The sequence below is a fragment of the Brevundimonas sp. genome, assembly GCF_041648055.1.
In the GTDB taxonomy this organism is placed as follows: Bacteria; Pseudomonadota; Alphaproteobacteria; order Caulobacterales; family Caulobacteraceae; genus Brevundimonas.
In genome coordinates this window covers 111763-227105 of record NZ_JBAZPS010000001.1, presented here as the reverse complement: position 1 = coordinate 227105, position 115343 = coordinate 111763, and the positions used below count along the sequence as shown (strand labels likewise).

The window sequence follows — 115343 nt, the reverse complement described above, 5'->3', positions numbered from 1 at the left end:
TGAGCGGCGGTTGGGTCGCAGGCTGGGCCGCGCTGGTCGCGCCGGTCGTGATGTATGTAATCCTTCGCTACATGACCGGCGTGCCACCGCTGGAAAAGGTCATGCTTAAGTCGCGCGGCGACGCCTACCGCGACTATCAATCCCGCGTCGGGGCCCTGCTGCCCCGTCTGAATGTGTTTTCCAAGGACCGCGCCTGACATGAGTCTGCTTGATCGCCTGAACAGCTTGCAGGACTCGCCTGCGCCCGACTTCGTGACTCGCCCGGCCATTGCGGCCTTCGTCGCCAATGCCCGCAAGCAGATGGCGGTGGTCCGGCCCGGTGCCGAGAAGGCCTTCGCCGAAGAAATGGCGGCGCGCCCGGTGGCGGAATACACTGAGGCCGCTAATGCCCAGCATTACGAACTGCCAGCCCGCTTCTTCGAACTGGCCCTGGGGCCCAACCGCAAATATTCCAGCGCCTTCTACGACCATCCATCCTCGACCTTGGCCGAGGCCGAGGTCAGCGCCCTGCGACAGACCTGCGAGCATGCGGACTTGCAGGATGGCCAGAACGTACTGGAACTGGGCTGCGGCTGGGGGTCGCTGTCGCTGTGGATGGCGCGGCACTATCCGGCCTCGACGATCAAGGCGGTGTCGAACTCGCGCAGTCAGAAGGCGGCCATCGATGCAGAGGCCGCGCGGCTAGGCCTGACCAATCTGACGGTCGTCACCGCAGACATGAATGTGTTCCAGACGGAGCAGCGCTTTGACCGCATCGTCTCGGTGGAGATGTTCGAGCATATGGCCAACTGGCGCGAACTTCTGGGCCGTGTTCGGGCCTGGCTAAAGCCTGACGGTCGGGTCTTCATCCATGTGTTCAGCCATGTCACGACACCCTACCGCTTCGAGGTGTCCGACAAGGCCGACTTCATCGCCCAGCATTTCTTCACCGGCGGCATCATGCCCAGCCACGGCCTGATGCGTCAGTACCCTGACTTGTTCGAGGTCGAGCAGGACTGGCGCTGGAGCGGCACCCACTACCAGCGCACAGCGAATCACTGGCTCGAGAATTTTGATCGGCACGAGACGGAGATTCGCGGCTTGATGAAGGAGGTCTATGGTGCGGACTACGCGCTGTGGATGCGGCGCTGGCGGCGATTCTTCATGGCCACGGCCGGTCTGTTCGGCGACAGTGACGGCCAGGTCTGGGGCGTGAGCCATTATCGACTGAAGGGGGTCTGAGCATGTTGAAGTATCTCGCAGCCTATGGCGGCTCGGCTGTCGCCTTTCTGGTGCTGGACATCATCTGGCTGACCCTGATGGGGAACCGGCTGTACAAGCCCGTGCTGGGGCCGATCATGGCTCCCAAGGTCAATATGGTCGCGGCGGTGGCCTTCTATCTGATCTACATCTTCGGCATCACGGCCCTGGCGACGGCCCCGGCGCTGAAGGAGGCGTCGATCCAGAAGGCGCTGATCAACGGCGCACTGCTCGGCTTCGTGGCCTATGCGACCTATGACCTGACCAATCAGGCGACGCTGAAGACCTGGAGTACGACGATCACCCTGGCCGATCTGGCCTGGGGCACCTTCGTGACCACGGCGGCGGCATTGGCCGGCTATTATGCCTCGCGGGCCGTCTCAAGCTGACTTGCCCGTCGCGCCGGGCCGTGTAAGCCATAGGGTCAAGCCACGGACGAACGCCACGCATGGACGCTGACCAGAACCGACAGGCGCTCGTCGCCAATCTTCAGCGCGTGGCGTCCGGGGATCGCGCCGCCCTGAAGGATGTCTATGACGCCACCTCGGCGAAACTATTCGGGGTGTGCCTGCGTATCTTGGGCAACCGAAGCGAGGCCGAGGACGTGCTGCAGGAAGTCTATATCACCGTCTGGAGCAAGGCAGACCGGTTCGACGCGGACCGCGCCAGCCCGATCACATGGCTGGCCGCCCTGGCTCGAAATCGCGCCATCGATCGCCAGCGCCAGATCGGTCGACGCAGCTTCAAGCCGATCGACGATGCGCATGATGTGGCGGACGGTGCCGAATCCAGCCTGGCCTCCTTGGTTCGGAGCGAGGACGTGCGCCAGCTTCAGGGCTGCATGTCGGAACTTGACGCCACCCATCAGGCCGCCCTGCGCAGCGCCTTCTTCGAGGGGCTGACCTATCAGGACGTGGCTGAGCGCCACAATGTCCCGACCGGAACGATGAAGAGCTGGATCCGTCGCTCCCTGCTCAAGCTGAAGGCTTGCCTCGCCCGATGATCGATCACGAACTGAGCCCCGACGAGCAACTGGCGGCAGAATATGTCGTCGGTGTCCTGACGTCGGAAGAGCGGGCGCAGGCCGAGCGCCGTATCGCCGCCGAGCCCGGTTTCGCAGCCGAGGTCGCCGACTGGCAGGAACGGCTGATGCCGCTGCTGGCCGAGATCGAGCCGGAGACACCGCCGCGTGTCGTGTGGATGCGCGTTGCCGCTCAACTGGGCGTGTCGGCGACCAGACCTGCGGGGGTCTGGAACAGTGTCGCCGTCTGGCGCGGCGTTGCGGCGGTCGCCAGCGTTGCTGCCGCCGTCGCCGTCGCTGCCCTGGTCCTGACGCCGCCGCGGCTGGTTATCGAGCCGGATGCGGCACCCGCCGCTGCGCCGGTTCTGACCTCCATCGCGTTGTTGAAAGAGGAGGCGGGGCCGACGTCGTTCGTGGTCACCCTGGACAAGGCCCATGACCGGCTGATCGTCGCGACCGTGGCGGGCCAGGCTCAGGCTGACCGCTCGTTCGAGCTGTGGGTCCTGCCTGAGGGACAGGCCCCGGTCTCACTGGGTGTGCTGAACGGGCGCGAGGCGCTGGTGCTGGATACGGCGAAGCTGCTGGGCCCGGACGGCGAGACGGCCAGTCTGGCGATCACTCTGGAGCCCCTGGGCGGATCGCCTTCGGGTGACCCAACCGGACCGATAGTGGCCAGTGGAGCGCTGTCGCCGGTTTAGCATACGGTCCGCATCTGATCGGCGGTTGCGACCGTAGCTTTCCCGACACTAGACAGGCAGGTTGCGTCGGGACCATTTCTCCCCCACGTCGCTGTTTCGACGGGATTCTCGCATCATGGACGGCTCAGCTTCACACCTTGGCAGGATGACGGGCGCGTCGCGCAGCGACGTATCCGATGCACCCGCGTTCGCGCGGCCTTTCCTGCGTCGCCTGAGTAGCCTGTGGCGCTACGGTACCATGGCCGTCACCCTGCCGGACGGCACGCAGATGACGATCGGCGGCGATGACGGCGCGATAGGCGAGGGGCCCCAAGCCGTGTGGACCCTGACCCGCTGGAGGGCCTTCCTCAGACTGCTGACGCGCGGCGACATCGGCTTCGCAGAGGGCTACATGGCGGGCGAGTGGGATACGCCGGACCTGACGGCCCTGCTGACGGCCTTTGCCCTGAACTATGACGCCCTCGATCAGATCATGTCGGGCGTGCCGATGTTGAGAGGCGTCAACGCCATTGTGCATGCCTTGCAACGCAACAGCCGGACCGGCTCGCGCCGCAACATCATGTCCCACTACGACCTGGGCAATGATTTCTATGCCCAGTGGCTGGATCCGAGCATGACCTATTCGGCAGCGCTGTTCGATCCACCGACGTTGTCGCTGCCAGAGGCGCAGACCCGCAAGTATGAGGCACTGGCTCGTTCGATCAGTATCGAGCGCGATCATGAGGTGCTGGAGATCGGCTGCGGCTGGGGCGGTTTCTCGGCCTATGCGGCGGGCACGCTGGGAGCCAGGGTGACAGCCATCACCTTGTCGCCGTCCCAGGCGGAGGTCGCGCGAAAACGCATCTTTGAACAGGGATTGTCCGAGCGGGTGGATGTCCAGTTGATCGACTATCGCGACGTCCAGGGTTGCTACGATCGCATTGCCTCCATCGAGATGTTCGAGGCTGTGGGCGAGGCCTACTGGCCGACCTATTTCGACCGTGTGCATGACCTTCTGAAACCCGACGGCCGGGCGGGGCTACAGATCATCACCATCGACGACGCCCTGTTCGACAGCTACCGCAAGCGCCCGGATTTCATCCAGCTGCACGTCTTTCCCGGCGGCATGTTGCCCAGCGAACCAGCCCTGTGGGCCACGATCGGCAAGGCTGGACTGACCGGAGAAGTCACCCAGCGTTTCGGTCAGGACTACGGCCGGACGTTGGGGCTATGGCTTCGAGCCTTTGACGATGCATGGCCACGCATTGAGCCGCTAGGCTATGATGCACGTTTCCGGCGCCTGTGGCGCTACTATCTGGCCTATTGCGAGGCCGGATTCGGGACGGGACGCACGGACGTGGTTCAGTTGGCCCTTTCGAAAGTCTGATGGCTGGTCAATCTGAGGCTAGATGATGCGACTTATCCGGCCAAAAGCGGTCGGCGGCACGACGTTGTGAAAGACCTTCCGCAAGGGGCGTCTTAATGATTGGGCTGAATCCATCGAGACTAGGTACAATCCGTCCCGAAGCGCCCACCGGTCCAGAGGCAAGTGCCGTCGATACAGTCGATGAGGTTGTTGGGAAAACTGCCGGTTTCGTGAGCATACACCTGGAACCAGCCACCATCGTCCCATACGGCAGTCGGCATGCCAAATCGCCTGGCGTGGACCGCGTCAAAGCGCGCGTACCATTGGCGAATGTTGTTGCAATCCATCGTCTGGTAGCGGCTCTTCCAGCCGACGCCCCATTCGCCGATGAAGACGGGCATGCCGCCGCCCGTCGTCGATGCCCAGTCGGCCATGACCTGCATGGGTGAGGCGATGTCCTCGTCCGTCCAGGGATCGGCATAGTCGCCCTGATTGTCGCCGCTGAATTCCCAGGGGCTGTAATGGTGAAAGGTCGCCATGACATGGGGGTCGTGGCCGCCACCGACGGCATCCAGGTTGGGCCAGGTCAGGGCCATCTCATGAGCACCGAACCACTGGTTGCCGCCGATGATGACGATGCGGCCGGGATCGTCCTTCCGGATGGCGGCATAGGCACGCCCTGTCATCTCCCGCACTGTTGCTGGCAGCATAGCCTCCTTGCTGGTGAGGTGCGGCTCGTTCAGTATTTCGAACATCAGACGACCGTCCCGGTCGCCCAGCAGGTCGCTGATGTCGGCCCACAGTCTGGCCAGCACTTCGGCGTCGCCTGAATCCTTCAGCCGACTCTCGTGATGGGTATTGATGACGACGTAGAGCCCGGGCTGGTCCAATGCATAATCGACCACGGCCACCAGTTCCGCCAGGCGTGCAGACCTTCGATCAACCTGGCCTGTTTCTGGGTTGGCAAGCGTGGTGCCGCCGACATTTTCTGTCCATGTCACTGGAATGCGAACCGTTCGAAACCCGCGGGAATAGTAGGCGTCGATCTTGGGCCGGGCGACGTCCAGCGTCGCTGGATGCTGGGTGTTGTCGAACATCTGGCCCAGGTTGAAGCCCTTGCCCATGGCCTCGGCAGCCTGCCTTGCCGTGGGTCGTTCGAAGGCTGATGCGGTGGTACCGGGCGCAATCCAAAGCGCCGTGATCCAGAACAGAACGCCCAAGCCGCGCCACCGCTTCATTTTACTAGACATGAGCGCCTCTCCAGACCCGACAGCGCAGCAGAGCAACAGGATGACAGCGCTGTCGTCAATCGCTCGCGGCCTGCCGGGAGAACACGTCTGGTATCAGCGGACGCGCCGCACCCCTAGAACCGCAAGGCCGCCCAGCACGGCCAGGACTGCGGACGTCGCCATCAACTGAGGCCAGGATTGACGCTCGGGGCCCAGGGCGATCAACGCCACGACCGGGGCCAGAACCGCCGGAAGGGTGTTGGTCAAGTTCATGATCCCGAGATCGCGGGCCGTGTCCTGCCTGGACGGAAGCACCTGCGCGACGAGGGCAGCGTCGACGGTCGTATAGAGGCCGAAGCCGATACCATAAAACGCATAGCCGATCAGAGGGCCGGGCCAGGCTGGCCAGACAGCGAAGATCAACAGACCGCAGGCCATCAGCCCGGCAGCCAGAAGGATGAAGGCCTTGCGCCGGTTCAGTCGGTCCGATGCCAAGCCTCCCAGAAAGCCAGACACCAGGATCAGGACCGTGGACAGGGTGATCAACCGGGCCAGTCCGCTTTCGACCGTGGTCCCTGGAAACTGCTCGGCATAGCGCGCGTGGTCGGCCAGATAGAACAGCATATAGGCGTTCACGACGCTGGCCGCGATTTGCAGGCAGAAACGCGATAGCCAGGCGAACCCGAAGTCGGGCGACAGTTGAAGTCTTGTCGTCGCCCTGCGTGCGACCGAGTGCAGGTGCGGAGCGTCCCGATAGGTCAGCAGGAACGGCATCAGGCAGGCGGTGGCCAGCAGGCCCATGACACCCATACGCGCCGTCGTATCGGCCAGGATCGGGTGGGTGATCAGAACGCCGCTGGCGGCACCCAAGGGCGCGCCCAGGCCGAGAAAGGCAGCGACGCGGCCTTTCTGTCTGTCCGGGACGCGGTCTGCGAGGACGGCATTCAATGGTGCGAACAGCGTGTTGAAGGCCAGTTGAAAAACGACGATGCTCGCGACCAGCATCGCCGGGCTAGAGGCGGTGGCGATCAGGCCATAGGCGACGATCACACCGATCAGCCCCCCTGCCATCCAGGGACGGCGGCGTCCCAGCCTGTGTCGCGTTCGGTCGCTGGCCCAGCCGACAGCCAGATTGGTGATACTGGCCACCACGGCACCCAGCAGGGTCACCAGGCTCAGCAGGCCGATCTTGTCCATCGGGGCCAGGGCCTGGGCCTGTAAGGGCACCAGCAGGCTGAGCAGGGGCACGAAGGCGATGAAGGCCCCGACATAGGCCAGTGTCAGGGTGGCGATGAAGCCCGGGCCGACAGGCGGCAAGAGTTCGGCTGCAAGGTCAGGAACAGCCTTCATGGCGACGACTTTGGCCAAACTCGTTTCCAGGCGCGAGCGAAATCTTGCGCGACCTGCGCCAATCGCCGCATACAAAGATGAACGGCGGTCCGGTGGCCCGTCAGGGGAGGGGACCGCCACGATGACCGCGACGATCTACGATGTCGCCGCCCTTGCCGGCGTGTCGATCAAGTCCGTATCCCGCGTCCTGAACGGCGGGCCCAACGTCAGCCCTGCGCTGGAAGCCAAGGTTCGAGCGGCGGTCGAAACCCTGGACTATCGACCCAGCTTGTCGGCGCGAACCTTGGCCGGTGCGTCATCCTATCTGATAGCGGCCTTCGTGGACGCGGAACTGACGCTGGAGCACTGGCGCAGCGGGCGGGGCAACGACTACCTCAGTCGACTGGAATATGGCGCCTTGGTCGAATGCCGCCGGGCTGGGTACCACCTGCTGGTCGAGCTGGTGGACTATGGCTCGCTGAGCCTTGAGGCCAATCTGCTGTCTCTACTGCGGTCGCTGCGACCGGACGGCGTGCTGCTGACACCGCCCAACTCGGACGATCCCAGGGTGCTGGATGTGCTGGAGCGCAACGGGACGCCATTTGTGCGTCTGGGGGCTGAGGCCCATCTGGATCGCGGCATGCGGGTCTTTATGGACGACCGTCAGGCGGCCTTCGACATGACGGCACATCTGATCGCGGGGGGGCATCGCAGGATCGGCTTCATCTCCGGCCCCGGCAGCTACGCCGCCAGCCGCGCCCGGCGCGACGGCTTTCAGGCGGCGATGATCGAACACGGGCTTCCCGTCGATAAGGCCCTGGTGGCCGAGGGCGACTTCACCTTCGAGGCGGGGCGACAGGCGGGAGCCACTCTGCTGAGTGCGAAGGATCGACCCACTGCCATCTTTGCGTCCAACGACGACATGGCTCTGGGCGTGCTGAACTCGGCGGCGGCGTCTGGCTTGATCGTTCCGGACGATGTGGCGGTGTGCGGTTTCGACGACACCCCCAGCACCATGCTGAGTACGCCCCCGCTGACCACCATCCGCCAGCCCGTCACTGAGATGGCGGCGGCGGCGACGCGCCTGCTTCTTCCCGCGACCCGGGGTCAGCCCGGCCAGGCTGAAAAGGTGGACTACACCCTGATCGAGCGACTTTCGACGCAGTCTTCGGGCTGAACAGACGTCGGTTGACAGCGCTGTCAAATGAAGACAGTTTGATGTCGGGAAACAGGCGCACGCCATGTGCGTCGTCACGACGGCACTCTGGGAAACAGGGGCCACGGGGAGGAAGACCATGATCCAGTTCAAACGTTCGCTTCTGCTCGGCTGCGCCGCACTGGCGATGACGGCCGGCATGACGCATGCCCAGACGGCACCGGCCGCCCCCGTACCTGCAGAGCAGGATCCCACCGAGCTGGACGAAATCGTCGTCACGACCGAGCGCCGCGAGCAGAGCCTGCAGGACTATGCCGGAGTGGTTCAGTCCATTACGGGTGAGGACCTGCGTGCGGTGGGTATCGACCAGATCGAGGATCTCCAGTCCGCCATTCCTGGCCTGTCGATCTCCAATCAGGAAGGCAACGTCCAGATCTATATCCGTGGCGTAGGCACTGCAAACAACACCGAATTGGGGGATCCGTCGGCTGCAACGCATCTGAACGGTGTCTACCTGCCACGTCCGCGCGGTTTGGGCGGCCTGTTCTTCGACCTGGCACGGGTGGAAGTCGCCAAGGGACCGCAAGGTACATTGCGCGGACGGAATGCCGTTGCCGGCACGCTGAACATCATCCCCAACATGCCACGCCTCGGTGTGAGCGAAGGCTTCATCCAGGGTGAAGTCGGTACGCTCGAAACCTTCGGCTATGAGGGTGCCGTCAACATCCCGATGGGCGACGATCAGGCATTGCGTCTGGCCGTCTATGGCGTTGATCGCGGCACGGCCTACAAGAACGTCGGCAACGATGAGAGCCTGGACCCCACTGGCGAGCAGCAGTTGTTCTCGGCGCGGGCCACCTATCTTTATCAGCCGAACGACCGCTTTCGCCTGAGCCTGATGGGCGATTTCGAGTCCGAGCGGGGCACCGGTTATCCGGCCACCAATGTGCGCAATGGCCTGGTCGGTGGCGGGACGCCCGATGGCCTGGAACTGCGTGACGTCCTGTTCCGGGGTCCGCAGGGACTGGTCGAGAACGACAACTGGGGCCTGGCGCTGAATGCGTCGTATGACTTCGGTGGTGCGGTGCTGGAGTATACGGCCAGCCGTCGCAGCGTGGATTATTACCAGGTCAATGCGGCCAACGAGGGTGTCGTGCGCCCCGGCTATGGTGCTGCTGACGTCGACTACGACAACTTTGGCACCCAATACTGGCTGACGCTTTCGGAATCCGACATCCATGAACTGCGGCTGACCTCGGCACCCGGCGCAGAGTTCGTCTGGTCCACGGGCCTGTTCTATTTCAAGGAAAGCCAGCAGGTCGGCTTCCTGTCCGTGGTCGACAAGGGCCAGTTCTATTCCGGCACCGAGTTCACCTTCCCGGACGTGCAGTCCGACTCATTCGCGGCCTATGCCGACGTCACCTATCCGCTCACCGATCAGCTGCGGCTGAAGGGCGGCTTGCGATACACCGAGGAGAACAAGTCTCGCCGGGGCATCGGTGGCAACTGGTCGCTGGGGCTGGGATCCGAAGGGTTCAACTGCTGCTTCGTCACTCGTCTGGGGACCGAAGGTTTCCGGCCCAACTTCACGGGCCGCGACAGCTATGCGCCGCCGACACCAGGCGACAATGCGGCAGCTGCCCGGTACTTTGCCAGTGCGTTCACACCTGGTGCCCGCGACACATTCCTGGACCAGATCGCAGGTGTTGCAGACGGCTCGCGGCCAAACGGCACCTGCGTCAATCGTCCGGACACCCAGCCAGGCGGCAACCCCCAGACCTGCCCGGCCAACGGCCAGCACAGCTTCTTCCAGATTTCCGCACCGGGGGAGCAGGTCGGCTCTTATGAGGACTCGTTCAGCGACTATCGCGTCGGCTTTGAATACGACCTGAGCGCGGACAACCTGTTCTACGGAGCCGTTTCGACGGGGCACAAGTCGGGCGGTTTCAATGACACCGTGATCGTGAACGGCGTTTCCACAGCTCCGACGTTCGCGCCGGAATCGGTGACCCTGTTCGAACTGGGTACCAAGAATACCTTCCGTCCCGCCATCGGCCGGATCGACGTCAATGGCAACGTCTTTTACTATGACTACTCCGATCAGGTATTCCAGACCCTGGTGTCGCTGGGCACTGGCCCGGGTGGGGCCAGCGCCGGCTTCTCTCAGCAGAACATCAATGTAGCGCAGTCGACCATCCAGGGCTTCGAGGTCGAGACCCGGTTCAGCCTGCCCTATGGCATGCGGCTGGACATCATCGGCTCCTACATCGACGCTCAGGCGGACGAAGGGGTGCTGACCGATACGCGTGGTACCGACTACGGCGACGGCACGCCCAACTTCAACGTTGACATCGGCGGCAACGACCTGCCCAACGTGTCCAAGATCAACCTGAATGCCCATCTGCAGCAGACGGTCGATCTCTTCGGCGGTCGGGCTGACTTCCACCTGCTGGCCAACTACAGGTCGTCCTACTACCTCAACATCTACAACGAACTGCCGGTCATCCAGTTTACGGCACGTCCGACCGATCCCGCACAGCAGGCCGCCTATGATGCGTTCAAGGCTTCGCTGGCAGGCACCACGATCAATCCTACCGCCCCACTGACCAGTCCATTCCTGCGCAGCACGGATGCCCGCGAAGGCGGCTTCTGGGCCCGTCAGGAAGGTTATGTGACCGTCAACCTGGGTGCCGGCTGGGAGCCGTCGAGTGGCCGCTATCGCATCGAAGGCTATGTCAACAACGTCTTCGACGAGACGGTCGTCGAGAAGCAGCTGGTGTCCGACCAGGTCGTCAATGTCCTGTTCCTGAATCAGCCCCGCACCATGGGTGTGCGCCTGCGCGCCAACTTCTAGTCTCCCTGACCCTTGGCGGCGCGGCCCTCCAGCTGTGCCGCCACTTCTTTTTCAGTATCGAGGCCGATCATGACCGCGTCCCGTCCAGCGCTTCTCTGTGCCGCAGCCCTGGCCGTGCTCATGATGGGGAGTGTGTCGACGGCGCAGACCGCCGAAGCCAGCGATCCGCAGACGGCCGTGGCCGACCCGTCCGCTTGGCCTGTCGCTGCCAGCCCGACAGCGATCACCGATGCCCGTACCGAGGCCGCTATCACTGAACTGATGGAGCGCATGACGCTGGAGGAGAAGGTTGGCCAACTGATCCAGGCCGACATCGGCGCCATCACCCCCGCCGATCTGGCCCGCTACCCCATCGGCTCCATCCTGGCGGGCGGCAACTCGGCCCCGGCGGCGAACGAGCGGGCACCGCTGGCCGACTGGGTCGCCTTGTCTGTGGCCTTCCGCGAAGCTGCCGCCAGCCGTCCCGGCGCTGCGGTGCCTCTGATGTTCGGCATCGACGCCGTGCACGGCCACAACAACATCGTCGGTGCGACGCTGTTTCCGCATAACATCGGCCTGGGGGCCGCCCGCGATCCGGACCTGATCGAGCGGATCGGTGCCGCCACGGCCCGGGAGGTTGCGGCCTCGGGCGCGGACTGGACCTTCGGACCGACATTGGCCGTGCCCCGCAATGACCGCTGGGGCCGGGCGTATGAAGGCTATGGCGAACATCCCGAGATCGTCACCAGCTATGCCGGACCGATGACCCTCGGCCTACAAGGAGCCCTGGTGGAGGGCAGACCTCTCGCCGCCGATCGCATCGCCGGCTCAGCCAAGCATTTCCTGGCTGACGGCGGCACGGCCAACGGTGTGGATCAGGGCGATGCTGTGATCTCCGAAGCCGAGCTGATCGCCATCCACGCCCAGGGCTATGTGCCCGCCATCGATGAGGGCGTGCTGACGGTCATGGCGTCGTTCTCCAGCTGGAACGGGGTCAAGATCACCGGCAACCGGTCGCTGCTGACCGATGTGCTGAAGGAGCGGATGGGGTTCGAGGGCTTCGTCGTCGGTGACTGGAACGCCCACGGTCAGATCCCGGGTTGCAGCAACGAAAGCTGTGCCGAGGCCATCAATGCCGGGCTGGATATGTTCATGGCCCCCGACAGTTGGCGCGGGCTCTACACCAACACCCTGGCCCAGGCGCAGTCTGGGGAAATCCCTGCCGCCAGGATCGACGACGCCGTGCGCCGCATCCTTCGGGTCAAGTTCAAGCTGGGCGTCTTCGACCGCGACCGCTCGCTGGAAGGCCGGACCGATATTCTGGGTTCCGCCGATCATCGCGCCCTGGCCCGCGAGGCGGTACGCAAGTCGCTGGTACTGCTGAAGAACGAAGGCGTGCTGCCCATCCGTCCGGGCGCACGCGTTCTGGTCGCCGGAGAGGCGGCGGACTCGATCGGGCAAGCGTCCGGCGGCTGGACCGTCAGCTGGCAGGGCACCGACACCACCAATGCCGACTTCCCCGGCGGCACCTCTATCTGGGCCGGTCTGGAAACAGCGGTGACCCAGGCAGGCGGGACGGCTGAACTTAGCGCCGATGGATCGTTCCAGACCCGTCCGGACGTCGCGATCGTGGTCTTCGGCGAGACGCCCTATGCCGAGTTCCAGGGCGATATCGAAACCCTGGACTTCGCGCCCGAAGAGCCGCTGGAGCTGCTCCGCCGATACAAGGCGGCGGGCATTCCGACCGTCTCGGTGTTCCTCAGCGGACGCCCCCTCTGGACCAATCCCGAGATCAACGCCTCCGACGCCTTCGTCGCCGCCTGGCTGCCGGGAACCGAGGGCGCGGGCGTGGCCGATGTGCTGGTGGCTGGTCGCGACGGGCGTGCGTCGTATGACTTTACGGGCCGCCTTTCATTCTCCTGGCCTCGAAATGCCGGCCAGGACATGCTGAACGTGGGTGGGCCGGGCTATGCTCCCCAGTTCGCCTATGGCGATGGGCTGAGCTACGGGGCCCCAGCCAGAGTGGAGACGCTGCCTGAAGATCCGGGGGTGACCGTGGCGCGCGTCAACCTGGACGGCTATTTTGCTGACGGTCGTATCCAGGCACCGTGGTCGTTGATGCTGCGTGACGAGGGGGGAGAAAGCCGTGTCGGCACGGTGCTCACCGGAGCCAGTCCGCGCGGAGCTGTGACGGTTCGTCCAACTGATGGGACAGCGCAGGAAAGCGCGATGGCGCTGAAATTCACAGGTCCAGCCGAAGCGCTCGTGACGGGGCCGCCCGTCGATCTGTCGCGTCAGCGCAATGGTGACATGGTGCTGGCATTCTCGATACGCCTGGATGCCGCATCCTCCGGGCCCATCGAGGTCGGCTTCGGGCGACAGCGGGTTGATATAGGATCGGTTCTGGACGGAGCGGCACCGGGGACATGGCAAGCCGTCCGCTTGCGGCTGGCCTGTTTCGATGGTGAACGCTCGAATGTGGCGGCCGTCGATACGCCCTTCGCCCTTACATCGGCCAGTCCTGCACAAGTCTCTCTGGCTGACATCAGGCTGACCAGCAACGACAGCAGCAGCAGTTGCCTGGTTCCGGCTGACTGAAGCCGCCTCGAGTTTGCTCCTCCCGCATCAGCGGGACCTTGCCTGCCGACAGGCCCGTTCGTGATGCAACCCGGAGTCCGAAAGTGCGGGAAAGCGAGCGCGCCGCAAGGCGAAGACGGATGACGGCGGCTGGATTCCATCACAGCAGACTGTCTGGCACTGAAAACGTTTGCAGACTCAGGCACTGAAAAATGGTGCCGGCTGCAGGAATCGAACCCGCGACATCCAGTTTACAAAACTGGCGCTCTACCAACTGAGCTAAGCCGGCGTCCGCTTGACGCGGCGGCCCTTATGATGGCGCAACGGCTTTGACGCAAGCCGGGGATTTCATGCCGATCTCATTTGCCCACATTGCCCCTGTCCTGATGCTGATCGCGTCGAACGTCTTCATGACGCTCGCCTGGTACGGCCATCTGAAGTTCGGCTCAAAGCCGCTCTGGCTGGTGGTGATCGTCAGCTGGGGCATTGCCCTGTTCGAATACTGTCTGGCGGTACCGGCCAATCGGATCGGTCATGCGGTCTATTCGACGGCAGAGCTGAAGACGATGCAGGAGGTGATTACCCTGATCGTGTTTGCCGTCTTTTCGGTCAGCTTTCTGGGCGAGAAGCTGACGATGAACCATGCGGTGGGGTTTGTCCTGATCATCGCCGGGGCCTGGTTCATCTTTCGCGGGCCGCTGTGAGCCATCGGTGCGATTTGGTCCGTCAACGCAATTGACCTGAGGGGCCGATGCCGTGAAGCTGTCGCCAGACATCGCAGAGTGTCACGGGAGAGAGTTCATGGACGGATCGACGGCACCTTGGCGTGAGGCGGAACTGCTGCCTGTCGATCTGGATGTGCAGGTTCAGGATGGCATCTATCGCATCGCCTCGCGCACTGCGCTGAAGGACCATGATTTCAACATGCCGCGTGCCTTTGCAGAGGTGGCGGCACGTCAGCCGCAAGCCCCGGCCCTGCATCGGCGCGAAGGCGGCACGGGCGACTGGCAGACGGTCTCCTATGGCGCTCTGAAGCGTCAGTGCGATGGCGTAACCCAGTGGATGATCGACCGGGGCGTGACAGGGCCGGTGCTGATGATGGGATCCAATTCCCCGGCCATGGCGGCGTTTCTGTTCGGGACGCTGGCGTCGCCCGCCATCAGCGCGCCGGTCAGCCCCTTGCTGGCGCTGGTGGGTGGTGATCTGGGGCGGTTGCGACATGTGCTGTCTCTGGTCCGGCCCGCGGTGGTCTTCATCGAGGATGCGCGGGCGGTGGCGGCGGCGATCGACGGGCTGGACCTGGGCGACGCCATCGTGATCACCGGCACGCCGGAGGTGCTGAGCCGCGAGACGGTGACCCTGAAAAGTGTGCTTGAGACCGAGCCGACCGAGGCTGTCGGAGCCAGTATCGAGGCGCTGAAGCCGGAGAAGATCGTCCAATATATGCTGACGTCCGGTTCCACAGGCCTGCCCAAGGCCGTGGCGGCCAGCCTGTCGAACCTCGCGGCCAATACGGCGTCGGGCGGACAGCTGACGCGGCTGAACTGGACGGACAAGGTGCTGAACTGGATGCCGTGGCACCATGTGGCGGGAGCGGCGGTCTTGCGGGCGACGCTGCTGTCGGGCGGCGAATTCTACATCGATGACGGCAAGCCGATGCCGGGTCTGTTCGACCTGTCGATCCGCAATCTGAAGGAACAGCCGGTCCGCTACTACGTCAATGTACCGCTGGGCTATGCCTTGCTGGCCGATGCGCTGGAGGCGGATGCGGACCTGCGCCGGATGTTCTTTTCGGAGCTGAGGATCATGCTGTTCGGTGGAGCCGCCCTGGCCCAGCCCGTGATGGATCGCATCCAGGCCATGGCCGTGGCCGAGACGGGACACCGCATCCTGATGCCCTCGGCTTACGGCGCGACCGAGACCACGTCCGGCATTATGGCGGGCTATGAGTATACCGACCGGGTCAGCCTGGGGCTGCCACTGCCGGGGACCACGATCAAGCTGGTGCCGCACGATCATCGGTATGAACTACGCATCGCGGGGCCCAGCGTCACAGCAGGCTATCTGGACGACCCGGTGCGCAATGCACAGGTCTTTGATGAGGAGGGCTTCTACCGCACCGGCGATCTGGTCACCTTCGTCGATCCCGCAGACCCGACACGGGGTGTGGCCTTCGCCGGGCGAGCGGCCGAGGAGTTCAAACTGGATTCCGGCGTATGGGTCTCTGGTGGAGCCGTTCGGGATGCGGCGCTGAAGGCGCTGTCGCCGTTGATCGCCGAGGTGGCGGTGTGCGACGACAACCGGCCGTATCTGGGCCTGCTGGCCTGGCCGTCGCCGGACGGGGTGGCACGGGAGCTGGGCGTGCCAGTGACCGAGGCGCTTCAATCGGGGGCGTTAGTAGAGGCTTTGAGGTCGCGCCTGACGACGCACAATGCCAGCCAGAAAGGCAGCAGCAGCCGGATTGCCCGGCTTGGCTTGCTGCTGACGCCGCCCAATCCAAATGCGCATGAGCTATCGGACAAGGGCACGGTCAATCGCCGGGCGGTGCTGGACAATCGGCCGGGTGATCTGGAAGCGCTGTACGCCGATCCGCCCGGTCCGCTGGTGGTGGTCGCGGACTAGATCAGGCGCGCGGCCGGCGGATCGAGACGCCGACCGTGCCGTGGGCGATCAGCAGGTCCTCGGGTGTGGTGACCGTGACATCAACGACGACCTTGCGCGCGTCCTGATGCACGGCCCGGCCTTCCGCGATCAGGGCATTGCCGCTGATCGGGGCGGCGTTGATGAAGCGCAGGGTCAGGTCGGTGGACAGGAGAGTCTCGCCCGGTTTCAGCAGGGTCATGGCCGCCCCGCCGCCTGCCATGTCGACCAGAGACGCCGTCACCCCGCCGTGGACCAGGCCTACGAAGTTGGCGTGGCCCGGATCGAGGGTGCATTCCAGCCGGATGTACCCCCGCTCCAGTGCGATCGGGCGAGAACGCAGCCGTTCGGGAAAGCCGCCGGCATAGCCAGCCGCCATCCAGCGCCGCGCAAGCGTCAGCCCGTCCTCTGACGGGTCTAGATGGAAGGTGGCCTCGGCCTGATCGGTCCCCTGGTTCACGCAGACACGCCGCTGCCGAGCTGGTCCCGCAGCTCTCGCTTCAGAACCTTGCCGACGGGATTGCGGGGCAGGGCGGCGATGGTTTCCAGTCGCTCGATCTGCTTGTAGACGGCAATCTGCTTGTCCTGGGTCAGGAAGCGGTTGATCTCCTCCAGGCTCGCCGTCTGGTCCGGCTTGAAGACGACGAAGGCGGCCAGTCGCTCGCCCAGATTGGGGTCTGGTGCACCGACGACGGCGGCTTCGGCCACGGCCGGGTGACCGGCCAGATGGCCCTCGATTTCCTCGGACGAGATGTTCATGCCGCCGCGGATGATCACGTCCTTCAGTCGGCCGACGAAGCGAATGAACTGCAGTTCGTCACCCGCCAGCTCGAACAGGTCACCGGTGCGGAACCAGCCGTCGGCATCGAAGGCACGGGCGTTGATGTCGGGTGCCTGCCAGTAGCCCGAGAACACGGTCGCACCCTTGACGCGCAGCTCGCCGGGTTTGCCGCCCTCGGTGATCTCCTGCTCGGTTTCGGGATCGACCAGGCGGGTGAAGATGCGGTCGTGCAGTTTCGCCTTCCACTTTCGGCCTTCACCCAGTCGAGGAAAGAAAACGGCGCGGTCGGAGGGGGAGGGGACGTCTTGCCAGGCGCTGGGGAAGGAGGCCCCCTCGTTGGAGCCGAAATAGTTGACGATCTGGACGCCGTACTTCTCGTGGAACGTCCGAACCATCCATTCCGACAGAGGGGCGGAGCCGGAGCCGATGGATTTCAACCGCCCGAAGTCGATGCCTTCCAGCAACGCCTCGTTCTGAAGCAGCAGGTTCAGGATGGCGGGCGGGGCGACGGTGTAGTCGATCTTCTCGTCACGGATCTGCTGCAGGAAGACGGCCAGGTCGAACGGCTGGTGCTGGACCAGGGTCGCGCCCAGCAACAGCCAGCTGACGAAGCTGGTCGAGATACCGGCCATGTTGACCATGGGAAACGGGTTCAACAGCCGCATGCCCGGCGTCAGGTCGGCGGCATCGACCACGCCCTCGCCCATGATGATCCACTCATTGTGGCTGCGCGGGACACCCTTGGGCTGGGCCTCGGTGCCCGAGGTCCAGCAGATGGTGACGATGTCGTCGGCGGTGATGCGGGCGGACTTGGACGCCTTCTGGGCCGCGCGATGCTGTTTGCCGTCGACCGCGTCCAGCAGGGGTTCCAGATCGATGGCCCCGGCCGGGCAGGTCTCGCCCAGGACGAAGACGTGGCGCATGGTCGGGGCCCTGGTCTTGACCGCCATCAGCATGCCGCCGTGCTGATGCTTGCCGATGCGGTCGGCGGTGATGGCCGCGACGGCCTCCGTCTTTTCGATGATATAGCCCAGCTCGTGCTCGCGATATTGAACCGGGGCCGGGCTGATGATCGCACCCAGGCGGATCAGGGCCAGATAGGCGATCCCCAGCTCGATGATGTTGGGCAGCTGAATGACCACCACATCGTCCTTGCCGATACCATGGGCGTGCAGGACAGCGGCCATCCGGTCCACGGCGATGCCGGTCTCGCGCCAGGTCAGCCGGTCGCCGACGCCGCCGACGATGGCGGCGGCATTGACGGGATCGACGCAGGCCTCGTCGTCAGGTCGCTCGCGGACATGCTTCAGGAACAGATCGTCCAGGGTGGTGTTGCCCCACCAGCCCCTGGCCTTGAAGTCTTGAATGCGTTCCTGAGGGACCACGATCATGGTGCTGTCTCCAGTATTTCCGTCCTGAGGCCTCCCGGTCTTGTCGCCGGGTGGACCAGTTGAATCACGTCCGCACGCACGACCTTGCCCACCGGGTTGCGAGGCAGGGCGTCCAGGCGATGCAGGGTCTTGGGGGTACGGACCGGCCCGATGCGGTCGCGCACGAAGGCCGTCAGGTCTGCGAGGTCGCCGGACGGATCGTGCAGGGCCACCGCCGCCTCCAGCCGCTCGCCCCAGGTCGCGTCCTCGACGCCGAAGGCGCAGGCCTCGCGCACATTGGGATGAGCCGCCAGGGCGGTTTCCACCTCGGCGGGATAGATGTTGTAGCCGCCGGATATAATCATCTCCTTCGACCGGCCGAGCAGGAACAGGTGGCCGTCGGCATCCAGCCGCCCGATGTCGCCGGTCTTCAGCCAGTCTCCATGACGGGCCTGAGCGGTCTGGGTGGCATCGCCCAGATAGGTGGTCGAGGCCAGGTCGCCCTTGACCACGACCTCGCCCTCGGCACTGGCGGTGCGGACCTGACCATCGTCGCACAGGACACCCATCGGTGTGCTCTCGAAGGCCTGGCCGACCGAGGCGTGCAGTGTCGGGTTCTGCATCTGCGCTGGCGTCAGGGCCGCGATGGTCATGGGGGCCTCGGTCTGGCCGTAGAGGGTGCCAAGCACCGGCCCGAAGCGGGCGATGGCCTGTGCGATGCGGGCGGGCGGCATGGGTGCGGCGGAATAGGTCAGGTGACGCAATCGGGGCAGGTCATGCGGCTCGAACGCCGCCTCGGCCATCAGCAGATAGATCAGGGTGGGCGGCATGAAGACGATGCTGACGCGCATTTTCAGTTCGTTGAGGATGGCCTCCCGCGATGGCTCGCCCAGCAGCACGTGAGCCCCGCCCGCCGCCAGGACCGGCAGGATGTAGTGCGAGGCTCCATGCGTCAGCGGTGCCACGGCCAGGTTCACGTCGTCGGCACGAAAATCGTAAAGGGTGTTGAGCGACGCCATGGCAGCGGCGGCGCTGGCCTGGCTCTGGACGACGCCCTTGGGCGTGCCGGTCGAGCCGCCGGTGAACTTGATGGCGAAGGTGGCATACCGGTCGTCGAGGATCGGGGGCAGGGCGGGGGTGTTTGTCGGTAAGGGCGCTTCGATCCAGTCGTCGATATTCAGGGCGGTCGTCGTCTGGCCCGCCGCCACGACGGAGGCCGTGTCGTGCAGCGTCATGGCCAGTCCGGCGCGCGCCTGCAGATCGGTATTCAGGCCCGCACCATTGCGAGGATTAAGCGGCACCCAGACGGCATTGGCACGCAGGATGGCCAAATAGCCGACGACGTGTCGCCAGCTGTTTGTGGCGCACAGACCTACACGGTGACCCGGCGCGATGCCGCGGTGGATCAGGTCGCTGGCCGCTTGCTCGACATGGGCGATCAGGTCGGCGTGTGTGAGGCAGAAGTCGCCGTCATGGATGGCGGGGCGTTCGGCCTTGGAGGGCAGATTGTCATAGAGCGCATGAACCGGGTTCATGCCGAGCGCTCCAGTATGGTCACGACGGTAGCCGCCTCCTCGACGCCCAGAAAACCGCCCCCATTTTCAGCGATGGCGATACGGGCGCTTGCGACCTGACGCGACCCGGCCTCGCCACGGAGCTGGGTGACGAGTTCGTACAACTGTCCGATGCCAGTCGCGCCGACCGGGTGCCCCTTGGCGACCAGACCGCCGGAGACATTTACAGGCGAGCGGCCACCCAGCGCAAAGTCACCGGCAATCAGGCCCGCGCCGACGCTCCCGGGCTCGGCCAGGCCCAGGTTTTCGATCTGCTGCAACTCGGCATAGCTGGTGGCGTCATGGACCTCCGCGACGTCGATGGCCTCGGGGCCCAGGCCTGCCTCCTCATAGGCGGCCAAGGCAGCGCGACGGCCGATGTGATGGGCGAAATCGTCCGGCGCGCGATCAGTGGCGCTGACCAGGGCACAGGCGCGGATGCGCACGGCGCGTGACTGAGCCGACAGTCGCGCCAGGCCCGCCTCGGAGCAGACGATCATGGCCGCTGCCCCGTCACTGACGGGGGCGCACATGGCGCGCGTGAAGGGATACACGATAGGCTTGTCTGCCAGGACCTGATCCACCGTCATCGGCGTGCGATACTGGGATTTGGGGTTCAGAGCGGCGGCGGTATGGTTCTTGGCGGCGATCCGGGCCAGGTCGATCTGGGTCGAGCCATATCGGTCCATGTGGGCGCGGGCCTGAGCGGCATACAGGTCCATGAACAGGCTGCGTCCCTCGCTCGGAGCTTCGCCGCCCATCCTCTGGATATAGGCCAGCACACCCTCGCGGTCATGGATGTCGGTCCCGCCCGCAAACGCAGCGGCGACGCGATCGGGGCTGTCGGGAAAGACCATCTTTTCGGCACCGACCACCAGGGCGATGTCGCCCGCGCCGGCGCGGATCCAGTGCAGCGCCTGAAGCAGGGCGGTCGAGCCGGAGGCGCAGGCGTTCTCGACATTGACGATGGGTATGCCGGTGATGCCCCGGCCGCGCAGGGCGATCTGGCCGCGTACCGTGTTCTGTCCCTCCAGCATGGGCTGACGCGTGTTCGAGAACCAGGCCGCCTGGATGTCACCGGTGCTGGCACCTGCATCCTTCAAAGCCGCCGTCACAGCCTCGGCGGTCAGGGTTTTGACGCTGTCGTCCGGGCGCTTGCCCAGCGCCGTCATGGAAATGCCGGCAATGAACGCAGGTCGGCTCATGCGGTCGCAGGCCGTCGTCGCTGTACGATGCGGAACCGCGAGGCGACGAAGGCCGCGTCGGCCAGACACGCATTACCCGCAGGGTTCAGCCCCGTGACGTGATAGTCGCTATAGGCGGCGGCGAAGTTGATCCACATCGCCCCGGTCAGATTGATCGACAGATTGGCCCCGGCTGCTTCGTATAGTGGCGTCGCCCGGTCGATGAAGCCTTCGTCGGTCGAATAGAGGTAGGTCGAGATGGCTCCATGCGTCCGGGCCAGGTCCGTAGTCTCGCGCACCGCTGCGTCGCCCTCCATCGTCACGACGAACAACACCGGCCCGAAATGCTCCTCGGCGTAGAGGTCGGGGGCCGAGCCTTCGACCGCGACGACCAGGGGCGTCAGGGTGCGGGCATTCGGAAACTGCGGGTGGGCATAGGGCGCGGCCTCACGCAGCACCTGGACATCAGTACGGTTCTCGACAGTGGCCCGCACGTCGGCGACGGCCTTCAGGCTGACGCTGCCCTGAATGGCGCCCATGATTCCGGCGGCCTGGGCGGGGTCGGCGGCGATGGCGTCGATCTGTTCGACCAAGGCCCTACCAAAGCGATCAGCCAAGGCAGGCGCGACGTAGAGCACCTGCGGGCTGGTGCACATCTGGGCCGAGAACAGGCTGGAAGATCGGGCGATGGCGCGGGCGACGGCGTTCAGGTCGGTCACCGACTCGATCACCACGGAGTTCACGCCCGCCGTCTCGGTGAAAAGCAGCTTGCCTGTCACCGTCCGCTCCAGATGGCCGCCGAATCGGGGGCTGCCGGTGAAGTCGACGATCTGGATGGCGGGGTGATCGACCAGAAGCTGGGCAACCGGCTCGGCCAGGGTGTCGACGGCTAGGGTGACCAGGTTGGGGTCGAAGCCGTGATCGGCCAGCACGCGGCGACACTCGCGCACCACGATGGCCATGGGCAGGACGGCGATGGGATGAGGTTTGATGATGACGGGGTTGCCTGTCGCCAGGCTGGCGAACATGGCCGGATAGGCGTTCCAGGTCGGAAAGCTGGCGCAGCAGATGACCAGTCCGATGCCCCGCGGAACCAGGACATAGGTCTTGTCCAGCGCCACCGCCTCGCCGGCGAAGTCGCGGTGCCAGGTGGCGCGGGGGGCGACAGCACGCATGGACTTGGCGGCAAAGGCCAGGGCCTCGATGCCGCGGTCGAGCGCGTTTGGACCCGAACCGCTGAAGGCCTGGGTGTAGCTCTGCCCGGCCACATGCATGACGGCATGAGCCATTTCGAAATTGGTCTCATAAAGCCGCTGAGCCATCTCGGCGCACAGGGCGACACGCAATTCGGGATCTGCGGTGCGCCAGTCTGGCCAGGCGGCGTGGGCGGCGTCGATCAGGGCTTGCGGATCGCTGACCGGGTAGGTGATGCCCAGCGGGGTCTGGGTGTAGGGCGACACTTCTTCACCCGCACGGCCCCTGATGCCTGGCTGATCGAGGTCAAAGGGCCGGTTCAGCTGGGCCTCGAAGGCTGCCTTGCCCGCCACCGGCTTGTCCGGGCCGTGGATCTTCGTGGACGGCGAATCCTTGAACGGCGACCAGGCCTGCCGTGTCTCGACGGCGGCAATGGCGGCGTCGATCAGGGGCGCGTGTCTGGCGATGAGGGCGGTACGGCGATCGGCGAGGGGGCTGGAGCCGTCCATGGTCAGGACATCCGCTCCACCACCATGGCCGAACCGACGCCCTGGGCCCCCGCCGTCACGACCAGCCCATAGCGCCCGTCACAGGCATCCAGTGCATCCAGCAGGGAGGACACCAGGATGGCCCCGGTCGCCCCCATGGGATGGCCCTTGGCGAGATGCCCACCGCCAACATTGACCTTGTCCGCATCGACCTCACGCTCGCGCATGAATTTGACGATGGTGACGGCAAAGGCCTCCATGAACTCGATCCGGTCCATGTCCGCCAAGGTCAGATTGGCCCGCTCCAGAGCCCTGTCCATCGCCGTAAAGCCGGCGGTCAGGGAGGCGACGGGGTCGCCGCCAGATTCGGCCCAGGAGACGATGCGTGCGCGTGCGCCTTCGGCCTTGCCTGTGACCAGTGCCAGGCCCGCCCCGTCGCACATGGGCGGAGCGTGGGCGACGGTGTGACGGTGGTCGAGGGTTCGGCCGCCCAAGGCCTCAACATACTGCTCACCCAAAGGCGCAAAGGCTGCAGGCATGGCCGCCAGGCTTTCGGCTGTGGTCGTGGCACGGGCTGCTTCTTCGCGGTCCAGGCCGTTCACGACGATCCGTGATGCGACGAGAGGTGTGCCTTCGGCTGCGGCGGTGCGCTGCTGGGAGCTCAGGGCGGCGGCGTCCATCTCTTCGCGACTGACGCCGATGTCCTCGGCCAACCGGTCGGCGGCGACGACCACGGGGATGTAGCGGGTGCGGGTCGGGAAGCTGGAATCCTCATAATAATCCGCCTTGTCAGCCATGAAGCCCACACGGGACATCATCTCGACCCCGCCCGCCAGGACGCTGTCAGCCTGACCCGTCTCAACGAGACCCGCCGCCTGACCGATCGCTGTCAGGCCCGAGACGCAATAGTTGTTCAGGCTGTAGGCCGGACTGTCGTCAGGCAGGCCCGCATGCAGTTTGGTGACCAAGGCGACATTGGCTCCCTGCGCTCCGACCTGACCGACACAGCCCAGGATCAGGGCATTGGCGTTGCGGGCAGGGTGACCTCGGGCCTCCAGCGCGTCGATCAGGCCACCGACCAGCTCATGCGGCTTCAGGCTGGCCAGACCCCCGTCGGGCCGGGCCTTGCCGCGGGCGGTACGAACGGCGTCGTGGATATAGGCGGTCATGGATGCTCTCTGGACTCAGGCTGCTATCTGATCGCCGCGCGCCCAGGTCCCGTGGAAACCGGCGGGAACGCGGGCGGGCAACATGACCCGCGCGACGGGGCCCGCCTCGAAATTCTGGGCGTCGATCACCTGAACCTCGGACTTACCGGTGTTCTCGTCGGTGACGAAGGCGATGACATAGCCATCGTCCTCGCTCCTGGACCCGATGCGCGGCGCGAAGGCGGGTTCGGAGCCGAACATCGTGGGTTCGTACAGATGGGTTTTCGCCTCGCCGGTGACGAGGTCGTACTTGTACAGGCCCGCAAAGCGCTGAAGTTCTGTCTTCGACATGGCTACGTGATAGGACCAGCGGGTCTTGCGCGATGCATAGTCCTGATTGATCGCCGGGAACTCGCCGATGCGGTCGTCCAGCTGGCGCTTCTTCACCTGGCCGGTCTTCATGTTCATGCGCCATTCGACCGGCACGGCATTGAGGGCCAGCACATTTACCATGGGGGCATAGGGGCCATAGGCGGGGTTGGGCGGATAGCCGTTCGGCACCATCATGCAGGCGGTCATGACCACCTCATCGCCATCCTCCCAGGCGTTGACGACGTGATAGATGTAGCAGCTGTCGGTCTCGAACCAGCGGATCTGATCACCGCGGCCCGTGCGCGGGACGACGCCAAAGCGGGCGGGCTGATCGGCGAAATGGATCTGCCACATCGACCGCTTCAGCCCACCCTCGCTGAAGACCACGGGCAGGTCGTGCAGGATGACGAAGTTTTCCGTCAGCCCCATGTCGTGGGGCAGGCGGGGGCCAGGCAGGTCGACCTTCTGGAAATGGGTCAGCCGGTTGTCGGCACTGACCGTCCCGAACGTCATCCAGGGTTCGTAGAGCGAATAGTCGAAAAAGACGAACTCGCCCGTCACCGGATCGACCTTGGAATGGGCCGAGACGTGGCGGGGCAAGGCTCCGCCGAAGTTCTCCACGCCGATGGTTTCAAGGGTGCGGGCATCGACGCGGACCGGCTGTCCAGAAATGTACCACAGACCCATCAGGCTGCCGTTGTGCAGGACGACGTCCGTATTGGCGGTGTCCTTGTAGACCCGGTCACCCCGTGTGGAGGTCGGGTCGGCGCGGGTCGAGGGGTAGAGGACGCCGCCCGCCCCACAGCCGCCGTTGAGGTCTGCGACGTGGTCGGGCGACTTGATGAATCGGTTGCGGTACCGCGCCTTGCCGTTCTCGAACCAGATGGCGTGAAGCATGCCGTCGCCATCGAACCAGTGATGCAGGCCTTGCGGCGCGGCGGCCGGATTGGGGCCGTTACGATAGAAGGCCCCGTAGAGATCGAGCGGAATTTCGCCGATCACGGGCAGGTCGTCAGCGGTCGTTTCACGCGCGACAGGCTCGTAGGCACCCTGAACATAAGGGTTCAACAGGTTGAGATCGGACAGGTTTCCGGTCTCGATACGGCGTGCGATCGACGCGTCGTCGGCCATGGGAGAACTCCTGACAGGGTGGTGCGATAGGACTATGAGCAGTTCGGTCGCTTAACGCAAGTCAATCGGGTTTGATCCGGGGCAGGTCGGCAGCCATCAGGTGATCGAACCCTGCCTGACCTTCATCGAAGGTCGCCCAGCCGTCGAGCGACAGCAGGGTATCGACATGGGCGGCCAAGTCATCGGGGCCATAACCGGGCAGGAATTCGAGACCGCCCCCTTCGATCCGGGCCGCACGACGCACGCGACCCGCGCCGGCCGTCAGGGTCTCACCGTTGAGCGAGCAGTCGGGCGACATCAGCCAACTGGCCACGGGAGCGACCCGCTCGGGCGCCATGCGTGCGGCCATATCGGCGTCCAGATAGTCGCCGGTCATGCCTGTGGCGGCAAACGGCGCGATGGCGTTGCAGCGTACGCCGCGCGAAGCCCCCTCCAGCGCGATGACACGCATCAGGCCGATCAGGGCCGCCTTGGATGCCGAATAGGCTGCCATGCCGTGCACACCGTGCAGTCCGGCCGTGGAGGTCGACATCAGGATGCGTCCCGAGCCCTGCTCACGCATGTGTCGATAGATTGGCAGGGTAGGGGCCAGGCTGCCGAAAAAGTTGATCTCGAAATTCTGGCGGAACTGTTCAGTGCTCTGTTTGTGCAGGGTTCTGGCCTCGGGACCTCCGGCATTGTTCAGCAGGCCGTCGATGCGACCAAAGGCGGACAGGGCGGCGTCCAGAAGCCGATCTCCGGAATCGGGCTCTTCCACCGAAAGGGGAGCGGCCTCCGCTATACCGCCGGTCTGACGGATATCCTCGACCACTGACTGTGCCGAGCCGGGCTGGCCCGCTGGACGATCCCGGGTGTTGACCACTACGAAGGCTCCACGGGCGGCCAGATCGAGCGCATAGGCCCGCCCCAGTCCTCGTCCTGCGCCCGTTACGACGACGACCTGACCCTGAAGTGTGCTCATGTCGACCTCCGATATGTGAATTTGTATTTTGGCGCGGACGCTTTCGTAAAAAGACTTGCAAATCTGGTCCGTTAGCGCAAGCTACCTCGACGTCAGGGGAGCCACCGATCAACGGGGCCAGGACCGACGAGGGAGGCGACCAATGAGAAAGACCGCATATTTCGCGTCGGCAGCCGTGATGGCCATCGCCGCAGGCCTGGCCCAACCGGCCCTGGCCCAGGACGCATCGACAGCACAGGAAGCGACATCTCTGGAAGAGATCGTCGTCACGGCCCAGCGCCGCGAACAGGGTCTGCAGGAGGTACCGATCGCGGTGACCGCCTTCAGCGCCGAGACGCTGGAGCGCACCAGTGCCACTGGCCTGTCCGACATCGCCGGCAAGGCACCGGGCGTGACCCTGACCCAGTTCAATATCGGCGAGCCTCAAATCTACATCCGCGGGGTGGGTACGACGAACGACTCAGCGGCCAGCGATCCCTCTATCGGCGTGTCCATCGACGAGGTCCCGATCGGTCGTGCAGGGGCCAGTTCTCTGGCGTTTCTGGATCTGGAGCGGGTCGAAATCCTGCGTGGACCGCAAGGCACCCTGTACGGCCGCAATGCCTCGGGCGGGGCGATCAACGTCTATACCAAGGCCCCGGCCTTCGAACAGTTGACGCAGCTGACGGCGCGCGTGGGCAGTTTTGACGAATACGGTGTCGAGGGCTTCTTCAATACGCAACTGAGCGACAACTCAGCCGGGCGACTGGCCTTCCGGTACAATACCAACGACGGATATGCCGAAAATGTCCCGACAGGGCGTGGACTTCAGGGCGGCTCGACCTTCGGGCTGCGTGGCCAGTATCTGCATCAGTTCGACAAGGTCCGCATCCTGCTGGGGGCTGATTACTCCAAGGACGATCAGGACGGACACGCCCGTATTCCGGTGACGACCTCGGCCACCGCGCCTGCCTTTGTCGCCCTGATCAACAGCCTGCGAGCGGGCCTGGATGTGCGCCAGAGCTTCTCTTCGGCAGATAATTATCAGAACCGCGAGAACTGGGGCCTGACCAGCCGGATCGAGTATGAGGCCGAGGCCTTCGACTTCATCTCCCTGACCTCCTATCGGCACAACGACTATGGCTGGCGGGACAATCTGGGAGGGCTGACCTTTCCTGCCTTCCCGCTGTTCGTCGATGACCGGGCCGACGAGACGGCCTCCCAGTTCAGCCAGGAGTTCCGGCTGACATCCAATGACAGTTCGCCGTTCCAGTGGGTGGCGGGCCTGTTCTATTTCAACGAACAGATCGACCGCTCGGAGACCTTCATCACCCAGACTGCCCTGCCGATCGCCCCGCCGAGCTTTGGCGGCGACGTCACCTTCCTGCAGGACGCGACCAACAGCAGCTATGCCGCCTTCGGCCAGGCCACATTCGAGTTTGCGGACATCTGGGAACTGACGGTCGGAGCGCGCTGGACGCACGACAAGCGCGAGGTGGGCCAGATTGCCCTGGACAACGACACGACCGGTGCACCGCCGCCGGGAATTCCGCTGGGCCCGACGGGTGGACCTTACGCGGTCAGCGCGGAAGAGACATTCGAGGAGCCTACCTGGCGTCTGGCCCTGGCGGTCGAGCCGGTCGAGGACGTGCGCTTCTATGTCAGCTACGATCGCGGCTACAAGGCAGGGGCCTTCCCCAGTGCGGCGCAAAACGCGGCCCAGGCAGCGACGCCCATACGGTCCGAAATCCTGGACAACTACGAAATCGGGGCCAAGACCACCTTCTGGGACAACCGTATCCGCTTCAATGCTGCAGCCTTCATGCTGGACTACAGCGACTTGCAGGTGAATGAGCTGCTAGGCCTGACGTTGGTCGCGTCAAACGCGGCGGCCGAGGTGTCTGGCTTCGAGATCGAGACGGCCCTGGCCCTGACCTACAACATCACTGTTGGCGGTTCCTACACCAGCCTGGACGCCGAGTTCACGTCCGATGCGACGGCGGGAGCTCTGACATTACCCTACAACGGCAATGTCCTTCCGCGCTCGCCCGAGAGCCAGTTCACCCTCTATGCAGATGGCGAATGGGATGTCTGGGGCGGGGCGTTGGCCACCCGGATCGACTATCAGTGGACAGACGACTTCTACTTCGATCCGTCGAACAACCCCGAGGTCCTGGTGCCGTCCTACGGCCTGCTTAGCGCCTTTGCATCCTGGGAATCAGAGGGGGGGCTGAAGCTGTCGGTCTATGGCAAGAACCTGACGGACGAAGAGTATCAGGTCCACATCATCAAGAACGTCGGCATCGGCTTCAGCGTCTTCGGCGCGCCCCGTTCGTTCGGTGTCGCCCTGTCCCAAACGTTCTGATCTGGCGGATCAGACCCCGTAGCGCACCCCGTCTGACACAGGTCAGGCGGGGTTCGTCGCTTCGACTTCCCAGCGCAGATTGCGGGGATCCAGCGGGATGCCGGTCGCCGCATCGCAGACGACGGGGTGCAGAGCCTCTCCGGTTCGACTGTCGACCAGGGTCAGAGGCGATTCACCCGGAGGGCACAGCCACCGCTCGCTCCAGCCGTGCATCGCCAGGATCATGGGGTATAGCGCCAGGCCCGCCTCTGTCAGGCGGTATTCAAAGCGCGGCGGGGCTGTCTGATACAGCTTCTTCTCCAGCACCCCGTGCAGGACCATGCGTGCCAACCGGTCAGCCAGAATGTTGGTGGCCAGGCCAAGCGCATCGTGCATCTCGTCGAACCGGCGCAGGCGGAAGAAGGCGGCGGCCAGCACGGCCCAGCTCCAGTAGTCGCCCATGATGTCGCTGGACCGGTCGATGATCGGTCTGTCCGTCTCGATCGGCTGGGTTCGGCGTCTCCGCGAGGTGGGAGCGGGGATGGCCTTCAGGCCGGGACCGGGAACGCTGGTGACATGGCGAACGTCGATAGGTTGGCCGTGAGGGGACCCCAGGATGACAGGCGTCTGTCTCGCGCCGGTCTGCCGATCAAAGAAGGCGATGGCATAGCGTTCCTGCAGCGGCGACTGCGCCCAGATTCGCTCCCACTGCCCCTGCATGACGGCGACGCCGAACATGTCCAGGCCCATGGGGGTCAAGCGGTACTCGAGGCGGGTCCCACCTGTAGCCTCGCGTTGTTCCAGAAGGCCGGCCTGCGACAGGCGTTGCAGGCGATCCGTCAGCACGCTGCGTGGAATGCCCAGCCGTTCGCGCCAGACACTGAAGCGCCGCACGCCATAAAAGGCCTCGCGCAGGATCAGTTGCGACCATGCATCGCCCGTGATCGCAAAGGCGCGGGCCACGGGGTTGCCCATGATCAGGTCGGAAGTGGAAGGCGATGCGGTCAATTCGTGGCCCTGAACGACGGGTTTTGGCCCGGTTCCATCATCGTCGTTAGGGCAGGCACGCAGTCAATTCCAGCCCTGTTCAGGCGGCAGTGGCCAGCGCGGCTTCCAGTTCCGCATCGACCACGCTCTCGAGAGCCAGTCCCATGCGAGGGTTGCCGAGCACCGCGACAGCCCGTTCCCCCTGATACAGGCAGATGGTTTCGTATCCCGGCCATTTGTCCGCCAAAGTCGTCATCTCGACCCGGGCCGAGATGTCGTCAAGAGCCGCTAGGACGCTGATTTCGCTGTCTGGCTTGCCGGGGGTATTGACGATGCAGAAGTAGGAAAACACGCGCACTGAACTCCGAAATCAGGCGCTGAGAACGGGCGCTGAAACCGTCGGTTCCAGCGCCTCGAACGCAATCGCGTCATCCGGTCGTGAGCAGGCTCAAGCGCGGCGTTGCAGAAGTTCTGCCAGAGCCTTCATACGCGCCGCATCCGGTGCCGCAGCCTTCTCGGCGGCGGCATTCAGAGCCGCAATCAGTTCGGCCGACGAGGCGGCCGACCCACCCGTCGCCCACTGATCGACCGCTGTGCGGGCCTGCGTGAGCAGGGCTGCATCGACGGCGGCAGAGCGCGACAACTGGTCCAGATAGACCTGCGCAACCTCGGGGCTGTCAGACCAGGAGATGCGCCGCTGGGTCTGGGGGTTGATCTCCTCGGCCATAACGGCTTCGGCGACGGCGATCTCGGCGGCGGACAACTGATCGCTCGGCACCAGTTTCAGCACGTCCAGACCGCGGGCGATCTCGCTGGAATAGATGCGGCCGTTGAACCAGTAGGCCGACCACGAACCGCCGACGACCAGACGCTCGGGATTGATCGGACCGCGGTCGAAATAGGCGATCTCGACGGGGCGGGCCGCGTCGGTGAAGTCCATGATCGAGATCCCGCCCTGGTACCAGGCCTGAACCATCAGGTCGCGCCCGGGCACCGGAATGATGGAGCCGTTATGGGCCACGCAGTTCTCGGTTCGACCCTGGGCGGACGGAAGTTTGTGGAAGCTCTGTCCCTCCAGTTGGCGGTCCTTCAGATTGGCGACCAGATTGGCTCCCCAGTTGGCCGGGTCCTCGGCGCGGCAACGGGCGCTGGTCCCGCCGCCCCACTCATCGGTGAAGACGATCTTGTCGCCCGCATTGTTGAAGGTGGCCGAGTGCCAGTAGGCCATATCGGCATCGAAGATGTCGTCGATGCGGGCCGGATTCTGGGGATCGGAGATATCCAGCAGAATGCCGTTACCGCTGCATGCGCCCGCAGCCAGGCTCTGTTCCGGATAGACGGTGATATCGTGGCAATGGTTGGTCTGGGCGGTGCGCTGGCCCGACACACCGGCCTTGCCGCCCTGCCACAGGCCTGCGATCTGACCGGTCTCCCGATCCGCGAAGATACGAGGCCGGTTGACGATGGCGGCGGTTTCGGGGGCATCCAACGGGACCTTGATCACGTCGATGGAATACAGGGCCGTTTCCGCGTTGGCGTCCGGCTGGCCGTCCGAGCAGATGCCCAGTTCGTCAGTTTTGCGCACGCCCGATGTGGCCGAGTTGTAGATGTACAGCACATTGGCGTCGCTGGGATCCGGCACCAGGGTATGGGTGTGCGACCCGCGGCAGGTCTGGACCGCCGCGATCTGACGCGGGGCGTTCAGGTCGCTGATGTCAAAGATGCGGACGCCGCGAAACCGTTCCGCATTGACCTCGCCAGTAGCCTCGGTCGTACCGCAGTCCAGACGGGCGCGGTTCTGCTCGACCGACATGAACAGCAGATTGCCATGCACGGAGACGTCGCCCTGACCACCCGGGCAGACGACGGACATGACCAGCTTCGGCTCGCCCGAGCTGATATCATAGGCATTGAAGCCGTTGAAATTGCCGACGAACAGTTTGCCGTCCGACACAGCCATGTCGCTGTTGGCCAAGGCGAGCAGACCGTAGCGCGGGGGATTGTCGCGCATGCGGGCGGCAAAGGCGCGGGCCTCTTCTTCGTTACCAGGCAGAGGGATCAGGGCCTCGGGATCGAAGAAGCCGGGGGGCGGTGCCAAGGCGTGTTCCAGTGCCAGGCCAGAGGCTGATTCGCCCGCATCTCGCAGGCCACCGGTCAGGGCCGAACGCGCGTCGGCCTGAATGGTCTGGGGCGAGGCCGCAACCGGGGCCTGGGCAGCGGCGACGCCGGCTCCCATCAACAGACACAGGGCGGCGGCAGACGAGAGCAATGGGCGGCGGATGGTCATGTTGGCGGCGCTTTCGAAAGAGGGCTCTAGAGATCGGACAATAAGGACTGCATCCGCAGAATTTCCGCCGACTGGTCGGCCACCACGGAAGAGGCGAAGTCGGACAGCATCGGGTCTTGCGCGGCATCGGGCTGGGCCAACAGGTCGTCGACCATGTCGAGCGCGCCTTGATGATGCTGGATCATGCCTTGCAAAAACAGCCGGTCGAAATCCGTACCGCTGGAGGCTGCCAGGGTCTGCATCTGGGCGGGCGACAGCATGCCGGGCATGATCGGCGTGTCTGAGGCTGGCATGGAATGTCCCGCATGGCCGGCATGGCTCATGCCCGCGTGGCCCGCATGCATGTCCATGGTCTGCGCCTGGCCTCGATCCGCCAGCCAGTTGCGCATCAGCTCGATCTCGGCCTCCTGGCACAGGGCGATGCGTTCGCCCATCAGCTTGACCTTGGGGTCCGCACCCTTGGCCCGCAGCAGTTCTACCATCTCGACCGCCTGACCGTGGTGGACGACCATATGCTGCATGAACTGCGCATCGCCGGGGGTGAAGGTCGTTCGGCTGAGCGCGACGGCCTCTGCGGCGCTGATGACGCGCGATGGTGCGCCCGGCGCGCCGGGATTGAAGATAGGGGGAGACTGCGCCCATGCCGGGGCTGCGATCAGACCGGCCAGCAGGACACCCAGACAGGACTTCACGCGCGAACGACTCCGCTAAAAGCTAAGGCGGCGCGACTTAGGCATTCCGCGACGCCGGGAGCAAGCCCCGATCAGCTCGCCATCATCATCCGTGTTCCGACTGGACTCCGTTCCGGCAAGAATGCTCTTTTGCGGGTCAAGGCACACGGCGTGTTCACTCAGCCGATGTGCAACGACATGGGGATGATCGATATGAAGCGTCTGTTGCTGGCCGGTGTGGCCTCGCTGGTGTTCGCCGGGCCGTCGTGGAGCCAGGCTCCGCAACCCGCGCTGACCCCCGAGCCGACGCCGGACCCGGCTACAGCCGCCTCGACCGAAGCCAAGGATGACAACGCACCCAAATGGGACGTCCAGGCCCCGCCCGGACCCTCACGCGACATTCCCATCGACGTGACGCGCGGCACCTGGATGTCGCTGGACGTCAGCCCGGACGGCCAGACTGTCGTCTTCGACATGCTGGGCGACATCTATGTGATGCCGATCGGGGGCGGGGAGGCGCGAGCTATCGCCAGCGGCATCGCCTGGGACATGCAGCCGAAATGGTCGCCGGACGGTCGCCACATCGCCTTTACCTCCGACCGGGCTGGGGGCGACAACATCTGGATCATGGACGCCGACGGATCGAACCCGACGCAGGTGTCCAAGGAAACCTTCCGCCTGCTGAACCAGCCCGAGTGGTCGCCGGACGGCGAGTTCATCATCGGGCGCAAGCATTTCACCTCGGCCCGGTCGCTGGGGGCCGGCGAGTTGTGGATGTATCACCGCTCGGGCGGCGGCGGGGTGCAGATGACCGAGCGCCGCACGCCCCAGAAGGACACGGGTGAGCCCGCCTTCTCGCCCGACGGCCGCTATGTCTATTTCAGCGACGACGCCACGCCGGGCAACACCTTCGAATACTCCAAGGACGTCAACGGCCAGATCTACATCATCCGCCGCCTCGACCGCGAGACGGGCGAGATCGAGCCCTATGTGACCGGCCCGGGCGGCTCGATCCGTCCGACGCCCTCGCCAGACGGTCGCTCCCTGGCCTTCATCCGGCGGGTCCGGTACCAGTCCGTCCTCTATGTGCTGGACATCGAGTCCGGGCGCGAAACGCCGGTCTTCTCGGGCCTGGATCGCGATCTTCAGGAAACCTGGGCCATTCACGGCGTTTATCCGGCGATCAGCTGGACGCCGGACAACCGCTCCATCGTCTTCTGGGCTGACGGCCGGATCCAGCGGGTCGAGGTCGCCTCGGGCACCGTGTCAGATATCCCCTTCCACGTGGCCGATACGCGCCGCATCCAGGAACCGGTGCGCACCGTCGTCGATGTGGCTCCCGACCAGTTCGACGTGAAGATGATCCGCTGGGCCAAGCCGTCGCCGGATGGCTCGCGCGTGGTGTTCGAGGCGCTGGGCAATCTGTGGATCCGCGACCTGCCGACCGGCACGCCGCGCCGCCTGACGCGACAGTCAGACCATTTCGAGCTTTATCCTTCATGGTCCCGCGACGGGCGGTCGGTGGTCTACACCACCTGGGACGACCAGGACCTAGGCACGGTGCGGGTGGTGTCGGCCAATGGCGGCGAGGGTCGCGTCGTCACGCAGAACCCCGGCCATTATGTCGAGCCGACCTTCTCTCCGGACGGGCGCACCATCGTCTATCGTACGGTCGATGGCGGCGGTCTGACCAGCGCCCTGTGGGGCCGCGATCCGGGCATCTATCGCGTACCGGCTTCTGGCGGAGACGCCGTGCGAGTGACTGGCGACGGCGTGGGGCCACAGTTCGGCGCGGACGGCGACCGGCTGTTCCTGACCGGGCGCGACGGCGACAAGCGCACGCTGATGTCAGTCGATCTGGATGGCGACGATGAACGCACGCACCTGACATCCGAATGGGCCAATGAGTTCGCCATCTCGCCGGACGGCCGCTGGATCGGCTGGACCGAGCGGTTCAATGCCTATGTTGCGCCCTTCGTGGCGGCGGGACGGCCCATCGCGGTCAGTACGGATGGCAAGGCACTGCCTCAGGCACGGGTCACGCGCGATTCCGGCGAGTGGCTGAGCTGGTCGGGCGATTCACAACGGCTGCAATGGTCGCTGGGGTCGGAGCTGTTCAGCCGCGACCTGAACCAGGCCTTCACCTTCGTCGAAGGCGCTCCGGATGAGTTGCCCAAGCCGGATGAGCGCGGCATCAACATCGGCTTCACCGCAGACGCCGACAAGCCGCAAGGGCGCATGGCCCTGACCGGGGCGCGGCTGATCACCATGAACGGCACCGAGGTCATCGAGAACGGGGTCGTTATCGTCGACGGCAACCGCATCGAGGCCATCGGACCCGCGGCCTCGACCCCTGTCCCGGCGGGGGTTCCGGTCATGGACATGGCGGGCAAGACCATCATGCCCGGCATCATCGACGGCCACTGGCACGGGGCGATGGGCTCGGACGAGATCATTCCGGAGCAGAGCTGGGTCAACTATGCGTCGCTGGCCTTCGGGGTGACGACGATCCACAACCCCTCGGCCGACACCAGCGAGATCTTCGCCCATAGCGAGCTGGCCCGGGCCGGGCGCGTGGTGGCCCCCCGCATCTTTTCGACCGGCACCATCCTGTATGGCGCGACCAGCGGGGCGACGGCCAAGATCGACAGCCTGGACGACGCCCTGTCCACCCTGCGCCGCATGCAGGCGGCCGGGGCGTGGAGCGTCAAGAGCTACAACCAGCCGCGCCGCGATCAGCGCCAGCAGGTCATCGAGGCGGCGCGCCAGTTGAACATGTCGGTCGTACCGGAAGGTGGCTCGCTGTATCAGCACAACATGTCGATGATCATCGACGGCCACACCACGATCGAGCACTCGATCCCGCTGGCCCGGCTGTATGACGACGTGCACCAGCTGTGGCGTCAGACGAACGTCTCCTACAACCCCACCATCGTGGTGGCCTATGGCGGAAGCTATGGCGAAAACTACTGGTATCAGGAAAGCCAGGTCTGGAACGATCCGATCCTGACGCAATATGTCCCGCGTCGTCAGCTGGATGCCCGGGCCCGTCGCCCGGTCACCGCGCCAGATAACGAGTGGAATCACATCTCCGTCGCGCGCGAGGCGACCCGCCTCGCCAACGAGGGCGTCAACGTCCAGATCGGGGCCCACGGCCAGCGCGAAGGCCTGGCCGCGCACTGGGAGATGTGGAGCCTGGCCCAGGGCGGCATGGCACCGCTGGAGGTCATCCGCGCCGGCACGCTGAACGGGGCCAGAGGACTGGGCCTGGACCGCGACCTGGGCTCGTTGGAGGTCGGCAAGCTGGCCGACATGGTGGTGCTGAACTCCAATCCGCTGGACAACATCCGCAACACCACGGCCATCGCCTACACCATCGCCAACGGCCGCGTGTACGACAGCGGCATGAACGAAGTCGCCCCGCGCCAGCGGCCCCGTCAGCCGTTCTGGTTCTCGGGCGCGGACGGCGAGGCGGTGTCGACGACGGCGACCGAGAGCGACACCCACGGCCACGACAGTCACTAAGGGCCTTCTCCCTCCCCTTATGGGGAGGGTGGCTGAGCCGAAGGCGAAGACGGGTGGGGAGCCGCAGCACGGTCTTGCTCCGGCTGAACACACCCCACCCTGTCGTCGCTGCGCGCCGACATCCCTCCCCATGAAGGGGAGGGAGATTTACTCCGCGCTGTAGCGCTCTGCCACCGGCTCGTAGATGTCCCAGACCTTGCGGTCGGCGAGCGAGCGCAGCAGCTTGATGTATTCCGCATGGGTCCAGGCCAGCGGCGTGGCCGAGTTGGTGCCCTGGCCGGGCTGGTAGTTATAGGCCGTGGGATTGCCGACGCCGTCCCAGACCTGTTCCGGTAGCAGCAGTCCGCCGTTGGCGAAGGATTCCATGCCGCGGACATACAGCAGGCGGATGCCGTTCAGGCTGGATTCGCGCCAGCCCTCGTTGCCGGAGGTGTCAGCCAGGACAGCGGCCAGGTCATAGTGGCCGCGCTCGCCGGTGAAGAAGGGCCAGACCCGTCCGCGCTGGCCGGGGGTCATGCCGCCGACGCCATAGCCGTTGCCGGTCTCGACATTCTCGCCATAGCCGTCGTTGCCATAACGACGCCAGGCCGGAACACCGTTCAGGTCGTAGCGGACACGTAGCCGATCCTCGCGCGTCTGGTCGTCATATTCGGGCAGGGTGGCGACGATTGAAGACGCATAGGGCGGGCGCACGCCATAGCGAACCAGTTCCAGGAAGCCGCCGTCGACGATCTGATCCTCCGGCAGGCCCTGCTGGGCATTGGCCTCGCCGATGGGCGCGCGGTCGTTGGGGTCGTCGTTGCGGGTGATGCGCACGAAGTATTTGCCGTCGCCCAGCGAGCCCTCGGTCGTGAACATGCGGCTCTCGATCTTGCCCGCATAGTCGTCGGCGGTGGCGAGGTAGCGGTCAGCCGATGCGGTGTCGCCGGACGCCCGCGCGATCTCGGCGGCCGTGACCAGACCCGCGACCACGGCGGCGGTGGTGGAGGGGGAATAGCCTTCCTGCTCCTCCCACCGCTCCTGCTGAGTCCAGGGCGGGGTGACGGTGCGGTCGTTCCAGTTCAGCCCCAGCTTGCCCCCCTCGACCAGGAAGTCGGCGGCGGGCTTGATCATGCGGGTGTACATGTCGGCCATCTCGGCTTCTGAGACCAGGCCGGCCTTCCAGAGCTTGTAGCCCAGCATGATCGGCATGGCGGTCTGGTCCAGCTGGACCGCGACCCATTCGACGGTGCCGTCGACCCAGGTCTTTTGCAGGAACCAGCCGGTGGCCCCGGTATTGCCGGGCGTGTCGGCGCGAACCTGGACCTGCGGCAGGTAGCGGAAGGCGGCGAGCGGCGTCTCGGTGTCGCCCAGCGCCAGCATGGCCATGGCCACCTGATAGAAGTCGCGGGGCCAGACGGCCTTGTAGCCAGTCGAGGGATTGGTCGCATCGACCGTGTCGCCCCACGGGTTGGACAGGCTGGCGATCAGGGCACCGGCATGGGTGCGGTCCTCCTGCACTTTCAGCATCAGGGCCGAGGCATAGGCCAGCTTGCCGCCGTCGGTGGACTGTTCGGCGATGCGCGGCAGATCGGTCAGGGAGGCGATGTAGTCTTCCCAACCCACGCGGTCGCCCTCGCCGTTGAAGTTGGCCAGGACGGTGTCGAGGCCGGTGCGGAAGGTGTTGTGGGCAGCGTCTGTGGCTGCGCGCCCGTTGGGTCCGAAGCCGATGACGAAGTCGCGGCCTTCGCTTTCACCGGCCGAAAGTCTTCGCATTTGCCCCGTCAGCATGATGTTACCTGCCGCGTCGCCGGTCGTAGTGTAGCGTTGGTCCAATTGACCGTCAGCGAGGTCGCGTAGGCCATCGGATGTGCCTACGAACCCAACGCTGCTCGCGTGAAAAGGAGCGTCAGCCAAAAGGACAAGGTTGGTGTTACCCTCGAAAGCGTGAAAAGCCCCGCGCAGGGGGGCATCTTCGCCAACTTGAGTTTGTGGATCGAAGCCGATTCCGTCCACCGAGCCCCTATCGCCGACGCCCGTGTTGGCGATGTGCGGCTCAAGCAGGAGGTAGGGCGTGATCTCGCCGCTCATCGCCTTGATCGTTGTCCGCACGACCAGCGATTGCTGGTCCGGGTCGGTATAGATGCGCTTTTCGATCTCGTAGCGGCCTTGGTTGTCCGTGGTGATGACTCGGTAAGCAGGCGAGAGCGGACGACCGTTCGCATCGGTGTGCAGATACTCCGTTCGGCTTGTGGTGTCCGTCCCTTCGACCGACAGGCCGGTTCCGGTCACGACGGCAAAGCGTAGCTGCTTGATCTGGGCCTCGTGAATCAGGCCATACATGGTTTCGGTCAGGATCCCGTCGGCGAGGGAGAACCAGACGCGGCTGACGTCACCGGTCGGGCCGCCGTCGGCGTAGCGACCATCGACATAGGCCTCATAGGACGCGCCCGCTCCGGTCTTGGCCGCATTGACCCAGGTCGGGGCCTCGCCGGGCGCGCCGGGGGCTATGCGGGCCTGGTCCTGAGCCAGAGCGGGAGCGGCGCACAGGGCCAGGGTGGCGACGGAGGCCAGGATCAGGGACTTGGTCATGGGCATGCTCACAGGGTCGGCGAAATGAGGAGGGGCGTGGAACAGTTCATGGGCGGGCCTCGCGCACCCGAAGCGCAAAGGCCGCGGCGATGAAGAAGCTGATGCCGCCGACGACCAGCGCCCAGATAGCCTGGGACTGGAACAGGGCGTTCAGCATCAGCCCCAGCAGGGTCGCGGCGACCAGTTGCGGCACCACGATGAAGATGTTGAAGACGCCCATATAGACGCCCATCTTGCGCCCCGGCACGGCGCTCGACAGGATGGCGTAGGGCATCGACACGATCGATGCCCAGGCGATGCCGACGCCGATCATCGGCAGCCACAGCATCTGCGGATCGCGGATCAGGAAGATGCCGATCAGGCCGAGGCCGCCCATGGTGAGGGCCACCGCATGGGCCCCGCGCTTGCCGACCCGGCGGGCCAGCACCGGCAGGGCGAAAGCGACCAGGGCGGCGACACCGTTGTAGATGCCAAACAGGACGCCGACCCAGTCCGCGCCCTCGTTATATGCCACCGAGGTCGTGTCGCTGGAGCCGAAATGGACGGCGGTGACGGCGGCGGTGGTGTAGATCCACATGGCGAACAGGGCGAACCAGCTGAAGAACTGGACCACGGCCAGGCCGCGCATGGTCTCGGGCATGCCGAACATGTCGTCCAGGATCTCGGTCAGGCCGTTGGATTTCGCGGCACGGCGGAAGGCGGCGACGACCAGTTGCAGCGTGCCGAAACCCGCGACGAAGCCAGCCAGGACATACAGCTCCTTGCCGACGGCCTTGCGCCAGTCGTCGACGTCGGCGGGCAGGGCCGCGGCCTGGTCGCGCACGAACCAGACGGCAAGGAAGGCGAGCGCGCCGACGGCCAGCCAGATCAAGCCACCATTCAGATAGCGGGCGGCGGGGCGAAGTTCGTGATCAGCCAGAGGCGACGGGCGGGCGCCTTCGAAAGCGTCGATCTGTTCGGGACTGTATTCCTTTGTCGAGAAGACGGTCCAGAGGACGGCCACCAGCATGGCGGCCGCGCCGACGTAGAAGCTGATCCGCACGCTATCGGGGACGATGCCCTCGGGTGCGGTATTGGCGACACCGCCCTGGGTCAGCAGCCACGGCAGGCAGGAAGCGAAGACGGCGCCGGTGCCGATGAAGAAGCTCTGCATCGCATAGCCGGTGGCGCGCTGCTCCTCCGGCAGATTGTCGCCGACGAAGGCGCGGAACGGCTCCATGGTGACATTGATCGCCGCGTCCATGATCCACAGCGTCGCCGCCGCCATCCAGAGGACGGGGGCGTTGGGCATGAAGACCAGGGCGATGGTCGTGGCGATGGCCCCGAACAGGAAATAGGGCCGGCGTCGGCCCAACCGACCCCAGGTCTTGTCGCTGAAATGGCCAATGATGGGCTGGACGATGAGGCCGGTCAGGGGGGCGGCGATCCAGAGGATTGCGAGACTGTCGACCTCGGCCCCCAGTGTTTGAAAGATGCGGCTGGTGTTGGCGTTCTGCAGGCCGAAGCCGATCTGGATGCCGAAAAAACCGACGCACATATTCCAGATCGCGAGCCGCGTCAGACGCGGACGAACACTGGCGAATGGCTTCACGGCGTCGGCTCCCAAGGCGGTCATCAGCGGGCACGTCCCAGCGGCACGAAGCGGATCGCCTGACCGCCGCCGGGGGCGAGGTTCAGGGGCAGGGTGTCCGCCGATGTGACGGTCTTCTGCTCGATGACGATGTCGGTGCGGCTGCGGCCGTCACCGTCACGCCAGTCGGCGTTGGGACCGTCGCGATAGATCTCGGCACGATACTGGACGCCGGGCTCAAGGAAACTGAGCGAGGCCGTAAGCGAACGCGGGTTCTCGTCGGTGATCGACCCCAGGAACCACTCGCGGGTGCCGCGTTCCTTGCGGGCGATGGTGACGAAGTCGCCGATCTCGCCATTGAGAACCCGGGTGTCGTCCCAGTCGACCGCCACATCCTTGATGAACTGGAACGGGGCGGGGTTGGCCTCATAGTTTTCCAGAATATCTGCCGCCATCTGGACCGGGCTGTAGATGGTCACATAGAGCGCAAGTTGTTTGGCCCAGGTTGTGGCGACACCATCCGGGCTGCGCGTCTCCATGCCGAAGATGCCGGGCGTATAGTCCATCGGTCCGGCCAGCAGGCGCGTGAAGATCAGGTTCAGCTCATGCTCGGGCGGATTGCCGGGCTGGCCCCAGGCGCTGAACTCCATGCCACGCGCGCCCTCGCGGCTGATCATGTTCGGATAGGTGCGGCGCAGGCCCGTGTCCTTCATCGGCTCATGGGCGTTGACGGCGATGCGGTGGCGGGCGGCGGTCTCGACGACGTTCAGCTCGTGGCGGCTGATCGCCTGGCTCTCGTGCCAGGCCAAGGTCGGCTGACCGTCCGGGCCTGCGACGCGAGCCTGGCCAGCGTCGGCGACATAGCCGGTCTTGATGGCCCCGATGCCCAGCTGTTCGTACAGGGCGAAGGCGTCGTCGATCTGGCGCTCATAGTGATAGGCGTTTCCGCCCGTCTCATTGTGGCCGATGATCATCACGCCCTTCTCGCGAGCGTAGTCAGTAACCTCTTTCAGGTCGTAGTCGGGATAGGCCTCGGTGAAGCTGTAGTCCCAGCCGTTACCGAACCAGTTGCCGTCCCAGCCGACGTTCCAGCCTTCGACCAGCACCCCGCCGAAACCATGCTCGGCGGCGAAGTCGATATGACGCTTGGTGTATTCGGTGGTCGCGCCGTGTCTGGGGCCGGAATTCCAGCTGCGCGTCTCCAGATGCATGTCCCACCAGATGCCGACGTATTTCATCGGTTTGAACCAGCTGACATCACCCAGCTTGTTGGGCTCGTTCAGGTTCAGGATCAGGCTGGATTCGACCAGTTCGCCCGCCGTGTCGGTGATCTGGAGCGTGCGCCACGGTGTGTTGAACGGGGCTGTGCGTTCGACGGCGGCGTTGGTGAAGCCCGGTGTCAATTGGGCGGCGAAGCGCTGACCCTCGGCCCGGCGCAGGTTCATCCCGGCATAGTCGGTCAGGGCGGCCTCATGGATGGAAACGTGCAGGCCGTTGTTCGTGCGGACCGTCATCGGGGTCTGGGCGGAGCCTACGCCGTCGATCGGCGTGCGGTGGTAGAGATACTCCTCGCGGTTCCATTCCCAGGCCGGAATCCACCAGGCCTCGCCCGGGTCGACCAGATTAAATTCAGTCAGTTCGGAGGCGATCTTCAGCGTCGACAAGCTGGCCTGTTCGGGGAACTCGTAACGGAAGCCCAGACCGTCGTCGTAGAGGCGGAAAACCACGTCGAAGCGGCGATTGGGCTCGGCACGTTCGGTGAAGGTGACGCGCATCTCGTTATAGCGATTGCGGATTTCGCGGCGCTCACCCCAGGGCTGCTCCCAGGTCTCGTCGAAGCTGGTGGGGGCCGAGGCTGTTGGCACCAGGCCGCGTTCCAGCTTGGGCTGATCGGTCAGGATGAAGCCGAGCCGCGAGGCCGCTACGACCGGGCGGCCCAGCCGGCTGACGGCATAGGTCGGGCGGCCGTCATTGTCGGTCGCGACCTCGACGGTCAGCACGCCCTCTGGGGAGGAGACGCGCACCGGATCGGCCGCCTGGGCGCGCGCCAGCGACGGGATCGCCATGGCGATGATCGCCAGGGTGAGCAGTGAAATCCGCATGGGTGAACGCTCCTTACAGCTGTGAGGCGAGGCCTCTTGCCAAGCTTGCGCGAAGTAGCGCAGATGGCGAAATGACGTGGTTTGCAGCAAAATTTGCAGGGGTTGTCCGGTGACCAAGCGATCGACCCGCCTGGAAGACCTGGCGCGCCTGGCCGGGGTCTCGATCTCGACGGCGTCGCGGGCGCTGAATGACAGCCCGGCGGTCAATGACCGCACCAAACAGCTGATCTGGAAACTGGCGCGCGAGCACGACTATCCGTTCCGCCGCTACATGCCCGCCGGTCCGATCGGGGCGTCTGGCACGATCGCTATCGTGACCCCGCGACCCCAGGGGCGGGAAGGGCGGTTGAGCGATCCCTTCTTCTTGGAACTGCTGGCCGGGGTCGGGGAGGCGGCGCGCGAGCGGGACTGCGATCTGGTCATGAGCCATGTCGCGCCCCAGTCGTTCGAGGACCTGTCGGCGGCCATGACCACCAGCCGGGCCGACGGCGTGATCTTCCTGGGCCAGAGCACCCTGCATTCCGCCTTCAACCGGATGGCGGAGACCGACGGCCGGTTCGTGGTCTGGGGCGCAGAGTTCCCGGACCAGACCTATTGCTCGATCGGATCGGACAATATCGCAGGCGGTCGGCGCGCGACGCTGCATCTGGCGCGTTTGGGGCGCGAGCGGATCGTGTTCCTGGGCGATCTGGACCCGCCCGAGGCCATGCAGCGCCACCGCGGGTATGTGGAGGCCCTTACCAGCGCGGGACTGGGCGTCGATCCGGACCTGATCGTGGACGCCCATTTCGAGGTCGAGTCGGCCGAGGCCTCGGTCGACAGCCTGATCCGGCGCGGTGTGCCGTTCGACGGCATCGTCTGCGCGTCCGACCTGATCGCTCTCGGAGCCGTGCGGGCCCTGCTGCATGCGGGCAAGAGCGTGCCCGGCGACGTCAGCGTTATCGGCTTCGATAATGTGCCCTTCAGTCGGTACAGCCGCCCGGCGCTGTCGACCATCGCCCAGGACACCGCCAAGGCGGGGCGTCTGATGGTGTCCAAACTGCTGGACGGCACCGGAGATCGCGCGGGCCGGTCGGAACGGATTCCGACGGACCTTATCGTTCGCGAGACCTGCGGCGGCTGAGGTCATCCGGCCACCTGGGCCAGCAGCAGGCCGGCCAGTGGGGGCAGGGTGCCGGCGGCGGGATCGGGCGCATTGACCGCTTCGACGACCTGCCAGCCCATCGGCGGCGACCATTCGATCGGATCGTGGCCGAGGTTGAAGACGCAGAGCAGACCCTGGGAGCCCTCGCCGCGCCAGAAGACCAGCAGGCCGTCCTTGGCCGTGACCATCGACATCGATCCGGTGCGCAAAACCGGGAAGCGTCTGCGCAGCCCGATCAGGCGGCGGCTGCGGTGCAAGGTCGATCCGGTGTCCACCTCCTGAACATCGACCGACAGGTCTGTGTGGCGCGGATCGACGGGTAGCCAGGGCTCGACGCTTGAGAACCCGGCCTGGGGCGCGTCGTGCCGCCAGGGGATCGGCGTTCGGGCCCCGTCGCGGCCCAGGGTCTCGGGCCAGTTGGCGATGGCTTCGGGATCGACCAGCCGCTCGAAAGGAACATGGGCCTGGGGCAGGCCCAGCTCCTCGCCCTGATAGACGAAGACGTTCCCGCGCAGACAGACCAGCAGCAGCATGGCCATCTCGGCGAAGGCCTTTTCGTCACGGCCCTGGGCCCAGCGGCTGATGGCGCGCGGGGCATCGTGGTTGGAAAAGGTCCAGCTGGGCCAGCCCTCGCCCTCGGTGCCGGGCCACATGGCCGGGCCGCGATCGACCAGTTCCGACGTCAGCTGGTCGGCATACAGGTACAGAAAGCCATAGGCCGAATGCAGCCGGTCGCCGCCTTCGGTATACTGCTTCATCTCCTCATTGGCCCGGTCGCCGCCGACCTCGGCCACCAGGAAGCGGTCGCGGCCCGTGCGCGCACCGTAAGCGTCGGCGAGCTTGCGCAGACGGGTCAGGAAGGCAGGGATTTCCGGCTGGGACTGGTTGTGGACCTTGTCCTGGAAGTCGAATGGCCGGGTCCGCTTGCCGTTGTCGCTGAGCGGCGGATTGTCCGTCAGGCGAGGGTCGTGCATCGCGAAGTTCAGCGCATCCAGCCGGAACCCGTCCACGCCCCGGTCCAGCCAGAACCGCATCGCGTCCATCAGCGCGGCCTGGACCTCCGGGTTCCTGACGTTCAGCTGCGGCTGCTCCTTCAGGAAATTATGCATGTAGTACTGGCGGCGGCGCGCATCCCACGTCCAGGCCGGACCGCCAAACACCGACTGCCAGTTGGAGGGGGGCGAGCCGTCAGCCTTGGCGTCGGCCCAGACGTACCAGTCGGCCTTGGCGTTGGTCCGGCTGGACCGGCTCTCGACGAACCAGTCGTGTTCGTCCGACGTGTGGGAATAGACCTGGTCGATGATGACCTTCAGGTCCAGGGCATGCGCCCGCGCGATCAGGGCGTCAAAGTCGGCGAGGGTGCCGAAGATCGGATCGACGTCCAGATAGTCCGAGACGTCATAGCCGAAGTCCTTCATCGGCGACTTGAAGAAAGGCGAGAGCCAGATCCCGTCCACGCCCAGCGAGGCGATATGCTCCAGATGCGCCGTGATGCCCGGCAGGTCGCCGATACCGTCGTCGTTCGAGTCGGCGAAGCTGCGCGGATACACCTGATACAGCACCGCGCCGCGCCACCATTCGGTCTGACCGGCGGCGTCGACGACGGGGGATGTCATGACCTGGATGTTCAACGCGCACCTTCCGAACGGCAGATCATGTAATCCAGGGCCGGCACGGTCACGCCCAGACTGGCGGGCGCCGAAGCGGCGGATGCGCAGGCCCCGCGAACGGCGCTCCAATCGGCCGAGCTCGGCTCGACCTCGACCTGGGCTGTGACCGGCGCAGTACTGGTGTTGAACACGATCAGGGTCTCGCCGTCACCCTGTTCGTCGAAGCGCGACACGGCGAACAGGCCGGGGCCGTCGCCCGCGAACCGGACCAGCTGACGGCCGCGCCGCAGGGTCGGGTGCTGGGCCCGCAGGGCAGCCATCTCCGAAATGGCCTTGTACAGCGGCGCCTCGGTGTCGAACGGGTCGCTGCGACCGCCGATGATGCGGTCGTCTGCGTAGTCGTCGACCTGGGTGGCGAACATGTCCTGGCGCGCGCCGCCATAGCCGCCGTCGCCGGCGAAGCCCTGTTCGTCGCCGTAATACAGGGTCGGCACACCACGCGTGAACATCATCACGGCATGGGCCAAACTCGAGCGGGCCTGAAGTTCCTGATCCGAAATATCTGGGTTGGCGACCTGGATGAAGTTGCCGATCCGGCCCATGTCATGGTTGCCCAGGAAGGTCGGCAACTGCATCGCCGTCTCAGTCCCGCCCTCATAGTTGACGTCGGCGTCGTACAGCTTGGCCAGCATCTCGGTCGGCTTGCCGCGCCCCACCACGTCCGTGACGACGCTCTGGAAGGCGAAATCAAGCACGGCCGGGAAGCCATCGACGCGGGTGAAGCGCGACAGCACGGCGGGATCGTGGTCATAGACTTCGCCGAAGATGTGGAAGTTCGGGATGCCTTGCGCCTCGGCCCGCTCCAGCATGGCGGGGACAAACGCCTGCCAGAACTCGGGATTCACATGGCGTGCGGTGTCGATGCGGAAGCCGTCGATGCCGTATTTGTCGATCCAGCCGCCGAAGATCTCGATCATGCCGGCCACGACCCGGGGATGTTCGGTCATCAGCCCGTCGAGCCCGGCGAAATCCCCGTCCAGTGAACTCTCGCCCCGAAAGGTCGAGTCGCCGCGGTTGTGATAGTAGATCGGATCGTTCAGCCAGGCCGGAACCTTGACTGTCTCCTCACCGGTCGGGACGTAGGGCGTATAGGCATAGTCCGGGCGGGTCAGCCGCGCGAAATCCTCGGCGGTCCCGTCGTTCAGGAAACCGTCGTTGATCGGTTCGCCATCGATACCCCCGCGACGGGTGAACGGATAGTCGGCACGGCTGCGATAGGCGCAATCGTTCGCCGGGCATTCCCGGTACCGGATCACATCGGCCGTGTGGTTGGTGACGATGTCCAGATAGACCTTCATGCCGCGCGCGTGAGCGGCCTCGACAAGAGCCTTCATCGTTGCCTCATCGCCGAAATGCGGGTCCACGGCGGTGAAGTCGGTGATCCAGTAGCCGTGATTGCCGGCGTACTCGCGGCCCGGCTCCCCCTGAACCGGCTTGTTCTTGAAGATGGGGGCGAACCAGATCGCGGTCGCGCCCAGACCTTGGATGTAGTCCAGCCGCTGCATCACGCCGGCCAGATCGCCGCCGTGGTAGAAGCCCGCGTGCGTCGGATCGAATCCGTGGTCCAGCCGCCCACCCGCGATGCCGCCCGTGTCATTGGACGGGTCGCCGTTCGCGAACCGGTCCGGCAGCATGAAATAGATGATCTCGTCCTGGGCGGGGCGTTGGCGTAGCGCTTCGAGCGCCGGGCTCTGCGTCCAGGCAGGTGCTGCCACACACGCAAGAGCGGCCGCCAATGCGGTGCTGACGCCGAATCGATTGCTGCAGCGGTGTCGCGCCCGTCTGGCCATGTCGTTCCCTCACTGTCCGTGAACGACGTGGTCCAGCGGATCATTTTGCAATATTTTGCAGTGGATTTGACGCCTGTCAATCCATTGCGGCTGCAGGGCGAGATTGCGACGACGGATGAGTTTATCCCTGTTGCGCTGCGATAATCGCTCCTGACCTGTCGTATTTCAGTCACGATTAGCGGGGGCTGGATGATTACAGGCTTGCAACGTTCCCACAAGTTTGCATAACTTTGCGATCAGAGCCCGGACGCTTCATCAGAAATGCGACGGCCTGAGGGAGAGAGAGTTATGAGAACCCATGCCACGCGTCGTGCCCGTCTGCTCGCCAGTGCCGCAATCGGTGCTGCCGGATTGCTGGCCGTCGTCGGAACCGCTGCTGCTCAAGACGTCCCAGCACAGCCTGATCCCGATGAAGCGACCGAGATTGATGAGATCGTTGTCACCGGCATTCGCGCGTCCATCCAGAACTCGATCGCGGCCAAGGCCCGCAACACCTCGATCGTCGAGGTCATTTCCGCCGAGGACATCGGCAAGTTGCCGGATGTGTCCATCGCCGAATCTCTTGCTCGTCTGCCCGGCCTGACGGCGCAGCGCCTGGACGGGCGCAGCCAGGCCATCTCCATCCGAGGGCTCGGTCCCGACTTTACGACGGCTCTGCTGAACGGGCGTGAACAGGTCACGACTGGCGACAACCGGGGCGTGGAGTTCGATCAGTATCCTTCGGAATTGCTCAGTGGCGTAACGGTCTACAAGACCCCGGACTCGGCTCTGATCGGTCAGGGTCTGGGTGGCACTGTTGACCTTCAGACTATCCGGCCCCTGGCCTATGGTCGCCAGGCTATCGCCGTGAACGCGCGCTATGAGTGGAACGACATCGGGGCGCTGAACTCCGGCACGACCGATCATGGCAGCCGCTACTCTATCTCGTATATCGACCAGTTTGCGGACGACACGATCGGTATCGCTCTGGGCTATGCCCACATCAAGAGTCCCTACCAGTCCGAGCGGTTCAATGCCTGGGGTTATCCGACGGTGGATATTGGCAACGATCTCTACGGAGAGACGCTGATTCCAGATGGCCCACGTACAGTGCGGCCCGGTTATGAGGAGGAAGTCGGGCAGCTGGTCATCGGCGGAATGAAGCCCTACGTCATGTCCAGCGAACTGGAGCGTGACGGCTTCATGGGCGTGCTGGAGTTCCGGCCGAACGACCGGTTCACCTCGATTATCGACGCTTTTTATTCCGAGTTCACCAACACCCAGATTCTGCGCGGCATCGAGTTTCCGTTGTACTGGGGCGGATTGGCGGAAAATCCCGAGCGGAGTTCAACCGTTCTGGGCGGTTGTCAGATCAGCAACAATACTCAAACAGCGGGCTGTCGCCCCGCACCCGTTCTGCGGCCTGGCGCAACAGTCGAAAACGGCCTGATCACAGCCGGTACCTTCGATAACGTCAAGGGCGTGATCCGGAACGACGTCAACACCCGCGACAGCACGATCACGTCTCTGGGCTGGAATACGCAGTTCCAGGCCAGCGACAACTGGAGACTGGGGCTGGACCTGAACTACTCCAAGGTCGAGCGGCAGGACGTGGTTCTGGAGACTTACTCGGGTACAGGTCGCAATATCGACGGAGCGACTGACAGTGTCAGCTTTGTCACCGGCAGCGACGGCGTGCCTGTGCTGACCACGACACTGAACTATGCCGACCCGAACACCATCTTCCTGACCAGCCCTCAGGGGTGGGGTGGGGATATCGTTCCCGGCGGACAGGTCGGCTATCTGAACACGCCGTCGATCGACGATGAGATCAAGGCTGTGCGTCTGACGGCGCGTCGTGACTTCAATGGTGGTCTGTTCAGCTCGATCGATTTTGGCATCAATCTGTCGGACCGCGAGAAGTCCTTTGCCAACGACCAGTTCTTCCTGGGGGCTGCGGGTGACACGACGCCGATCCCGACCCAGTTCCTGCTGGCACCGACCCGGTTGGACTATCTCGGTATTCCGGCGGTCATCAGCTATGACGCACTGGGCCTGGTAAACTCCGGCTTCTACACGCAGGCTCGCAACCCGAACGCGGACGTCCTGAGTGGCAACTGGGTCGTCGGCGAGACGGTCAATACCTACTACGTCAAGGCCAACATTGACCACGAACTGTTCGGACGCGCCCTGACCGGCAACCTCGGTCTGCAGATCGTCGACACATCTCAGGAATCGAGCGGCTTCTCGGCCAGTGGCACGGGCAGCAGCACCGTGTCCATCGCGGTCAATGGTGGCGACGACTACGTCGAGGTCCTGCCTAGCGCGAACCTGATCCTGGAGATTGGCGAGGACCGGTTCCTGCGGTTTGCCGCGTCACGAGTTCTTGCTCGTCCCCGCATGGACGACATGCGAGCGTCGCAAAACTACAACTTCAATGTCGGCAACAACAATGACACGGCCACGCCAGAGCTGAACTCGCCCTGGAGCGGTGGTGGCGGCAATCCGGAACTGCGGCCAACGATCGCCAATGTCGTTGACCTGTCGTTCGAACAGTATTTCGCGAACCGGCGGGGCTATGTCTCGGTTGCAGCTTTCTACAAGGATCTGGAAACCTACGTTTACACGCGCAATCAGATCTTCGATTTCACCGGATACCCGACCAACGCACCGGGCGTTACGCCGGTCATCAATGAAGGCATCGTTTCAACCCCGGCCAACGGCGATGGTGGCTACATCAGCGGTATCGAGTTTGCCGCCTCCGTGCCGTTCGAGGTCTTCCATCCGGCACTGGAAGGCTTCGGCCTTCAGTTCAGCGCCTCGCAAACGTCCAGCGAGATAAAGCCGGACGGCGTGAACACAACGGCCCTGCCTGGGCTGTCGGAAACGGTGGTCAACACGACCATCTACTACGAAAACAGAGGCTTCCAGGTCCGGGCATCGAACCGTTACCGCTCGGATTTCCTGGGTGAGGTCGCCGGTTTCGGCAATGGCCGAACCTTGCGCAGTGTCGGCGAGGAAAGCGTGGTGGACGCCCAGATCGGTTACCAGTTCGAATCCGGCGCCCTGGAGGGCCTATCTTTCCTCGCTCAGGTCAACAACCTGACCGACGAGCCGTTCTACACGTTCCAGAATGGCGACGAGCGCCAGGTCATCGACCATCAGACCTATGGCCGGTCGTTCCTGGTGGGATTGAGCTACCGCTACTGACCGCCCTGAACGGTCGAACTGGGCCGCCGCGGGAGACCGGGGCGGCCTTTCTTTTTGCTGGCAGCGCAGGGCACTTTTGGTTACGGCCCGCGAAAATGCGCTGGACGCAACCGCGCACGGATGAAACCTAGAGCGCATGATCGTCGCGCGGATGCCGCCGACGACTCCGGGGAGAGACATGACCGACACTTCGACCGCACCACGCAAGGGCACAGGCCTGGCCTTCGCTTATGTGACTACGCTGTTTTTTGCCTGGGGGTTTGCGACCTCGTTGATCGACCCACTGATCGCGGCGGTGCGCAAGGTATTCGACCTGACGACGACCGAGGCGCTGCTGACCGCCTCGGCCTGGTTTATCGCCTATGCTGTGGTGTCTATCCCCGCTGCAGGGATTCTGGGTCGGCTAGGGTACAGCCGCTCGATCATTTCCGCCCTCGGCGTGATGGTCGTTGGGTGTTTGATCATCCCGCTGGCCACCCTGGTCGACGTCTATGAGATCGTGCTGCTTGGTCTGTTTGTCATAGCATCGGGCGTAACCCTGCTGCAGGTCGCGGCCAATCCTCTGGTCGCCGTGCTCGGCTCGCCGAAGGGGTCCCATGCGCGCCTGAACTTCTCGCAGTTCTTCAACTCGCTGGGCACCACCTTGGGGCCGCTGCTGGGCTCCAGCGTTCTGCTGACGGGCGGCGTGTTCGCAACCGGTGCCGTAGTCACGGCGGCGACGCGCGACGAGTCGCTGCGCAGCATCGACTTCGCCTTCCTGGGGCTGGCCTCCGTCTTCGCCGTAGTCGCGTTTTTCATCTTTACGGCCCGCAAGAAGATCAATGCTGCAGCCGAGGGGGCTCAGGGCGACGCCGTCTCCTCACCGCTAAAGGCCTTCAGCTCGCGCTGGGCCGTGTTCGGGGCCCTTGCCATCTTCGTCTATGTGGGATCCGAGGTGACCATCGGCGGCCTGCTGACCAACTTCCTGGCCAGCCCGTCCATTCTTAACCTGCCCGAGGTCGATGCGGGTCGTCTGGTCAGCTTCTACTGGGGTGGCGCGATGGTCGGTCGCCTGATCGGTGCGATCCTGCTGACACGCGTGCCTGCCGGCGTCTTGCTGACGGTCAATACGGTGATCGCCGCGATCCTCTGCTTGGTGGTGACGCAGTCCTCGGGCACGACCGCCGCCTATGCCGCGATCGGCGTGGGTTTCTTCAACTCGATCATGTTCCCGACCATCTTTACCCTGACGCTGGAGCGTTCCAGCGCGCCGGTGTCGGCAACCTCGGGCCTGCTGTGCACGGCCATCGTCGGTGGGGCCGTCCTGCCCCTGATCGGCGGGATGTTGGTCGACGATGCGACCGAGATCTTCAACCCGGCTTTCTTCGTGCCGCTGGTCGGCTACGCCCTACTGGCGGTCTTCGCGGTGGCTGCGGCGCGTAAGAAGCCGGAAAGCCGTGAGGCGGAAGTCGCCACGACATTCCACTAGTTGCTTGAGGCCGCCGATATCATCGGCGGCCTTTTTCCGACCGGGGTTAGCTGTTTCGCTTTGCCTCAGGCAGCACGAGCGGTTGATGCGTGCTTGCGCATCATCAGCGCAGCAAATCGCCGCATTTTACCCGGACCGCTAGATCAACGTTGAATGAGCTGGCTTCATCCTATACTGCGACGCGTTCTCATTATCGTGAAGGCGTCGTCCCATGCTCCGTACCCTGCTTCTGGCCTCGACTGCAGCCCTGATCCTGGGTTCCCAGGCACAGGCTCAGGATACCGAGGTCACACAGATCGACGACGTGATCGTCACGGGCTCGCAGGTGACCCTGACGTCGCCCTATGCCGGTGGCCAGGTCGCGCGCGGTGGACGGGTCGGGCTGTTCGGCAATCTGGGCGTCATGGACACGCCATTCGCCACGACCAGCTATACCGAAGAGCTGACCCGCAATCAGCAGGCCCGCAGCGTCGGCGACGTGCTGCAGAACGATCCGGCGGTGCGCGTGTCCAAGGGCTTCGGCAATTTCCAGGAGCTGTACGTCATCCGCGGCTTCCCGGTCTATTCGGACGACATGACCTACAACGGACTGTACGGCATCCTGCCGCGTCAGTTCGTGGCGGCGGAGTTTCTGGAGCGGGTCGAGGTCTTTCACGGTGCGACGGCCTTTCTGAACGGGGCGGCTCCGGGTGGCAGCGGCGTCGGCGGGGCCTTCAACCTGACGCCCAAGCGGGCCCCGGACGAAGCCCTGACGCGGCTGACCGCCGGGATCGACGGCGAGAGCGAGTTGTATCTGGCCGCCGATATCGCCCGGCGCTTCGGTGCCGCCGACGACTATGGCTTGAGGCTGAATGTGGCCCGCCGGGACGGGGAGGCGGGTGTCGAGGGCGAAAGCCGCGAACTGACCGCCGTCGGCCTGGGTCTGGACCGTCGCGGCGCGCGGGCGCGGTTCTCGGCCGACATCGGCTATCAGGACCACCGCATCGACGCGCCGCGCCCGACCGTGACGCCGCTCGGGGCCGTACCCACGCCCCCAGACGCGGACAGCAATTTCGCCCAGCCCTGGACCTATACCGACGAGCGTCAGCTGTTTGGTGTCGTGCGCGGCGAGTTCGATCTCAGCGACACCGTCACCGCCTGGGCCGCCTTCGGTGGTCGTCAGGGCGAGGAGGCGAATATCCTGGCCAACCCGGCGGCCCAGCCCGACGGCACGCTGAGCGCCTATCGCTTCGACAATACGCGCGAGGACACGGTCTGGTCCGGTGATATCGGCGTGCGTGCCGAGCTGACCACCGGTCCGGTCGGGCATACGTTGGTGGCCTCGGCGTCGCAGGTTCAGTCCAGGTCGCGCAACGCCTATGCCTTCTCCGACTTCGCGGGTTTCGCCAGCGATCTTTACGCGCCAGTTGTCGCTAGTCCGCCTGTAACGGACGCCCTGGTCGGCGGCGACCTCGACAATCCTCTGGTGACCGAGCGCGTCAACAACAGCAGCGTCGCCGTTGCCGACATGATGTCCTTCATGGACGGCAGGCTGCTGGCCACGGTCGGTGCCCGGTATCAGCAGATCGAGACGCGGACCTACGACTACAACACCGGCGCGCCTTCTCCGGCGGTCGAAGGCGACGCGATCACGCCGGTGTTCGCTCTGGTCTACAAGCTGAGCGACGCTGTGGCCGTCTACGCGAACTACGCCGAGGCCCTGCAGCCCGGCAAGATCGCGCCGTCGGTCGTCAACGGTGTGCGCGTCCAGAACGTGCAGGAGGTGCTGTCGCCGTTCCGCTCGAAACAGAGCGAAGTCGGGGTGAAATATGATGGAGGGACCTTCGGCGGCACGCTGAGCCTCTTCCAGACAACCCAGGCCACGGAGTCGTTCTACATCGTCAATCCGGACGCCCCGCCTGCTGATCAGTTTGGCATCTACGGCGACGGTGATGAGCAGCAAAACCGGGGTGTCGAGGTCAGCGTATTCGGCGAGCCGGTTCCCGGCCTGCGTCTGATCGGCGGAGCAAGCTGGTTGGATACCGAGATCGTCTCAACCGAAGCCATCGGCGTCCCTGACTTCCAGGCCAACGCCAATGTCGAATGGGATGTTCCTCAGTTCGCTGGTCTGACCCTCGAAGGCCGCGCCGTCTTCACGGGTGAGCAGCAGGTCAATGAAGCGAACACTGTGCAACTCGACAGCTGGACCCGTTTCGACGCCGGTTTGCGCTATGTGACCCAAGTCGCGGATCGCCCGGTCACCCTGCGAGCCCGGGTCGAGAACCTGGCAGATGAGGATCAATGGGTCGCCGTCGGTGGCTTTCCGGGGGCCAACTATCTGACGCTGGGCGCGCCGCGCACCTTGCGGCTGTCACTGTCGACGGACTTCTGAGGCGGATGCAGACACGCACCCTCAAGGGCTGGTCGTGGGTCCACAAGTGGTCGAGCCTGGTCTCGACCGCCTTCCTGCTGATGCTGTGCATCACGGGCCTGCCGCTGGTGTTCAGCCATGAGCTTGATCACCTGCTGCTGGACGAGCCGTGGGCGCCCGCCCATGCGGACGGGCGTCGTCTGTCGCTGGATCAGGTGCTGGAGACCGCACTGGCGCGTCAGCCCGGTGAGGTGCCGGCCTTCATGAGCTTCGACGAGGACCGGCCGGTGGTGAACGTCACCAGCCGGAGGCCCGATGCGCCCGAGGGGCAGTACTCATTCCAGCCCATCGACCAGACCAGCGGCGAGGCGGCTCCGCTGGTGGCCGGTCATCCGGTGATGGAGTTCTTGCTGCAGCTTCACACCGACATGTTCCTGGGTCTGCCGGGCATGCTGTTTCTGGGGGCGATGGGGCTGCTGCTGGTGGTCGCCGTGGTGTCGGGCGTGGTGCTCTATGTGCCGTTCATGCGGCGGCTGGTGTTCGGGACGATCCGGATCGACAAGGCCGCGCGGACCCGGTGGCTGGACTATCACAACCTGCTGGGCATCGTGACGGTGGGCTGGGTCCTGGTGGTCGGGGTGACCGGCATCGTCAACACCCTGGCGACGCCCATCCTGGCCTACTGGAAGGATACGGCGCTGAAGGAACTGACGGTGGCCTATGCCGATCCGGCCCCGGTCGGCGAGCGGGCCTCCCTGGATGTGGCCGTAGAGCGGGCGAGAGCGGCCCTGCCGGGCAAGACACTGCAATTTGTGGCTTTTCCCGGCACCGCCTATTCGACGGACCACCACTACGCCGTGTTCTTCCATGGCGACACGCCGTTGACGACGCATCTGACGACGCCAGCCCTGATCGATGCACACACCGGCGAACTGGCCGCCATTGCGCCGACGCCCTGGTATGTGAAGACCCTGGCTCTGTCGCAGCCGCTGCATTTCGGCGACTATGGCGGGCTGGCGCTGAAGATCGTCTGGGGCATCCTGGACCTGGTGACAATCATCATCCTAGGCTCGGGTCTGTACCTGTGGCTTGGCAAGCGACGGAAGGCGATCTGATGCGTCGGTCGTTTCCGCTCGTCGCTATACTGGGTGTGCCCCTGCTGCTTATGATCCTCAGCCTGACCGGCCTTGTCGGTGCGTTGATCTATGATGGAGCCTGGGATGTCATTGGCTCGGCCCTGCTGGGAGTCACCATCGGTGTAGCCCTCTGGGCCTGGGTCCGGGCCAGGATCACTCATCGTCGCTAAGGTCAGTCTGGCCTTCGACCAAAGTCTCTCTCTGCACTCATGAATGCGGCTGTCACTGTCACGGTGACGATCGCTTCGGGCGATGCGTGAGAACAGCCGATAACGGCGAGCTTTGGGAGGCTAGACTATGACCGATAGCGCGATAGGCGCACCGGCCGAACCGGAACATGTGGTGGACAAGAACGACCGCCTGGTGATTCTGGCGTCGTCCGTCGGCACCGTGATCGAATGGTACGACTTCTATCTCTACGGATCGCTGGCCGCGATCATCACGGCCCAGTTCTTCTCGGGCGTGAACGAGACCACAGGCTATATCTTCGCGCTTATGGCCTTTGCCGCCGGGTTCGCCGTGCGTCCGTTCGGAGCGGTGTTCTTCGGGCGGCTGGGCGATCTGTGGGGGCGCAAGAATACCTTTCTGGTCACCATGCTGCTGATGGGGCTGTCGACCTTTGTGGTGGGTCTGTTGCCGTCCTATGCGGCCATCGGCATCGCCGCGCCGATCATCCTGGTCGCCATGCGTCTTATTCAGGGTCTGGCCCTGGGCGGCGAGTATGGCGGGGCCGCGACTTATGTCGCTGAGCATGCGCCCAAGGGCAAACGCGGTTTCTACACCTCGTTCATCCAGATCACGGCCACTGCCGGTCTGGTGCTCAGCCTGCTGGTCATTCTGGGCGTGCGCCTGGCGGTCGGTGAGGAGGCCTTTGCGGAATGGGGCTGGAGAATTCCATTCCTGGTCTCGATCCTGCTGCTGGGCGTTTCGCTGTGGATCCGCCTGAAGCTGGCTGAAAGCCCGTCGTTCAAGCGGATGAAGGCCGAAGGCAAGGGTTCCAAGACGCCGCTCAAGGACTCCTTCGGCAAATGGCCGAACCTGAAGTTAGTGATCATCGCTCTGGTCGGTCTGACGGCCGGTCAGGCGGTCATCTGGTACACGGGTCAGTTCTACGCCCTGTTCTTCCTGGAACGGGTCATGAAGATGGACGCCACCCTGGTGTACATACTGCTGGCCATCGCGCTTCTGGCCGCCTCGCCCTTCTTCATCTTCTGGGGCTGGCTGTCGGACAAGGTGGGGCGCAAGCCTATCATCCTGGCGGGCTGCCTGATCGCGGCGATTACCTACTTCCCGCTGTTCCAGGCCCTGACGCATGCCGCCAACCCGGCGCTGGCCGCGGCGACGGAATCGGCACCGGTGACCATCTATGCGGACCCGGCGGACTGTAATCTGCAGTTCGATCCCGTGGGCAAGACGGTGTTCAACCAGTCCTGCGACCTGGCCAAGTCCTACATCGCCAAGGCGGGCGTGAACTACACCAATGTCGCGGCTCCGGCCGGGACGGTGGCAGAGGTCCGCATCGGCAACGACGTGGTCTATCCGGCCTTCCGCGGCGAGGCCCTGAGCACGGCCGACTTCGCAGCCCAGAAGAAGACCTGGGAAGCCGGTCTGGGTGAAGCCCTGACGACCGCCGGCTATCCGGCCAAGGCCGACAGTGCGCAGGTCAACAAGCCGATGGTGGTGCTGATCCTGTTTATCCTCGGCTTCTATGTGACCATGGTTTACGGCCCGATCGCCGCTGCCCTGGTCGAGATGTTCCCGACCAACATCCGCTACACCTCGATGTCGCTGCCCTATCACATCGGCAACGGCTGGTTCGGTGGCTTCCTGCCGACCACGGCCTTCGCGCTGGTCGCGGCGACAGGCAACATCTTCTACGGCCTTTGGTACCCGATCATCGTCGCGCTCGCGACGGTCGTGCTGGGCTTCTTGCTGGTCAAGGAAGGCAAGGACGTCGATCTCAACGCCTGATATCGATGACGTGCAGACAACAGGGGGCGGGTCGACCGGAAACGGTCGGCCCGCCCCTTGGCCTTGCGACACAGCCCGGGAGCCTCTCTAGATGAGTGCGATGCTCAGCCTGGTGATCCTGTCGATGGTGGCCGCCTATATGGCGATGCTGTTCCTCGTCGCCTGGCGTAGTGAGCGGCGCGCGGCGCGGGGCAAGCCGGGCCGCATGGGACCGTGGGCCTATGCCCTGTCACTGGCCATCTACTGCACCTCCTGGACCTATTATGGCGCGGTGGGTACGGCGTCGCGGGACGGGTGGGAATACCTGCCCATCTATATCGGCCCGGCCCTGGGGATCGTGCTGTTGTTCCCGATCTGGCGCAGGATCGCGGCGACGGCCCGGCGCGAGAACGTCGGGTCCATCGCGGACTTCATCTCCTCCCGCTATGGCAAGAGCCAGGGACTGGGGGCGCTGGTCGCCTGCGTCGCCATCGTGGGGTCGCTGCCCTACATCGCACTGCAATTGAAGTCGCTGGCCATGGCCTGGACCCTGGTCATGGCCGATACGCCGGTGGCGGGGTCGGAAGGCCTGACCGTGACCGGGGTGGCCATCGTGCTGGCGGGGTTCACCATCCTGTTCGGGGCCCGGCGTCCTGACCTGACGGAGCACAATCGCGGTCTGATCCAGGCCATCGCGCTGGAATCGGTGGTCAAGCTGGCGGCGCTGGTGGCCGTGGCCGTGTTTGCCGTCCTGCTGATCCTGGGGGCGCCGGACAGCGCGGAGATAACCGCCAGCCTGGGCCGTCTGGCCTCTATGCCGGACCTGGACGGGCGCTTCATCGCCATCACTGTTCTGGCGACCCTGGCCATTTTCTGTCTGCCCCGACAATTCCACGTCGCCTTCGTGGAGGCGGCGGCTCCGGCGGACATCCGGCGGGCGCGATGGGTCTTTCCGCTCTATCTGCTGATCACCAGCCTGGCGGTCATCCCGTTGCTGGCGGCAGGCGGACTGTTCTCGGCCATCGCCAATCCGGACCTGTTCGTGCTGGACCTGCCGTTCAGCCAGGGCAATGGGCTGCTCACCGCCGTTGTTTTTGTCGGCGGATTTTCGGCGGCGACGGCCATGGTCATCGTGGAGACCGTGGCCCTGTCCGCCATGGCGTCCAACAGCTTGATCCTGCCGCTGGTTGCGCGCGATCGCTGGCGGGCGCGGGAGGACGGCTCGGACATGGCCGGGGCCATCCTTCAGGTCCGGCGCGTCGTGATCTGTGCGGTGCTGTTTCTGGCCTGGCTGTATTTTCAGGCCATGGACCGGTCCAGCGGCCTGGCCTCCATCGGCCTGACATCGTTCGCCGCCTTGGCCCAACTGGCCCCGGCCCTATTCGGTGCGGTCCTGTGGAGGGATGGCCATGCGCGCGGGGCCTTCGCCGGGATTGTGGCGGGCACGGTCATCTGGTTCGTGCTGCTGGCCTGGCCTCAGGTCGGATCGTCGATGGGGCTGGCGGATGCGACGCCGTTCGGGATCGCCGACACCCTGCCGCTGGGGGTGTTTCTGAGTCTTCTGGTCAATACGGCGATCTATGTCGGTGTCTCGCGACTCGTACAGCCTCGCCTGATCGACCGGGTTCAGGCTCGCGCCTTCGTCGACAGGCTGAGCCCGGATTGGCGTGAGCCCAATCCCGCTCCGGCGGGTGCCCTGATCGGCGATCTGAAGACGCTGGTCGCCCGATTCGTCGGCGAGGCGGGGGCCATGCGCGCCTTTCAGGCTCTCGAGCGCGAAACGGGGCAGGTTCTCAGGGACAAGGACCCCGCCGATGCCGGCCTTGCCCGAGCGGCCGAACGCATGCTGGCCGGGGCGGTCGGTGCATCTTCGGCACGGCGCGTCATCTCGGCGGCTCTGGCGGGGGGAGGGCGCGCGCCGGAGGACGTGGTGCGGATGCTGGACGAGGCCTCGCAGGCCGTTCAGTTCAATCGCGAGCTTCTGCAAGCGACCCTGGACAATATCGATCAGGGCGTCAGCGTCGTCGACGCGGACCTGCGGCTGATCGCGTGGAACGCGCGCTATGTGGCCCTGTTCGACCTGCCGTCCGGCTTCGTCCACGTTGGCCAGCCGGTCGCCTCCATCTATCGCCTGAATGCCGAGCGGGGTGAGGTCGCGGGGGACATCGAGGCCTGGGTCGAGCGGCGGCTGGAGGCGCTGCGTCGGCGCGAGCCGCATGTCTATGAGCGCATCCAGCCCAATGGTCGCGTTCTGCGCTCGACCGGCACGCCCATGGCCGGCGGCGGCTATGTCACCAGCTATACCGACATCACCGAGCTGCGCCGCGCAGCCGAAGCGCTGGAAGAGGCGAACGAGCGGCTGGAGGCGCGGGTCGCCGATCGTACCGAACGCCTGGCCGAGGCCAAGCGCATGGCCGAGGAGGCGACGGCCTCCAAAACCCGGTTTCTGGCCGCGGCCAGCCACGATCTGCTGCAACCGCTCCACGCCGCTCGGTTGTTCATCGCGGCGTTGAAGGAAGAGCCTGGCCTGACCGATGCCGGGCCGCATGCCCTGGCCGACAACGCCGACCGATCGATCGAGAGTGCCCATCGGCTGCTGAAGGCCTTGCTCAACCTGTCTCGCCTGGAAGCCGGGGGTGTGAAGCCGACGGTGCAGCCCCTATCGATCCAGAGCCTGTTCGATGACCTGCTGCGGGAGTTCGAGCCCTTGGCCACGGCGAGAGGGCTGCGGCTGAAGGTCCTGCCGTCCAGCCTGTGGGTGGCTTCGGACCGGGATTTGCTGCGGTCCATGCTCCAGAACCTTGTCGGCAACGCCATCCGCTATACGGATCGCGGGGTCGTGCTGCTGGGTGTCAGGCGGCAAGGCGATCACGTCCGCTTCGAGGTTCACGACACGGGGCGTGGGATTCCGACGGGTCAGCAGCAGAGCATCTTCGGGGAATTCGTGCGGCTGCCGTCTGCCTCGGGCGAAGAACCGGGAGCCGGTCTGGGGTTGGCCATCGTGCGCAAGGTGGCCGACTTGCTCGGTCAGACAGTGACCGTGGTGTCGCGTGAAGGGCAGGGTTCGAGCTTTGCGGTAACGGCCCCGCGCGCCGAGCCCGCCATCGCCCAAGCCGTGGTTCATGGGGCGGCATCCGTCGGGCTATCGGGTCTGCGTGTGCTGTGCGTCGACAACGATCCAGCGATCCTGGCGGGCCTGACGGCGCTTCTGGCCCGGTGGGGCGTAGAGATGACGACGGCTGCGGATGCCGATGCGGCCCTGGCTCTCGACAGCATCATCGACGTGGCTCTGGTTGATCTGCATCTCGGCGATGGGCCCGACGGGCTGGTTGTCGCCGACACCCTGCGGCGCAGAGGGCTAGCACACATTGCCCTGATCACCGCCGATGCAGATGAAACCTTGGCTGCCCGTGCCGCCGATGCGGGAGCCACGCTGCTGGCCAAGCCGGTCAAGCCCGCCGCCTTGAAAGCCTTCCTCAGTCGATTGGCCGTTTAAGCTTCACGCCGCGCTGGGGTCGAGATCCAGAGTTCGGGCGGCGATGACGGCCTGGGTCCGGTTCTGGACCCCCAGCTTGCGGAACACGCCCGTCAGGTGCGCCTTGATGGTCGCCTCGGTTACGCCGAGGTCGAAGGCGATCTGCTTGTTCAGGCGCCCGCACTGAAGCCCGGTCAGGATCTTGAGCTGGGAGGGCGTCAGGCTGGCGATCCGCTTTTCCAGATCGCCGATCGGGACATCGTCGAACAGGACCGGGGCGGCGACATCGCCGGCTAGAACGCGGGTCAATGCCTCCACCATCTCGTTCAGCGAGGCGGACTTGGGAATGAAACCCGACGCCCCAAAGGCCAGCGCTCGCCGAATAGTCGGCACATCTTCGCTGGCCGAGACCACGACGACAGGCGTGGCGGGGAACTCGCTGCGCAGGGCGACCAGGCCGGAGAACCCGTCGCAGTCCGACAGCTTGAGATCCAGCAGCACCAGGTCGGCCGGCATCTTCAGGGCTTCACGCGCACCGGCCAGACTGTCGCACTCGTCGATCTGTGCGCCCGGCAGAGCGCGAGCCACCGCAGAGGCGACGGCCGCGCGGAACAGGGGATGATCGTCGGCGACGACGACACGATCCATGGGCATCCTTCCTGGCGTGACCGGGTTCTTGCGACGGCTTACAGCGGCATTGTGACACCCCTAGACCTTGGTCGAAACTAGACCAATGGCTAATGGCCCCGACCGCCCCCTATCCCTGAAGCTGTCCTCAGGGAGGTTCGCATCAGACGAACCCGGGAGGACGTCGCATGAAGCTTCATCTGTTGGCCGGCACCGCCGTTGTCGCCCTGCTGGCCGTGCCCGGTGTCAGTATGGCCCAATCGGATCCGGCGGCTCTGGAAGCCCGGATCGCCCTGCTGGAATCAGAGTTGAACGCCCTGCGCAGCGACATCGCCGCAGCCCGTGCCGCCCAGGCCGCCCAGACGGACGATATTATCCGGCTGGACCGCCAGGTCGCCGCCGCGCCCGCCGCTCCGGCTCCCGTCGCCCCCGCGGACGGGTTTCGCATCGGGGCGCATACGGTCAAGCTGGGCGGCTATGTGAAGTTCGACGCCATGGCCAGCCGATACAGCGACGGCGATCCGGCCAATGGCGATGCCTTGCGGGAGTTTTATCTGCCCAGCTCGATCCCGATCGGCGGTGCCAGCGAGGGGACGGCGACCGACTTCAACGCCCGGCAGTCACGCTTCTGGTTCACGACCGAGGGTCTCATTGGTGGGCACCGCGTCGGCTCGCGTGTGGAGATGGACTTTCAGGTCCTGCCCGGCACCGGCGACCAGCGCACTACCAGCCCCGCGACGCCCGCCCTGCGCCGCGCCTATGTCACCATCGACAACTGGCTGTTCGGACAGGAATGGACCAACTTCCAGAATGTTTCGGCCCTGCCTGAAACCGCCGATTATGTGGGTCCGTCCGAAGGCACCGTCTTCAACCGCCAGGCCCAGGTCCGCTACACGCGCGGCCCCTTCTCGGTCTCGATCGAGAACCCCGAAACCACCGTCAGTCCCTTCTCCGGCGGTGCGCGCATCGTGGCCGACGACAATTCGGCCCCCGACTTCACGGCGCGCTATGTCCATGCGCGGCCTTGGGGCGACGTGGTGCTGGCGGGTCTTGTGCGCCAGCTGCGATACGAAGTGCCGACGGCGGGGATCGACACCGACGCCCTGGGCTGGGGTCTGTCCCTGTCCGGCAAGATCAAGGTCGGGACCCAGGACGATTTCCGCTTCATGGTCACAGGCGGGGAGGGGATCGGCCGCTACGTCGGGCTGAACTTCGCCAATGATGCGGTGCTGGATGCCAGTGGAGAGCTGGAGGCCATTCCGGTGGTCGCGGGCTTCATGGCCTATCGCCACGTCTGGGCACCCGGCTGGCGCTCCAACCTGATCTTGTCGATGCAGGACGTGGACAATGACGCCAGTCTGACGGGTCTTGCCGTGAACCGCTCGGCGCAGAGCTCGCGGGTCAATCTGATCTGGACCCCTCTGCCCGGGCTGGACGTGGGCGGCGAGCTGATGTTCGGTGAGCGCGAGCTGGAGTCCGGTGCCAGCGGTGACATGAGCCGCCTGGCGATGTTCGCCAAATATGGGTTCTGAAGTGAGCGTGAATGTCGACTGATCCTGAAGTCTATCCCGTCGCGCCTGAATGGGCCGCCCGTGCCCATATGAATGGCGAGGTCTATGAGTCCGCACGCCTGGCGGCGCGCGAGACACCGGACGCCTTCTGGGCGGGGGCGGCCCAGCGGCTCGACTGGATGACCGCTCCGACCGTCATCAAGGATGTGTCGTTCGACAAGGCCGACTTCCACATCCGTTGGTTCGCCGATGGGGTGCTGAATGTCGCCTGGAACTGCCTGGACCGGCACCTGCAAACGCGCGGAGAACAGACCGCGATCCTGTGGGAAGGCGATGACCCCAACCGCCATGGCGGCCTGACCTACCGCGAGCTGCACGCCGAGGTGTGCCGCATGGCCAATGTCCTTAAGGGCATGGGCGTCCAGAAGGGCGACCGCGTCACCATTTACATGCCGATGGTACCGACGGCGGCCATGGCCATGCTGGCCTGCGCCCGCATCGGCGCGGTGCATTCCGTCGTCTTCGGCGGCTTCTCGCCTGACAGTATCGCAGGGCGGATCGAGGATTGCGGTTCGCGCTTCGTCATCACCGCTGACGAAGGACGTAGGGGTGGCAAGTCCGTGCCTCTGAAGGCGAATGTCGATGCTGCCCTTGAACGGGCCGGCGTTCAGGGTCTGGTCGAAAAGGTGCTTGTGGTCTCGCACACAGGCACGGATGTGCCGATCATCGAAGGCCGCGACATCCGCTACGAAACGGCGCGAGAGCGCGTCTCCGACGACTGCCCATGCGAGCCGATGAATGCCGAGGATCCGCTATTCATCCTCTATACCTCCGGCTCGACGGGCAAGCCGAAGGGCGTACTGCATACGACCGGCGGCTATCTGTTCTGGGCCAGCTACACGCATGAACTGGTCTTCGATTATCGGCCGGGCGAAGTCTTCTGGTGCACGGCTGACGTCGGCTGGGTCACGGGGCACAGCTATTGCGTCTATGGTCCGCTGGCCAATGGCGCGACGACCCTGATGTTCGAAGGTATCCCGTCCTGGCCTGACGCCAGCCGCTTCTGGCAGGTGGTGGATCGCCACAAGGTCGAGATCTTCTATACCGCCCCGACCGCGCTGCGCGCCCTCATGCGCGAGGGCGACGGCCCGGTGAAGGCGACCAGCCGCAAGTCCCTGCGTCTGCTGGGCAGCGTGGGCGAGCCCATCAATCCCGAGGCCTGGCGCTGGTATCACGAGGTGGTGGGAGAGGGACGCTGTCCCATCGTCGATACCTGGTGGCAGACCGAGACGGGTGGCATTCTTGTGTCGCCACTGCCCGGTGCCACGGCGCTGAAGCCTGGATCAGCGACCAAGCCGTTGCCGGGCGTCGAGTTACAACTGGTCGATGCGGAAGGTGTCGTGCTGGAAGGCGCGACCGAGGGCAATCTGGTCATCACCGACAGCTGGCCGGGCCAGATGCGCACGGTCTGGGGCGATCATCAGCGGTTCTTCGAGACCTATTTCAGCACCTATCCCGGCAAGTATTTCACCGGCGACGGCTGCCGCCGTGACGAGGACGGCTACTACTGGATCACAGGCCGGGTTGACGACGTCATCAATGTCTCGGGCCACCGCATGGGCACAGCCGAGGTCGAGAGCGCCCTGGTTCTGCACGACCATGTGGCCGAAGCCGCTGTCGTGGGTTTCCCCCACGATATCAAAGGCCAAGGCATCTATGCCTATGTGACGCTGAAGGCGGGCGTCGATCCCCACGATGATCTGAAGTCAGCCCTGATTGCCCATGTTCGCAAGGAGATCGGGCCGATAGCCGCGCCTGATGCCATTCACTGGGCCCCAGGCCTGCCCAAGACGCGCTCTGGCAAGATCATGCGGCGCATCCTGCGCAAGATCGCGGCCAACGAGACCGATGCCCTGGGCGACACATCCACGCTGGCAGATCCTTCGGTGGTGGACGATCTGGTTAAGGGGCGGTTGGCATAGAGGCCCATTACACACAGGCGGGGTAGAGCAGGATCGGGCCGCCTGTGAAGATCAGCGAGATAAATCCCACAGCGGCCAGGCCAGTCGTCAGGCGGTCGATCAGCGTCGGCTTTTCTTCTGTGCTTCGGGTCAGACGCGGCACGACCCCATAGCCGGCCAGCACCACAAGACCGGCAATCCATAATGCGCCAAGGACGATCAGGTGAAGGGATGTTCCCGCCACAGGAACTCCGACCCATCCGCGCTCGCATCCCAGGCCATGGGCACCGTACATCAGGCTGAAGACTACAGCCCAGATCAGCAGCCCCCCGCAGGCGCGTGTCAGTGCCGCCATCAGACGACCGCCGATATCATGCCCACACCAAGAGCAATCAGGGTTACGACCGAACCATAGTCGCTCCAAAGTTGGACGCTCTGTATCGCGGCGCTGCGCCGGGCCGATATGTAGCCGCGCCGCCCGCGCAGGAACACGAACGCCAGGCCCAGAAGCGCCAGGGCACCATGGAAAATCGCGTAGCAGAACAGGATCCACAGGATGGCCGCGTAGGCGTGTCCGGATGGCGGCGGTGCCCGCAAGATCAGCGTCGAGATCAGGGCTGTGACGCCTAGAGCCTGGCCTGCCATCGCCATGAGCAGCGCCAGCCCCCGGGCACGCGGTCCCGCCCCCTGGCGGACGGCGGTCGTGGCCATGCGCACGCCGAGACCAGCCAGAACCAGACCCGCAGCGGCGACAATGAGTTCGCCCAGTGCGGCCTCCATACGGATCTGAGGTGGCCAGGCCGGGGCCACGGTCCAGAGAAAGGAGAAGCCGAAAAGAAGCGAAATCAGCAGGGTGCCGCTGGCGGCGAGGGCAAGGGTGGTGGCCCACCATGCCGGGGGCTGGGGGGCTTCGTCGTGAACAGGGAGCGTCTTGCCGTCAGCAGCCTCGATCACACCCAGATCGCGCGTTCGGCCACCCTTCCACAGCCACATCCAGCCAATCACGGTCACGCCGACGAGAAAGACCGGAGCCAGTGGATAGAGGCTGAAAAGCATGGACAGAAAGAACCCGGCCAGACAGCAGGCCATAACAAATGGAAGCGCACTGTTGCCTGGCAGTATGACGATGGACCGGGCCTCGCCAGAAACAGGGTCGACCGCAAGTGTCTCGCGGCGACCGGCGCGGGCCATGCCCAGCCAGCCCTCGCCGCGCGCGAGAGACAGGGCAAGATCTGGCTCGTCATGCAGCGGATCGCGGGATCGGACGTCGGGCAGGCTGGCAAAATTATAGACCGGAGACCCGCGCGGCATGGACCACTCCAGGGTGCCCGCGCCCCACGGGTTGCGCGAGGCCTGGCGGCCCAGGAAAATCTGAAGCCCGACATCGATCACGAACAGGGCAAAGCCGAAGGCCATGACGAAGCCTCCTATCGATGAAATCAGGTTGAGCCAGGCCCAACCCGTTTCCCAGCTGTAGGTCTCGACCCTGCGCGGCATGCCCAGAAGGCCGGTCAGATGCATCAGGAAGAAGGTCAGGTTGAACCCGACGAAGATCATCCAGAATGCGGCTTCGCCCAGACGGAAAATACCCAGGCGACCGATGATGTGGGGCAGCCAGTAGTAGGCCGCTGCCAGCATCGGGAAAACAAAGCCGCCGACGAGCACATAGTGCAGGTGCGCGGTAACGAAGGCCGTGTCGTGCGCCTGGACGTCAAACGGAACCATGGCCAGCATGACGCCCGTCAGACCGCCGATGACGAAGACGACGAAGAAGCCGATCAGATACAACATCGGCAGTTTGAGCTGTGGTCGGCCCTCCCAGAGCGTGCCCAGCCAGGCAAAAATCTGTACTCCCGTGGGTATGGCGACCAGGCCTGATGCGGCCGAGAAGAAGGCCAGCGCCATACTGGGAATGCCGGTGGTGAACATGTGGTGCACCCACAGCCCGAAGCTGAGGAAGGCCAGGGACAGGATTGCGCCGACGATCCAGCCGTAACCGATGATGGGGGTGCGGGCCATGACCGGCAGGATGGTCGAAATCGCCCCGGCGGCCGGCAGAAAGATGATGTAAACCTCGGGGTGCCCGAACAGCCAGAACAGGTGCTGCCACAGCAGAGGATCGCCGCCCTTGTCGATCGAGTAGAATGGCCAGCCGAACGCCCGTTCGATCTCCAGCAGGATCGAGCCCAAGATCAGTGGCGGAAACGCGAACAGCATCATCCCGGCGGTGACCAGTAGATACCAGGCGAACAGGGGCATGCGATCCAGACGCATGCCGGGCGCACGCAGGATCAGGATCGAGGTGATGATCTCGATCGCGGCGCACATGGCCGATATTTCGACGAAGGTCACACCCAGCAGCCAGACATCGGCATTGATGCCCGGTGTATGCACCTTGTCCGACAGGGGCGTGTACATGAACCAGCCGCCGTCCGGGGCGGCTCCAACCAGCAGGGCGACCAGCAGGATTGCCCCGCCGAAGAAGTAACACCACCAGCCCAGCGCCGACAGGCGAGGGAAGGCCATGTCGCGCGCCCCCAGCATCTTGGGCAGCAGATACATCGCCAACCCCTCGAACATCGGGATAGCGAACAGGAACATCATGATGCTGCCGTGCATCGTGAACAGCTGGTTGTAGACGTCGGGGCCCACGAAGGCGCTGGCTGGCGTCGCCAGCTGTGCCCTGATCAGCATCGACAGGATGCCGGCGACCCCAAAATAGAAAAGGGCCGTCACGATGAACCGCTTGCCGATGGTGGTGTGGTTCACCGTGGTGAAGATGCCGCGCCATCCCTTGTCGCTGCCCCAGATGCGGCTGAGATCCTTGTGCAGTTGAAGTGCTGTCATGGCTGCTGCCCCGTGAAGCGGGCCCAACTGTCGGGACTGTGGACCACCACGGAAAAGACATGCGCTGAGTGGCCGGTGCCGCAGTATTCGGCACACTGACCGCGATAGATGCCTGGCTGATCGGCAACGAGCCTCAGAACGTTGTCATGGCCAGGAATGGCATCGATCTTTCCGGCTAGCCGCGGGGCCCAGAAGGCATGAATCACATCCGTCGCACTGACGCTCAGATCGACGGGCCGGCCTGCCGGGAGGTGCAGAATGCCCTCGACCTCGATGACGTCCTCGGGACCGGCCCCGGGATGTCCGAACGTCCAGTTGTACTGATCGGCCTCGGCCGAGATCCGGACGACATCAGGGGCCGGCAGCGGAATGGTCCGCAGCCCCACGAAGAAGGCATAGATCATGAGGGCTGTCAGAACTGCACCGGTCATGCCCAGTCCAAGGCCGATGATCCAGAACCGTGTACCGCGCGCACGAGCCTTGGGTCGTCTACGGAAAGCCAGAACGAGGGGTATGAAGACGACAGCGCAGAGCAGGGCCGACCCGGCCAGCATCACCCACCAGAGTTGGGCGATCGATGCCGCGGCAGGGCCTGCGGGGTCTAGAATCGAAAGTTCTCCGGCGCATCCGGCCAGACCCAGGATGCTGATCGGCACCAGACTGCGTTGCACCAACCGGCCGATCCGGGCAAAAACTGCTTCATGACCAGTTTGCCCGAAGACAGTGCCGAGAAGCGCCTGGTCGATCCCATTGCGGAAGACCCCTCTTTCCACCGGACGGGATCCAAGGTGGCGGTCGCCGGCCATCCCATCCATGCCATGCTGGTGGCGTTTCCGGTCGCGCTGTGTGCCTGCACATTCGGGGCCGATCTGCTTTACTGGTATACGGGTGACCTGTTCTGGGCAAGGGCGGGTCTGTGGGCCGCGGGTATGGGCTTTCTGATGGGGGTTCTGGCGGGCGTTGCCGGAACGGTGGAACTGCTCTGGGCACCCGGTATCAGGGCCAGGGCGGCCAGCTGGACCCATTTCGTGATTGCCGTCATGCTTCTGTCGTTGCTGGGAGCAAACTGGGGGCTGAGGTTGATGGGCTTTGAGGCAGCGGTTCTGCCTTTTGGCGTGCTTCTCTCCGCCTTTGCTCTCGGGTTCACCGGGTTCACGGGCTGGCATGGCGGAAAGCTCGTGTTCGAATATCAAATCGGGGTCTCGTCGAAAGGGAGCTGACGGCCGAGGGGCTGCGTCATGAAGTCCGGGAAGGCTTCTGGCGAGATCATCGGTTTGGCCAGGACCAGGACCAGGATGGTGGCCATGCAGAGAAACAGGCCGACCAGGATCAGGACCGGGGAGGGGGGCTGATACTCGCCGCGCCTTTCGCTCATCAACACCACGGTATGACCGATCAGCCCGTGCAGTGACACCAGGGCGCCGACCGCCACCAGCTTGGCAAACAGCCACGGGGTCAGCGCGGTCCTCATGAAGATCAGGATGGTGCCGGAGGCTATGGCGACGACGGCGGCGGGGGTGACCAGGCGCGTATAGCTGTAGTGGGTCAGGTAGCGGAGCCGGTCATAGGCCGACTGACTTTCGGAAGCGCGATGCCGGCCAAGCAGCAGCGGCAACACGATCAGGCCAGCGCACCAGGTGATCAGGGCGATGATGTGCAGGGCTTTGACGGCGACGATCATGCCGGCCCTGTGCTTATCTGGAACCATGATCGCCGGCCCAGCCAAAGGGCCAGCACAAGGAACACGGCCATGCCGGGAACCCACATAACCAGACCCGCCAGTTGCTGATCTTCAAGCGGGGACAATCCAAACGCCGCAGTGGTCGTCAGATGCTCTGCATAGAGCGGATCTGGTGCGAAGGTCAGCAGCGCAGCCAACAGGCCCATCTGACCCGCGCCTAGAGCAATGACAGGCAAGGCGGAAAGAGCGGGGCGCTTGATATCCATGAGTTGGCTCCAGAACAGCCAGGCCGTGGACACAAGAAGCCCCTGCAGGACCCAGTAGACAACTGTGCTGGAGAGCGCCGCGCTGTAGAGAGCCGGCAGGTGCCAGGCCCACAGGACCACGGTGGAGCCCAGGAATGCAGCCGATGTCGGAAACCGGGGTCTGAACGGGAAAGCCATGGCTAGCAGCGGTGCGGCGACGGCGTAAAGCAGGATGTGATGGACGGCTCGCGCCGAGAACAGGGCCGTCGTCATGGCACAGAGCGGTGATACGAAGGCAATCGCCAGCACGATCGCGGCAGCGACCATTGCAGATCGGCGATAGGTCGGAATGCTGCGTGCCAACAGTCCGCCAGCGGCCAGCATGCCCAAGGCCGCGAGGACCAAGGGATCAAGGTTCCAACTCGCCACCATCTCGGACGGAAGGGGCGGCGGACCACAATAGGCAATGGGAATACCGGGCTGCATGGCCTTCCTGTCTGCAAGACGAGCCGAACCTAGCGCATCCCGAAAGGGTTGATACAGTCCGATCTATTCAAGCCCTCGACAGCGCATAGGTTCCTGGCCTGCGAGACAGACTTTCATCCAGGTTGAGCGTCCTGTTGGCGGCGATTTGGAACCCTGCTGAAGCGCGGCTCGTTAGCGTCTGGGCAGGGGAGAGGTTCAGATGGCCGAGGCGACGCGGAAATCCAGTGCGGCTGCGTGGTTGGTCCGAGGATTCGGCATTCTGGTACTCCTTCTGGGAGTTCCACTTCTAGTCGGGGGCGGCTGGCTGATTGGGCTTGGTGGATCGGCATACTATCTACTTGCCGGAGCTGGTCTGGTCGTTTCGGGCTGGCTCTTGTTTCGCCTTCGGCCAATGGGCGCATGGATCTATACTGGCGTCTTCATCGCCACCTTCGCCTGGGCATTGTGGGAAGTCGGGCTGAACGGCTGGGCGCTCGTGCCGCGTCTTGTAGCCCCCACAGTCATTCTGTTCGGTGTCGTCCTTTGCCTTCCTGTCCTCCTCGCGAGACGAGGTTGGCAGATGGCAGGGTTGGGAGCCGCCGTGCTGACCTTTGGCGTCGCTGCGTTTGGCGTAGCGGTGGCGCAGGCTAACAGGCCCATGTCTCCTGCAGCGACGAGCGGGCTGCCGTTGACCAATGCCGACGGCGAGACGACGGGAGCGGATTGGCCCGCCTATGGAGGCACGCATGGTGCCCAGAGGTTCTCCGGGCTGACGCAGATCACACGCGCCAATGTAAGCCAGCTCGAACGCGCATGGACATTCCGCACCGGTGACCTGCCTGAAGAAAAGTGGGGTGCCGAAACCACACCATTGAAAGTCGGCGACACCGTCTATCTTTGCAGCGCGCGCAACATTCTGATCGCTCTGGATGCCCGCACCGGTCGACAGCGCTGGCGCTATGATCCCGAGGTTTCCGACGACTGGATTCCTTATACGGCAGCCTGTCGCGGCGTGGCCTATCATGAAACGCCCACCACTGGTCAGGGCCAGCCAGCAGCAGGCGGCGTGGTCCGGACCACAGCGGAGACGGCCACGACTACAGGGCCTGCAAGGACCCCTGGCCAGTCGGCGGGTACGGAAGCGACACCCTGCGCCGCTCGTATCATCGAGGGTACGCTCGACGGTCGCCTGATTGCCGTCGATGCGGCGACAGGGCGTCCATGTGCCGATTTCGGCGACAACGGTTCCGTCGATATCAAGACCGGAATGGGTGGGGTCATTCCGGGCATGGTCTCCATGACCTCTGCGCCCACCATTGTCCGCGGTGTGATCGTGACCGGTCACCAGGTGCTCGATGGCCAGTATCGGAGCGCACCATCAGGCGTGATCAAGGGCTTTGACGTCATCACCGGCGAACTGCGCTGGGCCTGGGACATGACGCGCCCGGACATCACTGCCCTGCCGCCAGAAGGTCAGACCTATACCCGCGGCACACCCAATATGTGGACCACAGCGACCGGAGACGACGAGCTTGGTCTGGTCTATCTGCCGATGGGCAACTCGGCCGCCGACTATTACAGCGGCGATCGCGCGGATCTCGAGAATGCCTATTCCACGGCTCTGGTCGCGTTGGATGTAGCCACTGGTCGCCCGGCCTGGTCGTTTCAGACGGTTCACAAGGATGTCTGGGACTATGACCTGGGTTCCCAGGCTTCGCTGATCGACTATCCATCGGCCCAGGGTTCGACGCCAGCCGTCCTTCTGCCCAGCAAGCAGGGCGACATCTACATTCTTGATCGCCGTACCGGCCGCCCGCTCACGCCCGTGCAGGAACGCCCGGTGCCTCAGGGCGGTGTCGAGCCATCCGAACGCAGCCGGACCCAGCCTTTCTCACTGTTCCATACACTGGCGAAGCCTCGGCTGAGGGAGCGCGACATGTGGGGCATGTCGCCGATCGATCAGATGATATGCCGCATCGGATTCCGTCAGGCAGCCTATGACGGGCCTTACACCCCGCCGACCAGTGACCGGCGATGGATTCAGTATCCCGGCTATAATGGCGGATCAGACTGGGGCGGTGTGGCCATCGAACCCCGCAAGGGCTGGATCATCGCCAATTACAATGACATGCCCAATTTCAATCGGCTGGTGCCGCGGGCTGAGGCGGATCGGAAAAAGTGGTTTCCTCATGGTGATCCTCGTGCGGTCTCCGGCGGGGCAGAGGGAGCCGGCGACCCCCAGGTTGGCGTCCCGTATGCGATCGACGTCAATGCCGGCTGGCGAATGGCCACGACAGGCATGCTGTGCAAGCAGCCTCCTTATGGAGGCATTCGCGCCATAGACATCCGTAGCGGTCGCACGGTGTGGGACAGACCTTTCGGGACAGCACGCAAGAACGGACCATTTGGCATTCCCTCCATGCTCCCGGTCGATATCGGAACCCCGAACAACGGTGGGGCGGCGGTGTCTGCCGGTGGGCTGATCTTCATCGCGGCAGCCACTGATGACCTGATCCGCGCCATCGACATCGAAACCGGTGAAACGGTCTGGCAGGACGTCCTGCCGGCCGGGGGTCAGGCCAACCCCATCCTCTATGAACAGGATGGCCGACAGTACCTGGTCATCATGGCGGGGGGGCACCACTTCATGGAAACGCCCAGAGGCGACTATGTCATTGCCTATGCCCTGCCCGAAGCGGGATGATCGACTCTGTGCCCTTGCCCACATGAGCGAGATGAACCCGAGATGAACCATTGCGGGTCAGGGGGATTAGATGTGTCACCCCACACATGGCCCGAGGAGCGACGATGAGACTGGAAACTGCGGCGGAGCGGGGACTTCATACCGTGCATTCTCTCGTCCTGGCCTTTCCCATCGCGCTATTCAGCGCGGGCCTAGTGGCCGACATCGCCTACCTCCAGACCGCTGAAATCCAGTGGACCAACTTTGCCGCCTGGCTGATCGTCGGCGCGCTGATCTTCGGCGGTGTAGCGGCGGCATGGGCGCTGGCATCATTGGTCATTGCGCTGAGATCGCCGCAAAGAACGCGTCGACTGATCTACTTTGGCGTTCTCGCGGCGATGTGGCTCCTGGGCCTGGTGAATGCCTTCAAACACAGTCAGGACGGATGGAGTTCGGTGGGTGCCCTCGGCGTCATCCTGTCCATCCTGTGCACGGTTCTGGCCCTGGTTGCCGGTGTGATGGCCTACACCCCCACCATCTCCAGGGAGATCGCGCGATGATGCGTTCGTTGATGGGCGCGAGCGCCTTGTTGCTGACATTGGCGGCTTGCGGCCAAAGCGATCCTGGCCTGAATCAAACCGGAGCCACTCCGGATCTGCCTGGCGTTCGTGAAACACTCGTACCGCCGATGAAGATCGCCAGCCCGACCGGCTGGAACGGCCAGACCCCGACTGCACCGGCCGGCTTTACGGTCACGGCCATGGCCACGGATTTCCGCATCCCGCGCCAGATGCTGGTGCTTCCCAACGGTGACATTCTGGTCGCCGAGGGACGCGGCGGCAATGCACCGCCGCTAAGGCCCAAGGATGTGATCGCTGGATCGATCAAGAAGAAGGGCAATACACAGGTTGAAAGCGGTGACCGTGTCACCCTTCTGCGGGACGCCAACAACGACGGCCAGCCGGAGGTACGCAGCGTTTTCATCGACAATCTGGATGCCCCCTACGGCCTCGCCTTCGTGGATGGCACCCTCTATGTCGCCACGCAGGACGCGCTGCTGAGCTTTCCTTATCAGGCGGGCCAGACAAGGATCACGGCCCCGGCTACGGAGCTGACCAAACTCCCTTCGCGGATCAACCACCACTGGACCAAGTCGCTGACCGCCAGCGCCGATGGTCAGACGCTCTATGTCGGGATCGGTTCGAACAGCAATGTCGGCGAGCGCGGTATGGCGGTGGAGGAAGAGCGTGCCGTGGTCTGGGCCATCGACCGTGTGACGGGCGCACGTCGCACGGTGGCGACCGGCATTCGCAATCCTACGGCCTTGGCTATCGAACCCCAGACCAGCGCCTTGTGGGCCGTGGTCAATGAACGCGACGAGATCGGTCCGCAGCTTGTCCCCGACTATCTGACCTCTGTGCGCGAAGGTGCCTTCTATGGGTGGCCTTACAGCTATTGGGGCAAGAATATCGATCCGCGGGTCAGGCCCCAACGTCCAGACCTGGTCGCGACAGCCGTTGCGCCGGATTATGCGCTCGGTTCCCACGTGGCGGCGCTGGGGCTGTCCTTTGCGACGGACGGCGGCTTCGGCGGGACCTTCAGCCAGGGTGCCTTCATCGGGGAGCACGGAAGCTGGAACCGGCAGGATCTGTCCGGCTACAAGGTCGTCTGGGTGCCGTTTGCCAATGGGCGTCCCAGTGGGCAGCCTGTGGATTTCCTCTCTGGTTTTCTGACTGATGATGGTCAGGCGAGAGGACGACCCGTGGGTGTGGTCTTTGACCCTGTTCGCCGTATTCTGCTGGTCGCAGACGATCTGTCGAACACGGTGTGGCGCGTCGCCCCTGGCGCACCAAGGACCTGACGGTCTGGTACGATCGGCTTAGGTACACGGCGGCGGGTGAGCTCAACACCCAGTCTTCAGTTCCAGAACGGCATGCGACTGCCTTATGCTGTGAGTTTTGAGCACAGGGGGTCGTCGCGGCCAGCCCGCTCCGGTAAGGTCAAGGTGGCGCGCGATGGACGCGGCTTCACCCAGATCATTTCCGCCGAGAAGGTCGATTCTTGCTGCTCCTGCTTGCCTTTCTACCTTTGATCGGAGCGATAGCCCCCGCGCTGGCGATTCGGGCCGGACGCGACGCTTGTGCGCTGGCAGCGGGAGCCGTGACGCTGGGCGCGCTGGCGATCCTTGGTGTTCTGGCTCCTGCCGTGATGGCGGGCCAGACGGTGCAGGTTCAGGTCGACTGGATTCCGCTGCTCGGGCTGAACCTCAACCTCTTCCTTGATGCGCTGGGTCTGATGTTCGCTGGGATGATCCTGGGTATCGGCCTGCTGATCATCGTCTATGCCCGCTTCTATCTGGCCAAGGCCGATCCGATGGGTCGGTTCTTTACCTACCTGCTGCTGTTCCAGGGAGCGATGCTGGGCATCGTCCTGTCCGACAACATCCTGTTGCTGCTGATTTTCTGGGAGCTGACGAGTTTGTCGTCGTTTCTGCTGATCGGCTTCTGGCGGCACCTGCCCGAAGGTCGACAGGGAGCACGCATGGCGCTGGCCATCACGGGTGCCGGTGGGCTGTCGCTGATTGGAGGACTGCTGATCCTCGGCAACATCGCAGGGTCCTACGACCTGACTGTAATTCTTCAGAACCGCGATGTGATCCAGGCGTCGCCGTTATATCTGCCAGCGCTACTTCTGATCCTGGGTGGCTGTTTCACCAAATCGGCCCAGTTCCCGTTTCATTTCTGGCTGCCGCACGCCATGGCCGCGCCGACGCCGGTCAGCGCATATCTGCATTCGGCGACCATGGTGAAGGCGGGCATCTTCATGCTGGCTCGGCTCTGGCCAGTGCTGGCGGGCACTGATGCCTGGTTTTATCTGGTCGCGACCACGGGCCTGGTGACGATGGTATTCGCGGCGATCGTGGCGCTGTTCAAGGACGACCTGAAAGGGCTCCTTGCCTATTCTACAATCAGCCATCTGGGCTTCCTGACCATGCTGTTCGGCTTCGGTACGCCCATGGCCGCTGTGGTTGGTGTCTTCCACATCATCAATCATGCGACCTTCAAGGCGGCTCTGTTCATGAACGCCGGCATTGTCGATCACGAAACCGGGACGCGCGATATCAGGCGGCTGGGCGGGCTTGCGACCCTCATGCCGATCGCGGCCACATTGGCGGTGGTGGCGGGCCTGTCGATGGCTGGCATTCCGCCGCTCAACGGTTTCATTTCCAAGGAGATGATGCTGGAAGAGGCATCCCACACCGTCTGGTGGAGCCAGCCCTGGCTGGTGCCGGCCCTGGCGACCCTGGGGGCGACTTTCTCGGTGGCCTATTCGTTCCGCTACATCGTGCACGTCTATTTCGGGAAGAGGCGCGACGATTATCCGAAGGCACCCCATGATCCCGGGGTGGGCTTGTGGGGCCCGCCGGCGGTCCTGGTTGCCCTGGTCGTCGCGATCGGCCTGTTCCCTGCAGTGGTGGCCGGACCTTTGGTGGAACAGGTGTCGCGGGCCGTCATTGGGGGGGACACTCCCTATTATTCCCTGTCGCTCTGGCATGGGGTGACCCCCGCTCTTTTCATGAGCGTCGCGGCCATCGGCCTCGGCCTGGTTCTGCTGAGTGCACATCGGCAGATCGCAGTTGTCTGGCAGGGTCTGCCGCTACCGGATGCCAAGCGGCTTTTCGATCGGGCCGTCGAGGGCACGACCGCAACAATGGTGGCGTTCACGACGCAAACCCAGAACGGATCGCTCGAACGCTATATCGCGATGTTTATCGGCACCGCTCTTGTCGTCGGGTTCGCCGGCTTTATCGGGTTCGACTTTGTTGGCGGGGAGCGACCCACGACGGCAGCAACGCCCATGGCAATCGTTGGCTGGCTGACGATGATTACCGCCACGGTTCTGGTCGTGGTCAACCACAGGGCCAGGTATCTGTCGCTGATCTATATCGGCATTGTCGGCCTCGTGATTTCGCTTGGCTTCGTCCACCTGTCTGCGCCGGACCTGGCCTTGACCCAGATTTCAGTGGAGGTGGTCACCATCTTGTTGATGTTGCTGGCGCTCAACCTGCTGCCCAAAACCAGCCCACGAGAGAGTGGTCTGCCCCGTCGCATCCGCGACGGCCTGCTGGCTGTGATGTGCGGGCTTGGTGTCGGCGGCGCGGCCTGGGCCGTGATGACCCGTCCCTTGAGCAGCATCTCCAGCTACTTCTGGGAAAATGCTTATTCCGGCGGCGGGGGCACCAATGTCGTGAACGTCATTCTGGTCGATTTTCGCGGGTTCGACACCTTCGGCGAAATCATCGTGTTGGGCATTGCGGCCCTGGGTATCTTCTCCTTGCTGGAGACCGCAGGCAATGGTGCCAGCGGGCGCAGGATCCTTGCCTGGCAACCTGATACACCGCGTTCGCCCGAGCATCACCCCATGATGCTCGTGGTCGCCACGCGTCTTCTGCTGCCCTTGGCCGTGATGGTCGGGCTCTATATTTTCCTGAGGGGCCACAACCAGCCGGGCGGAGGCTTCATCGCAGGCCTGGTCGTATCCATTGCCATCCTCATGCAATACATGGCGTCGGGCTATCAGTTCGCAGCACAGCGTCTGCGTGCGGACCATCACACATTGATTGGTCTGGGTGTGCTGGTTGCCGCGGCGACAGGTCTGGGGTCGTTGCTTTTCGGGGCCCCATTCATGACCACAGCGTTCGATTATTTCAGCCTGCCTGTCATCGGCACGTTCGAACTCGCCACAGCCATGCTGTTCGACGTTGGAGTGGCCCTGACAGTGATCGGTGCGGTCATCCTGGCTTTGGCGCAGTTGTCCCAGGTCGCCCAGAGCGCAGAGAAGCAGCCCTCCCTCACGACCGACGAGGCCATGGATGTCGATCCATCCCGTGCGAGGACAGAAGCGGCCTCCAGGGAGGCGAAGTGATGATCAGTCTGGAGTTTCTGGTGGCTTCGGCCATAGCCGTTCTGACGGCCGCCGGTGTTTATCTGGTTCTTCGCCGACGGACATTTCCGGTCGTGCTGGGACTGGCGTTTCTGTCCTATGCGATCAACGTCTTCCTGTTCGCCATGGGGCGACTGGTGATCGACCAGCCCCCGCTCTACGACAAGGGGGCTGAAAGCTATACCGACCCCTTGCCTCAGGCCCTGGTCTTGACGGCCATCGTCATCGCGTTTGGCATGACAGCCTTCGTGGTTGTCCTGGCACTGCGCAGCTATCTCGAAACCGGCGTTGACCGGGTCGACGGCACGCCAGATGCGGAGGGCGACCAGTGAGCCTGATCGTCTCATACTGGGTCGTTGCCAGCGTCATCATGCCCGCCGTTATGGGGGCGGGCATTCTGTTGTTCCTGCGCCACAAGCTGACCTTGTCTCGGTTCGCAGCGATCGGATCGTGCCTGGCGATGATCGTCGTGGCCGTCGTTCTGGTCGTGGAGGCCAATGGTGGCACGATCCAGAGCTATGCGCTGGGCAACTGGCGGGCCCCGTTTGGCATCGTCCTGGTCCTTGACCGGCTCTCTGCGATGATGGTGTTGCTGACCGCCGTCCTCGCCCTGGTCGTTCTGGTTTATGCGATCAGCACGGGCACGGACCGCAAGGGCTGGCATTTTCATCCGCTGTTTCAGTTCCAGTTGCTGGGGCTGAACGGGGCCTTCCTGACCGGCGATCTGTTCAATCTGTTCGTCTTCTTCGAGGTTCTGCTGATCGCCTCCTACGGGCTGATGCTGCATGGCCAGGGAGGGCAGCGGCTGAAGGCAGGGGTGCAGTATGTGATCATCAATCTGGTCGGCTCGACCCTGTTCCTGGTGGCGGTCGGACTGCTGTACGGCGTGACCGGAACCCTCAACATGGCCGATCTGGCGGTTCGTGTGGCGGCCGCGCCGCCGGGTGATCAGGGACTGATAGTCGCTGCCGGTCTGTTGCTGACCGCAGTTTTTGCCCTCAAGGCCGCGGTCGTGCCGCTGCATTTCTGGCTGCCGGGTACCTATGCGGCGGCGACGGGAACGGTCGCCGCCTTGTTTGCCATCATGACCAAGGTCGGGGCCTATTCCATTATCCGCACCAGTACTCTCATCTTTGGCGAGGACGCAGGTGGCCTGGCGTATGTCGCTGGTCCCTGGCTGCTACCGGCCGCGCTCGTGACCCTCTTGATCGGGTTCGTCGGGCTATTCGCGGCGCGCAGCCTTCGCGGTCTGGCGGCCTGGGCAGTGATCGGCTCGATGGGCACCCTGCTGTGTGCCGTGTCCGTCTTCACCGTCCAGTCGATGGGTCCGGCGCTCTACTACATCCTGCATTCGACCCTGGCCGGGGCCGCACTGTTTCTGATCGTCGACCTGATTGCCCAGAGACGCGCCGAGCATGCAGACGCCATCACCCTTGCCCCGAGGTTCAGCCAGTTCGAAATCCTGTCGGGCTTGTTCTTCCTCGCAGCTATCGCCACGGTCGGGTTGCCGCCCCTTTCGGGCTTTGTCGGCAAGTTGCTGATCCTCGACGGTGTACGGGCCTCACCGCAGGCGGTGTGGATCTGGGCCGTCATCCTGACGACCACGGTTCTGGGCGTCCTGGCGTTCGCGCGCGCCGGAAGCGCGATCTTCTGGAAGAGCACGACGGTCGAAGGCGAGATTGTTTTGCGGGCCCTGCGCGGCAAACGTGGGGGCGTCGCCGCGGCGGGGGCACTTCTGCTGATGCTGGCGGGTCTGACTCTGCTGGCCGGGCCTGTCACGACTTACACGGCGGCGGCGGCGGGCCAATTGTTCTCGCCTGACCAATATATCGAGGCCGTCCTGGGTCCGCAGTCCGGAGGTCGCCGATGATCCGCCGTCTTCTGCCTCACCCCGGCCTGAGCGCGATGCTTGTCGTCGTGTGGATGCTGCTGGTGAACGCGTTCACCTTCGGGGCCCTGTTTCTGGCGATCGTGTTCGGGGTGCTGGTGCCTCTTGTCACAAGCCGCTTCTGGCCTGATCGACCGAAGGTTCGCTTTGGGCGGGACATGATCGGTTATATTGGCGTGGTGCTGTTCGACATCCTGATCGCCAATTTTCAGGTGGCGTGGCTGATCATGACGCGCCGTAATCGGGATCTTCGCTCCCAGTGGCTCGTGATCCCGCTGGAGCTTCGTTCGCCAGAAGCCATCACGGCACTGGCCGGTACTATCAGCCTGACGCCCGGTACTGTCTCCAGCGACATCTCCGGCTGCGGTCGCGCTTTGCTTGTTCACTCCATTGATGTCGCCGACCCCGAGGCGGAGGTCGCACGCATCAAGAGCCGCTACGAGGCCCGCTTGCTGAAGGTTTTTCCATGACCGGATCGATCTTGCCCGTGGCACTCGGCTTCGCCTTCATCTGCGTCAGCCTTTCGATCCTGCTCAACCTGTTCCGCCTGTGGCGCGGCCCGCTTTCGGCCGATCGCATCCTGGCGGTGGATACCCTGACCATCAACGCCATTGCGATGATCGTCCTGTTCGGGATCGCCTATGCGACCTCGGCCTATTTTGAAGCCGCGCTTCTGCTGGCCATGGTCGGGTTCGTGGGCACTGTGGCCTATTGCAAGTTCCTCCTGCGCGGAGACATCGTCGAATGAACCTGATCGCAGAACTCGCCATTTCGCTGCTTCTGGTCACCGGCGGACTGTTCATTCTCGTGGGGTCGTGGGGCTTGGCCAAGCTGCCGTCATTGATGACGCGGCTTCATGGTCCGACGAAAGCGACCACTCTGGGGGTCGGTGCCTGTCTGATTGCCTCGATGATCTATTTTCCCGTCTTCGGCGAGACGTACTCGGCGCACGAACTGCTGATCGCCCTGTTTCTGTTCCTGACGGCACCTGTGTCGGCAAACATGATCGCCAAATCCCACATCCATCGGCAGGGCCGCGGAATCGACGCCAACCCATCGGACCACATTATCGACGGGCTCCCTTCGCCTGGGACCGGTTCGGACTGGGCAACCTTCACGGGGGCCGACGAGGGAAGCCAGTGACCAAACAGGGTCAACATGACGCGGCTTCAGACCTTTAGCGGTTGTCGGTTTGAACGAAGCCGGTGGCGGAGAGGGTGGGATTCGAACCCACGGTACCCGTAAAGGCACGCCGCATTTCGAGTGCGGTACATTCGACCACTCTGCCACCTCTCCGCGGGGCCGTAAGTACGCTTGGTCGAGCGAGGGGCTTCTCTAGTCGGGCGGGAGCCGGGCTGCAAGCGGGAAAAACCGTCAGCGTTGCGCCGGAAGTGGCAGGCCGAGCGTGTCGCCGCCGGTCAGGTCGCCGTCGATGACGCGGAAGAGTTCGGCGGGGCGGCCGCCGGTGGCCGAGGACATCACGCCGGTGGGCTGAACCAGGCCGGTGCGTTCGACCCCGCGCCGGAAATTCTGCTTGTGCAGCGATAGTCCGGCGATGGCTTCGGCGGCGGACTGGAGGTCGGAGAGGGTGAAGGTGGCGGGCATCAGGTCGAACAGGACGGGGCGGTATTTCAGCTTGCTGCGCAGACGGCCCAGGCCGGTGGCGAGGATGCGGCGGTGGTCGGAGGCCATGGGGAGGCCAGAGAGTGTGGCCGCGACAGGGCGGTCGTTGTCGCGGTCGGCCTCGGCGACCAGACCCGCTTCGTAGAGGAGTTCGTAGCGGTCGAGGACGCGGCCTTCGTTCCAGCGATGCGGTGGCAAGGTGGCGAACAGGGTCTGGACGCGGATCAGGCGGCGCGGGTCGGTGGCCGCCCAGTCGTTCAGGGCGGCGATGAGGGCGGGCAGGCAGGCGGCGGGGCCGTCGCGGCGATCTTCCCAGGGAAAGATGTCGAGCAGGGGAGTCCAGCGGGCTTCGTCGAGTGGGGGCGCGTCGACGGCGTCGGCTGTGAGAGCCAGATAGCCGACGGAGACTTCGCGGCGGCGTTCGGGGCCGGGGGTGGCGCGGGGGCTGGCGCGGCCCAGGTCGCCGAAGGTGTAGAGCTGTTCGACGAAGCCGAGTCGAAAGCCGGTCTGGTCGGTCACGAAATCGCGCAGGGCCCGTTCGAAGGTGCGGTCGCGAACGGGATCGAACGGACCAAAGGGCAGGGCGGTCAGGCCGTCGTCGCCACTGACGGTCAGGACGCAGGCGGTGCGATCGCGCACGGCGATCACGACCGCCGACAGACCGATGCGAACGCCCTGCTCGTCCTGAGCGACCACCGGTTCTATTCCGTGTGCCAGGCGTCGGGGCCGGGGCTCAGGCCGGTGGCCTCGGCCAGGATGCGGTAGCGTTCCAGATAACGGGCCTGGGCGACCGGGGCGGGCAGAGGCTCGATGACCAGGTCGTAGCCGGCGGGCGGGGCCCCGAAGAGCGAGAGGGATTCGGTCTTGTTGAATCCGGCCAGCTGGGTCGCCTCGAAAAAGGCGCAGGCGCGGTCGGCCTTCTTGATCAGGGTCTTGATGGCGAGGGGCGATTTCGGCGGCAGGGCGAAACGGACGTGGATGGCGCTTTCCAGTCGGGCCTCGAAGGCCTTGTAGTTGACACCCAGCGCGGATTTGAAGGGCGAGATCATGTCGCCGATGACGTATTCGGAGGCGTCGTGCAGCAGGGCGGCGAGCCGCCATTTCGGCTCGAGGCCCGGCTTGATATGGGCCGCGATCTCCTCGACGACGCAGGAGTGCTGGGCGACGGAGAAGGCGTGTTCGCCAATGGTCTGGCCGTTCCAGCGCGCGACGCGGGCCAGGCCGTGGGCGATGTCCTCGATCTCGATGTCGAAGGGCGAGGGGTCGAGCAGGTCGAGGCGGCGGCCGGACAGCATGCGCTGCCAGGCGCGAGGCGCTTTGGATGCGGAGGAACGGGGACTGACGGCCAAGGCGATTTCCTGCTGGAATGGCCCGGTGTGGTGGCCCATCGGGGCCGCGGGATCAAGGCCGGGGCCGACAAAGCTGTTGGCGATCATTCCCCGACGTTGAGGGTGACCAGTGCCTTGGCGTCGTCGAAGACGTCGTCGCCCTCGCGGTCCTTGGAGCGGACGGTGACGACGACGATGGGGCCACCGGCCGGGCCGCGTGCCTCATAACCGACCAGTCGCCAGCCTTCGACCGAGGGGCGGTTGTCGGTCAGGATCCAATTGGCGCGGGTGGCATTGCCCGCAGCAGAAGTACGGACCACGGTCGCGGCGTCATTGGCCTGAACGCTGACGCTGTCGCCGCCGTCGTCGCTTTGAACATCGACGGTGGTACCGTCGCCCTTGGCCTCGACCTGAAAGCCGCCGATGTTGACCGAGGCATCCTCGCCGTCGGCGTCGATGCTGATGCCCGGAAGGCGAACGGTGGCCTTGTCGCCCTCGGCCTGGATGTCGACGCCGGGGGCCTGGATCGATGCGCTGTCGCCGCTCGACGATGTCGCCTCGGCGGAGGCACTGGCTGTGGCGCTCTTCTGGGCGCGGATGCCGGCCACGGCCTGGGGCAGGGAGACGGAGAGACGATCCTCGAAGGTTTTCAGGGCTGCAGTGCTATCGGTGCCCGAAAGGCTTACCAGATGCAGGATGACCTCGGCTCCGCGCGGGCCGCCATAGGTACAGACGGTGCCCTGTGCGCTGGCAGAACCCTTGCGGGTCAGGCTGCCAAGTGTCTGCGGGCATTGCAGGGTTTCGACCACGCGAAGCACGCCGCTGGTGTCATTCTCGACCGTCCGGGTCGAGGAGATGCGGACGGAATTGTTGTCGCAGCCGGTCGTCAGCGCGGCGAAAGCGCAGACGGTGGGGATCAGAAAGGGACGAACCATCATGGTCGAATATCCTTGGTCTTGGGTGCATCCTGCGCCCGCTGGCCCGCGAATCCAGTGAAATCGCGGTAACCGGTGTATCGGGGCAGACGCTTCAAGACTTAAACGCCGGGACGCGAGCCTTCCCGTCGGTTCAGGAAGGCCAGGCGTTCGAACAGGTGGACGTCCTGTTCGTTCTTCAGCAGGGCCCCGTGCAGCGGCGGGATCAGCTTGTTGGGCGATTTCTCGCGCAGGGTTTCCGGATCGACATCATCGACCATGAGCAACTTCAGCCAGTCCAGCAGCTCGGAGGTTGAGGGCTTCTTTTTCAGGCCCGGCGTGTCGCGGATTTCGTAGAAGGTGCGCAGGGCCTCAGAGACCAGACGCGGCTTGATGCCGGGGAAATGGACCTCGATGATCGCCTTCATCGTCTGATCGTCGGGGAAGCGGATATAGTGGAAGAAGCAGCGGCGCAGGAAGGCGTCGGGCAGCTCCTTCTCATTGTTCGAGGTGATGACCACGACCGGGCGGACGGCGGCGCTGATGGTCTCGTCCGTCTCCTGGACATAGAACTCCATGCGGTCGAGTTCCTGAAGCAGGTCGTTGGGAAACTCGATATCGGCCTTGTCGATCTCGTCGATCAGCAGGACAGGGCGGACCGGAGAGGTGAAGGCCTCCCACAGCTTGCCCTTCTTCAGATAGTTGCGCACGTCGTGAACACGGGCGTCGCCCAGTTGGCTGTCGCGCAGGCGGCTGACGGCGTCATATTCGTACAGGCCATTGTGGGCCTTGGTCGTGGATTTGATGTGCCAGGTGATCAGGGGTGCGTTCAGCGCCTTGGCCATCTCATAGGCCAGGACCGTCTTGCCGGTGCCGGGCTCGCCCTTAATCAGCAGCGGACGCTCCAGCGCGACCGAAGCGTTGACGGCGATCTTCAGATCGTCGGTGGCGATATAGTTGGACGTGCCTTCGAACCGGTCTGCGGTGCGCGACATGGAGAGCTCCGGGTTGCTTTAGGAGACGGTTAGCGAAGGGCACCCGGGTTAACAACGATCATCTTGCCTAGGGAAGGCACCGGAGGGTGATGCCAGCAGACTTACCCGCCCCGGCGGATCAGCTCATCGGCTAAATCCGCAGTCAGGTAGCCGTCGGGGGTGCGGTTGTTGGCGGCCTGCCAGCGGCGCAGGGCGTAGCGGGTGTTGGCCCCGACGACGCCGTCGATCCCTTGTGTGTCGAAGCCCATGGCGGTCAGGGCGCGCTGGGCGCCGATGCGCTGGTCGCGCGACAGGGGCGCGTCGTCGGGCCAGGTGCCGACCAGGCCGGGCTTGCCGGCAATCCCGTCCGCGGTCAGGCCGATGGCGAGGGCATAGGAGACGGAGTTGTTGTACTGGCGGATCACATAGTGGTTAGGCAGGGCCAGGAAGGCGGGGCCTCGCGCACCTTGAGGCAGCAGGATGACGCCGTCCTCAAGCGCCTCAAGCTGGTTCGGGCTGCCGCCGTGGGCAAGGCGGACACCGCGGGCCGACCAGTCGCTCCACCTGTGTTTGGGCCCCTCGGCCTCGGTGTAGTCGAAGTTGGACGGCAGGATGACTTCGTAGCCCCAGGATTGGCCACGCTTCCAGCCAGCCTGGGCCAGCAGGTTGGCGGCGGAGGCCAGGGCGTCGGCGTCAGAGCCCCAGATGTCGATCTGGCCGTCGCCGGTCTGGTCCACGGCGAGGCGGGTATAGGTGCTGGGCATGAACTGGGTCTGGCCCATGGCCCCGGCCCAGCTGCCCTTCAGGCCCGCGCGCTCGCGCTTGCCGTCGATGACGATGTCGAGCGCATTCTTGAGCTCGGTCTCGGCCCAGGCGCGGCGGCGGCCGTCATAGGCGAGCGTCGCCAGCGAGCGGATGACGTCATAGCTGCCCTGGATCTGGCCGAAGGCGCTTTCATTGCCCCAGATGGAGACCAGAATTTCGGTCGGCACGCCATACTGTTGGACCACGGCAAAGGGGACGCGGTCGGACAGGCGACGACCCTGGGCGACGCGGGTCGCCGACGCCGCATTCTGGATATAGGCCCCGGCGGGACGGCTGAACTCCGGCTGGTTGCCGTCCAGGCGGACGACGTTGGGGTCGGGGGTCAGGCCCTCGAGCTCTCGCGCATAGAAGGTGGCGCGGTCGCCGCCGTGCCGGGACAGAAAGCCCTGTTTCCAGCCATCGAAGCCGGCCTGATCGGCGGGCCCGGCCGGAGCGGGCGTGGTCGGCGCAGGAGCCGGCGTCGAAGGCGCGGGTGCGCTGGGGGCGGGCGACGTCGTCGGGCCGGCGGGCGGAGCCTCGGGCAACATGGGGCCGCAGGCGGCGACGGACAGGAGCAGGAGAAGACTGAATCTGGAACGCATGGCGATACTCTAGCCGCAGGAGAGGGGCGGGCGTGATGACAAGTGCGCGAGGCGACAGTCCGTTGCGACGCCGGGCGGCTGAATAGCTCTCTGGATCGTGGAAAAGGGTAAACCGGGCGCTAACCGCGTGTGGCAACGCGGTGGCAAGGGTCCGGGACGATAAGGGGCGTGCTCTCTGATACGGCCTGGTGGCGGAGGGGCGACGCGGCGGGGGTGCAACCCCGCAGACCCTCCGTTCAACTCGGAGGCCAGGCCTCCATCTTTATTAGGGCGCTAATGCTCACCGCGCGGCGGCTCGCTGCTTGAGCGCGGTTGCTTTGGGGACGTGTGCAGATGCTCGGTCGCGTCATTAGAAACATGCTGCATCCGATGGGGCGGCGTCGCTACGCTCGAAAGCTGTCATTTCCGATGCTTGTAGCGGGCGCGGGTCTCCTGGCTTTTGGAGGCACACTCTATGCCACGACCCCTGATGCGCCGGGCCGAAGCGCAATGGTCGCTTATGTAGAAGTGCGGTCGACGGATCAGCATTACCGTGACTGTGCACATGCCAAAGCCGAAGGACGAACCAATATCCGCAGTTGGGATCCGTCCTATCGCGAGCGAATGGACAAGGACGGTGACGGTGTCGCCTGCGAACCATATTTCTAAGCGAGACCAGCGCGCAGGCGTTGACGTCTCACCCAACCCCCACTATACGCCCCGTTCCGCCGCTGGCTCGCCCTGCGGCTTTTCTATTTTTGATTTTGTTTCAGGACGAAGACCATGAAGGTCCGCAGCTCGCTCAAGTCGCTCAAGACCCGCCACCGCGACTGCAAGGTCGTGCGCCGCAAGGGTGTGGTCTATGTGATCAACAAGACCGACCCGCGCTTCAAGGCGAAGCAGGGCTAAGGCATTTTAGTGCGCTAACGCGCGCGACGCGGCCGCGCGCTGCTTGAGCGCGAAGATATCAAGAGGCTGTGGATTCTGTCCGCAGCCTTTTTCGTGTCCGGTGTTGAGCCGGGCCAAGCGACGTGGTTAGCGTCCGCATTCCATTTGCCCTGACGGTCGTTCGGCCTGCTTGAGGGCGTTTCTCTGTTTCTGATCCTGTTTCCGGAGCCTTTCCATGGCCGATGATGCGTCCTTCGATTCCTCGCCCGACGTCTTGAATGCGACGGCGCAGGGGCGTCTGCGCACCATCATCGAGCGGCTGGAGCGTCTTGAAGAAGACAAGTCCGCCGTCATGGAGGACATGAAGGAGGTCTTCGCCGAGGCCAAGGGCGAGGGCTATGACGTCAAGATCCTGCGCAAGGTCATCCGCATCCGCAAACAGGACAAGGCCAAGCGCCAGGAAGAGGACGCGATACTGGACCTGTACCTGTCGGCGCTCGGCGAGGTTTGAAGCGAGGGCGCAGGTTTCAGGGTCCAGGTTCTAGGGTTTCTGAGTTTCTGAGCTATCGTTTGGGAAGGCTGGGGATTCCCTGGAACCTGACCCCTAGAACCTAGAACCTAGAACCTTGGATGAAGCGGAAACCGCCAGACAGCCCCTTCGAAGCCCAGCGCAAGGCGGCGCAGCGCGCGGCCCTGAACGCCCTGAGACGCGCCCGCCGGTCAGCAGACAAGGCGGGCGTTTCGCTGTCTGAATGGGAGGGCGAGTTCCTGGACTCGGTCAGCGAACGGGTGAAAACCCACGGCCGCGCCTTCGGCGACCCGGAGAAGGGGGCACCGGGCCAGGCCCTGTCATCCATGCAGGGCCGCAAGCTGAAGGAAATCGCCGCCAAGGCAAAGGGCGAAGAGCCGAAGCGGCGGTGGGGAAAGAAGAGGGATTAGGTTTCAGGTTATAGGTTCTAGGAACAAGACCGAGCGATCGATCAACTGCCGCCCCTAGAACCTAACCCCTAAAACCTAGAACCTCAGAACAGGATCTTGCGGAAGGTCAGGCTGATCGTGCGCCCTTGAGGGTCCAGATAGTCGGACTGGTAGTTCAACGGCAGGTCGGAACCGTCCAGTGTGGTGACCTCGGTGCGGGTGTCGAAGATGTTCTGGAAGCCCAGGTTCAGGCGCGAGCCCTTGAGCCAGCCAAAGCGCTGAATCAATGACTGCTGCTGGTCCAGATTGACGAACATGTTGAGGTTGATCGTGGTCTGATCCGAGAAGCGCAGGGTGTCGCCGACGGTGGTCGAGTCGCGCCAGTTGGCGTTGACGAACGCGCCCATGCCGTTCCTGAACACGCCGCCCTGGGCCTGGATTTCATGGCGCGGGCTGCCGCCGCGGCTGCCGGTCGCGCCGCCGTCCAGCAGGTCGATGACGGGCAGTCCGTCACGAATGACGATCTCGTCCTGCAAGCGCCAGGTATGGTAGATCGACAGGTTGAAGCGGCCTTGCCCCGGCTGCATGCCGCCACCACGACCGCGACCCCCGCCGCCGAACCTGACGGCACCGCCGCCTGGAGGGCCTCCCGCACGGGGACCGCCGCCGCCGGGACCGCGTGCACCGCGAGCACCAGGCATGCCGGGGGCACCGGCCGCAGCGGGTGTCGGGGTGCCGAAGGCGCGCGAGAAGTTGAAGCCGGTGCGGATATCCTGACGCTCGGCACTGTCGTAATTCAGGGCGCGGGCATCGAAGGAAACCAGGTCGCCGTCGGCATTGCGCACGAAGCGGTCGGGCAGGGCCGCCTCCAGCTCGGGAGTGATCGTCGGGAAGGCGGCAAGCACATCGTCGGTCTGACTGACCGTCCAGGTCGAGGACAGGCTGAGGTCGGTTTCGCCCAGAGGCCGGAAGGTGACGCCGGCCTTGAAGACCCGGCGGTTGTCGGAATTCAGACCGGGGTTGCCGCCATCGATGCGGGTCACGAAGACCGTCTGGCCGGTAGCGAAATCGAACACGGCGACGTCGGGCGTCGAAATAATCGGGTCGTTCAGTTGGGAGATCGAGGGCGCACCCTGTTCGTCGGTGTAGCTGACCAGGAACGACAGCGGCTCGATCGGCGACCAGTTCAGGCCCACACCCACCACCGGCAGGCCGCCGAAGTCGGACAACTCTTCATAGCCCGCGTTGAAGTTGACCGACAGGTCGCCCAGGAAGGGCAGGACACCCTGGTCCCGGTCGGCGATCGGGAAGGTGAAGCTGCCGGAGCCGGTGAAGCGGTCGCGCGACTGGGAGCGTTCGATGGTGTCGCCGGAGCGGACGCTGGTTGAGTCCAGCGAGCGGGTGTCCGCGCCCAGCTTGAAGGTCGAGGAAATGCCACCGGCGGGCAGGTCGTAGAGATCGCCGGTCAGAACCAGCTCTGCCCCCAGCGACTGGGAGACGGAGTTGGCGGTGTCGCCGGCCAAGGCCGCGAAATCGGCCAGGGTGACGGTCCCGAACGGGTCGGCGGTCGGATCGCCTGCGTTCACGCGGTCCTGGAACGGCGTCACGCCATAGCCGCGTCCCGTGAAGGTATCGGTCTCGACCCGGTCGTAGTTGCCGCTGAAGGTCCAGCGCCATTCCTCGCCGATGAAGCCGTCCAGGACGGTGCCGACATTGGCGGTCAGGGTGTCGGTCTTGCGGCCCAGGGAGGCGGGGGCGTCAAGGTAGCGGAAGACGGTCTCGTCCGTGCCCGTATCGACGCCGTCTACATCGATGACGACGCCGGGCAGGCCGTTGAAGCTGCGGGTGTTGGTGTTTTCCAGGCTGACGCTCAGCGTGCCCTGGGTCGTGCTGTTCAGGTCGCGTTTGATCGAGCCGCGGGCTTCGAGCTGTTCGCTCTGGGACAGCAGGGTGCGGTAGGCCCCCTGATCCGCCGGATCGCCGAACAGCGGGGCCGGCAGGTCTTCGGGGTCACGCCGGATATCCCGCTCGGACTCGAACAGCGGGCTGGAGCGGGTGTATTCGGCATCCACCGAGTAGCGGTTGCCGCCCGCGATGTTGAACAGGGTGCTTTCCAGCTCGGTGGTGGTGCGGCCGCCCTGGGTCGGGGCGCGATAGGCGGCCTCGGCCGAGATGGAGCGGAAGTTGGCTTTCAGCACGAAGTTGACCACGCGTTGATCGGCGCGATAGCCGAACTGCAGCGCGACCTCCTCGGGCAGGATGTCGGTACGTTCGATGGCTTCGGTCGGGATGCTCTGGATTTCGCGGAAGCCGGAGATGCGGCGACCGTTGACCAGCAGGACGGGCTGGCCGCCGTCGCGGCCCTGAGAACTGCGGGTGACAGGTTCCAGATAAGCCAGAAGCTCCGAGATGTTGGCCGCGCCATAGGCCTGGATCTGGTCGGCGGTCAGTGACAGCTCGGGTTCGATGTCGGTGTCGACGGCACCGCGCGGGCGGCTGCCGGTGACGGTGACGGTGCCCAGATCATAGGCTTCCTCGTCTTCCTCGACCGGTGCCGATGTGGCCGGTGCTGGCCGTGTGACCGGAGGCGGCGTCTGGGGTGCCGTCTGGGGGGGTGCCGAGGCGGGGACAGTGCTGGCGAGCAGGCCGGACAGGGCGGTCGTGACGAGAAGCATGGGATAATCCGCAGGGGGAGGAACTGGCTAAACGGGCGGGCCCCGAGAATCCGTCGTTTGGCTTGATCGTATTTCGATGTGTCGAGAAGAGGTCATCGCCGCCGGTGCCGGCGGTCGCCAGTGAACTTTCGGACAAGTTTGAGGCATCGCCGGGGCATGGACCCTGTTGCCCCACGCGGGCTCTACCCCACCTCGCGCAGCACGTCCTCCAGCCCCTGTTCGCGGACCTTGCGGTAGAGGGTGGAGCGGCCGATGCCGAGGCGGCGGGCGATCTCGGACATGTGGCCGGCATAGACCTCGATGGCGTGCTGGATCAGGTCGCGTTCGATCTCTTCCAGGGTGCGAAGGTGGCCACGGTCGTCGAGGATGCGGATGGGGCTGTCGGGAGCCGCGACGACGGCGCTTGCAGGTGTCCCCTCCGTCTCGCCGCCAGGGCGGCGATCCACCTCCCCCACGGAGGGGAGCAGAGGCGCGGCCATGCCGGAGATGGCGGGGAAGTCGTGGGGTTGCAGGAATGGGGCGTCGGCCAGGACGATGGCGCGGTAGAGGGCGTTTTCCAGCTGGCGGACATTGCCGGGCCAGTCGAAGGCGGTCAGCAGCGCCAGGGTTTCGGGTGCGCAGCCGGTGACGCGGCGACCCTCTTCGGCATTGAAGCGGGCGATGAAATGGTCGGTCAGGGCCGGGATGTCCTCGCGCCGGTCGCGCAGGGCCGGGGCCTCGATCGGAAAGACGTTCAGGCGATAGAACAGGTCCTCGCGGAAGGCGCCTTCCTTGACCTGCTGGGCCGGGTCGCGATTGGTGGCCGAGACGATGCGGACATCGACCTTGACCGAGCGCTTGGCGCCGACGGGATCGACTTCGCCCTCCTGAAGCGCGCGCAGCAGCTTGACCTGCATATCGAGAGGCAACTCGCCGATCTCGTCGAGGAACAGCGTGCCGCCATTGGCCTCCTGGAACTTGCCCAGGTGCTTGTCGTGGGCCCCGGTGAAGGCCCCCTTTTCATGGCCGAACAGGATGGATTCGATCAGGTTGGACGGCAGGGCCCCGCAGTTGACGGCGACAAAGGGCTTGCCCGAACGGTCGGACGCCCCGTGCAGGGCGCGGGCGATGACTTCCTTGCCGACGCCGCTCTCGCCTGTGATCAGGACCGGGATGCCGGACTTGGCGGCGCGGGTGCCCATGGCCTTGACCATGCGCATCGGCGGGCTGTCGCCGACCAGATCGTCGAAGGAGGAACGGTTGGAGACGCGTTTGGTCAGGCGGCCGACCTCGGCCGTCAGCCGGGTCATCTGAAGGGCATTGGAGACGCCGACCAGAAGGCGTTCGGCCGACACCGGCTTGACGAAGAAGTCCTGGGCCCCGGCCTGCATGGCCTTGACCACCGCATCCACGCCGCCGTTGGCGGTCAGGACGATGACGGGCGTGGTGACGCCCGCGGTGCGGATCTCGGCCAGGGCCTCCATGCCGCTCATGCCCGGCATGACCATGTCCAGCAGGACGACATCGGCGCCGCCGCCCTTTGTCAGGCGGTCGATGGCCTCGCCACCGCTCTCGGCATGGACGACGGCATAGCCTTCACGCTCCAGCACGGCCTGGGCCAGGCGGCGCTGGGTCGGATCGTCGTCGACCACCAGAACGGTCTTGGCCATGCGGAACACCCTTCAAACATCACAGATCGTGGCCGGTCCTCGTTCAGCGGGACTGGTTCATTCCGGGACGTTTTAGGCCCGACAAGGTGAAGATCGGGTGGTCGGGAAGGGTGAGCGGGGGGTTAACGGGGCGGTGTCCGTAACTTGACTTGCGGGCGAACGCCCACGGTGCCGATGGCCTCGTCTTCAGGGCACCGTTGTACGCCATCTGCTGTGACACGTCGGCCGCCGCCCAAATCAAGATCGGGAAAGCTGGGGGCTACCGGCCGGAGATCGGATGAGCGGAGCATTATGCGATGGTCATTTGTGCCAGAGTCCGTGCCGCACATCAGGGTGCGGTACGCCCCGGCATCTACCCAGACTCCATCAGGCTGACGCGTCCAGACGCGGATGATGTTGGTGTTGGCGACCAACACTTCTTCAATGCCGTCGTCGTTGAGGTCGATGGGGCGTGCAACACATTCATCGTCAGCGGTGCATTGGTAACGGCTGTCTTCACTATCGACTGGCGTGAGAAAGCCTTCGGGCAGCGCCGCTGCCGGCCAGACCGTCAAGACTGGTTGACGGGCTTGCGCACCCGTCACGGCATCCTCGAACCGATCGGTCGCCGCGATGACGTTCTTTGCCCGCTGGGCGATAGATGGATTGCTCGAACGTGTGAGTTCATCCAAGGCCGCCAGCCCCGCCTTGCCGCTCTCGAAGCGCAGGAAGCGGAAGTCGAACTGATCGACGGCGACCGCACCCCGCTCCAGCCGCGCGACCTGGTCGTTGACGGACAGGCGGGTGGGGTCGGCCAGAGGGCTGAACAGGGCCAGGATCAGGGCGACGGCCAGGACGGCGGTCCAGACGTTGGTGCGCTCCAGAGGGGTCATCCAGGCGGCGTCGCGCTGCCAGAAGGGCCGCAGGGCGGCGAAGCCATAGCCGACGGCATAGGCCAGGCCGACGACGGCGCAGGCCAAGGCGATGATTCGGTCCGGCGTCAGGCCATGCTGGCCGATACGCAGGGCCAGACCCCAGAAGGCCAGGATGACCAATGGCGTGATCAGGACGGCGGCGACGCGGACGGCAATCCGCAGGACCGCGGGCGGCAGGTTGTCGGGGCGGCCATCCTGATAGGCGGTGTTGATCAGGATGATCAGGGCGGCGGCGGCGGACAGGACCAGGGCGGTCGCACTGCCCGTGTTCCAGAGACCCTGAAGGCCGGTGAAGGGCAGGGCGACAAGGAAACCCGCGACCAGCACCGTCATGACCAGCAGCAGCCAGGACAGCAGCATCAGCACCACGGTCCGAACGCCCCGGATCAGGCCGTCACGGACATCGGTCAGATGGACGGCGACGGCGAAGACCAGGCAGGTGACGGGTATCCAGAACCATTCCTCGCTCAGCAGATTGAGGAGAAAGTCCAGGCCTATGACCTGGAACAACAGCGCGCCGAGCAGGAGCAGCAGCCAGAAAGCGCCGGTGAAGCCTATGGACAGACCCAGTTGCACGCCCGCCTTCCAGGCGGTGTCGAAATAGGTGGGGAAGGCCGCGATCCAGCGCCGCTCGAGGTCCGCAGGCAGGATCAGGTGATGGCCGATAAACAGGGCGGCGGCGCTGAACAGGAACAGGGGCGGGGTGAAAAAGGGCGGGTTGATCAGGGTCTCGGCGCTCTGCCGCGCGACATCGTGCCAGCCAAGCAGGCCGAGGACGGCGGTCGCGGCGATGGCCCAGAGGGCGAGAGTGCGCGGTCGCATGCGGCCCACACCGGCTTGCAACAGGACCGGCACAAAGATGAAGATCAGCAGCAAGGGGGCGAACAGCTCAGGGACAGTTCCGGGCCAAGTGACTTCCGGGCATAACGCCGGATCGTTGTCGCAAATCCATCCAAGCGCCGAGATCGACCGATACAGCCACCACAGCGCCAGCCCTTGCACCGCTGCGATGGCCAGGCGGATTGGGAACAGCAGGGGCGAGGTCGCGCGGCCAAGGCTGTCGCGGCCGGTGGCCTCGAGCGTGGCCGTCTGGAAGGACTCGGTCATGATATGCTCCCCTCAGGCAATGTGAGCGCCTTCAGCGCCGCTTGTGAAGGGCGGACGCTTGAGTTTGACGGCGAGCCGTGTATAGAGCGCCCCATCACCGTCTGGACCTTACCGGTTCCGACGGTCCTGTCCGAGAACTTCGGGGTCTGGGGGTCACCCAGACCATAAATGTCAGAGAGCCCTCTGACGCCGTGGGGAGATGGGGATGCAGACGACGCCAGACGCGACCGGTATCCGGTCAGGTCGGGGTTGCAAGCCTCCTTCGGACAATACGACCGGCCAGAACGTCTCGCAGCGATGCGGAACGCTATGGCCAATCCGCCGTCGGGAATAAGCCCGCCGGCGAATGCAAGACTGGAGACCGCAATGGATCGCGCACAAAAAGCCGAGTCGATCGAAACGCTGAAGGGCGTTTTTGCCGACGCGGGTGCCGTGGTCGTGACCCACAACCTGGGTCTGACCGTTGCGGATATGGAAGACCTGCGTGGTCGCCTGCGTTCTGCGGGCGGCACGTTCAAGGTGGTCAAGAACCGCCTGGCGCTGAAGGCGCTCGAAGCCGATGAAGGCAGCGACTACCACGGCCTGTTCAAGGGTCCCGTGGGCATCGCCTATGCCGACGACGCGGTGACGGCCGCCAAGATCACCGCTGAATACGCCAAGGCCAACGACAAGTTCGTCGTCCTGGGTGGCTTCATGGGTGAGAAGGTTCTGGACGCGAAGGGCGTGGAGGTTCTCTCCAAACTGCCGTCGCTGGATCAGATCCGCGCTTCGTTCCTCGGCCTGCTCAACACGCCTGCGACCCGTATCGCCGGTGTGGTTCAGGCCCCGGCCGGCCAACTGGCACGGGTGTTCAACGCCTATGCCACGAAGGACGCCGCGTAAGCGGAACCGCCTCTTTCATCTCCGCACACCCTCTACTCTGAACCCAATCCCTCCGAAGGAATCTACTCCATGACCGACCTGTCCAAGATCGTCGAAGACCTGTCCAAGCTGACCGTCCTCGAAGCTGCCGAACTGTCCAAGCTGCTGGAAGAAAAGTGGGGCGTCAGCGCCGCTGCTCCGGTCGCCGTCGCCGCCGCCGGTGGTGCCGCTGCTGCTCCGGCCGAAGCCGCCGAAGAGCAAACCGAGTTCACCGTCGTCCTGCTGGACGGTGGCGACAAGAAGATCAACGTGATCAAGGAAGTGCGCGGCGTGCGTTCGGACCTGGGTCTGAAGGAAGCCAAGGACCTGGTCGAAGGCGCTCCTCAGAACGTCGTCGAGAACGTCTCCAAGCAGAACGCCGACGAAGTCGCCAAGAAGCTGACCGAAGCCGGTGCCAAGGTCCAGATCAAGTAAGATCGGGAAGTTGGTCTGCCCCTGACGCGCAAAGCGCGTCCGGGGTTTGCGAAATGAGCAGGTCCGGAGGGAAACCTCCGGGCCTGTTTTCGTTTGGGTCGTGGCATCGACGGCGTGGGCTTCCCACATGCCGTCTCTCCCTGAACCCGAAAGGCTGACCCCATGAAAATCCTGATGGTCCTGACGTCGCACGACAAGCTGGGCGACACCGGCAAGAAGACCGGCTTCTGGCTGGAGGAGTTCGCCGCTCCCTATTACGTCCTGAAGGATGCGGGTGCGGACATCACCCTGGCCTCGCCCAAGGGCGGCCAGCCACCGCTGGATCCCAAGAGCGACGAGCCGGACGCCCAGACCGAAGCGACCGAGCGGTTCAAGGCCGACGCCGACGCCAAGGCGGCCCTGGCCTCGACCCATCCGCTGTCAGAGATCAAGGCCGAGGACTATGACGCCGTCTTCTATCCCGGCGGTCACGGCCCGATGTGGGACCTGGCCGAGGACAAGACCTCGATCGCCCTGATCGAAGCCTTTGCCAAGGCCGACAAGCCCGTCGGGGCCGTCTGCCACGCTCCCGCCGCCTTGCGTCATGTGAAGGGGCCCGACGGCGAATTTCTGGTCAAGAGCCGCAAGGTCACCGGCTTCAGCAATACCGAGGAGGAGGGCGTCGGCCTGACGGACGTGGTGCCCTTCCTGCTTGAGGATGTGCTGAAACAGAATGGCGGCGATTATTCCAAGGGCGCGGACTGGGGTTCCTACGTCCTGACCGACGGCAAACTCGTCACCGGCCAGAACCCGGCGTCGTCGGAAGGCGCGGCTGAAGCCTTGCTGGCGTTGCTGAAGTAGGCAGTTGTGGTTCTCCCCCTCGCGAGCGACGACGGGGAGAACCATTCCTAACGGCGACGTGGGGCCAGGATGTCGCCCAATACGTCCGGGGTCCCCTCGACCCGCTCCAGGCGCGGGTAGCGCAGGCCGTCGTGATAGGGGATCGACAGGGTGCGGACGCGGTCGCCGTTCTTGACGGTCATCACAAGGGGTTCCGAACCCCCCTTAACCGCTGTGATGGCTTCCCGCAGGGCCTCGGCCGATGCAGCGCGATCGCCCACGGCGATCAGGTCCCAACCCGCCCCCAGACCCTGGTCATAGGCCACGCTGCCCCAGCGCACGCCGCCGATGCGATTGGTCGACGACAGGCTGAAGCCCAGGGAATACTGGAAGTCGTTGGCCCAGCCGGTCTGGATACGCTTCTCGGCGTCGGACAGGCTGTCGACATAGACCAGACGGTAGCCGCCGCGTGAGATGCCATCCAGCGGGGCCCTCGCTTCGGGTCCAACCGCATCCAGGCGACCGCGCAGGAAGCCGGCCCAGTCATGGGGGTGGACGTCGTTCAGGGCCGCGACCAGCTCCTCGAACGTATAGCCGCGGGTCTGAACCTCGCCGTCCAGGCGGCCGAAGAAGCCCTTGGCAAAATCGTCGAGCGAACGCCGCCCGTTAGTGCCCTCACGGATCAGGGTGTCCGCGTCCAGCCAGACCAGCAGGGCCTCGTCATAGTAGTCGCTGGTCGTCCGCATCCACGACGGCCAGTTGCCGGGCACGCGATAGCCCAGCAGGTTGTGGTTCTGGGTGTCGTGCAAAGCGCGCCATTGGCGCCCCGGCTGGTTTTCGTAGAAGGCGGCGTGACCGGCCATGCCGATGAGGGTTTCGTCTTTGGTCGCCAGACCGGCGCGGGCGGCCAGCACCTCGCCCCAGTAGGATGTCAGGCCTTCATAGACGAACATCAGGGTGTTCTGGGTCGGGACATTGTAGTTGGCGGTCTGCTCGTCCGCCGGCCGCATATATTTGCCGTTCCAGGAGTGGACATACTCGTGCGGCAGCAACTGGCGAGAGCCGAGCGAGCCGGTCCCCCGGGTAAAGAAGTCGGGAGCCAGGGTGTTCTCGGACGACCGGTGGTGCTCCAGCCCGATGCCGCCGAGCTGATTGGTCAGGCCGACCAGGAATTCGTAGCGATCGAAGGGGCGGGCTCCGAACAGGCGGTCGGCCTGGACCACCATGGCCTCAAACTTGTTCATCAGCCCGTCGGCCGGTTCCAGCTGTTCGGCCTTGTCGGCGACGACGTTGAGGTAAACTGGTGAGGAGCCGTCCGCGTCCAGCGCAAAGCGGCGATAGTGGGCTCCGGCGAACATCGGACTGTCGACCAGCGTGTAGAGGCTGACCGGTGCGAAAGTGGCCAGGCCCGCCTCGTTGGACACGGTGTCCAGGGCGACGCCATAGCCCCAGCCCTGGGGCAGGCGGATCGAAGGCTCGATCGTGATGCCGCTGGCGGCGTAGCCGGCCGGATAAAGGACGGCCTTTTCCCACTGCATGTTGACCATGCCGCTCGTCTGAACGACCCGCCAGGGACCGCCGTCGGGCTGGGTCAGCCACTGGAACTCGACCCGGATCTCCGTGATCCCCTGAGGAATGTCCAGGTGGAAGGCGTGGGGCTGAACGGTGTCGCGCAGCCACTCCAGCCGTCGGCCGTCCGGCGCGGTGACTGTCAGTCCGGAGATGAGCTGGATCGGACCCGTGTCGGCATGGTTGCCGGGCAGAAACTCGGGGTACAGCAGAGTAAAGGGTCCCGCCGACGGAACTGGGATGATTTGATTGACGCTGATGATCCGCCGGTCGCGGTCGGTGACGTCGGCCTCATAACGGATCACGCCCGGAAAGGTCGCTTGGGTCGGTGCTGGAATGGCCGGCTGCGAACGGGGCAGGGCCAACGCCGCATCCTGCGGCTGGGTCAGTACCGGAGTCTGGGACCATGCCGGGGCGGTCGTGACCATCGCGGCAGTGCAGGCGGAAGCGCACAGCAGCAGGCGGGGCAGGGGACGCATCATCTCGGCACTTCCGGTAAAAAACGAGGAGCCGGAGATCACGACGCCAGGCCGCGCGGGTCAACCCGGCGAACGGTCGAAAGGATTACAATCCTGTAATCCGAGACTCAGGCGGCGGGCTGAACTTCCAGCAGTTCCACAGTGAACAGCAGGGTCGAGTTGGGCGGCAGGTCGTCGCCGCCGACCCAGCGGTCGCCGTATCCCAGCGAGGCGGGGATGACGAACTCGAAGGTTTCGCCCTCGCGCATCAGGGCCACACCCTCGGTCCAGCCCTTGATGACGCGGTTCAGCGGGAACTCTGCGGGCTCATTGCGGGAATAGGAGCTGTCGAACTCGCGCCCGTCCACGAAGGTGCCGCGATAGTGGACCTTGACTGTATCGCTGGCGATCGGCTGTTTGCCGCCCGGCTTGGCCGCTCCGACGCGACGGTACTGCAGACCGCTTTCGGTCGTGGTCCAGCCGCGTTTCGCTCCGTTAAGGGTCAGATAGGCCGCATTGCCGGCGTTCCAGTTCTCCTGGGTGTTGCTGCCCGAGAAGTCGAGGTCGACGGCAGTCTGGCTGGGCGCGGTGGCGCAGGCGGCAAGGGCCAGACTTAGGGACAGGGCAACGGCGGCGGTGCGGATATGGGTCATGGCGCGGACGCTAATTTCACCGCCAAGGCAAAGCAATGGGGGTTCGGCGAACCAATGCGCAATCTTTGAGACGAGGGCCTTTATTTCGCCGGAGAAGCGCGTATATGTCCGCTCTTCCGCAGAACTCCATGAGTCCGCGCGCGAAAGCGTCGAGGCCCGGTCCGTCGCCCTCCGACCGAGCGAAGACGCGCTCCTCCCCAAGGGAGCCCTACATTTCAGGTGTCCTGGAGCCGAAAGGCCCGAGGGTGGACGCCGAAACCGATGGTCACGGGTCGCCGGATTGGCGAAGCCGTGGCTGCTGCATTTGATCGCCGCCAGCCCGGGTGGCGTATTGGGAAGACAGAATGGCCAAGACCAACGCTGAACTCACCGCCCCCGGTCAGTTCGCCACCGCCACCTCGTTCACCGGCAAGAAGCGCATCCGCCACTCCTTCGGGCGTATCCCCGAGGCGATCCAGATGCCGAACCTGATCGAGGTTCAACGCGCCTCCTACGAGCAGTTCCTGCAGCGCGAAGTGCGCAGCGGTCCGCGCAAGGATCAGGGCATCGAGGCGGTGTTCAAGTCGGTCTTCCCGATCAAGGACTTCAACGAACGCGCCATCCTGGAATACGTCTCCTACGAGTTCGAGGACCCGAAATACGACGTCGAGGAATGCATTCAGCGCGACATGACCTATGCCGCGCCGCTGAAGGTCAAGCTGCGCCTGATCGTGTTCGAGGCGGACGAAGAGACCGGCGCGCGCTCGGTCAAGGACATCAAGGAGCAGGACGTCTACATGGGCGACATCCCGCTCATGACCGACAAGGGTACCTTTGTCGTCAACGGCACCGAGCGGGTCATCGTCTCGCAGATGCACCGTTCGCCGGGCGTCTTCTTCGACCACGACAAGGGCAAGACGCACAGCTCGGGCAAGCTGCTGTTCGCCGCGCGGGTCATTCCGTACCGTGGTTCGTGGCTCGACTTCGAGTTCGATGCCAAGGACGTGGTCTACACCCGCATCGACCGTCGTCGTAAACTGCCGGCCTCGACCTTCCTGATGGCCCTGGGCATGGACGGCGAGGAAATCCTCAAGACCTTCTATGACACCGTGCCTTATGAAAAGCGCGGCGAAGGCTGGGTCACCCCCTACAAGGCCGAGCGCTGGAGAGGCGTGAAGCCCGAGTTCGATCTGGTCGACGCCGACACCGGCGAAGTGATCGCTGCCGCCGGCACCAAGATCAGCGCCCGTCAGGCCAAGAAGCTGGGTGAGACGACATCGTCGCTGTCGCTGGCCGCCGATGCCCTTCTGACCCGCTATCTGGCCGCCGACGCCGTCAACTACGAAACCGGCGAAATCTACGCCGAGGCCGGTGACGAGCTGGACGCCCCGACCATCGAACTGCTGGAAAGCCACGGCTTCACCACCATCGACGTGCTGGACATCGACCACGTCACTGTCGGGGCCTACATGCGCAACACCCTGCGCATCGACAAGAACACCGGCCGAGAGGACGCGCTGTTCGACGTCTATCGCGTGATGCGCCCGGGCGAGCCGCCCACCCCCGAAGCCGCCGAGGCCATGTTCAACTCGCTGTTCTTCGACAGCGAACGCTACGACCTGTCGGCCGTGGGCCGGGTCAAGATGAACATGCGTCTGGAAACGCCGGAAGTGTCCGACGAAGTCCGCGTCCTGCAAAAGGACGACGTGCTGAAGGTGCTGCAGATCCTGGTGGGCCTGAAGGATGGCCGGGGCGAGATCGACGACATCGACAACCTGGGCAACCGCCGGGTCCGTTCGGTCGGCGAGCTGCTGGAAAACCAGTACCGCGTCGGCCTGCTGCGGATGGAGCGCGCCATCAAGGAGCGCATGTCCTCGGTCGATATCGACACGGTTATGCCGCACGACCTGATCAACGCCAAGCCGGCCGCCGCTGCGGTTCGCGAGTTCTTCGGTTCGTCGCAGCTGTCGCAGTTCATGGACCAGACGAACCCGCTTTCGGAAATCACCCACAAGCGTCGCCTTTCGGCGCTTGGCCCGGGCGGTCTGACGCGTGAGCGCGCGGGCTTCGAAGTCCGCGACGTCCACCCGACCCACTACGGCCGCATCTGCCCGATCGAAACGCCGGAAGGCCCGAACATCGGCCTGATCAACTCGCTGGCCACCCACGCGCGCGTCAACAAGTACGGCTTCATCGAGAGCCCGTACCGTCGCGTGAAGGACGGCGTGGCCCAGAACGAGGTGGTCTACATCTCGGCCATGGAAGAGTCGAAATACACGATCGCCCAGGCCAACATCGAACTGAAGAACGGCAGCATCGTCGAGGACCTGGTCCCCGGCCGGATCAACGGCGAATCCCAGCTGCTGAACCGCGACGCCGTGGACATGATGGACGTGTCGCCGAAACAGGTCGTTTCGGTCGCCGCCGCCCTGATCCCGTTCCTGGAAAACGATGACGCCAACCGCGCGCTGATGGGCGCGAACATGCAACGTCAGGCCGTGCCTCTGGTGCAGTCGGACGCGCCGCTGGTCGGCACCGGCATGGAAGCGGTCGTGGCCGTGGACTCCGGCGCCGTCGTCGTCGCCCGTCGTGAAGGCGTCGTCGAACAGATCGACGGCACCCGGATCGTCGTGCGCGCCACCGGCGACGTGGACGCCGCCCGTTCAGGCGTCGACATCTATCGCTTGTCGAAGTTCCAGCGTTCCAACCAGTCGACCTGCATCAACCAGCGCCCGATCGTGCGCGTGGGCGACCAGGTCAAGGCCGGCGACGTCATCGCCGACGGCCCGTCGACGGACCTGGGCGAACTGGCCCTGGGCCGCAACGCCCTCGTCGCCTTCATGCCCTGGAACGGCTACAACTTCGAAGACTCCATCCTGATCTCCGAGCGTATCGTGCGCGACGACGTCTTCACCTCCATCCACCTCGAAGAGTTCGAAGTGATGGCGCGTGACACGAAATTGGGCCCGGAAGAAATCACTCGCGACATCCCCAACGTCGGCGAGGAAGCCCTGCGCAACCTCGACGAAGCGGGCATCGTGGCCATCGGCGCCGAAGTCCAGCCGGGCGACATCCTGGTCGGCAAGGTGACGCCGAAGGGCGAAAGCCCGATGACCCCGGAAGAGAAGCTGCTGCGCGCCATCTTCGGCGAGAAGGCTTCGGACGTGCGCGACACCTCCCTGCGCCTGCCGCCCGGCGTCGCCGGCACGATCGTGGACGTTCGCGTCTTCAACCGTCACGGCGTCGACAAGGACGAGCGCGCCATGGCGATCGAACGCGCCGAGATCGAGCGCCTGGGCAAGGACCGCGACGATGAGCTCAAGATCCTTGAGCGCAACGTTTATGGCCGCCTGAAGCCGCTGATCATCGGCAAGAACGCCGTGTCGGGACCCAAGGGTATCGGCCGCGGCGAGCTGACCGACGAGAAGCTGGCCGAGGTCAGCCGTGGTCTTTGGTGGCAGATCGCCCTGGACGACGAGAAGGCCATGGGCGAGCTGGAGGCGATGAAGCGCCAGTTCGAAGACGCTCGCAAGCAACTGGACCGTCGTTTCGAAGACAAGGTCGAGAAGCTGCAACGCGGCGACGAACTGCCCCCCGGCGTGATGAAGATGGTCAAGGTCTTCGTGGCCGTGAAGCGCAAGCTTCAGCCCGGCGACAAGATGGCCGGCCGTCACGGCAACAAGGGCGTCATCTCCAAGATCCTGCCGATCGAGGACATGCCGCACCTGGAAGACGGTACATCGGTCGACGTCGTTCTGAACCCGCTGGGCGTGCCGTCGCGCATGAACATCGGTCAGATCTTCGAAACCCACCTGGGTTGGGCCGCCGCCGGTCTGGGCAAGCAGATCCAGGGTCTGCTGGAAGCGTGGCAGCAGGGCGGACAGAAGAAGGCGCTGATCGATCACCTGACCAGTATCTATGGTCCCGAGACGCCTCTGCCTGATACGGAAGAAGAGCTGATCGAACTGGCCAAGAACCTGTCCAAGGGTGTGCCGTTCGCCACGCCGGTCTTTGACGGTGCCCACATCGGGGACATCGAGGACCTGCTGGAGAAGGCCGGTCTGGATCGTTCGGGTCAGTCGATCGTCTATGACGGTCAGACCGGCGAGCAGTTCAAGCGTCCGGTCACCGTCGGCTACATCTACATGCTGAAGCTGCACCACCTGGTCGACGACAAGATCCACGCGCGTTCGATCGGGCCGTACTCGCTCGTCACCCAGCAACCGCTGGGCGGCAAGGCGCAGTTCGGTGGCCAGCGCTTCGGGGAAATGGAGGTCTGGGCTCTGGAAGCCTACGGTGCCGCCTACACCCTGCAAGAGATGCTGACGGTGAAGTCCGACGACGTCGCCGGCCGTACCAAGGTCTACGAGGCCATCGTCCGCGGCGACGACAGCTTCGAGGCGGGCATTCCCGAGAGCTTCAACGTTCTCATCAAGGAAATGCGCTCGCTGGGCCTGAACGTGGAGCTGGAGAACAGCTGACCGACCGGATGAACCCTCTCCGCGAAAGCGGGGAGGGACGGTTTTTCGCTCTCTCCACTGTCTGAATTTTCGCGGGAAGCCCCGCAGAAGGAATCAAGATGAACCAGGACGTCCTGAACATCTTCAACCCGCTTCCGGTCACTCCGACCTTCGATCAGATCAAGATCGCCCTGGCCTCGCCAGAGAAGATCCGCTCGTGGTCGTTCGGTGAGATCAAGAAGCCGGAAACCATCAACTATCGTACGTTCAAGCCCGAGCGTGACGGCCTGTTCTGTGCGCGTATCTTTGGCCCGACCAAGGATTACGAATGCCTGTGCGGCAAGTACAAGCGCATGAAGTACAAGGGCATTATCTGCGAGAAGTGCGGCGTGGAGGTCACCCTGGCCCGCGTTCGCCGTGAGCGGATGGGCCACATCGAACTGGCCGCCCCGGTCGCACACATCTGGTTCCTGAAGTCGCTGCCGTCGCGCATCTCGCTGATGCTGGACATGGCTCTGAAAGACGTCGAGCGCGTCCTGTATTTCGAGAACTACATCGTCACCGAGCCGGGCCTGACCCCGCTGAAGCAGAACCAGCTGCTGACGGAAGACGAGTTCTATCGCTATCAGGACGAATACGGCGATGACGGCTTCACCGCCGAGATCGGTGCCGAGGCCGTTCGCAACCTGCTGATCGGCATCGACCTGCATGCCGAGGCCGAGCGTCACCGCGGCGAGCTGGCCGACAGCCCGTCCGAGATCAAGGCGAAGAAGGCCTCCAAGCGCCTGAAGCTGATCGAGGCCTTCCTGGAATCGGGCAACAAGCCCGAGTGGATGATCATGACCGTCGTTCCGGTCATCCCGCCCGAACTGCGCCCGCTGGTGCCGCTGGACGGCGGTCGTTTCGCGACCTCCGACCTGAACGACCTGTATCGCCGGGTGATCAACCGCAACAACCGCCTGAAGCGTCTGATCGAGCTGCGCGCGCCGGACATCATCATCCGCAACGAAAAGCGGATGCTGCAGGAATCCGTCGACGCCCTGTTCGACAACGGCCGTCGCGGTCGCGTCATCACCGGCGCGAACAAGCGTCCGCTGAAGTCGCTGGCCGACATGCTGAAGGGCAAGCAGGGCCGCTTCCGCCAGAACCTTCTGGGCAAGCGCGTCGACTATTCGGGCCGTTCGGTCATCACCGTGGGTCCGGAACTGAAGCTGCACGAGTGCGGCCTGCCCAAGAAGATGGCCCTCGAGCTGTTCAAGCCGTTCATCTATGCGCGCCTTGACGCCAAGGGCCTGTCGGGTACCGTCAAACAGTCCAAGCGCATGGTCGAGCGCGAGCAGCCGCAGGTCTGGGATATCCTGGACGAGGTCATCCGCGAGCACCCGGTCCTTCTGAACCGCGCGCCGACGCTTCACCGGCTGGGCATCCAGGCGTTCGAGCCCAAGCTGATCGAGGGCAAGGCCATCCGCCTGCACCCGCTGGTCTGTACCGCGTTCAACGCCGACTTCGACGGCGACCAGATGGCTGTTCACGTCCCGCTGTCGCTGGAGGCGCAACTCGAAGCGCGCGTCCTGATGATGTCGACCAACAACATCCTGTCGCCCGCCAACGGCAAGCCGATCATCGTACCGTCGCAGGACATCGTCCTGGGCCTGTACTACCTGTCGCTGGTCAAGGACGGCGAGCCCGGCGAGAACAAGTTGTTCGCCAACATGGGCGAGATCGATGCCGCGCTCGACGCCAAGGTCGTGACGCTGCACACCAAGATCAAAGCGCGCTGGACCGAGATGAACGCCGAAGGCGAGGTCATCACCAAGGTGATCGACACGACGCCGGGCCGGATGAAGCTGGGTGCGCTGCTGCCGCACAACGCCAACATCGGCTATCGCCTGCTTGAGAAGAACCTGACCAAGAAGGAAATCGGTAACCTGATCGATCAGGTCTATCGCCACTGCGGTCAGAAGGCGACGGTCATCTTCGCCGACCAGATGATGCAACTGGGCTTCCGCGAGGCGGCCAAGGCGGGCATTTCGTTCGGCAAGGACGACATCGTCATTCCGGAAGCCAAGGCCGGACTGGTGGCGGACACCCGCACCCAGGTCGAGGAGTACGAGCAACAGTACGCCGACGGCCTGATCACCAAGGGCGAGAAGTACAACAAGGTCGTCGACGCCTGGGCCAAGGCCACGGACAAGATCGCCGACGCGATGATGGGCGAAATCGCCCAGCCGCGCGTCCTGATCAAGGGCGAAAACCCCGACATCAACTCGGTGTTCATGATGGCCAACTCCGGGGCCCGGGGTTCGCAGGCCCAGATGAAGCAACTGGGCGGCATGCGCGGCCTGATGGCCAAGCCGTCCGGCGAGATCATCGAGACGCCCATCATCTCGAACTTCAAGGAAGGCCTGACCGTCCTCGAATACTTCAACTCCACCCACGGCGCCCGTAAGGGTCTGGCCGACACCGCGCTGAAGACCGCCAACTCCGGCTATCTGACGCGTCGTCTGGTCGACGTAGCACAGGACTCGATCGTCACTGAGGACGATTGCGGCTCGACGCGGGGCATCACCCTGCGCGCCGTGGTCGAAGGCGGCGACGTGCTGGTCTCGCTGGGTCAGCGGGTTCTGGGTCGCTATGCGGCCGAGGACATCCGCGAGCCGGGCGGCGACAAGGTCCTATTCCCCGCAGACACCTATCTGCAGGAAGAGGAAGTCGAGGTCATCGACGCGGCGGGCGTGCAGTCCATCAAGGTCCGTTCGGCCCTGACCTGCGAAGCCGAAGCCGGCATCTGCGCCTATTGCTACGGGCGTGACCTGGCGCGCGGTACCAACGTCAACATCGGTGAAGCGGTCGGCGTCATCGCCGCCCAGTCGATCGGTGAACCCGGTACCCAGCTGACGATGCGGACCTTCCACATCGGCGGTACGGCCCAGGTGGCGGAAACCTCGTTCTACGAGGCGACCAACGCCGGTGTCGCCAAGATCAACGGCCCGACCGTCAAGGCGGCGCACGGCGATCTGGTGGCCATGAGCCGCAACGTGACTATCACCGTGGTGGTCGACGGCAAGGACCGCGAGACGCACAAACTGCCTTACGGCGCACGCCTGCGGGTGGTCGAGGGTTCGGACATCAGCCGCAGCCAGCGTCTGGCGGAGTGGGACCCCTACACCTCTCCGATCCTGACGGAAGTCGGCGGCACGATTCGGTTCGAGGATCTGGTCGAGGGTCTGTCGGTCCGCGAGGAAACCGACGAAGCGACGGGCATCGCCCAGCGCGTCGTCAGCGACTGGCGTGCAAGCCCGCGTGGTGCGGACCTGCGTCCGGCCATGGGTGTCACCAACGGCGACGCCTATGCCAAGCTGGCCTCGGGCTCTGACGCTCGCTACCTGCTGCCGGTGGGCGCGGTTCTGTCCGTGAACAATGGCGACGTGGTCAAGCCGGGCGAGATCATCGCCCGCGTCCCGACCGAAGGTGCCAAGACCCGCGACATCACCGGCGGTCTGCCGCGGGTGGCCGAGCTGTTCGAGGCCCGTCGTCCCAAGGACTGTGCGGTCATCGCCGAGATGGACGGCCGCGTGGAATTCGGACGCGACTACAAGAACAAGCGTCGCATCAAGATCACGCCGGAACTGGACGCCGATGGCAACCAGGCTGAACCGGTCGAATTCCTCATCCCCAAGGGCAAGCACATCTCCGTCCACGACGGTGATCTGATCAACAAGGGCGACTACATCATCGACGGCAACCCGGATCCGCACGACCTGCTGCGTATCCAGGGCGTCGAGGCGCTGGCCGAGTATCTGGTGAACGAAGTGCAGGAGGTCTACCGACTGCAGGGCGTGCCGATCAACGACAAGCACATCGAGGTCATCGTCCGTCAGATGCTGCAGAAGGTGGAAATCCTGGATTCGGGTGAAACCACCCTGATCCGCGGCGACACCGTCGAAGTGGCCGAAGCCGTTCTTGAAAACGCCAAGGTCGAGAAGCGTGGAGGCCGGATCGCCACCACCCAGCCCGTCCTGCTGGGCATCACCAAGGCGTCGCTGCAAACGCGCAGCTTCATCTCGGCGGCGTCTTTCCAGGAGACCACCCGCGTCCTCACCGACGCCTCGGTCAACGGCAAGAAGGATATGCTGGAAGGCCTGAAGGAAAACGTCATCGTCGGTCGCCTGATCCCGGCGGGCACGGGGGCCTATCTCCGCAGCTTGCAGAAGATCGCCAACGAGCGCGACGCGGTCCTGACGTCCGCCCGCGAAGAGGCCATCGAGGAACTGCCGGCCGACCTGGCCCTGGAGCTGGAGGGCAGCGAAAGCTGATCTTCGGGTTCAGACTGAACTGAAGAAGGCGGTCCCGGAAACGGGACCGCCTTTTTCTTTTTTGGGGCGCTATCGCTCGGCCCACGGGGCTTCGCCGCTTGGGCGCGTCTCCGTGTTCAGCCTGTTCAGCGCGGTCCGTCGCGGCGATTGGTGCGGATATTTTCGGTTGAGTCAGGACGGAACGAAGGGTCCAGGTGTGCACCCGCCACGCCCATTCCGAAGTTGGAGCCCGGTCCGTCCTGGGGGCCGACATTGCCGTTGCCGCCCGACAGCGGTCGACGCCGCGCCTCATACTCGGCCAGTCGTGCGGCACCCTCGCGGGCGAAGCGGCTGTCTGTGTCGGGATCGCCGGAGCCGCGCATGGCCGGGGTGCTGTTGGCGGCATTGGCCATGCGGTCCGCGCAGCGGTCACGTTCTGCGGGCGTCAAGAGTTCCGGCGTGCGGCAGGCCAGGTTGCTGCCGATCAGGCCGCGCTGAACCCGGTCGCCCAAAGTCTCCGGCCGCACGGTCCATCCCCCGGATGCGGCAGATCCGGAAGGGGCAGGAACGCCTGGTGCCGGTGTGCCGACACGCGGACTGGGGGCCGAGGGCAGGCCCTGGGCTGCCTGTTCGTCTTCACGCGGATCGCGCAGGGGCAAGGCCTGGCTGGCCGCCGCCTGATCGGGCAGGGTCAGACGGTCGGGCGTGGCTTGCGTGGTTGTCGGCGTCCGGACTCGCGCCGTCTCGTCTCTCAGCATCGGTCGAGGCGCGATGTCGAGGAAGACGACGGGCGGTTGAGGCTGGTTCGGGGCTTCGTTGAATTCAACCGCCTGAAGGCCCAGCACGGCCAGCACGACAGCGTGAAACGCCACCGACGCCGCGACCAGCGCAGGCTTGCGCCACCGCTCGGGCAGTCCCCGCCTGCTGACCTGCGCCGCGTTCATCCGTCCATCAAACCCCGTTCGAGGACAGGGGAGGGTGTCAGCATGGCGGTATTGGGGCGGACCGACTATCACTCAAAGCCTGCGACGTTGCACGACTTGACCAAACCGCCCCCCCGGCGTAGAAGCCGCGCACTTTCGAGGTGTCCGGTTCGCCGGGCGTCGGGATCGTGACAATTAAACGGACGGGCTGTGTCCCGCCGGAACGCCCGAAGCGCGCGTTCCGGTTTTTTCCGTTTGGCAGTCATCTCACGGCTCGAAACTCAACCCGGGGCGGCGCAATCGCGTCGTCCGAAAAGAAGGCTCACGAGGCGCTCCGGCCGAAAGGCACACGCCTCCACCGATTTGAAAGAGACGAGACCTCTATGCCGACTATCAACCAGCTGATCCGCAAGCCGCGCCAACCCAAGCCGGTCCGCAACAAGGTGCCTGCCCTGAAGGGCTGCCCCCAGCGCCGCGGCGTCTGCACCCGCGTCTATACGACGACCCCCAAGAAGCCCAACTCGGCTCTGCGTAAGGTCGCCAAGGTTCGCCTGACCACGGGCATCGAAGCCGTGTGCTACATCCCCGGCGAGGGCCACAATCTGCAGGAGCACTCGGTGGTCCTGATCCGCGGCGGCCGCGTCAAGGACTTGCCCGGCGTGCGTTACCATATCCTGCGCGGCGTGCTCGACACGCAAGGCGTCAAGGACCGCAAGCAGCGCCGTTCGCACTACGGTGCCAAGCGTCCGAAGTAAGCGATCCGCTTCTCCATTCGCCGGTGAGAACCGGACCCCTCGATACGTCTTTAGAAGGCCAAGCCCATGTCACGTCGTCACCGCGCCCAGAAACGCGAAGTTCTGCCGGATCCCAAGTACAAGGATCTGATCGTCACCAAGTTCATGAACTACGTCATGTACGAGGGCAAAAAGGCCGTCGCCGAGAACATCGTCTATGGTGCGTTCGACATCCTGGCCGACAAGAAGAAGGACCAGGAAGCGGTCGCCACCTTCCATTCGGCCCTCGACAACGTCGCCCCGTCGGTCGAAGTGCGCTCGCGCCGCGTCGGTGGTGCAACGTATCAGGTGCCGGTCGAGGTTCGCCCCGAGCGTCGCCGCGCCCTGGCCATCCGCTGGCTGGTCAATGCCGCACGCAAGCGCGGTGAGAACACCATGACCGAAAAGCTGGCTGCCGAGCTGCTGGATGCGTCCAACAACCGCGGTACCGCTGTCAAGAAGCGCGAAGACACACACAAGATGGCCGAAGCCAACCGCGCCTTCTCGCACTACCGCTGGTAAACGCCTTCAAAGCGTCACTTGCGCTGACTATCTAAGGGTTTCCGGCGCGGGCGGTTTGAGCTAAATCGCCCGCGCTCGCTTATCCGCACAGACTGATCTTCCCGAGGGCGCCTGACGCGTCCTGAACTCACTTCAAGGCACGCCTCATGGCCCGTACGCACAAAATCGAAGACTACCGCAACTTCGGCATCATGGCCCACATCGATGCGGGCAAGACGACGACGACCGAGCGGATCCTGTTCTACACCGGCAAGTCGCACAAGATCGGCGAAGTGCACGACGGTGCCGCCACCATGGACTGGATGGACCAGGAGCAGGAGCGCGGCATCACCATCACGTCCGCCGCGACGACCGCCTACTGGAAAGAAAAGCGCCTCAACATCATCGACACCCCCGGTCACGTGGACTTCACTATTGAGGTCGAGCGTTCGCTGCGCGTGCTTGACGGTGCCGTGACTGTTCTGGACGGCAACGCGGGCGTCGAGCCCCAGACCGAAACCGTCTGGCGTCAGGCCGACAAATATTCCGTGCCGCGTATCGTCTTCGTCAACAAGATGGACAAGATCGGTGCCGACTTCGACGCCTCGGTCCAGTCGATCCGCGACCGCTTGGGTGCCAAGGCCGTGCCGATCCAGTTCCCGATCGGTTCGGAGAGCAGCCTGTCCGGCCTGGTCGACATCGTCGAGATGAAGTCGGTCGTCTGGGACAACGATGCCCTGGGTGCCAACTACACCGTCGGTGAAATCCCCGCGGACCTCGTCGACAAGGCCAATGAAGCTCGCCAGTACCTGATCGACAACGCTGTCGAACTGGATGACGAGGCGATGGAAGCCTACCTCGAAGGCACTGAGCCTTCGGTCGAGGTTCTGAAGAAGTGCATCCGCAAGGCTGTGCTGACCGGTGCCTTCTATCCGATCCTGTGCGGCTCGGCCTTCAAGAACAAGGGCGTGCAGACCCTGCTGGACGCCGTGGTTGACTACCTGCCGTCGCCGCTGGACATCCCGCCGACCCCGGGCATCGACTTCAAGACCGAAGAGCCGATCACCCGCAAGGCCTCGGACGACGAGCCCCTGTCGGTTCTGGCGTTCAAGATCATGGACGACCCCTTCGTTGGTTCGCTGACCTTCTGCCGCCTGTACTCGGGCAAGATGGAAACCGGCATGTCCCTGCTCAACTCGTCGCGCGACAAGCGCGAGCGCGTCGGCCGCATGCTGCAGATGCACTCCAACGACCGTCAGGACATCAAAGAAGCGTTTGCCGGCGACATCGTCGCCCTGGCCGGCCTCAAGGAAACCCGCACCGGTGACACCCTGTGTGACCCGCTGAAGTCGCCGGTCATCCTGGAGAAGATGGAATTCCCGGCCCCCGTGATCGAGATCTCCGTCGAGCCCAAGACCAAGGCCGACCAGGAGAAGCTGGGCGTCGCCTTGGCCAAGCTGGCATCGGAGGATCCGTCCTTCACCGTCTCGACCGACCACGAGTCGGGCCAGACCATCCTGAAGGGGATGGGCGAGCTGCACCTGGACATCAAGATCGACATCCTGAAGCGCACCTACAAGGTCGAGGCCACCATCGGTCAGCCGCAGGTCGCCTATCGTGAATCGCTGGGCCGCAAGGTCGACATCGACTACACGCACAAGAAGCAGACCGGTGGTACGGGCCAGTTCGCCCGCGTCATGCTGACCTTCGAGCCCGGCGAGCCGGGCTCGGGCTTCGTGTTCGAGAACTCGATCGTCGGCGGTGCCGTGCCCAAGGAATACATCCCCGGCGTCGAAAAAGGCCTGAACTCCATCAAGGATCAGGGCCTGCTGGCGGGCTTCCCGCTGATCGACTTCAAGGCGACGCTGACGGACGGCAAATACCACGACGTCGACTCCAGTGTGCTGGCGTTCGAAATCGCGGCCCGCGCCGCCTTCCGCGAACTGAAGGAAAAGGGTTCGCCCAAGCTGCTCGAGCCGATCATGGCGGTCGAGGTCGTGACCCCCGAGGAATACCTGGGTTCGGTCATCGGCGACCTGAACGGTCGCCGCGGCATGATCCAGGGTCAGGACATGCGCGGCAACGCCACCGTCGTGAACGCCTTCGTGCCGCTGGCCAACATGTTCGGCTATGTGAACACGCTGCGTGGCATGTCCCAGGGTCGCGCCCAGTTCACCATGCAGTACGACCACTACGAGCCGGTGCCGCAACACGTCGCCGACGAAGTGATCAAGAAGTATTCCGCCTGATAACTTTGCATAAACCGGCGGATATTTCCCGCCTTCACCCCTGATAAACTGGATAGAGCCCCTGCTCAGGGGACGGAGAGAAGAGAATGGCCAAGGAAAAGTTCGAACGTAACAAGCCGCATTGCAACATCGGCACGATCGGTCACGTTGACCACGGCAAGACGACGCTGACGGCGGCGATCACGATGACGCTGGCGAAGGCCGGTGGTGCCAAGGCGATGGCCTATGCGGACATCGACGCTGCGCCGGAAGAAAAGGCCCGCGGCATCACGATCAACACCGCGCACGTGGAATATGAGACGGCCAACCGTCACTATGCCCACGTCGACTGCCCCGGCCACGCCGACTATGTGAAGAACATGATCACCGGTGCCGCCCAGATGGACGGCGCGATCCTGGTGGTGTCGGCCGCCGACGGCCCGATGCCCCAGACCCGCGAGCACATCCTGCTGGCCCGTCAGGTCGGCGTGCCGGCCCTGGTCGTGTTCATGAACAAGGTGGACCTGGTCGACGACGCCGAGCTGCTGGAGCTGGTGGAAATGGAAATCCGCGAGCTGCTGAGCTCGTACCAGTTCCCGGGCGACGACATTCCGATCACCGCCGGTTCGGCCAAGGCCGCCACCGACGGCGTGAACCCGGAAATCGGCGAGCAGCAGGTGCTGAAGCTGATGGAAACCGTCGACAGCTACATCCCGCAGCCTGAGCGTCCGGTCGACCTGCCGTTCCTGATGCCGGTCGAAGACGTGTTCTCGATCTCGGGCCGCGGCACCGTGGTCACGGGCCGCGTCGAGAAGGGCATCGTCAAGGTCGGTGAGGAAGTCGAGATCGTCGGCATCCGTCCGGTCCAGAAGACGACCTGCACGGGCGTGGAAATGTTCCGCAAGCTGCTGGACCAGGGTCAGGCGGGCGACAACGTCGGCGTGCTGCTGCGCGGCACCAAGCGTGAAGACGTCGAGCGCGGCCAGGTGCTGTGCAAGCCCGGCTCGATCACCCCGCACACCAAGTTCCTGGCGGAGGCCTACATCCTGACCAAGGAAGAGGGTGGCCGTCACACGCCGTTCTTCACCAACTATCGCCCGCAGTTCTACTTCCGCACGACGGACGTGACCGGCATCGTGCACCTTAAAGAGGGTGTCGAGATGATCATGCCCGGCGACAACGCTGAGCTGAACGTCGAGCTGATCACGCCCATCGCCATGGACCAGGGCCTGCGCTTCGCCATCCGCGAAGGCGGCCGCACCGTCGGCGCCGGCGTCGTCGCCAAGATCGTCGAGTAGTCGCCGGTCTTCCAATCAGCCTCGCTGAGGCTTGTTGAACCGAACAATCAGCCCCGCTGGAGCAATCCGGCGGGGCTTTTTGCTGTGAATTTGTCGCCGGCTACGCGAGGCGTGTTGCAAGGAACCGCGATCCGCGTCTTAACGTTCTTCACTGACGTTAAGGATTTGGTAACTATGATGCGATCGATACGCACCGGCCTGTTCATCGGCATCATCATCGGCATGTCGGCGTGCGCGACCCAGCCCACCGAGGGCTTCAAGCCTGGGGCCTATGGCACAGTCGATGCCGGACGCAGCGGCAACTGATCGACCTTTGACAGGAAACCGTGGCGCACGCCGGGATTTCCCACTATCATCGCCGGTGCGGACTGCCGACTGTCGCGCCGCGCCGGTTCCGCCTCACTAGATGTTAGCCATCGCCATTGTCGTCGTACTGCTGCTCGTGGTGCTGAACGGCCTGTTCGCCATGACCGAGCTTGCGGTCGTTTCCTCGCGCAAATCCAGGCTGCAGAGTCGCGCCGAGCGGGGAGACAAGGGGGCGAGAGCCGCCCTGAAGCTGTCCGAAAATCCGACCCATTTCCTGTCGGCCGTCCAGGTCGGCATCACCGCCATCGGCATTCTGGCCGGTGCCTATGGTCAGGCGACCATCGCGGGTGAGCTGGACAAGATCCTGACCGCCGCCTTTCCGGCGCTGGATGACTACACCCAGATCTTCTCCACGGCCCTGGTGGTGCTCTGCATCACCTATGTGTCGCTGATCGTTGGCGAACTGGTGCCCAAGCGGCTGGCGCTGATCTTTCCTGAGGCGATCGCGGCGAAGATGGCGGCTCCGATCTCGACCCTGGCGATCGTCTTGCATCCGTTCGTGGTGCTGCTGACGGCCTCGACCTCGGGCATTCTCAAGATCATGGGCGTCAAGGACCGCGACGGCTCTGACGTCACCCAGGAAGAGGTGGAGACCATGATCGCGGAGGGCACCTCTGCTGGTCTGATCGAGCCCGAAGAGCAGGAGATGATCGAGGAGATCCTGACCCTGGGCGACCGGCCGGTGCGGGTGGCCATGACGCCGCGCACGGATGTCTACTGGGTTGCGCTGGACGACACGCCCGAGGTGCTGCGCGAGGAAATCCGCGTCTGTCCCTATTCGCGCATCGTAGTGGCCAAGGACGGTGATCTGGATCACCCCATGGGCGTGGTGCACAAGAAGGACCTTCTGGACAGCCTGCTGACGACCGGCGAGCTGGACGTGTTCAATCACGTGGCCGAGCCCGCCTTCATCCCGCAATCGACCTCGGTGTTGAAGGCGCTGGAGATCTTGAAGGGCACCCATGTCCACATGGCCTTCATCGTCGATGAATACGGTGCCTTTGAAGGCGTGATCACGGCGACTGATATTCTGGAAATGATCGCCGGCGACTTCAACGAGGGTCACGACGACGACCACGCCTATGTCACCCAGCGTGCCGACGGCAGCTGGCTGGTGGACGGGCGGACCGATCTGGACGAACTGTGTGACATCCTCGGCGAGGATTTCGGTGAGAACGACAGCTTCCACACCGTCGCCGGACTGATTCTGCATCAGCTGTCGCGCCTGCCTGACGAGGGCGAAGTGATGCAGGTCGGACGGTTCGAAGTCGAGGTCATCGACATGGACGACCGCCGTATCGACAAGCTGATCTTCCGACAGGTGGTGAAGCCCGAGGACGAGGCCCGAGCCGTGGCCAGTCATCACGACGATTGATCCTCCCCAATGGGGGAGGAATAGGCAGGATAACCCTTGAAAACCCTGTCCCGGTCGGGCATACGCCCCGGTCTGGCGATGCGCACGCGCCGTTGGGGAAACCCACGGCGCGTTGTGTTTTGTCCGGAACCTGAAGGAGTGTAGCTCAGCTGGTAGAGCATCGGTCTCCAAAACCGAGGGTCGTGGGTTCGAGTCCCTCCACTCCTGCCATTTTACCCCTGTCGCCGCCGGGTGGGACTTCCCATCTGGTGGGCAGGATCAAGAGTTGAAGAGACGATAGATGGCCAAGGCCAAGACCCCCAAGGGGCGTCGCACCCCCACAGCCCAGACTGCCCAGCCCGTGCTGGCGGGTCAGGCCGTGGGCACCGATGCGCCAACGCCGAAGAAGCGGACCTCCATCCCGCAGTTCTTCAGCCAGGTCCGCGCCGAAGGCCGCAAGATCGTCTGGCCGTCGCGCAAGGAGACCTGGATCACCTCGGTGATGGTCTTCATCATGGTCATCATCGCCGCGATCTTCTTCTGGATCGTCGATTGGGGTCTGGCCAAGATCTCGATCCTCGTCCTGTCCTTCGGCCAATAAGGAGACGCGCCCATGACGGATGCAGCGCCCAAGCCCGCCCCCAATCC

At 64.5% G+C, this 115343-nt stretch carries 86 protein-coding genes and 3 tRNA genes (2 of these 89 only partly in view); 51 read left to right on the top strand and 38 right to left on the bottom strand.

Annotated elements, in window-relative coordinates:
* The 6 genes from WC585_RS01000 to WC585_RS00975 all read left to right on the top strand — a co-directional run.
* Positions 1–197 carry the 3' end of a DUF1295 domain-containing protein gene (locus tag WC585_RS01000; protein ID WP_373255664.1) on the top strand. Its footprint begins 610 nt before the window's first position, so only the last 197 of its 807 coding nucleotides appear in the window; the start codon falls outside the window, past its left edge; its stop codon occupies positions 195–197.
* 1 nt (position 198) lies between these two features.
* Positions 199–1221 (top strand): cyclopropane-fatty-acyl-phospholipid synthase family protein, encoded by a 1023-nt coding sequence (locus tag WC585_RS00995; protein ID WP_373255663.1) that lies wholly within the window; start codon positions 199–201, stop codon positions 1219–1221.
* A gap of 2 nt (positions 1222–1223) precedes the next feature.
* Complete coding sequence (locus tag WC585_RS00990; protein WP_373255662.1) at positions 1224–1628, top strand: DUF2177 family protein; 405 nt, start codon at positions 1224–1226, stop codon at positions 1626–1628.
* Between the two features lie 59 nt (positions 1629–1687).
* On the top strand, positions 1688–2242 hold the full coding sequence (locus WC585_RS00985) for a sigma-70 family RNA polymerase sigma factor (RefSeq protein ID WP_373255661.1): 555 nt from the start codon (positions 1688–1690) through the stop codon (positions 2240–2242).
* A complete protein-coding gene (locus WC585_RS00980; RefSeq protein WP_373255660.1) occupies positions 2239–2958 on the top strand; it encodes an anti-sigma factor domain-containing protein in 720 nt (239 codons plus the stop codon). The genes WC585_RS00985 and WC585_RS00980 overlap by 4 nt, the downstream gene beginning before the upstream one ends.
* A gap of 115 nt (positions 2959–3073) precedes the next feature.
* Positions 3074–4324: a class I SAM-dependent methyltransferase gene (locus WC585_RS00975; protein ID WP_373255659.1), complete on the top strand. Its 1251-nt coding sequence runs from the start codon at positions 3074–3076 to the stop codon at positions 4322–4324.
* Positions 4325–4443: 119 nt separating this feature from the next.
* Here the strand turns inward: WC585_RS00975 and WC585_RS00970 are convergent, their stop codons facing one another.
* Both WC585_RS00970 and WC585_RS00965 read right to left on the bottom strand, forming a co-directional pair.
* Positions 4444–5553 (bottom strand): glycoside hydrolase family 5 protein, encoded by a 1110-nt coding sequence (locus WC585_RS00970; protein WP_373255658.1) that lies wholly within the window; start codon positions 5551–5553, stop codon positions 4444–4446.
* Between the two features lie 93 nt (positions 5554–5646).
* Positions 5647–6900 carry an MFS transporter gene (locus tag WC585_RS00965; protein WP_373255657.1) on the bottom strand — a complete coding sequence of 418 codons (1254 nt, stop codon included), beginning with the start codon at positions 6898–6900 and terminating at the stop codon, positions 5647–5649.
* Positions 6901–7003: 103 nt separating this feature from the next.
* Between WC585_RS00965 and WC585_RS00960 the strand changes: the two genes are divergently transcribed.
* The 3 genes from WC585_RS00960 (at position 7004) to WC585_RS00950 (ending at position 13448) form a co-directional block, all read left to right on the top strand.
* On the top strand, positions 7004–8038 hold the full coding sequence (locus WC585_RS00960; RefSeq protein ID WP_373255656.1) for a LacI family DNA-binding transcriptional regulator: 1035 nt from the start codon (positions 7004–7006) through the stop codon (positions 8036–8038).
* Between the two features lie 118 nt (positions 8039–8156).
* Positions 8157–10871 (top strand): TonB-dependent receptor, encoded by a 2715-nt coding sequence (locus tag WC585_RS00955; RefSeq protein ID WP_373255655.1) that lies wholly within the window; start codon positions 8157–8159, stop codon positions 10869–10871.
* A 69-nt stretch (positions 10872–10940) separates the two neighbouring features.
* Entirely contained in the window at positions 10941–13448 is a 2508-nt protein-coding gene (locus WC585_RS00950) for an exo 1,3/1,4-beta-D-glucan glucohydrolase (protein WP_373255654.1), read from the top strand.
* A 192-nt stretch (positions 13449–13640) separates the two neighbouring features.
* Here WC585_RS00950 and WC585_RS00945 read toward each other — a convergent pair.
* A tRNA-Thr gene (locus WC585_RS00945) sits at positions 13641–13716 on the bottom strand.
* A 61-nt stretch (positions 13717–13777) separates the two neighbouring features.
* On the opposite strand from WC585_RS00945, the gene WC585_RS00940 reads away from it, so the two are divergent.
* On the top strand, positions 13778–14131 hold the full coding sequence (locus tag WC585_RS00940) for a DMT family protein (RefSeq protein WP_373255653.1): 354 nt from the start codon (positions 13778–13780) through the stop codon (positions 14129–14131).
* Positions 14132–14228: 97 nt separating this feature from the next.
* The gene (locus WC585_RS00935; RefSeq protein ID WP_373255652.1) at positions 14229–16049 is read left to right on the top strand and encodes an AMP-binding protein; all 1821 of its coding nucleotides are present in this window, start codon (positions 14229–14231) and stop codon (positions 16047–16049) included.
* 1 nt (position 16050) lies between these two features.
* Here WC585_RS00935 and WC585_RS00930 read toward each other — a convergent pair whose 3' ends face one another.
* The 8 genes from WC585_RS00930 to WC585_RS00895 form a co-directional block, all read right to left on the bottom strand.
* Positions 16051–16527 carry a PaaI family thioesterase gene (locus WC585_RS00930; protein WP_373255651.1) on the bottom strand — a complete coding sequence of 159 codons (477 nt, stop codon included), beginning with the start codon at positions 16525–16527 and terminating at the stop codon, positions 16051–16053.
* The gene (locus WC585_RS00925) at positions 16524–18239 is read right to left on the bottom strand and encodes a class I adenylate-forming enzyme family protein (protein WP_373255650.1); all 1716 of its coding nucleotides are present in this window, start codon (positions 18237–18239) and stop codon (positions 16524–16526) included. The genes WC585_RS00930 and WC585_RS00925 overlap by 4 nt, the downstream gene beginning before the upstream one ends.
* Positions 18236–19753, bottom strand: a complete 1518-nt coding sequence (locus WC585_RS00920) for a class I adenylate-forming enzyme family protein (RefSeq protein WP_373255649.1) — start codon at positions 19751–19753, stop codon at positions 18236–18238. Before WC585_RS00920 ends, WC585_RS00925 begins: the two co-directional genes overlap by 4 nt.
* Entirely contained in the window at positions 19750–20976 is a 1227-nt protein-coding gene (locus WC585_RS00915) for a thiolase family protein (protein ID WP_373255648.1), read from the bottom strand. The genes WC585_RS00920 and WC585_RS00915 overlap by 4 nt, the downstream gene beginning before the upstream one ends.
* Positions 20973–22658 (bottom strand): aldehyde dehydrogenase family protein, encoded by a 1686-nt coding sequence (locus WC585_RS00910; protein ID WP_373255647.1) that lies wholly within the window; start codon positions 22656–22658, stop codon positions 20973–20975. The genes WC585_RS00915 and WC585_RS00910 overlap by 4 nt, the downstream gene beginning before the upstream one ends.
* Positions 22659–22660: 2 nt before the next feature.
* Entirely contained in the window at positions 22661–23806 is a 1146-nt protein-coding gene (locus tag WC585_RS00905; RefSeq protein WP_373255646.1) for an acetyl-CoA C-acyltransferase, read from the bottom strand.
* 15 nt (positions 23807–23821) lie between these two features.
* Complete coding sequence (locus tag WC585_RS00900) at positions 23822–25288, bottom strand: carotenoid oxygenase family protein (protein WP_373255645.1); 1467 nt, start codon at positions 25286–25288, stop codon at positions 23822–23824.
* Between the two features lie 61 nt (positions 25289–25349).
* Complete coding sequence (locus WC585_RS00895) at positions 25350–26249, bottom strand: SDR family NAD(P)-dependent oxidoreductase (RefSeq protein WP_373255644.1); 900 nt, start codon at positions 26247–26249, stop codon at positions 25350–25352.
* A 142-nt stretch (positions 26250–26391) separates the two neighbouring features.
* Here WC585_RS00895 and WC585_RS00890 point away from each other — a divergent pair, with 142 nt between their 5' ends.
* The gene (locus tag WC585_RS00890; protein ID WP_373255643.1) at positions 26392–28593 is read left to right on the top strand and encodes a TonB-dependent receptor; all 2202 of its coding nucleotides are present in this window, start codon (positions 26392–26394) and stop codon (positions 28591–28593) included.
* Between the two features lie 42 nt (positions 28594–28635).
* On the opposite strand, the gene WC585_RS00885 is transcribed toward WC585_RS00890, so the two are convergent.
* The 4 genes from WC585_RS00885 to WC585_RS00870 form a co-directional block, all read right to left on the bottom strand.
* Positions 28636–29580, bottom strand: coding sequence for a winged helix-turn-helix transcriptional regulator (locus WC585_RS00885; RefSeq protein ID WP_373255642.1), 945 nt, complete (start codon positions 29578–29580; stop codon positions 28636–28638).
* A gap of 79 nt (positions 29581–29659) precedes the next feature.
* Positions 29660–29917: a hypothetical protein gene (locus WC585_RS00880; RefSeq protein ID WP_373255641.1), complete on the bottom strand. Its 258-nt coding sequence runs from the start codon at positions 29915–29917 to the stop codon at positions 29660–29662.
* 90 nt (positions 29918–30007) lie between these two features.
* Entirely contained in the window at positions 30008–31846 is a 1839-nt protein-coding gene (locus tag WC585_RS00875) for an LVIVD repeat-containing protein (RefSeq protein WP_373255640.1), read from the bottom strand.
* Between the two features lie 26 nt (positions 31847–31872).
* Complete coding sequence (locus tag WC585_RS00870) at positions 31873–32538, bottom strand: DUF305 domain-containing protein (RefSeq protein WP_373255639.1); 666 nt, start codon at positions 32536–32538, stop codon at positions 31873–31875.
* Positions 32539–32730: 192 nt separating this feature from the next.
* Here WC585_RS00870 and WC585_RS00865 point away from each other — a divergent pair, with 192 nt between their 5' ends.
* A complete protein-coding gene (locus WC585_RS00865; protein WP_373255638.1) occupies positions 32731–36042 on the top strand; it encodes an amidohydrolase family protein in 3312 nt (1103 codons plus the stop codon).
* Positions 36043–36189: 147 nt separating this feature from the next.
* Here WC585_RS00865 and WC585_RS00860 read toward each other — a convergent pair whose 3' ends face one another.
* Genes WC585_RS00860 through WC585_RS00850 form a run of 3 tightly spaced genes read right to left on the bottom strand, consistent with a single transcriptional unit; the run spans position 36190 to position 42285 of the window.
* Positions 36190–38619 carry a glucan 1,4-alpha-glucosidase gene (locus tag WC585_RS00860; RefSeq protein WP_373255637.1) on the bottom strand — a complete coding sequence of 810 codons (2430 nt, stop codon included), beginning with the start codon at positions 38617–38619 and terminating at the stop codon, positions 36190–36192.
* A 40-nt stretch (positions 38620–38659) separates the two neighbouring features.
* Positions 38660–40228 carry an MFS transporter gene (locus WC585_RS00855; RefSeq protein WP_373255636.1) on the bottom strand — a complete coding sequence of 523 codons (1569 nt, stop codon included), beginning with the start codon at positions 40226–40228 and terminating at the stop codon, positions 38660–38662.
* Positions 40228–42285 (bottom strand): glycoside hydrolase family 97 protein, encoded by a 2058-nt coding sequence (locus WC585_RS00850; protein WP_373255635.1) that lies wholly within the window; start codon positions 42283–42285, stop codon positions 40228–40230. The genes WC585_RS00855 and WC585_RS00850 overlap by 1 nt, the downstream gene beginning before the upstream one ends.
* 76 nt (positions 42286–42361) lie before the next feature.
* On the opposite strand from WC585_RS00850, the gene WC585_RS00845 reads away from it, so the two are divergent.
* A complete protein-coding gene (locus WC585_RS00845) occupies positions 42362–43408 on the top strand; it encodes a LacI family DNA-binding transcriptional regulator (RefSeq protein ID WP_373255634.1) in 1047 nt (348 codons plus the stop codon).
* A 2-nt stretch (positions 43409–43410) separates the two neighbouring features.
* Here the strand turns inward: WC585_RS00845 and WC585_RS00840 are convergent, their stop codons facing one another.
* Complete coding sequence (locus WC585_RS00840) at positions 43411–45045, bottom strand: alpha-amylase family glycosyl hydrolase (protein ID WP_373255633.1); 1635 nt, start codon at positions 45043–45045, stop codon at positions 43411–43413.
* Positions 45046–45056: 11 nt separating this feature from the next.
* Positions 45057–46889, bottom strand: coding sequence for an alpha-amylase family glycosyl hydrolase (locus WC585_RS00835; RefSeq protein WP_373255632.1), 1833 nt, complete (start codon positions 46887–46889; stop codon positions 45057–45059).
* A 288-nt stretch (positions 46890–47177) separates the two neighbouring features.
* Between WC585_RS00835 and WC585_RS00830 the strand changes: the two genes are divergently transcribed.
* The 7 genes from WC585_RS00830 (at position 47178) to WC585_RS00800 (ending at position 60478) form a co-directional block, all read left to right on the top strand.
* Positions 47178–50078 carry a TonB-dependent receptor gene (locus WC585_RS00830; RefSeq protein ID WP_373255631.1) on the top strand — a complete coding sequence of 967 codons (2901 nt, stop codon included), beginning with the start codon at positions 47178–47180 and terminating at the stop codon, positions 50076–50078.
* Positions 50079–50256: 178 nt separating this feature from the next.
* Complete coding sequence (locus WC585_RS00825) at positions 50257–51546, top strand: sugar MFS transporter (protein ID WP_373255630.1); 1290 nt, start codon at positions 50257–50259, stop codon at positions 51544–51546.
* Between the two features lie 211 nt (positions 51547–51757).
* Positions 51758–53917 carry a TonB-dependent receptor gene (locus WC585_RS00820; RefSeq protein WP_373255629.1) on the top strand — a complete coding sequence of 720 codons (2160 nt, stop codon included), beginning with the start codon at positions 51758–51760 and terminating at the stop codon, positions 53915–53917.
* A complete protein-coding gene (locus WC585_RS00815; protein ID WP_373255628.1) occupies positions 53827–55011 on the top strand; it encodes a PepSY-associated TM helix domain-containing protein in 1185 nt (394 codons plus the stop codon). Before WC585_RS00820 ends, WC585_RS00815 begins: the two co-directional genes overlap by 91 nt.
* Positions 55011–55202 carry a hypothetical protein gene (locus tag WC585_RS00810; RefSeq protein ID WP_373255627.1) on the top strand — a complete coding sequence of 64 codons (192 nt, stop codon included), beginning with the start codon at positions 55011–55013 and terminating at the stop codon, positions 55200–55202. The genes WC585_RS00815 and WC585_RS00810 overlap by 1 nt, the downstream gene beginning before the upstream one ends.
* Before the next feature lie 127 nt (positions 55203–55329).
* Positions 55330–57003, top strand: a complete 1674-nt coding sequence (locus WC585_RS00805) for an MFS transporter (RefSeq protein WP_373255626.1) — start codon at positions 55330–55332, stop codon at positions 57001–57003.
* A gap of 91 nt (positions 57004–57094) precedes the next feature.
* On the top strand, positions 57095–60478 hold the full coding sequence (locus tag WC585_RS00800) for a PAS-domain containing protein (protein ID WP_373255625.1): 3384 nt from the start codon (positions 57095–57097) through the stop codon (positions 60476–60478).
* 3 nt (positions 60479–60481) lie between these two features.
* Here the strand turns inward: WC585_RS00800 and WC585_RS00795 are convergent, their stop codons facing one another.
* On the bottom strand, positions 60482–61105 hold the full coding sequence (locus WC585_RS00795; protein WP_373255624.1) for a response regulator: 624 nt from the start codon (positions 61103–61105) through the stop codon (positions 60482–60484).
* A gap of 167 nt (positions 61106–61272) precedes the next feature.
* On the opposite strand from WC585_RS00795, the gene WC585_RS00790 reads away from it, so the two are divergent.
* Both WC585_RS00790 and acs read left to right on the top strand, forming a co-directional pair.
* Positions 61273–62616 carry a DcaP family trimeric outer membrane transporter gene (locus tag WC585_RS00790; RefSeq protein WP_373255623.1) on the top strand — a complete coding sequence of 448 codons (1344 nt, stop codon included), beginning with the start codon at positions 61273–61275 and terminating at the stop codon, positions 62614–62616.
* 11 nt (positions 62617–62627) lie between these two features.
* Entirely contained in the window at positions 62628–64577 is a 1950-nt protein-coding gene (gene acs, locus WC585_RS00785) for an acetate--CoA ligase (protein ID WP_373255622.1), read from the top strand.
* 7 nt (positions 64578–64584) lie between these two features.
* Here acs and WC585_RS00780 read toward each other — a convergent pair whose 3' ends face one another.
* Genes WC585_RS00780 through WC585_RS00770 form a run of 3 tightly spaced genes read right to left on the bottom strand, consistent with a single transcriptional unit; the run spans position 64585 to position 68074 of the window.
* Positions 64585–64911, bottom strand: a complete 327-nt coding sequence (locus WC585_RS00780; RefSeq protein ID WP_373255621.1) for a hypothetical protein — start codon at positions 64909–64911, stop codon at positions 64585–64587.
* On the bottom strand, positions 64911–67403 hold the full coding sequence (ctaD, locus tag WC585_RS00775) for a cytochrome c oxidase subunit I (protein ID WP_373255620.1): 2493 nt from the start codon (positions 67401–67403) through the stop codon (positions 64911–64913). Before ctaD ends, WC585_RS00780 begins: the two co-directional genes overlap by 1 nt.
* Positions 67400–68074 carry a cytochrome c oxidase subunit II gene (locus WC585_RS00770; protein WP_373255619.1) on the bottom strand — a complete coding sequence of 225 codons (675 nt, stop codon included), beginning with the start codon at positions 68072–68074 and terminating at the stop codon, positions 67400–67402. Before WC585_RS00770 ends, ctaD begins: the two co-directional genes overlap by 4 nt.
* Positions 68075–68104: 30 nt before the next feature.
* On the opposite strand from WC585_RS00770, the gene WC585_RS00765 reads away from it, so the two are divergent.
* Positions 68105–68623 carry a DUF2231 domain-containing protein gene (locus WC585_RS00765; RefSeq protein ID WP_373255618.1) on the top strand — a complete coding sequence of 173 codons (519 nt, stop codon included), beginning with the start codon at positions 68105–68107 and terminating at the stop codon, positions 68621–68623.
* Here WC585_RS00765 and WC585_RS00760 read toward each other — a convergent pair.
* Together WC585_RS00760 and WC585_RS00755 are read right to left on the bottom strand one after the other, a co-directional pair.
* Positions 68593–69084, bottom strand: coding sequence for a CopD family protein (locus tag WC585_RS00760; protein ID WP_373255617.1), 492 nt, complete (start codon positions 69082–69084; stop codon positions 68593–68595). The two genes, WC585_RS00765 and WC585_RS00760, sit on opposite strands and share 31 nt — an antisense overlap.
* Positions 69081–69815, bottom strand: a complete 735-nt coding sequence (locus WC585_RS00755) for a cytochrome c oxidase assembly protein (RefSeq protein ID WP_373255616.1) — start codon at positions 69813–69815, stop codon at positions 69081–69083. The genes WC585_RS00760 and WC585_RS00755 overlap by 4 nt, the downstream gene beginning before the upstream one ends.
* Positions 69816–70014: 199 nt before the next feature.
* Between WC585_RS00755 and WC585_RS00750 the strand changes: the two genes are divergently transcribed.
* From WC585_RS00750 to WC585_RS00710, 9 genes are all read left to right on the top strand, one after another.
* Entirely contained in the window at positions 70015–72498 is a 2484-nt protein-coding gene (locus WC585_RS00750) for a membrane-bound PQQ-dependent dehydrogenase, glucose/quinate/shikimate family (RefSeq protein WP_373255615.1), read from the top strand.
* Positions 72499–72602: 104 nt separating this feature from the next.
* Positions 72603–73037, top strand: a complete 435-nt coding sequence (locus WC585_RS00745; protein ID WP_373255614.1) for a DUF2231 domain-containing protein — start codon at positions 72603–72605, stop codon at positions 73035–73037.
* Positions 73034–74338 carry a sorbosone dehydrogenase family protein gene (locus WC585_RS00740; RefSeq protein ID WP_373255613.1) on the top strand — a complete coding sequence of 435 codons (1305 nt, stop codon included), beginning with the start codon at positions 73034–73036 and terminating at the stop codon, positions 74336–74338. Before WC585_RS00745 ends, WC585_RS00740 begins: the two co-directional genes overlap by 4 nt.
* Before the next feature lie 200 nt (positions 74339–74538).
* Complete coding sequence (locus WC585_RS00735; RefSeq protein ID WP_373255612.1) at positions 74539–77403, top strand: monovalent cation/H+ antiporter subunit A; 2865 nt, start codon at positions 74539–74541, stop codon at positions 77401–77403.
* 8 nt (positions 77404–77411) lie between these two features.
* A complete protein-coding gene (locus tag WC585_RS00730; RefSeq protein ID WP_373256769.1) occupies positions 77412–77753 on the top strand; it encodes a Na+/H+ antiporter subunit C in 342 nt (113 codons plus the stop codon).
* Positions 77750–79291, top strand: a complete 1542-nt coding sequence (locus tag WC585_RS00725) for a monovalent cation/H+ antiporter subunit D (RefSeq protein ID WP_373255611.1) — start codon at positions 77750–77752, stop codon at positions 79289–79291. The genes WC585_RS00730 and WC585_RS00725 overlap by 4 nt, the downstream gene beginning before the upstream one ends.
* Positions 79288–79779, top strand: coding sequence for a Na+/H+ antiporter subunit E (locus WC585_RS00720; protein ID WP_373255610.1), 492 nt, complete (start codon positions 79288–79290; stop codon positions 79777–79779). The genes WC585_RS00725 and WC585_RS00720 overlap by 4 nt, the downstream gene beginning before the upstream one ends.
* The gene (locus tag WC585_RS00715) at positions 79776–80057 is read left to right on the top strand and encodes a K+/H+ antiporter subunit F (protein ID WP_373255609.1); all 282 of its coding nucleotides are present in this window, start codon (positions 79776–79778) and stop codon (positions 80055–80057) included. Before WC585_RS00720 ends, WC585_RS00715 begins: the two co-directional genes overlap by 4 nt.
* Complete coding sequence (locus WC585_RS00710) at positions 80054–80452, top strand: Na+/H+ antiporter subunit G (protein ID WP_373255608.1); 399 nt, start codon at positions 80054–80056, stop codon at positions 80450–80452. Before WC585_RS00715 ends, WC585_RS00710 begins: the two co-directional genes overlap by 4 nt.
* Before the next feature lie 63 nt (positions 80453–80515).
* Here WC585_RS00710 and WC585_RS00705 read toward each other — a convergent pair.
* The 6 genes from WC585_RS00705 to WC585_RS00680 form a co-directional block, all read right to left on the bottom strand.
* A tRNA-Ser gene (locus WC585_RS00705) sits at positions 80516–80605 on the bottom strand.
* Positions 80606–80683: 78 nt separating this feature from the next.
* Positions 80684–81628 (bottom strand): NAD regulator, encoded by a 945-nt coding sequence (locus tag WC585_RS00700; RefSeq protein WP_373255607.1) that lies wholly within the window; start codon positions 81626–81628, stop codon positions 80684–80686.
* A gap of 5 nt (positions 81629–81633) precedes the next feature.
* Positions 81634–82227 (bottom strand): YfbR-like 5'-deoxynucleotidase, encoded by a 594-nt coding sequence (locus WC585_RS00695; RefSeq protein WP_373256768.1) that lies wholly within the window; start codon positions 82225–82227, stop codon positions 81634–81636.
* Positions 82228–82364: 137 nt separating this feature from the next.
* Positions 82365–83198, bottom strand: coding sequence for a methyltransferase type 11 (locus WC585_RS00690; RefSeq protein WP_373255606.1), 834 nt, complete (start codon positions 83196–83198; stop codon positions 82365–82367).
* A 98-nt stretch (positions 83199–83296) separates the two neighbouring features.
* Complete coding sequence (locus WC585_RS00685; protein WP_373255605.1) at positions 83297–84169, bottom strand: AAA family ATPase; 873 nt, start codon at positions 84167–84169, stop codon at positions 83297–83299.
* Between the two features lie 101 nt (positions 84170–84270).
* Entirely contained in the window at positions 84271–85554 is a 1284-nt protein-coding gene (locus WC585_RS00680) for a lytic murein transglycosylase (protein ID WP_373255604.1), read from the bottom strand.
* A 333-nt stretch (positions 85555–85887) separates the two neighbouring features.
* On the opposite strand from WC585_RS00680, the gene WC585_RS00675 reads away from it, so the two are divergent.
* The 4 genes from WC585_RS00675 (at position 85888) to WC585_RS00660 (ending at position 87360) form a co-directional block, all read left to right on the top strand.
* Positions 85888–86202 carry an excalibur calcium-binding domain-containing protein gene (locus tag WC585_RS00675; RefSeq protein ID WP_373255603.1) on the top strand — a complete coding sequence of 105 codons (315 nt, stop codon included), beginning with the start codon at positions 85888–85890 and terminating at the stop codon, positions 86200–86202.
* Positions 86203–86316: 114 nt separating this feature from the next.
* Positions 86317–86442 (top strand): type B 50S ribosomal protein L36, encoded by a 126-nt coding sequence (gene ykgO / locus WC585_RS00670; RefSeq protein ID WP_055832286.1) that lies wholly within the window; start codon positions 86317–86319, stop codon positions 86440–86442.
* Between the two features lie 214 nt (positions 86443–86656).
* On the top strand, positions 86657–86932 hold the full coding sequence (locus WC585_RS00665; protein WP_373255602.1) for a DUF2312 domain-containing protein: 276 nt from the start codon (positions 86657–86659) through the stop codon (positions 86930–86932).
* Between the two features lie 119 nt (positions 86933–87051).
* On the top strand, positions 87052–87360 hold the full coding sequence (locus tag WC585_RS00660) for a hypothetical protein (RefSeq protein ID WP_373255601.1): 309 nt from the start codon (positions 87052–87054) through the stop codon (positions 87358–87360).
* An 83-nt stretch (positions 87361–87443) separates the two neighbouring features.
* Here the strand turns inward: WC585_RS00660 and WC585_RS00655 are convergent, their stop codons facing one another.
* The 3 genes from WC585_RS00655 to WC585_RS00645 form a co-directional block, all read right to left on the bottom strand.
* Positions 87444–90014: a TonB-dependent receptor gene (locus WC585_RS00655; protein ID WP_373255600.1), complete on the bottom strand. Its 2571-nt coding sequence runs from the start codon at positions 90012–90014 to the stop codon at positions 87444–87446.
* A gap of 182 nt (positions 90015–90196) precedes the next feature.
* Complete coding sequence (locus tag WC585_RS00650; protein WP_373255599.1) at positions 90197–91663, bottom strand: sigma-54-dependent transcriptional regulator; 1467 nt, start codon at positions 91661–91663, stop codon at positions 90197–90199.
* Between the two features lie 122 nt (positions 91664–91785).
* Complete coding sequence (locus WC585_RS00645) at positions 91786–93684, bottom strand: DUF4153 domain-containing protein (RefSeq protein WP_373255598.1); 1899 nt, start codon at positions 93682–93684, stop codon at positions 91786–91788.
* Between the two features lie 366 nt (positions 93685–94050).
* On the opposite strand from WC585_RS00645, the gene rplJ reads away from it, so the two are divergent.
* The 3 genes from rplJ (at position 94051) to WC585_RS00630 (ending at position 95859) form a co-directional block, all read left to right on the top strand.
* Complete coding sequence (gene rplJ / locus WC585_RS00640; protein WP_373255597.1) at positions 94051–94566, top strand: 50S ribosomal protein L10; 516 nt, start codon at positions 94051–94053, stop codon at positions 94564–94566.
* 69 nt (positions 94567–94635) lie between these two features.
* Positions 94636–95019 (top strand): 50S ribosomal protein L7/L12, encoded by a 384-nt coding sequence (gene rplL, locus WC585_RS00635; RefSeq protein ID WP_373255596.1) that lies wholly within the window; start codon positions 94636–94638, stop codon positions 95017–95019.
* A 162-nt stretch (positions 95020–95181) separates the two neighbouring features.
* Positions 95182–95859, top strand: coding sequence for a type 1 glutamine amidotransferase domain-containing protein (locus WC585_RS00630; protein ID WP_373255595.1), 678 nt, complete (start codon positions 95182–95184; stop codon positions 95857–95859).
* A gap of 47 nt (positions 95860–95906) precedes the next feature.
* Here the strand turns inward: WC585_RS00630 and WC585_RS00625 are convergent, their stop codons facing one another.
* Both WC585_RS00625 and WC585_RS00620 read right to left on the bottom strand, forming a co-directional pair.
* Positions 95907–97889, bottom strand: coding sequence for a M61 family metallopeptidase (locus tag WC585_RS00625; protein ID WP_373255594.1), 1983 nt, complete (start codon positions 97887–97889; stop codon positions 95907–95909).
* A 104-nt stretch (positions 97890–97993) separates the two neighbouring features.
* On the bottom strand, positions 97994–98518 hold the full coding sequence (locus tag WC585_RS00620; protein ID WP_373255593.1) for an FKBP-type peptidyl-prolyl cis-trans isomerase: 525 nt from the start codon (positions 98516–98518) through the stop codon (positions 97994–97996).
* Positions 98519–98862: 344 nt separating this feature from the next.
* Between WC585_RS00620 and rpoB the strand changes: the two genes are divergently transcribed.
* Positions 98863–102978, top strand: coding sequence for a DNA-directed RNA polymerase subunit beta (rpoB, locus tag WC585_RS00615; protein ID WP_373255592.1), 4116 nt, complete (start codon positions 98863–98865; stop codon positions 102976–102978).
* Between the two features lie 98 nt (positions 102979–103076).
* On the top strand, positions 103077–107273 hold the full coding sequence (gene rpoC / locus WC585_RS00610; protein ID WP_373255591.1) for a DNA-directed RNA polymerase subunit beta': 4197 nt from the start codon (positions 103077–103079) through the stop codon (positions 107271–107273).
* Between the two features lie 125 nt (positions 107274–107398).
* Here the strand turns inward: rpoC and WC585_RS00605 are convergent, their stop codons facing one another.
* The gene (locus tag WC585_RS00605) at positions 107399–108196 is read right to left on the bottom strand and encodes a hypothetical protein (protein ID WP_373255590.1); all 798 of its coding nucleotides are present in this window, start codon (positions 108194–108196) and stop codon (positions 107399–107401) included.
* 362 nt (positions 108197–108558) lie between these two features.
* On the opposite strand from WC585_RS00605, the gene rpsL reads away from it, so the two are divergent.
* From rpsL to nusG, 9 genes are all read left to right on the top strand, one after another.
* Entirely contained in the window at positions 108559–108930 is a 372-nt protein-coding gene (gene rpsL / locus WC585_RS00600) for a 30S ribosomal protein S12 (protein WP_055832311.1), read from the top strand.
* A gap of 66 nt (positions 108931–108996) precedes the next feature.
* A complete protein-coding gene (gene rpsG / locus WC585_RS00595; protein ID WP_373255589.1) occupies positions 108997–109470 on the top strand; it encodes a 30S ribosomal protein S7 in 474 nt (157 codons plus the stop codon).
* 146 nt (positions 109471–109616) lie between these two features.
* Positions 109617–111698, top strand: coding sequence for an elongation factor G (gene fusA, locus WC585_RS00590; protein WP_373255588.1), 2082 nt, complete (start codon positions 109617–109619; stop codon positions 111696–111698).
* An 86-nt stretch (positions 111699–111784) separates the two neighbouring features.
* The gene (gene tuf / locus WC585_RS00585) at positions 111785–112975 is read left to right on the top strand and encodes an elongation factor Tu (protein WP_373255587.1); all 1191 of its coding nucleotides are present in this window, start codon (positions 111785–111787) and stop codon (positions 112973–112975) included.
* Between the two features lie 174 nt (positions 112976–113149).
* Positions 113150–113281 (top strand): hypothetical protein, encoded by a 132-nt coding sequence (locus WC585_RS00580; protein ID WP_373255586.1) that lies wholly within the window; start codon positions 113150–113152, stop codon positions 113279–113281.
* A gap of 100 nt (positions 113282–113381) precedes the next feature.
* Complete coding sequence (locus WC585_RS00575) at positions 113382–114716, top strand: hemolysin family protein (RefSeq protein ID WP_373255585.1); 1335 nt, start codon at positions 113382–113384, stop codon at positions 114714–114716.
* Positions 114717–114850: 134 nt separating this feature from the next.
* A tRNA-Trp gene (locus WC585_RS00570) sits at positions 114851–114926 on the top strand.
* A 70-nt stretch (positions 114927–114996) separates the two neighbouring features.
* Complete coding sequence (gene secE / locus WC585_RS00565; protein ID WP_373255584.1) at positions 114997–115296, top strand: preprotein translocase subunit SecE; 300 nt, start codon at positions 114997–114999, stop codon at positions 115294–115296.
* 12 nt (positions 115297–115308) lie between these two features.
* Positions 115309–115343: the 5' end (the start) of a transcription termination/antitermination protein NusG gene (gene nusG / locus WC585_RS00560; protein ID WP_292172337.1), read on the top strand. Its footprint extends 541 nt past the window's final position; only the first 35 of its 576 coding nucleotides appear in the window; its start codon is at positions 115309–115311; its stop codon lies beyond the right edge, outside the window.

Excerpts from the sequence above, each read along its gene's own strand:
- WC585_RS00995 (WP_373255663.1), top strand. The coding sequence starts at position 199 with ATGAGTCTGCTTGATCGCCTGAACAGCTTGCAGGACTCGCCTGCGCCC.
- WC585_RS00990 (WP_373255662.1), top strand. The coding sequence starts at position 1,224 with ATGTTGAAGTATCTCGCAGCCTATGGCGGCTCGGCTGTCGCCTTTCTG.
- WC585_RS00985 (WP_373255661.1), top strand. The coding sequence starts at position 1,688 with ATGGACGCTGACCAGAACCGACAGGCGCTCGTCGCCAATCTTCAGCGC.
- WC585_RS00980 (WP_373255660.1), top strand. The coding sequence starts at position 2,239 with ATGATCGATCACGAACTGAGCCCCGACGAGCAACTGGCGGCAGAATAT.
- WC585_RS00975 (WP_373255659.1), top strand. The coding sequence starts at position 3,074 with ATGGACGGCTCAGCTTCACACCTTGGCAGGATGACGGGCGCGTCGCGC.
- WC585_RS00970 (WP_373255658.1), bottom strand. The coding sequence starts at position 5,553 with ATGTCTAGTAAAATGAAGCGGTGGCGCGGCTTGGGCGTTCTGTTCTGG.
- WC585_RS00960 (WP_373255656.1), top strand. The coding sequence starts at position 7,004 with ATGACCGCGACGATCTACGATGTCGCCGCCCTTGCCGGCGTGTCGATC.
- WC585_RS00955 (WP_373255655.1), top strand. The coding sequence starts at position 8,157 with ATGATCCAGTTCAAACGTTCGCTTCTGCTCGGCTGCGCCGCACTGGCG.
- WC585_RS00950 (WP_373255654.1), top strand. The coding sequence starts at position 10,941 with ATGACCGCGTCCCGTCCAGCGCTTCTCTGTGCCGCAGCCCTGGCCGTG.
- WC585_RS00940 (WP_373255653.1), top strand. The coding sequence starts at position 13,778 with ATGCCGATCTCATTTGCCCACATTGCCCCTGTCCTGATGCTGATCGCG.
- WC585_RS00935 (WP_373255652.1), top strand. The coding sequence starts at position 14,229 with ATGGACGGATCGACGGCACCTTGGCGTGAGGCGGAACTGCTGCCTGTC.
- WC585_RS00925 (WP_373255650.1), bottom strand. The coding sequence starts at position 18,239 with ATGATCGTGGTCCCTCAGGAACGCATTCAAGACTTCAAGGCCAGGGGC.
- WC585_RS00920 (WP_373255649.1), bottom strand. The coding sequence starts at position 19,753 with ATGAACCCGGTTCATGCGCTCTATGACAATCTGCCCTCCAAGGCCGAA.
- WC585_RS00915 (WP_373255648.1), bottom strand. The coding sequence starts at position 20,976 with ATGAGCCGACCTGCGTTCATTGCCGGCATTTCCATGACGGCGCTGGGC.
- WC585_RS00910 (WP_373255647.1), bottom strand. The coding sequence starts at position 22,658 with ATGGACGGCTCCAGCCCCCTCGCCGATCGCCGTACCGCCCTCATCGCC.
- WC585_RS00905 (WP_373255646.1), bottom strand. The coding sequence starts at position 23,806 with ATGACCGCCTATATCCACGACGCCGTTCGTACCGCCCGCGGCAAGGCC.
- WC585_RS00900 (WP_373255645.1), bottom strand. The coding sequence starts at position 25,288 with ATGGCCGACGACGCGTCGATCGCACGCCGTATCGAGACCGGAAACCTG.
- WC585_RS00895 (WP_373255644.1), bottom strand. The coding sequence starts at position 26,249 with ATGAGCACACTTCAGGGTCAGGTCGTCGTCGTAACGGGCGCAGGACGA.
- WC585_RS00890 (WP_373255643.1), top strand. The coding sequence starts at position 26,392 with ATGAGAAAGACCGCATATTTCGCGTCGGCAGCCGTGATGGCCATCGCC.
- WC585_RS00875 (WP_373255640.1), bottom strand. The coding sequence starts at position 31,846 with ATGACCATCCGCCGCCCATTGCTCTCGTCTGCCGCCGCCCTGTGTCTG.
- WC585_RS00865 (WP_373255638.1), top strand. The coding sequence starts at position 32,731 with ATGAAGCGTCTGTTGCTGGCCGGTGTGGCCTCGCTGGTGTTCGCCGGG.
- WC585_RS00860 (WP_373255637.1), bottom strand. The coding sequence starts at position 38,619 with ATGCCCATGACCAAGTCCCTGATCCTGGCCTCCGTCGCCACCCTGGCC.
- WC585_RS00855 (WP_373255636.1), bottom strand. The coding sequence starts at position 40,228 with ATGACCGCCTTGGGAGCCGACGCCGTGAAGCCATTCGCCAGTGTTCGT.
- WC585_RS00850 (WP_373255635.1), bottom strand. The coding sequence starts at position 42,285 with ATGCGGATTTCACTGCTCACCCTGGCGATCATCGCCATGGCGATCCCG.
- WC585_RS00840 (WP_373255633.1), bottom strand. The coding sequence starts at position 45,045 with ATGACATCCCCCGTCGTCGACGCCGCCGGTCAGACCGAATGGTGGCGC.
- WC585_RS00835 (WP_373255632.1), bottom strand. The coding sequence starts at position 46,889 with ATGGCCAGACGGGCGCGACACCGCTGCAGCAATCGATTCGGCGTCAGC.
- WC585_RS00830 (WP_373255631.1), top strand. The coding sequence starts at position 47,178 with ATGAGAACCCATGCCACGCGTCGTGCCCGTCTGCTCGCCAGTGCCGCA.
- WC585_RS00825 (WP_373255630.1), top strand. The coding sequence starts at position 50,257 with ATGACCGACACTTCGACCGCACCACGCAAGGGCACAGGCCTGGCCTTC.
- WC585_RS00820 (WP_373255629.1), top strand. The coding sequence starts at position 51,758 with ATGCTCCGTACCCTGCTTCTGGCCTCGACTGCAGCCCTGATCCTGGGT.
- WC585_RS00815 (WP_373255628.1), top strand. The coding sequence starts at position 53,827 with ATGGGTCGCCGTCGGTGGCTTTCCGGGGGCCAACTATCTGACGCTGGG.
- WC585_RS00810 (WP_373255627.1), top strand. The coding sequence starts at position 55,011 with ATGCGTCGGTCGTTTCCGCTCGTCGCTATACTGGGTGTGCCCCTGCTG.
- WC585_RS00805 (WP_373255626.1), top strand. The coding sequence starts at position 55,330 with ATGACCGATAGCGCGATAGGCGCACCGGCCGAACCGGAACATGTGGTG.
- WC585_RS00800 (WP_373255625.1), top strand. The coding sequence starts at position 57,095 with ATGAGTGCGATGCTCAGCCTGGTGATCCTGTCGATGGTGGCCGCCTAT.
- WC585_RS00795 (WP_373255624.1), bottom strand. The coding sequence starts at position 61,105 with ATGGATCGTGTCGTCGTCGCCGACGATCATCCCCTGTTCCGCGCGGCC.
- WC585_RS00790 (WP_373255623.1), top strand. The coding sequence starts at position 61,273 with ATGAAGCTTCATCTGTTGGCCGGCACCGCCGTTGTCGCCCTGCTGGCC.
- acs (WP_373255622.1), top strand. The coding sequence starts at position 62,628 with ATGTCGACTGATCCTGAAGTCTATCCCGTCGCGCCTGAATGGGCCGCC.
- WC585_RS00780 (WP_373255621.1), bottom strand. The coding sequence starts at position 64,911 with ATGGCGGCACTGACACGCGCCTGCGGGGGGCTGCTGATCTGGGCTGTA.
- ctaD (WP_373255620.1), bottom strand. The coding sequence starts at position 67,403 with ATGACAGCACTTCAACTGCACAAGGATCTCAGCCGCATCTGGGGCAGC.
- WC585_RS00765 (WP_373255618.1), top strand. The coding sequence starts at position 68,105 with ATGACCAGTTTGCCCGAAGACAGTGCCGAGAAGCGCCTGGTCGATCCC.
- WC585_RS00760 (WP_373255617.1), bottom strand. The coding sequence starts at position 69,084 with ATGATCGTCGCCGTCAAAGCCCTGCACATCATCGCCCTGATCACCTGG.
- WC585_RS00755 (WP_373255616.1), bottom strand. The coding sequence starts at position 69,815 with ATGCAGCCCGGTATTCCCATTGCCTATTGTGGTCCGCCGCCCCTTCCG.
- WC585_RS00750 (WP_373255615.1), top strand. The coding sequence starts at position 70,015 with ATGGCCGAGGCGACGCGGAAATCCAGTGCGGCTGCGTGGTTGGTCCGA.
- WC585_RS00745 (WP_373255614.1), top strand. The coding sequence starts at position 72,603 with ATGAGACTGGAAACTGCGGCGGAGCGGGGACTTCATACCGTGCATTCT.
- WC585_RS00740 (WP_373255613.1), top strand. The coding sequence starts at position 73,034 with ATGATGCGTTCGTTGATGGGCGCGAGCGCCTTGTTGCTGACATTGGCG.
- WC585_RS00720 (WP_373255610.1), top strand. The coding sequence starts at position 79,288 with ATGATCCGCCGTCTTCTGCCTCACCCCGGCCTGAGCGCGATGCTTGTC.
- WC585_RS00715 (WP_373255609.1), top strand. The coding sequence starts at position 79,776 with ATGACCGGATCGATCTTGCCCGTGGCACTCGGCTTCGCCTTCATCTGC.
- WC585_RS00710 (WP_373255608.1), top strand. The coding sequence starts at position 80,054 with ATGAACCTGATCGCAGAACTCGCCATTTCGCTGCTTCTGGTCACCGGC.
- WC585_RS00695 (WP_373256768.1), bottom strand. The coding sequence starts at position 82,227 with ATGCTGTCCGGCCGCCGCCTCGACCTGCTCGACCCCTCGCCCTTCGAC.
- WC585_RS00690 (WP_373255606.1), bottom strand. The coding sequence starts at position 83,198 with ATGATGGTTCGTCCCTTTCTGATCCCCACCGTCTGCGCTTTCGCCGCG.
- WC585_RS00685 (WP_373255605.1), bottom strand. The coding sequence starts at position 84,169 with ATGTCGCGCACCGCAGACCGGTTCGAAGGCACGTCCAACTATATCGCC.
- WC585_RS00680 (WP_373255604.1), bottom strand. The coding sequence starts at position 85,554 with ATGCGTTCCAGATTCAGTCTTCTCCTGCTCCTGTCCGTCGCCGCCTGC.
- WC585_RS00675 (WP_373255603.1), top strand. The coding sequence starts at position 85,888 with ATGCTCGGTCGCGTCATTAGAAACATGCTGCATCCGATGGGGCGGCGT.
- ykgO (WP_055832286.1), top strand. The coding sequence starts at position 86,317 with ATGAAGGTCCGCAGCTCGCTCAAGTCGCTCAAGACCCGCCACCGCGAC.
- WC585_RS00665 (WP_373255602.1), top strand. The coding sequence starts at position 86,657 with ATGGCCGATGATGCGTCCTTCGATTCCTCGCCCGACGTCTTGAATGCG.
- WC585_RS00660 (WP_373255601.1), top strand. The coding sequence starts at position 87,052 with ATGAAGCGGAAACCGCCAGACAGCCCCTTCGAAGCCCAGCGCAAGGCG.
- WC585_RS00655 (WP_373255600.1), bottom strand. The coding sequence starts at position 90,014 with ATGCTTCTCGTCACGACCGCCCTGTCCGGCCTGCTCGCCAGCACTGTC.
- WC585_RS00650 (WP_373255599.1), bottom strand. The coding sequence starts at position 91,663 with ATGGCCAAGACCGTTCTGGTGGTCGACGACGATCCGACCCAGCGCCGC.
- WC585_RS00645 (WP_373255598.1), bottom strand. The coding sequence starts at position 93,684 with ATGACCGAGTCCTTCCAGACGGCCACGCTCGAGGCCACCGGCCGCGAC.
- rplJ (WP_373255597.1), top strand. The coding sequence starts at position 94,051 with ATGGATCGCGCACAAAAAGCCGAGTCGATCGAAACGCTGAAGGGCGTT.
- rplL (WP_373255596.1), top strand. The coding sequence starts at position 94,636 with ATGACCGACCTGTCCAAGATCGTCGAAGACCTGTCCAAGCTGACCGTC.
- WC585_RS00630 (WP_373255595.1), top strand. The coding sequence starts at position 95,182 with ATGAAAATCCTGATGGTCCTGACGTCGCACGACAAGCTGGGCGACACC.
- WC585_RS00625 (WP_373255594.1), bottom strand. The coding sequence starts at position 97,889 with ATGATGCGTCCCCTGCCCCGCCTGCTGCTGTGCGCTTCCGCCTGCACT.
- WC585_RS00620 (WP_373255593.1), bottom strand. The coding sequence starts at position 98,518 with ATGACCCATATCCGCACCGCCGCCGTTGCCCTGTCCCTAAGTCTGGCC.
- rpoB (WP_373255592.1), top strand. The coding sequence starts at position 98,863 with ATGGCCAAGACCAACGCTGAACTCACCGCCCCCGGTCAGTTCGCCACC.
- rpoC (WP_373255591.1), top strand. The coding sequence starts at position 103,077 with ATGAACCAGGACGTCCTGAACATCTTCAACCCGCTTCCGGTCACTCCG.
- WC585_RS00605 (WP_373255590.1), bottom strand. The coding sequence starts at position 108,196 with ATGAACGCGGCGCAGGTCAGCAGGCGGGGACTGCCCGAGCGGTGGCGC.
- rpsL (WP_055832311.1), top strand. The coding sequence starts at position 108,559 with ATGCCGACTATCAACCAGCTGATCCGCAAGCCGCGCCAACCCAAGCCG.
- rpsG (WP_373255589.1), top strand. The coding sequence starts at position 108,997 with ATGTCACGTCGTCACCGCGCCCAGAAACGCGAAGTTCTGCCGGATCCC.
- fusA (WP_373255588.1), top strand. The coding sequence starts at position 109,617 with ATGGCCCGTACGCACAAAATCGAAGACTACCGCAACTTCGGCATCATG.
- tuf (WP_373255587.1), top strand. The coding sequence starts at position 111,785 with ATGGCCAAGGAAAAGTTCGAACGTAACAAGCCGCATTGCAACATCGGC.
- WC585_RS00580 (WP_373255586.1), top strand. The coding sequence starts at position 113,150 with ATGATGCGATCGATACGCACCGGCCTGTTCATCGGCATCATCATCGGC.
- WC585_RS00575 (WP_373255585.1), top strand. The coding sequence starts at position 113,382 with ATGTTAGCCATCGCCATTGTCGTCGTACTGCTGCTCGTGGTGCTGAAC.
- secE (WP_373255584.1), top strand. The coding sequence starts at position 114,997 with ATGGCCAAGGCCAAGACCCCCAAGGGGCGTCGCACCCCCACAGCCCAG.